The organism is Arsenophonus endosymbiont of Crataerina pallida (assembly GCF_964020125.1).
In the GTDB taxonomy this organism is placed as follows: domain Bacteria; phylum Pseudomonadota; class Gammaproteobacteria; order Enterobacterales; family Enterobacteriaceae; genus Arsenophonus; species Arsenophonus nilaparvatae.
The window spans coordinates 1937775-2046464 of sequence record NZ_OZ026540.1; the positions used below are offsets into that span (position 1 = coordinate 1937775).

137 protein-coding genes, 3 tRNA genes and 13 pseudogenes (2 of these 153 running past the window's edge) are annotated in these 108690 nt (G+C 43.8%); 92 read left to right on the forward strand and 61 right to left on the reverse strand.

The window, feature by feature from the left end; all coding sequences use genetic code 11:
- Positions 1–182, reverse strand: the beginning of a protein-coding gene (locus AACL31_RS10265) for a hypothetical protein (RefSeq protein ID WP_310512374.1). It extends 781 nt beyond the left edge of the window; 182 of the gene's 963 nt are visible here — the first part of the coding sequence; it begins with the start codon at positions 180–182; the stop codon falls past the left edge of the window.
- Positions 183–1063: 881 nt separating this feature from the next.
- Between AACL31_RS10265 and AACL31_RS10270 the strand changes: the two genes are divergently transcribed.
- Positions 1064–1450, forward strand: coding sequence for a pyrimidine dimer DNA glycosylase/endonuclease V (locus AACL31_RS10270; protein ID WP_310512375.1), 387 nt, complete (start codon positions 1064–1066; stop codon positions 1448–1450).
- 214 nt (positions 1451–1664) lie between these two features.
- Here AACL31_RS10270 and mgtS read toward each other — a convergent pair whose 3' ends face one another.
- Positions 1665–1742: a protein MgtS gene (gene mgtS / locus AACL31_RS21025; RefSeq protein WP_148305538.1), complete on the reverse strand. Its 78-nt coding sequence runs from the start codon at positions 1740–1742 to the stop codon at positions 1665–1667.
- A gap of 1155 nt (positions 1743–2897) precedes the next feature.
- Here mgtS and AACL31_RS10275 point away from each other — a divergent pair.
- The gene (locus AACL31_RS10275; protein ID WP_310512376.1) at positions 2898–4349 is read left to right on the forward strand and encodes a sodium:alanine symporter family protein; all 1452 of its coding nucleotides are present in this window, start codon (positions 2898–2900) and stop codon (positions 4347–4349) included.
- Between the two features lie 505 nt (positions 4350–4854).
- Here the strand turns inward: AACL31_RS10275 and AACL31_RS10280 are convergent.
- A complete protein-coding gene (locus AACL31_RS10280) occupies positions 4855–5247 on the reverse strand; it encodes a helix-turn-helix domain-containing protein (RefSeq protein WP_032114843.1) in 393 nt (130 codons plus the stop codon).
- 349 nt (positions 5248–5596) lie between these two features.
- Here AACL31_RS10280 and mgrB point away from each other — a divergent pair, with 349 nt between their 5' ends.
- Positions 5597–5749 carry a PhoP/PhoQ regulator MgrB gene (gene mgrB / locus AACL31_RS10285; RefSeq protein WP_290606366.1) on the forward strand — a complete coding sequence of 51 codons (153 nt, stop codon included), beginning with the start codon at positions 5597–5599 and terminating at the stop codon, positions 5747–5749.
- Between the two features lie 150 nt (positions 5750–5899).
- Positions 5900–7261, forward strand: a complete 1362-nt coding sequence (locus tag AACL31_RS10290) for an amino acid permease (RefSeq protein WP_339053059.1) — start codon at positions 5900–5902, stop codon at positions 7259–7261.
- Between the two features lie 58 nt (positions 7262–7319).
- Here the strand turns inward: AACL31_RS10290 and pagP are convergent.
- A pseudogene (gene pagP, locus AACL31_RS10295) lies at positions 7320–7925 on the reverse strand (lipid IV(A) palmitoyltransferase PagP).
- 510 nt (positions 7926–8435) lie between these two features.
- Here pagP and AACL31_RS10300 point away from each other — a divergent pair.
- The 7 genes and pseudogenes from AACL31_RS10300 to AACL31_RS10330 all read left to right on the forward strand — a co-directional run bounded on the left by AACL31_RS10300 (position 8436) and on the right by AACL31_RS10330 (position 14214).
- On the forward strand, positions 8436–8645 hold the full coding sequence (locus AACL31_RS10300; protein WP_310512377.1) for a cold-shock protein: 210 nt from the start codon (positions 8436–8438) through the stop codon (positions 8643–8645).
- Between the two features lie 529 nt (positions 8646–9174).
- A complete protein-coding gene (locus tag AACL31_RS10305; protein ID WP_310512378.1) occupies positions 9175–9501 on the forward strand; it encodes a hypothetical protein in 327 nt (108 codons plus the stop codon).
- Between the two features lie 338 nt (positions 9502–9839).
- Positions 9840–10040 (forward strand): hypothetical protein, encoded by a 201-nt coding sequence (locus tag AACL31_RS10310; RefSeq protein ID WP_310512379.1) that lies wholly within the window; start codon positions 9840–9842, stop codon positions 10038–10040.
- A 1096-nt stretch (positions 10041–11136) separates the two neighbouring features.
- Positions 11137–12598: pseudogene (gene dtpA, locus AACL31_RS10315) on the forward strand (dipeptide/tripeptide permease DtpA).
- A gap of 304 nt (positions 12599–12902) precedes the next feature.
- Positions 12903–13301 carry a GFA family protein gene (locus AACL31_RS10320; RefSeq protein WP_310512380.1) on the forward strand — a complete coding sequence of 133 codons (399 nt, stop codon included), beginning with the start codon at positions 12903–12905 and terminating at the stop codon, positions 13299–13301.
- A 227-nt stretch (positions 13302–13528) separates the two neighbouring features.
- Positions 13529–13801 carry a phosphate-starvation-inducible PsiE family protein gene (locus AACL31_RS10325; protein WP_422389283.1) on the forward strand — a complete coding sequence of 91 codons (273 nt, stop codon included), beginning with the start codon at positions 13529–13531 and terminating at the stop codon, positions 13799–13801.
- Positions 13802–13983: 182 nt separating this feature from the next.
- The gene (locus tag AACL31_RS10330; protein WP_310512382.1) at positions 13984–14214 is read left to right on the forward strand and encodes a hypothetical protein; all 231 of its coding nucleotides are present in this window, start codon (positions 13984–13986) and stop codon (positions 14212–14214) included.
- A gap of 2 nt (positions 14215–14216) precedes the next feature.
- Here the strand turns inward: AACL31_RS10330 and AACL31_RS10335 are convergent, their stop codons facing one another.
- Positions 14217–15185 (reverse strand): IS110 family transposase, encoded by a 969-nt coding sequence (locus AACL31_RS10335; RefSeq protein WP_339053060.1) that lies wholly within the window; start codon positions 15183–15185, stop codon positions 14217–14219.
- A gap of 130 nt (positions 15186–15315) precedes the next feature.
- Between AACL31_RS10335 and AACL31_RS10340 the strand changes: the two genes are divergently transcribed.
- From AACL31_RS10340 to AACL31_RS10365, 6 genes are all read left to right on the forward strand, one after another.
- Positions 15316–15807, forward strand: a complete 492-nt coding sequence (locus tag AACL31_RS10340; protein ID WP_310513106.1) for a LuxR C-terminal-related transcriptional regulator — start codon at positions 15316–15318, stop codon at positions 15805–15807.
- Entirely contained in the window at positions 15800–17632 is a 1833-nt protein-coding gene (gene uvrC / locus AACL31_RS10345; RefSeq protein WP_339053061.1) for an excinuclease ABC subunit UvrC, read from the forward strand. Before AACL31_RS10340 ends, uvrC begins: the two co-directional genes overlap by 8 nt.
- A 53-nt stretch (positions 17633–17685) precedes the next feature.
- Positions 17686–18234, forward strand: coding sequence for a CDP-diacylglycerol--glycerol-3-phosphate 3-phosphatidyltransferase (gene pgsA / locus AACL31_RS10350; RefSeq protein WP_310513108.1), 549 nt, complete (start codon positions 17686–17688; stop codon positions 18232–18234).
- Between the two features lie 131 nt (positions 18235–18365).
- Positions 18366–18441, forward strand: a tRNA-Gly gene (locus tag AACL31_RS10355).
- A gap of 33 nt (positions 18442–18474) precedes the next feature.
- Positions 18475–18548 (forward strand) — tRNA-Cys (locus tag AACL31_RS10360).
- A 7-nt stretch (positions 18549–18555) separates the two neighbouring features.
- Positions 18556–18642, forward strand: a tRNA-Leu gene (locus AACL31_RS10365).
- A 141-nt stretch (positions 18643–18783) separates the two neighbouring features.
- Here AACL31_RS10365 and AACL31_RS10370 read toward each other — a convergent pair.
- The 11 genes from AACL31_RS10370 to AACL31_RS10420 form a co-directional block, all read right to left on the reverse strand.
- Positions 18784–19800: a tyrosine-type recombinase/integrase gene (locus AACL31_RS10370; protein WP_339053062.1), complete on the reverse strand. Its 1017-nt coding sequence runs from the start codon at positions 19798–19800 to the stop codon at positions 18784–18786.
- A gap of 2 nt (positions 19801–19802) precedes the next feature.
- Positions 19803–20021 (reverse strand): DUF4224 domain-containing protein, encoded by a 219-nt coding sequence (locus AACL31_RS10375; protein WP_310513192.1) that lies wholly within the window; start codon positions 20019–20021, stop codon positions 19803–19805.
- Between the two features lie 151 nt (positions 20022–20172).
- Positions 20173–20418 carry a hypothetical protein gene (locus AACL31_RS10380; RefSeq protein ID WP_339053063.1) on the reverse strand — a complete coding sequence of 82 codons (246 nt, stop codon included), beginning with the start codon at positions 20416–20418 and terminating at the stop codon, positions 20173–20175.
- Positions 20419–20441: 23 nt separating this feature from the next.
- On the reverse strand, positions 20442–20618 hold the full coding sequence (locus AACL31_RS10385; protein WP_339053064.1) for a hypothetical protein: 177 nt from the start codon (positions 20616–20618) through the stop codon (positions 20442–20444).
- A gap of 176 nt (positions 20619–20794) precedes the next feature.
- Positions 20795–22219: an SNF2-related protein gene (locus AACL31_RS10390; protein ID WP_422389245.1), complete on the reverse strand. Its 1425-nt coding sequence runs from the start codon at positions 22217–22219 to the stop codon at positions 20795–20797.
- Positions 22191–22985: an antA/AntB antirepressor family protein gene (locus AACL31_RS10395; RefSeq protein ID WP_339053065.1), complete on the reverse strand. Its 795-nt coding sequence runs from the start codon at positions 22983–22985 to the stop codon at positions 22191–22193. Before AACL31_RS10395 ends, AACL31_RS10390 begins: the two co-directional genes overlap by 29 nt.
- Before the next feature lie 65 nt (positions 22986–23050).
- Positions 23051–23818 carry a BRO-N domain-containing protein gene (locus tag AACL31_RS10400; RefSeq protein WP_339053066.1) on the reverse strand — a complete coding sequence of 256 codons (768 nt, stop codon included), beginning with the start codon at positions 23816–23818 and terminating at the stop codon, positions 23051–23053.
- Positions 23819–24124: 306 nt separating this feature from the next.
- Positions 24125–24913, reverse strand: a complete 789-nt coding sequence (locus AACL31_RS10405; protein WP_339053067.1) for a KilA-N domain-containing protein — start codon at positions 24911–24913, stop codon at positions 24125–24127.
- Positions 24914–24974: 61 nt separating this feature from the next.
- On the reverse strand, positions 24975–25256 hold the full coding sequence (locus tag AACL31_RS10410; protein WP_339053068.1) for a VRR-NUC domain-containing protein: 282 nt from the start codon (positions 25254–25256) through the stop codon (positions 24975–24977).
- The gene (locus tag AACL31_RS10415; RefSeq protein WP_339053069.1) at positions 25247–25468 is read right to left on the reverse strand and encodes an ANR family transcriptional regulator; all 222 of its coding nucleotides are present in this window, start codon (positions 25466–25468) and stop codon (positions 25247–25249) included. The genes AACL31_RS10410 and AACL31_RS10415 overlap by 10 nt, the downstream gene beginning before the upstream one ends.
- A 26-nt stretch (positions 25469–25494) precedes the next feature.
- Complete coding sequence (locus tag AACL31_RS10420; RefSeq protein ID WP_339053070.1) at positions 25495–27558, reverse strand: DNA polymerase; 2064 nt, start codon at positions 27556–27558, stop codon at positions 25495–25497.
- Positions 27559–27647: 89 nt separating this feature from the next.
- On the opposite strand from AACL31_RS10420, the gene AACL31_RS10425 reads away from it, so the two are divergent.
- Positions 27648–28061 carry a hypothetical protein gene (locus AACL31_RS10425; RefSeq protein ID WP_339053071.1) on the forward strand — a complete coding sequence of 138 codons (414 nt, stop codon included), beginning with the start codon at positions 27648–27650 and terminating at the stop codon, positions 28059–28061.
- A 36-nt stretch (positions 28062–28097) separates the two neighbouring features.
- On the opposite strand, the gene AACL31_RS10430 is transcribed toward AACL31_RS10425, so the two are convergent.
- The 7 genes and pseudogenes from AACL31_RS10430 to AACL31_RS10460 form a co-directional block, all read right to left on the reverse strand.
- Positions 28098–28331, reverse strand: coding sequence for a hypothetical protein (locus tag AACL31_RS10430; RefSeq protein ID WP_310513681.1), 234 nt, complete (start codon positions 28329–28331; stop codon positions 28098–28100).
- 45 nt (positions 28332–28376) lie between these two features.
- Positions 28377–28571, reverse strand: a complete 195-nt coding sequence (locus AACL31_RS10435; protein WP_339053072.1) for a hypothetical protein — start codon at positions 28569–28571, stop codon at positions 28377–28379.
- Between the two features lie 134 nt (positions 28572–28705).
- The gene (locus tag AACL31_RS10440) at positions 28706–29260 is read right to left on the reverse strand and encodes a DUF2815 family protein (protein ID WP_339053073.1); all 555 of its coding nucleotides are present in this window, start codon (positions 29258–29260) and stop codon (positions 28706–28708) included.
- A 40-nt stretch (positions 29261–29300) separates the two neighbouring features.
- A complete protein-coding gene (locus AACL31_RS10445) occupies positions 29301–30269 on the reverse strand; it encodes an IS110 family transposase (RefSeq protein WP_339053074.1) in 969 nt (322 codons plus the stop codon).
- 149 nt (positions 30270–30418) lie between these two features.
- Positions 30419–31762: pseudogene (locus AACL31_RS10450) on the reverse strand (DUF2800 domain-containing protein).
- The gene (locus tag AACL31_RS10455; RefSeq protein ID WP_339053075.1) at positions 31734–32675 is read right to left on the reverse strand and encodes a hypothetical protein; all 942 of its coding nucleotides are present in this window, start codon (positions 32673–32675) and stop codon (positions 31734–31736) included. Before AACL31_RS10455 ends, AACL31_RS10450 begins: the two are co-directional and overlap by 29 nt.
- A 12-nt stretch (positions 32676–32687) precedes the next feature.
- Positions 32688–32822 carry a hypothetical protein gene (locus tag AACL31_RS10460; RefSeq protein WP_339053076.1) on the reverse strand — a complete coding sequence of 45 codons (135 nt, stop codon included), beginning with the start codon at positions 32820–32822 and terminating at the stop codon, positions 32688–32690.
- Positions 32823–32959: 137 nt separating this feature from the next.
- Between AACL31_RS10460 and AACL31_RS10465 the strand changes: the two genes are divergently transcribed.
- Together AACL31_RS10465 and AACL31_RS10470 are read left to right on the forward strand one after the other, a co-directional pair.
- A complete protein-coding gene (locus AACL31_RS10465) occupies positions 32960–33472 on the forward strand; it encodes a hypothetical protein (RefSeq protein WP_339053077.1) in 513 nt (170 codons plus the stop codon).
- An 89-nt stretch (positions 33473–33561) separates the two neighbouring features.
- Positions 33562–33888: a hypothetical protein gene (locus AACL31_RS10470; RefSeq protein WP_339053078.1), complete on the forward strand. Its 327-nt coding sequence runs from the start codon at positions 33562–33564 to the stop codon at positions 33886–33888.
- Here AACL31_RS10470 and AACL31_RS10475 read toward each other — a convergent pair.
- From AACL31_RS10475 to AACL31_RS10490, 4 genes are all read right to left on the reverse strand, one after another.
- Entirely contained in the window at positions 33883–34116 is a 234-nt protein-coding gene (locus AACL31_RS10475; RefSeq protein WP_310513669.1) for a hypothetical protein, read from the reverse strand. The genes AACL31_RS10470 and AACL31_RS10475 overlap by 6 nt on opposite strands.
- Positions 34117–34153: 37 nt before the next feature.
- Positions 34154–34330 carry a hypothetical protein gene (locus AACL31_RS10480; protein ID WP_339053079.1) on the reverse strand — a complete coding sequence of 59 codons (177 nt, stop codon included), beginning with the start codon at positions 34328–34330 and terminating at the stop codon, positions 34154–34156.
- Between the two features lie 173 nt (positions 34331–34503).
- Positions 34504–34644, reverse strand: coding sequence for a hypothetical protein (locus tag AACL31_RS10485; protein WP_310513671.1), 141 nt, complete (start codon positions 34642–34644; stop codon positions 34504–34506).
- Between the two features lie 1001 nt (positions 34645–35645).
- Entirely contained in the window at positions 35646–36344 is a 699-nt protein-coding gene (locus AACL31_RS10490) for a helix-turn-helix transcriptional regulator (protein WP_310513185.1), read from the reverse strand.
- Between the two features lie 113 nt (positions 36345–36457).
- On the opposite strand from AACL31_RS10490, the gene AACL31_RS10495 reads away from it, so the two are divergent.
- From AACL31_RS10495 to AACL31_RS10675, 37 genes and pseudogenes are all read left to right on the forward strand, one after another.
- The gene (locus AACL31_RS10495) at positions 36458–36634 is read left to right on the forward strand and encodes a Cro/CI family transcriptional regulator (RefSeq protein ID WP_310513186.1); all 177 of its coding nucleotides are present in this window, start codon (positions 36458–36460) and stop codon (positions 36632–36634) included.
- A 3-nt stretch (positions 36635–36637) separates the two neighbouring features.
- On the forward strand, positions 36638–38896 hold the full coding sequence (locus AACL31_RS10500; RefSeq protein ID WP_339053080.1) for a VapE domain-containing protein: 2259 nt from the start codon (positions 36638–36640) through the stop codon (positions 38894–38896).
- Positions 38897–38954: 58 nt separating this feature from the next.
- The gene (locus tag AACL31_RS10505) at positions 38955–39386 is read left to right on the forward strand and encodes an antiterminator Q family protein (protein ID WP_339053081.1); all 432 of its coding nucleotides are present in this window, start codon (positions 38955–38957) and stop codon (positions 39384–39386) included.
- Between the two features lie 115 nt (positions 39387–39501).
- Positions 39502–40071, forward strand: a complete 570-nt coding sequence (locus AACL31_RS10510; RefSeq protein ID WP_339053082.1) for a hypothetical protein — start codon at positions 39502–39504, stop codon at positions 40069–40071.
- A 300-nt stretch (positions 40072–40371) separates the two neighbouring features.
- Positions 40372–40593, forward strand: a complete 222-nt coding sequence (locus tag AACL31_RS10515; protein ID WP_310513216.1) for a phage holin family protein — start codon at positions 40372–40374, stop codon at positions 40591–40593.
- Positions 40553–41035 (forward strand): lysozyme, encoded by a 483-nt coding sequence (locus AACL31_RS10520; protein WP_339053083.1) that lies wholly within the window; start codon positions 40553–40555, stop codon positions 41033–41035. Before AACL31_RS10515 ends, AACL31_RS10520 begins: the two co-directional genes overlap by 41 nt.
- A complete protein-coding gene (locus AACL31_RS10525; protein ID WP_339053084.1) occupies positions 41005–41385 on the forward strand; it encodes a hypothetical protein in 381 nt (126 codons plus the stop codon). The genes AACL31_RS10520 and AACL31_RS10525 overlap by 31 nt, the downstream gene beginning before the upstream one ends.
- On the forward strand, positions 41300–41611 hold the full coding sequence (gene lysC, locus AACL31_RS21030; RefSeq protein ID WP_422389246.1) for an Rz1-like lysis system protein LysC: 312 nt from the start codon (positions 41300–41302) through the stop codon (positions 41609–41611). The genes AACL31_RS10525 and lysC overlap by 86 nt, the downstream gene beginning before the upstream one ends.
- Positions 41612–41831: 220 nt before the next feature.
- Positions 41832–42422 carry a BRO-N domain-containing protein gene (locus AACL31_RS10535; protein ID WP_310513620.1) on the forward strand — a complete coding sequence of 197 codons (591 nt, stop codon included), beginning with the start codon at positions 41832–41834 and terminating at the stop codon, positions 42420–42422.
- The gene (locus AACL31_RS10540) at positions 42419–42616 is read left to right on the forward strand and encodes a hypothetical protein (protein ID WP_339053086.1); all 198 of its coding nucleotides are present in this window, start codon (positions 42419–42421) and stop codon (positions 42614–42616) included. Before AACL31_RS10535 ends, AACL31_RS10540 begins: the two co-directional genes overlap by 4 nt.
- Positions 42617–42637: 21 nt before the next feature.
- Positions 42638–43054: pseudogene (locus tag AACL31_RS10545) on the forward strand (terminase small subunit); the annotation flags it as partial.
- A gap of 73 nt (positions 43055–43127) precedes the next feature.
- Positions 43128–44588, forward strand: a pseudogene (locus AACL31_RS10550) (TerL protein).
- Positions 44585–45984, forward strand: a pseudogene (locus AACL31_RS10555) (DUF1073 domain-containing protein). Before AACL31_RS10550 ends, AACL31_RS10555 begins: the two co-directional pseudogenes overlap by 4 nt.
- Positions 45893–46648, forward strand: a complete 756-nt coding sequence (locus AACL31_RS10560; RefSeq protein ID WP_310513535.1) for a phage minor head protein — start codon at positions 45893–45895, stop codon at positions 46646–46648. Before AACL31_RS10555 ends, AACL31_RS10560 begins: the two are co-directional and overlap by 92 nt.
- A gap of 5 nt (positions 46649–46653) precedes the next feature.
- Positions 46654–47871: a DUF2213 domain-containing protein gene (locus tag AACL31_RS10565; protein ID WP_339053087.1), complete on the forward strand. Its 1218-nt coding sequence runs from the start codon at positions 46654–46656 to the stop codon at positions 47869–47871.
- Positions 47871–48389 (forward strand): structural cement protein Gp24, encoded by a 519-nt coding sequence (locus AACL31_RS10570; protein WP_422389284.1) that lies wholly within the window; start codon positions 47871–47873, stop codon positions 48387–48389. Before AACL31_RS10565 ends, AACL31_RS10570 begins: the two co-directional genes overlap by 1 nt.
- A 9-nt stretch (positions 48390–48398) precedes the next feature.
- Positions 48399–49340, forward strand: a complete 942-nt coding sequence (locus AACL31_RS10575; RefSeq protein ID WP_339053088.1) for a DUF2184 domain-containing protein — start codon at positions 48399–48401, stop codon at positions 49338–49340.
- Between the two features lie 35 nt (positions 49341–49375).
- Entirely contained in the window at positions 49376–49564 is a 189-nt protein-coding gene (locus tag AACL31_RS10580) for a hypothetical protein (RefSeq protein ID WP_339053089.1), read from the forward strand.
- Positions 49515–49925: a DUF4054 domain-containing protein gene (locus AACL31_RS10585; RefSeq protein ID WP_339053090.1), complete on the forward strand. Its 411-nt coding sequence runs from the start codon at positions 49515–49517 to the stop codon at positions 49923–49925. Before AACL31_RS10580 ends, AACL31_RS10585 begins: the two co-directional genes overlap by 50 nt.
- Positions 49922–50470, forward strand: a complete 549-nt coding sequence (locus tag AACL31_RS10590; RefSeq protein ID WP_339053091.1) for a hypothetical protein — start codon at positions 49922–49924, stop codon at positions 50468–50470. Before AACL31_RS10585 ends, AACL31_RS10590 begins: the two co-directional genes overlap by 4 nt.
- The gene (locus AACL31_RS10595; RefSeq protein WP_339053092.1) at positions 50457–50846 is read left to right on the forward strand and encodes a head-tail adaptor; all 390 of its coding nucleotides are present in this window, start codon (positions 50457–50459) and stop codon (positions 50844–50846) included. The genes AACL31_RS10590 and AACL31_RS10595 overlap by 14 nt, the downstream gene beginning before the upstream one ends.
- Positions 50836–51393: a phage neck terminator protein gene (locus AACL31_RS10600; RefSeq protein ID WP_339053093.1), complete on the forward strand. Its 558-nt coding sequence runs from the start codon at positions 50836–50838 to the stop codon at positions 51391–51393. Before AACL31_RS10595 ends, AACL31_RS10600 begins: the two co-directional genes overlap by 11 nt.
- A complete protein-coding gene (locus AACL31_RS10605) occupies positions 51393–52871 on the forward strand; it encodes a DUF3383 domain-containing protein (RefSeq protein ID WP_339053094.1) in 1479 nt (492 codons plus the stop codon). The genes AACL31_RS10600 and AACL31_RS10605 overlap by 1 nt, the downstream gene beginning before the upstream one ends.
- A gap of 9 nt (positions 52872–52880) precedes the next feature.
- Positions 52881–53321, forward strand: coding sequence for a phage structural protein (locus tag AACL31_RS10610; RefSeq protein WP_339053095.1), 441 nt, complete (start codon positions 52881–52883; stop codon positions 53319–53321).
- The gene (locus AACL31_RS10615; protein WP_339053096.1) at positions 53321–53731 is read left to right on the forward strand and encodes a phage tail assembly chaperone; all 411 of its coding nucleotides are present in this window, start codon (positions 53321–53323) and stop codon (positions 53729–53731) included. The genes AACL31_RS10610 and AACL31_RS10615 overlap by 1 nt, the downstream gene beginning before the upstream one ends.
- An 11-nt stretch (positions 53732–53742) precedes the next feature.
- On the forward strand, positions 53743–53922 hold the full coding sequence (locus AACL31_RS10620; RefSeq protein WP_310509987.1) for a DUF6889 family protein: 180 nt from the start codon (positions 53743–53745) through the stop codon (positions 53920–53922).
- Complete coding sequence (locus AACL31_RS10625) at positions 53909–55876, forward strand: lytic transglycosylase catalytic (protein WP_339053097.1); 1968 nt, start codon at positions 53909–53911, stop codon at positions 55874–55876. The genes AACL31_RS10620 and AACL31_RS10625 overlap by 14 nt, the downstream gene beginning before the upstream one ends.
- Positions 55876–56460 carry a phage baseplate protein gene (locus AACL31_RS10630; protein WP_339053098.1) on the forward strand — a complete coding sequence of 195 codons (585 nt, stop codon included), beginning with the start codon at positions 55876–55878 and terminating at the stop codon, positions 56458–56460. Before AACL31_RS10625 ends, AACL31_RS10630 begins: the two co-directional genes overlap by 1 nt.
- Positions 56450–56749: a phage baseplate plug family protein gene (locus AACL31_RS10635; RefSeq protein WP_339053099.1), complete on the forward strand. Its 300-nt coding sequence runs from the start codon at positions 56450–56452 to the stop codon at positions 56747–56749. The genes AACL31_RS10630 and AACL31_RS10635 overlap by 11 nt, the downstream gene beginning before the upstream one ends.
- Positions 56750–56754: 5 nt before the next feature.
- Positions 56755–57726: a phage protein gene (locus AACL31_RS10640; RefSeq protein WP_339053100.1), complete on the forward strand. Its 972-nt coding sequence runs from the start codon at positions 56755–56757 to the stop codon at positions 57724–57726.
- The gene (locus AACL31_RS10645; protein ID WP_339054007.1) at positions 57726–58478 is read left to right on the forward strand and encodes a Gp138 family membrane-puncturing spike protein; all 753 of its coding nucleotides are present in this window, start codon (positions 57726–57728) and stop codon (positions 58476–58478) included. The genes AACL31_RS10640 and AACL31_RS10645 overlap by 1 nt, the downstream gene beginning before the upstream one ends.
- Positions 58479–58640 (forward strand): hypothetical protein, encoded by a 162-nt coding sequence (locus AACL31_RS10650; protein ID WP_339053101.1) that lies wholly within the window; start codon positions 58479–58481, stop codon positions 58638–58640. It abuts the gene before it with no gap.
- Positions 58641–58653: 13 nt separating this feature from the next.
- Positions 58654–59007, forward strand: a complete 354-nt coding sequence (locus tag AACL31_RS10655; RefSeq protein ID WP_339053102.1) for a hypothetical protein — start codon at positions 58654–58656, stop codon at positions 59005–59007.
- Complete coding sequence (locus tag AACL31_RS10660; protein ID WP_339054008.1) at positions 59004–60197, forward strand: baseplate J/gp47 family protein; 1194 nt, start codon at positions 59004–59006, stop codon at positions 60195–60197. The genes AACL31_RS10655 and AACL31_RS10660 overlap by 4 nt, the downstream gene beginning before the upstream one ends.
- Positions 60198–60265: 68 nt before the next feature.
- On the forward strand, positions 60266–60847 hold the full coding sequence (locus tag AACL31_RS10665; RefSeq protein WP_339053103.1) for a DUF2612 domain-containing protein: 582 nt from the start codon (positions 60266–60268) through the stop codon (positions 60845–60847).
- A gap of 8 nt (positions 60848–60855) precedes the next feature.
- Positions 60856–61773: a tail fiber protein gene (locus tag AACL31_RS10670; RefSeq protein WP_310513071.1), complete on the forward strand. Its 918-nt coding sequence runs from the start codon at positions 60856–60858 to the stop codon at positions 61771–61773.
- Between the two features lie 9 nt (positions 61774–61782).
- Positions 61783–62340 carry a tail fiber assembly protein gene (locus AACL31_RS10675; RefSeq protein ID WP_310513072.1) on the forward strand — a complete coding sequence of 186 codons (558 nt, stop codon included), beginning with the start codon at positions 61783–61785 and terminating at the stop codon, positions 62338–62340.
- A gap of 5 nt (positions 62341–62345) precedes the next feature.
- Here AACL31_RS10675 and AACL31_RS10680 read toward each other — a convergent pair whose 3' ends face one another.
- The 13 genes and pseudogenes from AACL31_RS10680 to AACL31_RS10740 form a co-directional block, all read right to left on the reverse strand.
- Entirely contained in the window at positions 62346–62930 is a 585-nt protein-coding gene (locus tag AACL31_RS10680; RefSeq protein WP_339053104.1) for an O-antigen ligase family protein, read from the reverse strand.
- Between the two features lie 609 nt (positions 62931–63539).
- Positions 63540–64550 carry a glycosyltransferase gene (locus AACL31_RS10685; protein ID WP_310513073.1) on the reverse strand — a complete coding sequence of 337 codons (1011 nt, stop codon included), beginning with the start codon at positions 64548–64550 and terminating at the stop codon, positions 63540–63542.
- 479 nt (positions 64551–65029) lie between these two features.
- Positions 65030–66046, reverse strand: a complete 1017-nt coding sequence (locus AACL31_RS10690; protein WP_310513612.1) for a tyrosine-type recombinase/integrase — start codon at positions 66044–66046, stop codon at positions 65030–65032.
- A gap of 2 nt (positions 66047–66048) precedes the next feature.
- A complete protein-coding gene (locus tag AACL31_RS10695; RefSeq protein WP_310513192.1) occupies positions 66049–66267 on the reverse strand; it encodes a DUF4224 domain-containing protein in 219 nt (72 codons plus the stop codon).
- A gap of 163 nt (positions 66268–66430) precedes the next feature.
- On the reverse strand, positions 66431–66676 hold the full coding sequence (locus AACL31_RS10700; protein ID WP_339053105.1) for a hypothetical protein: 246 nt from the start codon (positions 66674–66676) through the stop codon (positions 66431–66433).
- A 23-nt stretch (positions 66677–66699) separates the two neighbouring features.
- Positions 66700–66876, reverse strand: coding sequence for a hypothetical protein (locus AACL31_RS10705; protein WP_339053064.1), 177 nt, complete (start codon positions 66874–66876; stop codon positions 66700–66702).
- A gap of 176 nt (positions 66877–67052) precedes the next feature.
- Positions 67053–68476: pseudogene (locus AACL31_RS10710) on the reverse strand (SNF2-related protein).
- On the reverse strand, positions 68448–69236 hold the full coding sequence (locus AACL31_RS10715) for an antA/AntB antirepressor family protein (RefSeq protein WP_339053106.1): 789 nt from the start codon (positions 69234–69236) through the stop codon (positions 68448–68450). Before AACL31_RS10715 ends, AACL31_RS10710 begins: the two are co-directional and overlap by 29 nt.
- A gap of 65 nt (positions 69237–69301) precedes the next feature.
- Positions 69302–69655, reverse strand: coding sequence for a hypothetical protein (locus tag AACL31_RS10720; protein ID WP_310513115.1), 354 nt, complete (start codon positions 69653–69655; stop codon positions 69302–69304).
- A gap of 3 nt (positions 69656–69658) precedes the next feature.
- The gene (locus AACL31_RS10725) at positions 69659–70078 is read right to left on the reverse strand and encodes a BRO-N domain-containing protein (RefSeq protein WP_310513116.1); all 420 of its coding nucleotides are present in this window, start codon (positions 70076–70078) and stop codon (positions 69659–69661) included.
- A 298-nt stretch (positions 70079–70376) separates the two neighbouring features.
- Positions 70377–70658, reverse strand: a complete 282-nt coding sequence (locus AACL31_RS10730; RefSeq protein WP_310513117.1) for a VRR-NUC domain-containing protein — start codon at positions 70656–70658, stop codon at positions 70377–70379.
- Entirely contained in the window at positions 70649–70870 is a 222-nt protein-coding gene (locus AACL31_RS10735; RefSeq protein WP_310513118.1) for an ANR family transcriptional regulator, read from the reverse strand. The genes AACL31_RS10730 and AACL31_RS10735 overlap by 10 nt, the downstream gene beginning before the upstream one ends.
- A gap of 26 nt (positions 70871–70896) precedes the next feature.
- Complete coding sequence (locus tag AACL31_RS10740) at positions 70897–72960, reverse strand: DNA polymerase I (protein WP_339053107.1); 2064 nt, start codon at positions 72958–72960, stop codon at positions 70897–70899.
- Positions 72961–73050: 90 nt separating this feature from the next.
- Here AACL31_RS10740 and AACL31_RS10745 point away from each other — a divergent pair, with 90 nt between their 5' ends.
- The gene (locus tag AACL31_RS10745; RefSeq protein ID WP_339053108.1) at positions 73051–73443 is read left to right on the forward strand and encodes a DUF1640 domain-containing protein; all 393 of its coding nucleotides are present in this window, start codon (positions 73051–73053) and stop codon (positions 73441–73443) included.
- A 36-nt stretch (positions 73444–73479) separates the two neighbouring features.
- Here AACL31_RS10745 and AACL31_RS10750 read toward each other — a convergent pair whose 3' ends face one another.
- The 5 genes from AACL31_RS10750 to AACL31_RS10770 form a co-directional block, all read right to left on the reverse strand.
- Positions 73480–73713: a hypothetical protein gene (locus AACL31_RS10750; protein WP_339053109.1), complete on the reverse strand. Its 234-nt coding sequence runs from the start codon at positions 73711–73713 to the stop codon at positions 73480–73482.
- A gap of 46 nt (positions 73714–73759) precedes the next feature.
- Positions 73760–73954: a hypothetical protein gene (locus tag AACL31_RS10755; protein ID WP_339053110.1), complete on the reverse strand. Its 195-nt coding sequence runs from the start codon at positions 73952–73954 to the stop codon at positions 73760–73762.
- 130 nt (positions 73955–74084) lie between these two features.
- Positions 74085–74639, reverse strand: a complete 555-nt coding sequence (locus tag AACL31_RS10760; protein ID WP_339053111.1) for a DUF2815 family protein — start codon at positions 74637–74639, stop codon at positions 74085–74087.
- 15 nt (positions 74640–74654) lie between these two features.
- Positions 74655–75953: a DUF2800 domain-containing protein gene (locus tag AACL31_RS10765; protein WP_339053112.1), complete on the reverse strand. Its 1299-nt coding sequence runs from the start codon at positions 75951–75953 to the stop codon at positions 74655–74657.
- Complete coding sequence (locus AACL31_RS10770) at positions 75946–76476, reverse strand: hypothetical protein (RefSeq protein WP_339053113.1); 531 nt, start codon at positions 76474–76476, stop codon at positions 75946–75948. Before AACL31_RS10770 ends, AACL31_RS10765 begins: the two co-directional genes overlap by 8 nt.
- 161 nt (positions 76477–76637) lie before the next feature.
- On the opposite strand from AACL31_RS10770, the pseudogene AACL31_RS10775 reads away from it, so the two are divergent.
- The 14 genes and pseudogenes from AACL31_RS10775 to AACL31_RS10840 all read left to right on the forward strand — a co-directional run.
- Positions 76638–77303 (forward strand): annotated as a pseudogene (locus AACL31_RS10775) (DUF3383 family protein); the annotation flags it as partial.
- Positions 77304–77312: 9 nt separating this feature from the next.
- Entirely contained in the window at positions 77313–77753 is a 441-nt protein-coding gene (locus AACL31_RS10780) for a phage structural protein (protein ID WP_339053114.1), read from the forward strand.
- Entirely contained in the window at positions 77753–78163 is a 411-nt protein-coding gene (locus tag AACL31_RS10785) for a phage tail assembly chaperone (protein ID WP_339053115.1), read from the forward strand. The genes AACL31_RS10780 and AACL31_RS10785 overlap by 1 nt, the downstream gene beginning before the upstream one ends.
- 11 nt (positions 78164–78174) lie before the next feature.
- Positions 78175–78354 (forward strand): DUF6889 family protein, encoded by a 180-nt coding sequence (locus AACL31_RS10790; RefSeq protein ID WP_310509987.1) that lies wholly within the window; start codon positions 78175–78177, stop codon positions 78352–78354.
- On the forward strand, positions 78341–80308 hold the full coding sequence (locus tag AACL31_RS10795; protein ID WP_339053116.1) for a lytic transglycosylase catalytic: 1968 nt from the start codon (positions 78341–78343) through the stop codon (positions 80306–80308). The genes AACL31_RS10790 and AACL31_RS10795 overlap by 14 nt, the downstream gene beginning before the upstream one ends.
- On the forward strand, positions 80308–80892 hold the full coding sequence (locus AACL31_RS10800; protein WP_339053117.1) for a phage baseplate protein: 585 nt from the start codon (positions 80308–80310) through the stop codon (positions 80890–80892). Before AACL31_RS10795 ends, AACL31_RS10800 begins: the two co-directional genes overlap by 1 nt.
- A complete protein-coding gene (locus AACL31_RS10805; protein WP_339053118.1) occupies positions 80882–81181 on the forward strand; it encodes a phage baseplate plug family protein in 300 nt (99 codons plus the stop codon). Before AACL31_RS10800 ends, AACL31_RS10805 begins: the two co-directional genes overlap by 11 nt.
- Positions 81182–81186: 5 nt before the next feature.
- Positions 81187–82158: a phage protein gene (locus tag AACL31_RS10810; RefSeq protein ID WP_339053119.1), complete on the forward strand. Its 972-nt coding sequence runs from the start codon at positions 81187–81189 to the stop codon at positions 82156–82158.
- Positions 82158–82910: a Gp138 family membrane-puncturing spike protein gene (locus AACL31_RS10815; RefSeq protein ID WP_339054009.1), complete on the forward strand. Its 753-nt coding sequence runs from the start codon at positions 82158–82160 to the stop codon at positions 82908–82910. The genes AACL31_RS10810 and AACL31_RS10815 overlap by 1 nt, the downstream gene beginning before the upstream one ends.
- A complete protein-coding gene (locus AACL31_RS10820) occupies positions 82910–83263 on the forward strand; it encodes a hypothetical protein (protein WP_339053120.1) in 354 nt (117 codons plus the stop codon). The genes AACL31_RS10815 and AACL31_RS10820 overlap by 1 nt, the downstream gene beginning before the upstream one ends.
- Complete coding sequence (locus AACL31_RS10825) at positions 83260–84453, forward strand: baseplate J/gp47 family protein (RefSeq protein WP_339054010.1); 1194 nt, start codon at positions 83260–83262, stop codon at positions 84451–84453. Before AACL31_RS10820 ends, AACL31_RS10825 begins: the two co-directional genes overlap by 4 nt.
- Positions 84450–85103: a DUF2612 domain-containing protein gene (locus AACL31_RS10830; RefSeq protein ID WP_310512631.1), complete on the forward strand. Its 654-nt coding sequence runs from the start codon at positions 84450–84452 to the stop codon at positions 85101–85103. Before AACL31_RS10825 ends, AACL31_RS10830 begins: the two co-directional genes overlap by 4 nt.
- A gap of 8 nt (positions 85104–85111) precedes the next feature.
- On the forward strand, positions 85112–85285 hold the full coding sequence (locus AACL31_RS10835) for a hypothetical protein (RefSeq protein ID WP_310512632.1): 174 nt from the start codon (positions 85112–85114) through the stop codon (positions 85283–85285).
- A 203-nt stretch (positions 85286–85488) separates the two neighbouring features.
- Positions 85489–85632 (forward strand): hypothetical protein, encoded by a 144-nt coding sequence (locus AACL31_RS10840; protein WP_310512633.1) that lies wholly within the window; start codon positions 85489–85491, stop codon positions 85630–85632.
- A gap of 8 nt (positions 85633–85640) precedes the next feature.
- Here the strand turns inward: AACL31_RS10840 and AACL31_RS10845 are convergent, their stop codons facing one another.
- The 15 genes and pseudogenes from AACL31_RS10845 to AACL31_RS10915 form a co-directional block, all read right to left on the reverse strand.
- On the reverse strand, positions 85641–86285 hold the full coding sequence (locus AACL31_RS10845) for a hypothetical protein (RefSeq protein WP_310512634.1): 645 nt from the start codon (positions 86283–86285) through the stop codon (positions 85641–85643).
- Between the two features lie 80 nt (positions 86286–86365).
- Positions 86366–86734, reverse strand: a complete 369-nt coding sequence (locus AACL31_RS10850) for a Mor transcription activator family protein (protein WP_310512635.1) — start codon at positions 86732–86734, stop codon at positions 86366–86368.
- Positions 86728–87150 (reverse strand): regulatory protein GemA, encoded by a 423-nt coding sequence (locus AACL31_RS10855; protein ID WP_310512636.1) that lies wholly within the window; start codon positions 87148–87150, stop codon positions 86728–86730. Before AACL31_RS10855 ends, AACL31_RS10850 begins: the two co-directional genes overlap by 7 nt.
- Positions 87151–87287: 137 nt before the next feature.
- Complete coding sequence (locus AACL31_RS10860) at positions 87288–87467, reverse strand: hypothetical protein (RefSeq protein WP_310512637.1); 180 nt, start codon at positions 87465–87467, stop codon at positions 87288–87290.
- Positions 87468–87483: 16 nt separating this feature from the next.
- On the reverse strand, positions 87484–88113 hold the full coding sequence (locus AACL31_RS10865; protein WP_310512638.1) for a LysE family translocator: 630 nt from the start codon (positions 88111–88113) through the stop codon (positions 87484–87486).
- Positions 88110–88358: a hypothetical protein gene (locus AACL31_RS10870; RefSeq protein WP_339053121.1), complete on the reverse strand. Its 249-nt coding sequence runs from the start codon at positions 88356–88358 to the stop codon at positions 88110–88112. The genes AACL31_RS10865 and AACL31_RS10870 overlap by 4 nt, the downstream gene beginning before the upstream one ends.
- Positions 88355–88696: a hypothetical protein gene (locus AACL31_RS10875; RefSeq protein WP_310512640.1), complete on the reverse strand. Its 342-nt coding sequence runs from the start codon at positions 88694–88696 to the stop codon at positions 88355–88357. The genes AACL31_RS10870 and AACL31_RS10875 overlap by 4 nt, the downstream gene beginning before the upstream one ends.
- Positions 88693–89223, reverse strand: coding sequence for a host-nuclease inhibitor Gam family protein (locus AACL31_RS10880; protein WP_310512641.1), 531 nt, complete (start codon positions 89221–89223; stop codon positions 88693–88695). Before AACL31_RS10880 ends, AACL31_RS10875 begins: the two co-directional genes overlap by 4 nt.
- A gap of 33 nt (positions 89224–89256) precedes the next feature.
- Positions 89257–89487, reverse strand: a complete 231-nt coding sequence (locus AACL31_RS10885) for a hypothetical protein (protein WP_310512642.1) — start codon at positions 89485–89487, stop codon at positions 89257–89259.
- Positions 89488–89489: 2 nt separating this feature from the next.
- Positions 89490–89792, reverse strand: a complete 303-nt coding sequence (locus AACL31_RS10890; protein ID WP_339053122.1) for a hypothetical protein — start codon at positions 89790–89792, stop codon at positions 89490–89492.
- Positions 89793–89803: 11 nt separating this feature from the next.
- A pseudogene (locus tag AACL31_RS10895) lies at positions 89804–90764 on the reverse strand (AAA family ATPase).
- 12 nt (positions 90765–90776) lie between these two features.
- Entirely contained in the window at positions 90777–92564 is a 1788-nt protein-coding gene (locus tag AACL31_RS10900; RefSeq protein ID WP_310512645.1) for a DDE-type integrase/transposase/recombinase, read from the reverse strand.
- Entirely contained in the window at positions 92561–93514 is a 954-nt protein-coding gene (locus tag AACL31_RS10905; protein WP_310512646.1) for a DUF3102 domain-containing protein, read from the reverse strand. The genes AACL31_RS10900 and AACL31_RS10905 overlap by 4 nt, the downstream gene beginning before the upstream one ends.
- Before the next feature lie 12 nt (positions 93515–93526).
- Positions 93527–93847 (reverse strand): IclR family transcriptional regulator, encoded by a 321-nt coding sequence (locus AACL31_RS10910; RefSeq protein ID WP_310512648.1) that lies wholly within the window; start codon positions 93845–93847, stop codon positions 93527–93529.
- Positions 93848–93904: 57 nt separating this feature from the next.
- The gene (locus AACL31_RS10915; RefSeq protein WP_310512650.1) at positions 93905–94138 is read right to left on the reverse strand and encodes a hypothetical protein; all 234 of its coding nucleotides are present in this window, start codon (positions 94136–94138) and stop codon (positions 93905–93907) included.
- A 260-nt stretch (positions 94139–94398) separates the two neighbouring features.
- Here AACL31_RS10915 and AACL31_RS10920 point away from each other — a divergent pair.
- Positions 94399–94813, forward strand: a pseudogene (locus tag AACL31_RS10920) (DUF3102 domain-containing protein); the annotation flags it as partial.
- A gap of 532 nt (positions 94814–95345) precedes the next feature.
- Here AACL31_RS10920 and AACL31_RS10925 read toward each other — a convergent pair.
- Positions 95346–95996: pseudogene (locus AACL31_RS10925) on the reverse strand (DNA adenine methylase); the annotation flags it as partial.
- On the opposite strand from AACL31_RS10925, the pseudogene AACL31_RS10930 reads away from it, so the two are divergent.
- From AACL31_RS10930 to AACL31_RS11020, 19 genes and pseudogenes are all read left to right on the forward strand, one after another.
- Positions 95984–96310: pseudogene (locus tag AACL31_RS10930) on the forward strand (lytic transglycosylase domain-containing protein); the annotation flags it as partial. The pseudogenes AACL31_RS10925 and AACL31_RS10930 overlap by 13 nt on opposite strands.
- A gap of 214 nt (positions 96311–96524) precedes the next feature.
- Positions 96525–96926 carry a hypothetical protein gene (locus AACL31_RS10935; RefSeq protein ID WP_339053124.1) on the forward strand — a complete coding sequence of 134 codons (402 nt, stop codon included), beginning with the start codon at positions 96525–96527 and terminating at the stop codon, positions 96924–96926.
- Positions 96923–97246: a hypothetical protein gene (locus tag AACL31_RS10940; RefSeq protein ID WP_032116670.1), complete on the forward strand. Its 324-nt coding sequence runs from the start codon at positions 96923–96925 to the stop codon at positions 97244–97246. The genes AACL31_RS10935 and AACL31_RS10940 overlap by 4 nt, the downstream gene beginning before the upstream one ends.
- Positions 97247–97248: 2 nt before the next feature.
- The gene (locus tag AACL31_RS10945; protein ID WP_310512654.1) at positions 97249–97560 is read left to right on the forward strand and encodes a hypothetical protein; all 312 of its coding nucleotides are present in this window, start codon (positions 97249–97251) and stop codon (positions 97558–97560) included.
- Positions 97561–97562: 2 nt separating this feature from the next.
- Positions 97563–98114, forward strand: coding sequence for a DUF3486 family protein (locus AACL31_RS10950; protein ID WP_310512655.1), 552 nt, complete (start codon positions 97563–97565; stop codon positions 98112–98114).
- Positions 98111–99427: a terminase large subunit domain-containing protein gene (locus AACL31_RS10955; protein WP_310512656.1), complete on the forward strand. Its 1317-nt coding sequence runs from the start codon at positions 98111–98113 to the stop codon at positions 99425–99427. The genes AACL31_RS10950 and AACL31_RS10955 overlap by 4 nt, the downstream gene beginning before the upstream one ends.
- Complete coding sequence (locus tag AACL31_RS10960) at positions 99427–100887, forward strand: DUF935 domain-containing protein (protein WP_310512657.1); 1461 nt, start codon at positions 99427–99429, stop codon at positions 100885–100887. The genes AACL31_RS10955 and AACL31_RS10960 overlap by 1 nt, the downstream gene beginning before the upstream one ends.
- Positions 100871–101710 (forward strand): phage minor head protein, encoded by an 840-nt coding sequence (locus AACL31_RS10965; RefSeq protein WP_339053125.1) that lies wholly within the window; start codon positions 100871–100873, stop codon positions 101708–101710. The genes AACL31_RS10960 and AACL31_RS10965 overlap by 17 nt, the downstream gene beginning before the upstream one ends.
- Positions 101700–102155, forward strand: coding sequence for a phage virion morphogenesis protein (locus AACL31_RS10970; RefSeq protein WP_310512659.1), 456 nt, complete (start codon positions 101700–101702; stop codon positions 102153–102155). The genes AACL31_RS10965 and AACL31_RS10970 overlap by 11 nt, the downstream gene beginning before the upstream one ends.
- Before the next feature lie 227 nt (positions 102156–102382).
- Positions 102383–103120, forward strand: a complete 738-nt coding sequence (locus AACL31_RS10975) for a hypothetical protein (RefSeq protein WP_310512660.1) — start codon at positions 102383–102385, stop codon at positions 103118–103120.
- Entirely contained in the window at positions 103113–104051 is a 939-nt protein-coding gene (locus tag AACL31_RS10980) for a hypothetical protein (RefSeq protein ID WP_310512661.1), read from the forward strand. Before AACL31_RS10975 ends, AACL31_RS10980 begins: the two co-directional genes overlap by 8 nt.
- A gap of 2 nt (positions 104052–104053) precedes the next feature.
- Positions 104054–104407 carry a capsid cement protein gene (locus AACL31_RS10985; RefSeq protein ID WP_310512662.1) on the forward strand — a complete coding sequence of 118 codons (354 nt, stop codon included), beginning with the start codon at positions 104054–104056 and terminating at the stop codon, positions 104405–104407.
- The gene (locus AACL31_RS10990) at positions 104407–104874 is read left to right on the forward strand and encodes a DUF1320 domain-containing protein (RefSeq protein WP_339053126.1); all 468 of its coding nucleotides are present in this window, start codon (positions 104407–104409) and stop codon (positions 104872–104874) included. Before AACL31_RS10985 ends, AACL31_RS10990 begins: the two co-directional genes overlap by 1 nt.
- On the forward strand, positions 104871–105368 hold the full coding sequence (locus tag AACL31_RS10995) for a Gp37 family protein (protein WP_339053127.1): 498 nt from the start codon (positions 104871–104873) through the stop codon (positions 105366–105368). The genes AACL31_RS10990 and AACL31_RS10995 overlap by 4 nt, the downstream gene beginning before the upstream one ends.
- Positions 105343–105966, forward strand: a complete 624-nt coding sequence (locus tag AACL31_RS11000) for a hypothetical protein (RefSeq protein ID WP_339053128.1) — start codon at positions 105343–105345, stop codon at positions 105964–105966. Before AACL31_RS10995 ends, AACL31_RS11000 begins: the two co-directional genes overlap by 26 nt.
- Positions 105963–107399: a phage tail sheath subtilisin-like domain-containing protein gene (locus AACL31_RS11005; RefSeq protein WP_339053129.1), complete on the forward strand. Its 1437-nt coding sequence runs from the start codon at positions 105963–105965 to the stop codon at positions 107397–107399. The genes AACL31_RS11000 and AACL31_RS11005 overlap by 4 nt, the downstream gene beginning before the upstream one ends.
- Positions 107400–107442: 43 nt before the next feature.
- Positions 107443–107967 carry a phage major tail tube protein gene (locus AACL31_RS11010; protein WP_290604206.1) on the forward strand — a complete coding sequence of 175 codons (525 nt, stop codon included), beginning with the start codon at positions 107443–107445 and terminating at the stop codon, positions 107965–107967.
- A gap of 19 nt (positions 107968–107986) precedes the next feature.
- Positions 107987–108313, forward strand: coding sequence for a phage tail assembly protein (locus AACL31_RS11015; protein WP_339053130.1), 327 nt, complete (start codon positions 107987–107989; stop codon positions 108311–108313).
- A gap of 131 nt (positions 108314–108444) precedes the next feature.
- Positions 108445–108690: pseudogene (locus AACL31_RS11020) on the forward strand (phage tail tape measure protein) (it continues 2140 nt past the right edge of the window).

Genomic DNA, 108690 nt, shown 5'->3' on the forward strand with positions numbered 1-108690 from the left:
TTATAACTTGCTTTTATCGCATTATTGGCGACATTTGAACCAGTTTGAAGAACTGGGTTTATAAGATGCTCATTATTGTTAGGCGTTGGGTTTCTTTGTGAGGTAACGTCAGCTATAGTAGCGGTAGAATTAAGTCCGATTAGTATTGTGATAATAGTAGATGTTTTTAATAATGGTTTCATAGTTTATATCCTCGAGAATGAAAATCATTATCAAGCATAGTTTATTTTTAACAATTAATTAACATTTGGCTGATTTTATAAATTTAATCTGCATCTCACCATTAAAATAGAGTGATTATTTTTTACTAATATGGTTAATAATAATTAACAAAATGAGACTGGCAATAAATGAAACAATTAATGGTCAAGTCAATCATTTAATATAATATTATGTGTATTACCTTCAACATCATGTGTTAAGCAATGGCGTTTGCCATCTTCAACTCCCACGACAATTTTCTCGCAAGCATATATGGCAGTAGGACTGGTCATCGCATGGCAAATATTAACTAGATTAAATTTTAAAACGGATATAATAGTCAAAATTTTAAATAAATATTTCATGGTTATTTTTAGTAGATATAAAACCGCAATTTTAAATTAACCAAATGATATTACAATATATTTTATGAAATAATGACCGATTTATTTATTGAGTTGTCTTATTAGAATTTTATATCATCTTTTACTATATATGACTGTCAAAATACTTAAAGTTTATCTAATTTAAATCGCATAGTGAGTATTCTGTAATGCTAAATATAATAATGTCTTTGGTTGATAAAAAACATGGCTAATTTTGAAGTAGCTAACGTGTACAAGGTTGATGTTTAAGCTGTAAAACTGTTTGCTATAGCTGGAGTTGATTTATTGCAGCAAATAATATCGCCACAATCAAGCTTAATAATAAATTCTCCCATGACAAAAAATACACCTACAGGTTCAGGTAATTTATTGGTTATGCATAGTAAAAATATAAGATAAAATAATTTTTAATATAAATTTAGTAAATAGAGATATAATAAGATTTTTAACATGAAAATTTTGATTATTAGCTAATTATGACGAGAATAAATGTAATCCCGCCTAGTGAATTATGCGATCAGCACTTGTTAGCTGAACATAGAGAATTAACTCGTATACCAAATTATATTGTTAAAAAAGAAGGCAATGTTACATTGTCTACGTTAACTTCATATACCTTAGGAAAGGGACATGTCATATTTTTTAGGGATAAATTGCTATTTTTACATTTGCGATATACATCACTACATCAGGAATGTCTTAAGCGGGGATTTTCTGTTATCAATAAATGGCCTGAAGAGGTGAAAAACTATTCTCATTTATGGAAAAATTATCAAATTACTGAGCTAGACATTATGATTAATAAGGCTCGGATAGATGAAAGAATGCCATTAAAACCACGATTCACGCCTTATAAAAAATGATATTATTAACAAAAAATTGAATTAGGCTTGATATTAATTTTTTTCTATAAATATTGAAATAATAGACGTTTGGTTTGAATAAAATTAGATTTTTTGGATTGAGGATTTTATAGAATATTTTAAATTTGATTTTTAGATATAAGATAACGCCCCTTTTTCAGATAATAATCTAATAAAGGGGCGTATTACTCGGTGGATACTCTTCAGTATTCATTTAATCATCCCATTTTGGACTCATCATTGCGGCGAAAATGCCAGATGCGCAAATCAGGCCGAGAATTAGTAAAAACATGATATTCTCCTTATTTTTAGTTAATGCATTTCGATAGAAATACCTCGCTAGAATGAAAGTTAAATGCCATTATTTGGCCGAGTAATTCTAGTCAAATAGTGACAAGATAAAAAGTAGTATTGTACCTAAAACATAAGTTATTTGATTTTGTTGAGGTTTCATTTAATTTTTTTCGTTTTAACAAAGAATTTGGTGGTACAAAATTTCAGAGTCACCCTCTTTATGTGATTAATTAGATGCTTTTAGTGATAAATACTGTTTATTCCTGTTATCGAAGTAATATCATGTTGTGGTGGGGGGTAACTAAATTAAATTGCGCTAGAAATAATAGTTACAATAGATAAAACTAGTTCATAAAAGATTACCAAAAGGATTATATTTTTTCCTGATATTTTAGAAATTTATTACTAATACTAAATAAATAATGTATTGATAATATAAATTAAAAACTTATTAATAAAATAATAAATATTTAACGGTTTTTCTATGAAAAAATAAATTAATAATTTAATAAAGTAATTATTATAAATTTAAATATATAATTAATGGTTTTATACAGCTAAATATAAAAATACATTTAGAAAATAAAAGTATAAAAATAAACTTGAAGCAGAAGTTGCGGAAAGTGAAATTTATATTACAGTTAAGCATTATATTTATTTTAGCTAACATATCAAGTTATATTAGTAATTATAATTAATTAGTTGATTATTCTATATGATTTTTCTTGAGCTGAAACTTAGGGTAAATGATTTCCACAGTTACAAAGTTAATATTAAATATAACGACTATCATCTATCAAAATATGAAGATAATTTGATTATTAGTGGTTATTATCGTTAAGATTTACTGGATACTGACATAATTGATCATGTGCATTAAATCTCAATGAATTGACAAATATCTTTTTATCTCTTTGCTATATTGCAGTTTGTAGCTAATCATAATTCTCACTTTTAAAATAAAAAGGTTACCTAAACAGGATGTTTATGTTACATTTTAAGGAGTTTTGCTGCTTAGTAATGTTATTATTTTTTAGTAAAAGAGTGAAATTTATACAAATAAAAGGGTTGTTTTTAAAAAAGGTTTAGTATTATTTATTAGTGTATTTGATTTATTGGACAGTTTTTATTAATACAGATAAGGGGAAATGTTTTGAGGGAACTGATAGACAATTTTAATAATATTCTCTGGAGTGGTGTATTAATCTATTTATTGCTTGGAGTAGGTATCTATTTTACGTTAGGCACAGGTCTTATTCAATTCCGCCATTTTGGGCATATGTTTACTATACTGAAGAATAGTAATAAATCAGATAGTTCAGGTATATCTTCCTTTCAAGCTTTATGCACAAGTCTAGCAGCCAGAGTTGGAACTGGAAATCTAACGGGTGTTGCTATTGCATTAACTGCTGGAGGACCAGGTGCTATTTTTTGGATGTGGCTTGTTGCTTTAATTGGTATGGCAACCTCTTTTGCTGAGAGCACCTTGGCACAATTATATAAGACAAAAGATGATCAAGGGAATTATCGTGGCGGCCCCGCCTACTATATGGAAAAGGGCCTTAAAATGCGTTGGATGGGGGTACTTTTTTCTATCTTTCTTATTATCGCTTTTGGCCTAGTATTCAATTCTGTTCAAGCTAATTCAATTGCACAGGCAACAGCAGTAGCTTTTGGTTTTAACCCTCTTTACGTAGGAATTGTGCTTGCAATAATTTGTGGCATTATTATTTTTGGTGGTCTACGTTCAATTGCTCGAGTGGCAGAATTCGTTGTTCCTATAATGGCAATCGCTTATTTGATATTAGCATTTTGGGTAATGAGCAATAATATTGAACGTTTACCAGAAGTTTTTTTACTAATTATTAAACATGCTTTTGGTTTACAGGAAGCAGTTGGCGGCGTAGTTGGTTATGGGGTTGCGCAAGCGATGACACAAGGGATACAGCGCGGCCTATTTTCAAATGAGGCAGGTATGGGCTCAGCGCCGAATGCTGCTTCACCTTATCCACCTCATCCGGCATCGCAAGGATATGTACAAATGCTAGGTGTTTTTATGGACACTTTAGTGATCTGTAGCGCAACAGCAATTATTATTATCTCTTCTGGTGCATTAGATAGCGCTGATGCCACTATTAGTGGAATTGAATTAACACAGCGAGCTCTTTCTTCAGCTGTTGGCGATTGGGGTGCAATTTTCATTGCAATAGCTATTTTCTTCTTTGCTTTTACTTCAATTATTACAAATTATGCATATGCAGAAAGTAATATGGTATTTTTAGAAAATAACCATACTGCTGGATTGTATATTCTCAGACTTGCTACTTTGGGAATGGTTATTTTTGGCTCAATGGCAGAAATGCCCTTAGTTTGGAAATTAGCTGATCTCTCGATGGGTTTGATGGCGTTAACAAATCTAATTGCAATATTGATGCTCTCAGGTATCGCGTTTAAACTTACTAAAGATTACAATCAACAACGTAAAGCTGGCAAATTAACCACATTTGATATAGATGCTTATCCTGAGATTAAAAAACAGGTAGAAGATGGTATTTGGGAAAAGGACAATTTAAAGCAATGGAATGAACGAGAAATTAACAGTTAGTTAATATAATAAAAACCTTCGTATAAGAAGGTTTTTATTGCTATATATATCTAAACCTTTATTTACTTTTTTATTAATAAATCTATTTGAGTGAAAATTAAAATGGAATGCATCTAATGCAATAGTTTGATAAAATAAAATAGTATATTTTTTATAAATCATTATCTGTCAAACGCTGGTTTATTCCGCATTGTATTATAGTTAATTTTATAATATTAGTGTCGATTTATTATTGTCCAAGGATTGGTATATTTTTGTTAGAATCTTATATATTTTTTATATTTATAGTTTATTACATATTTATTATTATAAATAGTATGGTAATTATTTGTATTTAAGACAGAGCTCATATTGAGCATTAATAAAAGATGCTAAATTAAAATAAAGTAGCTGTAGATTTATGTCATTTTACCTTAGCATCTAAAATTACCCTCCTTTTTAATGCATTATTGATTACAGTTTTGGTTAGTTATCACTAGTTTGATTAACATATTATTTCCACTGGTTAACTATTTGATGACTTTTGGTAAATTAAATGTAGTGGTTCCTTGATTTCTAATTTAATATTAGGGTTTTGCCGAAAATCGTAAGGTGTGATACCAAATTCTTTACGAAACATATAGGTGAAATGAGATTGCGAGCCAAAGCCAAAATCCAACGCAATATCAAAAATGGCTTTGGAACTATTTCTCAGAAGATTAACGGCCTTGGCAAGTCGACGTTGCCGAATGTATTTACCAAGTGAAATTCCGGTGATCTCTTTAAAAATTTTTTGCATATGCCAAAGAGAATAACCTGAGTAGGCGGCAAGCTCTTCCAGGTAGATTATTCTTCCTATGTGTTCTTCGATCCATTTACTTAATTCGTAAACAAGTGCTAAGTGGGTATCTTGTAGCATTCTGATATCATACTAGTTATTGGTTAAAGAAGTATACACAACTTTTTTTAGGGATGACAAAGTCCTAAAGCTTAATGTTTAAATAATTTATATAAAAATTTATGTTAATCTTTAAAAAAGATCAGTTTATCTCTTTATAAGTGGGTGTTTAAACCATTTTTTATCTATAATAATTTTTTTTAACTTTTACAGCTAACTGACAAACAGCATGTACCATAAATTAATAAAAAGATTTTATTGATTTCAGCAATGACGCTATGGTTACTTTAGTAAGTGACTTGATTTTTATACAGTGACATATTAATTGTTTTTTATCATGTGGTATTAAAAATATGAAAAGGGTTAGATATTGAAAATAAAAAAAATAGTAATTGCGACACTGATCGTTTTACTCTGCTTATTTTTATATTTAGTCGCATTAGACAGTTTTTGTGACCAGGATCAAAATGGTGGGAATTTCACCATCGGCATCTGTAAAATAACTGGTTATTTGCCATTTTAACTAAAATTAATAGGGTTTTAATTTTATTTAATGATTTAATATAGGCTTAAAGAAAAATTAATGTTTTAATTAACAGTTTTGACATGCGCTTTAGTTAAGGCTTGCATCGATAAAAATATTAGGAAATTAGAATAAAATGAAGGTTTAATTATGGCGGAAGAAGTTGGGCAAACGCTTAAGCGCGGATTAAAAAACAGACATATTCAATTGATTGCACTTGGTGGGGCTGTTGGAACAGGCCTTTTTTTAGGAATTGCACAAACTATAAACATGGCAGGGCCATCTGTTTTATTAGGTTATGCAATTGGTGGATTTATTGCTTTCCTGATTATGCGTCAATTAGGAGAGATGATTGTCGAAGAACCTGTAGCTGGTTCTTTTAGTCACTTTGCTTATAAATATTGGGGCCCTTTTGCTGGTTTTTTATCTGGCTGGAACTATTGGGCAATGTTTATCTTGGTTGGTATGGCTGAGCTGACTGCAGCAGGTATTTATGTGCAATATTGGTGGGATATCCCAACCTGGATTTCAGCTGCAATCTTTTTTATCGCTATCAATTTTATCAATTTGACCAATGTACGTTTATATGGTGAAACAGAATTTTGGTTTGCAATAATCAAGGTGTTCGCAATTATTTCGATGATTATTTTTGGCTACTATCTGTTAATCAGTGGAAAAGGTGGCCCACAAGCATCGGTATCAAATCTTTGGCAATATAGAGGATTCTTTCCTAATGGGATTGCTGGATTGGTAATGGCGATGGCAGTTATTATGTTTTCTTTTGGTGGATTAGAGCTCGTTGGCATAACAGCGGCGGAAGCGGAAAATCCAACACAAAGTATTCCTAAAGCGACTAATCAAGTTGTTTATCGTATTTTAATTTTTTATATTGGTTCTTTATTTGTATTGCTCTCACTGTATCCTTGGATAAATGTAGTTAGTGGCGAAAGCCCGTTTGTGCTTATTTTTCATGACATAGGCGATAAATTTGTTTCTAATTCTTTGAATATTGTCGTTTTAATTGCAGCATTATCAGTTTATAACAGTGGAGTATATAGTAATAGTCGTATGCTTTATGGTTTAGCAAAACAAGGTAACGCCCCACATTTTTTGAATATCGTGACTAAGCGTGGTGTGCCTATTGTCTCAATTGCTATTTCAGCTTTAGCAACATCAGGTGGTATTTTAATTAATTATTTATTAGATGGTAAAGCACTAGAATTACTAATGTCATTGGTTGTGACAACCTTAGTAATTAATTGGATTATGATTTGTATATCTAATTTAAAATTTAGAGCGGTAAAAATAAAAGAAGGTATTGAACCTAAATTCAAAGCATTATGGTATCCATTTGGTAATTATCTCTGTTTAATTTTTTTTTTTCTTATTTTGGTTATCATTTTACTGACTAATGGAATTCGTATTTCAGTTATTCTTATGCCATTTTGGGTTCTGTTTTTATGGATAGGATTTTTACTCACAAAATTTAGAAAACAAAATAGAGCAAATTGATAAAATAGTAACTAGTTACCCTGGTTTAAACCAGGGTATAAGTATAAAACTTAAAAATTTATTGCCATTGCCAGCGTATCCAAGCAAAAAATACATTACCGTTATTATATGTTCCAGGAACATATGTTGCTTGGATTGAGAATTGTTTATATTCAATAGAAGCAATCGGAAGTGGTAATGGGATCGGTATATACCAATATTCATTTCTGGCCGTAACGCTTAGTGTAAAACCTGCTCCTATACGAAATTCATCAAGCTCACTTGGTCACCAAATTTTTTGAAATCCATATCCGACTATGGGTTGTACTTTATTATGGGAATCAGCAAAAGCCATAGCATAGATAGAATGCCAATTTCTATTTTGATCAAAGCGGTATTTTCCAATACCTAATCCCCAAGGAGTTTCATTATATCCGGAAATTTTTTTATTATCATAAGTTAATCGATTATGCCAAATTAAAAAAGGTAGATAAATTTCGTACTGATTAGAATTCCAAGTTTTATTAATATTATAAGTGAATCTTTCGCTAAGAGAGAAAGGTTTATTACTTTTTGTATCAATGGGGTTAGAATATTTAGATATTGCTATTGTATAAGCTGTAAATATGCAGCTGGAAACTAATATACTAACTTTGATAATATTAATAAATAGTTTTTGATTCATTCTAAAGTCCAAAATTCAGTTATTGTGTGACAATATCCATATTCCTCTAATATGGTTAAAAATGTAGAATTGATTAGATATAATTAAATTTTTTTATTTTAGTATTATAACTAATAATAAAGTAAAAATGAAAATAGTAAAGTAATTTACTCAATATTAAAAATAGAATTAATTATTACCGATTGATATAGGAAGTTTATAAATATAATTTTATATCAAGCTATTTTAGGATGGATAATGTATAAGTTATTAAAATTATTAAATTAGTAATTGATATAGTTAAGGGGACCTATATATTTTTTATTGTAATTTTTTTATTTTTTTGATAGAAAATAGAGAAAAAGGTTTTTCGCTGTTAACTTTTTTAAAGTGACTAATAGCACTAAAATATAAAATAGTTTGTTATTGTAAATAAAGTATGTAATAGCATAAATATAAGCGGTAATAATATATTGCTTAATATCCATTTGCGTTATTAAAAAATCAATTTATGGTCTCAAAGGAAAAAAAATGGCAAAGATCACAGGTACGGTAAAATGGTTTAGTGAAAAAAAAGGTTTTGGTTTTATTACACCTGAATGTGGTGGCAACGATGTTTTTGTTCATTATACTGCTATTTTTGGTAATGGTTATAAAACATTGATAGCAGGTCAGAAGGTAGCATTTGATATTCAAGAAAGTTGTAAGGGTTTCGCTGCTAATAATGTAATGATTATTTGATTATTACTAAGATGATAAGTTATGAGTTACTCAATTGTAAAATAATTTATTTGATTGGCTATATTGATATTTTATTAATCTTGAATATAACAGCATGAGTGTTATAGCTAATAATAAATTGAATTTTGCTATATTGTATATTATGTGTATTATTTTATTATTGTTAATAAATTTTTTGTACTACATTATTATTGTTAGCGAAATGTAAAGTTTAATATAAATACTAGTCATGTTAAATAAAACAATTTAATCGTCATTCATTATTTAATACTCATTGATTTGAATTCATAATTTTCTATTTTTTCGTCATGTTGTTTTTTTGAGGACATGTTAAAAAAAGAAATGTGAAGCTATAATTGGTAGCAAATAAGATAAGAAATTGTTATTATACAAAAATTTAATTTAATATCGAGTATTTACTATAACGTATATGATTAAAATGCACTTAAGTAAAAAAATAACTAATATTTGTTAGTTAATTATAAAAATAGCACTAGCGTTAAAAAGAAATTGGAGTTTTAACTATTTTATGAAAAAATTTTTATGGGTTTTAATTATGATGCAAGTTTTATTCTCCTCAGGATGTTCTGATGAGAAGTCTAAGATTGAAGCATACAAAAATAATTTTGTGAAGCATTGCATAAATTCTGCAAGTGGTACTGAAGATAAAATAAATACTATTACTGATGTGTGTAATTGTGCCTTTGATAAAATAGTTAAAAAATATGGTATGAATAAGTTTATACAATTAGATAAACAATTGAAGGATAATGGTTATAGTCCCCCAGAAGTTGAGCAAGATATGGTAAATATTGTTAAGTTTTTCTTGTCAGAGTTAAAGGAAAGCACACATTAATTTTATATCTTGGCGCTGTTAATATCATTTTGATTAATCAGCGCTTTTATAAAAATTAAGTTAAATATAAAAATTAATGACATTAAATTTATTCTAGCTATTTTTAAAATCCCATATTATTTTCCATTGTTAATTTTAAAATTATTGCAAATATGAATTAGAAAAAATTTTTCTGCTAGATTTAGATAAATATTTCATATTATATAGATTGTTTTTGTTTTGTTAATATTAATTTAAAAAAAAGTACATCTATTTTTTTTGAAATAAAATTTTTAAAATTGAAATTTATAGCTTATGCTTATAATTAATAAATTAACTAAAGTGGATAATCATTGATAATGAAGCATAATCAAAATCTAGAATATACATTAGAGTCAATGGCTTATTATCTTGCTATTCAAATAGTTTCTAAAACATCTCATTCGTGGAATTCTAATGACTTATTGGCAGAATTGGCTGGAATATTGCCAATGTGTATAGAAATAATTAAATTTCAGCAAGAAAGCGTAAAGCAGAAAAGTGATAAAATTTTACAATAACAATAAATTTATTTTTTCATAAAAATGGTATGATTATTTTTAAAATATAAATAAATTTAATGCTCTCTTCTTTGTAATAAAAATTTTTAACGCTAATAATTAATTCATATTTTTCGTGCTGGCATTACCTTATTTTATTATTAATGAATATAATTTTTGTTACTAAAGTTTAAACTAATAATTTTACTTTAGATGGTATGTTTTTATCTAATTTAGCACTTATTTGAAATTCTATTTTTTATAAAATATCCAATCATTAAAATTAACTCTAGTATTTTGATTGATTCATAACTCTTCTATACTTAGTCAGTAACACCTTTTTATAATTAATTTTCATATAATATTAAAAAATTACATAATCGGATTTTGGCCTAGAATTGAGTAGTTGGGTAAAATAAGGTTTAGCAATTAAGTTTTGTTTTGAGCATAAGATATCCAATTTATACTGATTTATTTTTTTTGAATCCGATATTTTCCATTCATTTTTATATTATCAAATGTTTATTATAAATTTTTAGTAATTGCATTATTGGCTTATAACTTGCTGGAAATAATTATGTTGATTTTTTGTGGTATTACATTCCAATTGATCAATGTGTTGTTTTAGATTAAATGACATTTTTACAAAATATGAAGTTATTATTACATAATATAGATTTTTTAACATTAAATTTTAATTTCAAAAGGAAACTAAAATATCAGTTGATAGTCATATATCTTCTAAATTTTGCCTGTTGTTATACTTTACTACTAATTAATTCTTTATTTTTTATGCATAAATGGCGTATATTGCTATATATGCTTCATTTACTTATGTAAAAGTTAGATGTTGAAAACAGAATATGGAATGTATTCAAAAATCTTAACTTATTGAATATATTTGCTATATTGGTTCTCTTCCCGCGTTGTTATAAGCATGAAAACAACGTGTTATAAATGATGGTGATCGCATGATTATGTCGTAATTGACAAACTAACCGTGATCACTAGTTGGGATTATTTAGCTTTTATTTGATATTTTAACTTATAACTATAAAGTAAACGGCAATGTTGCATGCATGTGCATATAAACGTATTAGCTGTATAGAGGTAACTTGTGTCCACAATGAATAATACCAAGAATATCAGTTTGAATGCTTTCAAACAACCACGTTCTTTTTATCTCATTTTTTCAATTGAACTATGGGAAAGATTTGGCTTCAGTGGTTTGCAGGGGATTTTGACAATCTATTTAACTCAAATGTTAGGAATGTCTGAAGCTCAATCTTTTATATTATTTTCTGCTTTTACTGCACTGGTCTATGGTTTTGTTGCAATTGGTGGATGGTTAGGTGATAAGGTATTAGGTACAAAAAGGGTTATTATACTAGGTGCTATCGTACTTGTTTTTGGTTATGCTTTTATTGCTTATTCTAGTCACGATGTTTTATTAGTGTATCTTGGATTAGCAACCATTGCTGTTGGTAATGGTTTATTTAAGGCAAATCCTTCTTCGTTACTTTCCACTTGTTATGATAAAAATGATCAGCGTCTCGATGGTGCATTTACAATGTACTACATGGCTGTCAATATTGGTTCATTCTTTTCCATGTTGGAGACCCCCTGGCTGGCAAAGCACTATGGCTGGGATATTGCATTTTCATTGAGTGTAATTGGCCTGATTATTACTTTAGTTAATTTCTTAGTATGCAGAAATTGGGTTAAAGACTATGGCTCTAAACCTGATTTTCGACCAATCGAATTGTCTAAATATTTTTTACTATTGTCGGTATAGTAGCACTTATTATACTGTCTAATTGGTTATTGCATAATATGGCTGTGGCAAGAGCCGCCCTGGCGATCATTTCATGTTTTATTGTAATTATTTTTGTTAAGGAAACTATTGCATTAAAGGGTACCGCTCGCAGAAAAATGATTGTGGCTTTTATTTTAATGATAGAGGCAGTTGTATTTTTTGTACTATATGTCAGATGCCAACATCATTAAATTTCTTTGCTATACACAATGTAGAGCATAATATTTTGGGTATTAGTATTGATCCCGCCCAATACCAAGCTTTGAACCCACTTTGGATCATGCTTGCTAGTCCGATACTTGCATCGATATATAATAAAATGGGTGATAATTTGCCTATGCCTTATAAATTTGCGATCGGAATGGTACTTTGTTCGACTGCATTTCTTATATTACCATTAGGCGCAAAGTTTGCGAATGAAGCAGGTATTGTTTCTGTTAAATGGTTAGTACTCTCTTATGGATTGCAAAGTATTGGTGAGTTGATGATTTCTGGCTTGGGACTAGCAATGGTTGCGCAGCTAGTACCTCAACGCTTGATGGGATTTATTATGGGTTCATGGTTTTTAACCAGCTCAGCTGCTGCTTTTATTGCAGGTTTTATTGCTTCTATGACGGCAACTCCTCAAGGTGAATCATTAAGTCCTTTAGTATCATTGGGCATATATAGTGATGTTTTCATGAAGATAGGTATTGTAACAGCAGTTATTGCATTAATTATGTTACTTACTGCGCCATTACTTAATCGTATGACTCAAGTATAAATTAGATATCTTATACATAAGAAGCTATTGAAGATATTTTCAATAGCTTTTTTATTATTATAATTTCAAATAATTGAGTGCTTTTACCTTTCCGTATCAATTTAAACAGAAATTTTTGGAAAGTCAGCATTGATTTGATTAAGCAATTTTTTGTTAAAAAATTATCGTTTTTGAGATAGTCAAATAGCATAATAACGAGCCGGATCACATATATATTACTCAAACCTTTTGGTTAAAAAATAGTTATTGATTTTAAAAAATTGCTATGTTTTTATTTGTTTTTTAATAATAAAAGGGCATGTTTATGCAGTATCAGGATCAATCTTTATATCAGCCAGTTATATTAAAAACAGAACAACTTTGTTATGAAATCTCTGTCTGTAATTGTATGATATGTCAAAAATGGAATGGTGATCTGTTAATGACCTTTATTGTTGAAAATGGTTTGTCCATCGAAGGTAAGTACTATGTTAGTTATTGTCGCTATTCTATATGGCTAATGCGAATATTTTGCCATAAATGTGGTACGCATCTTTTTTCTAAGATGTTTAAATCTGAAAGTTATTATGCCAATGCTGTTTTATTTGAAAAGAGTAAAATGGGTTTTCTAGTTACTCAATTTTATGTTGGTTGTAATCCTTTGCATTATAACCTTATTGAAAAAACGGCATTGTTTACAGAGCAACATATCCTTAATACTTAAAAATAAATTAAACCAGTTTTTGTTAGATTTATAATTCTATAATCATCAGTATCTTGGTAAAATTTTAGTTGATGGTATTGAGGAGATTCAATGAAAATAACTGAATATAATATCAATATATCAAGGTTGTTACAGCTCACTTTGAATTTTAACTCGCTGATCTTAGCAATATTACTGGTATTTTTTTAGCTAGTAAAACTTATCCGTTAGCATTATTATTATTTAGTATTAATTTAGCACAATCATCTTACTGTTTACTTGCAGCTATCTTCAGTTATTTTCTTTATTTTGTATTTATTTCGTTATTCATTAAATATTTCCAATCAGATTATCATTTTTCTTTACATTATTTTATTTATATTGGCACTATATTTGTTGTCAGTTTGATTATTATTGTTCATAAATCTGCTGTCGATATTATTATTTATGATGGAGTGCTGTTGTTATTGTTTTTGGCTTTATGTTTTGCAAATACTGAAAAAATAAAGTGCGAACAATAGTATAAATTTATATTTCAAATTATTTTATATTGATTATAAATAGTATCTTGAATAATTAATATTATTTTTATTTTATTAACTTTCTATTTTTAGTTATAAAATATAGTGATTGTCTAGCATAAATAAATTTATATATTAATGATAATGACATTTTCATTACTTATAAGAAGAGGGAGATTTCTTTGATCAGTGTGTTATTAGTGGAAGATAATGAGTTTATTAGATTGGGAATGCAGTCTATTTTTGATAAAACAAAAGGTATGAAAATAGCTGGGCATGTTGTCTCTTTGAATCAAGCCATACAATGGTGCCGAAAACATACGGCGGAAATTATTTTATTAAATGGCAGAACAAGCGACTATGAATTAATTAAAAAATTACAAAGTTTAATTAGCAACTGTCTTGAACGTTAAAATTATGGAGAAACGTGATGGTACGACTCATTCCATTCTTCGTTCTTTCTGAGCATCGCGTTCAGGATAGTCAGCAGCTTGAGCATACAGGCGACCAGCGCCACTTTTTTGGCTTTTCCCGCTGCAAGCAGACGCATGTAAAAGGCTTTTATCACCGGATTAAAGCGAGTTGCTACAAGCGCGGCCATATAAAGTGCTGTTCGGACTCCGTCCCTTCCGCCAAATATGGTTCGCCGACCACGCATGGTACCCGAGTCCCGGTTTATGGGGGCAACGCCTACAAGCGCGCTAATAGCTCGCCTCGAGAGGCTGCCCAGTTCGGGAAGCTCCGCCAACAACGCAGCAACTGTCATGGTACCAACCCCTTTAATGCTGCTCAGCCTAGCGGCCAGATCCTTAAAGTGGTTCCTTATGTGGTTGTTCATATCCTCATCGATTCTGGCAAGTTCATCTTCCAGCGCCTTGATGATGATGTTGATGCTTTTTCTATTCTGTGGATGTGCGGTATACAGCCTATTACGTTCTGCCACCAACATTGTAATCAACTGGCGTCTGCGTACGACCATCGCAGCAAGAACCTGACGTTCTGCATTTGGCAGAGTCCGGATAAAGCGCTCTCGCTCCGGATGTCGATTAATAACCTCTGCCATTTGTGCAAGCACTTTGGCATCAATACGGTCAGTTTTTGCCAGATAGCCCATAGCGCGGGCAAAGTCTCGGGATTGTCTGGGATTGATCACAGTGACGTCAAAGCCTTCAGCCTGGAGCGAGCAGGCCACAGTAGCTTCAAGCCCGCCAGTTGCCTCCATCAGAACCAACACCACCGAATGCTTTCTCAATTCGGCGATAATGGCATCAAAACCGTCAGAGTCATTACTGACCGTAAACTGTGCAATATCACAGCTGGCTGCTATGTCCAGCGTTGCTTTAGAAACATCAATACCCACACAAAGTGGATTTGGCTGACTCATGATTACCCATCCTTGCAAATGCGTTATGGAGTACGGACAACTGTTCGGGTTTCAGATGAGTGGCTCAGTGTATGCGCCGGTCGCTAATTAACGGGCTTAAAACCCTAGGAGGAATCGGGCTGCATGCACCTTGCCAAATCTAATCGTAACTATTTTAAACCGTTTTCAAGATACAAGGATGATCCCTGATATAGGCATAATTATGTATTCTACTGAAAAGAAAAATATCTATTTAATGGAGGCGCTAGAAGCTGGAGCACGAGGTTTACTGAGTGTGAAGGCGAAAGAAAGCGATTTACTGCATGCCATTCGTGTCGTTAAATTAAAGCAAAAATATTTGTCGCCGGATATTGCACAATGGCTGGTATTGTATCAATTAGATACAGAAATGAGCAATCCTTTAAACCTATTATCTGATCGTGAATTACAAATTATGCTTATGGTGACGCGTGGTATACCGGTTGGCGAAATAGCAAAACAGCTCAACTTAAACACAAAAACAATAAATAGCTATAGATATAGAATGTTTAGTAAACTAAAAGTGCGTAGTGATGTAGAATTAACTCATATAGCTATAACGAATGGATTGATTCAAACAGAGAGTTTTTATTATAGTGCCTGAACTATTTGAACCGAAAGTATTTTTGCAGACAGTAACCAATCAACCAGGTGTATATCGTATGTACGATACATCTGGGGTGGTTATTTATGTCGGCAAAGCTAAGGATTTAAAAAAACGGTTAGCGAGTTATTTTAGAGGGCAAGTAACGAGCCGTAAAACCGAACAACTTGTTAAAAATATTGCTCAGATTGACATTACTGTAACACATACAGAAACCGAGGCTTTATTACTTGAACATAACTATATTAAACTTTATCAGCCTCGTTATAATGTTCTGTTAAGGGATGATAAATCCTATCCTTATATTTTTTTAAGTGCGGATAAACATCCACGTTTGGCTATGCATCGTGGTGCTATGAAAGCAAAGGATGACTATTTTGGCCCATTTCCAAGTGTTCATGCTGTCAGAGAAACGCTGGCTTTATTACAAAAGTTATTTCCATTGCGTCAGTGTGAAGACAGTGTCTATCGTAACCGATCCAGACCATGCCTCCAATATCAAATTAATCGCTGTCTTGGGCCCTGTGTTAAGGGGCTGGTTGCTGATGAAGAATATCATCAACAAGTAGAATATGTTCGTTTATTCTTATCGGGTAAGGATCAGCAAGTTCTTAATCAATTAATCCAAAATATGGAGCAGGCCAGTCAAGCTCTTAAATTTGAAAGTGCAGCGCGTTATCGCGATCAAATACAAGCCGTTAGAGCGGTTACAGAGCAACAATTTGTCACTGGTAATACGCAAGATCTAGATGTAATTAGCGTTGCTTATCACTTAGGTATTGCTTGTGTTCAGGTGCTCTTTATTCGCCAAGGGAAAGTACTTGGTAGCCGTAGTTATTATCCAAAGATCCCTGCAAATACGCAATTAAGTGAAGTTGTGCAAACATTTTTAGGTCAATTTTATTTACAGGGTAGTGAAATTCGTTCTTTACCAGCAGAAATATTATTGGATTTTTTATTACCGGAAAAAGCGCTATTTGCTAATTTATTGACTAAAATAGCGGGACGTAAAATTAACATTCAAGTGAAACCGCGAGGTATAAAAGCTAAATATTTAAAACTGGCTCGTACTAATGTAGCGACAGCATTGACAACCAAAGTTGCACAACAATCAACTATTCACCAAAGAATAGAGGCATTAGCTGACTTGCTAGGACTAGAAAATATTTATCGCATGGAATGTTTTGACATTAGTCATACATCGGGGCAGCAAACTGTAGCATCTTGTGTTGTTTTTGATAGTAATGGGCCCTTACGTTCTGAATATCGTCGTTATAATATAATTGATATTACGCCTGGTGATGACTATGCTGCTATGTATCAGGTTTTAACGAGACGTTATGGTAAACATGTAGATGAAAATAAAGTACCGGATGTTATTTTTATTGATGGTGGCAAGGGACAACTGGCTCAAGCAATCGGTGTATTCCAGGCATTAAATGTTGATTGGGACATAACGCGACCCAAATTGATAGGGGTAGCTAAAGGACATGATCGCAAAGCCGGCTTAGAAACATTGTTTTTTAAACCTGATGAAGAAGGTCTTTCATTACCGCCTGATTCACCAGCGCTACACTTAATACAAAATATTCGTGATGAATCACATAATCACGCGATTACAGGACATCGTCAGCGTAGGGCGAAAGTTAGAAATACCAGCACCTTAGAGTCTATTGAAGGGGTAGGTCCTAAACGTCGGCAGATGCTACTTAAATATATGGGGGGCTTACAAGCTTTAAGTAATGCGAGTCTTGATGAAATCGCAAAAGTGCCAACGATTTCATATGCACTAGCAGAAAAAATTTATAATGCGTTAAAACAATAAGCGTAGTGGAATTGTATATATATTTTATTTTGGCCAGACAATTATAGAGCATGATGCAATTAAATATTCCAACTTGGTTAACACTTTTTCGTATCATATTGATTCCGTTTTTTGTGTTATTTTTTTATCTTCCTTTTTACTGGGCGCCTTTTGTTTGTGCGTTTCTTTTTGTCATTGCTGCGTTAACGGATTGGTTTGATGGTTTTCTTGCCAGATTGTGGCAGCAAACAACCAGATTTGGTGCATTTTTAGATCCGGTCGCTGATAAAATTATGGTAGTAACGGCATTAGTATTGGTGACCGAATATTATCATACTTGGTGGGTTACATTACCGACAGTGACTATGATAGCGCGTGAAATCATTATTTCCTCATTACGGGAATGGATGGCGGAGGTAGGAAAACGTAGTTGTGTAGCTGTTTCTTGGATTGGAAAATTTAAAACAGCCGCCCAGATGCTCTCATTAGTTGGATTACTGTGGCATCCTAATATTCAAATTGAGGTAATTGCTCTCATATTACTTTATTTTGCGGCTATTTTAACGTTTTGGTCTATGTTTCAATATTTATCTGGCGCCTGGAAGAATTTGAATGAAGCTTGATCGAAATGATTGAAAAATCAGCAAACGAACCGAATTAATTAATAATAGTATTGACTCAATACATGAAACAAGTAGAATGCAGCGCATCAAACGATGCTGGGTTTAACAAACTAACTAAGTATTGTGAGAATGCGGGAATAGCTCAGTTGGTAGAGCACGACCTTGCCAAGGTCGGGGTCGCGAGTTCGAGTCTCGTTTCCCGCTCCAATATCAGCCCTACATATAAGCTAGATTGAGTAGGGCGCGTTGGCAGAGTGGCCATGCAGCGGATTGCAAATCCGTCTACCTCGGTTCGACTCCGGGACGCGCCTCCAGAATTTAGCCCAGGTGGTGAAATCGGTAGACACAAGGGATTTAAAATCCCTCGGCCTTAAGGCTGTGCGGGTTCAAGTCCCGCCCTGGGCACCATGAAATTTTCTGTTTATTATCAATACCTTAGTAAGTAAAAGCTTAGTCGGTTAAGACCGAATTTTTGTGACCAAGATCACCTTTCAGAACATCTTCAGAAGATGCTTTCAGAAGATAAATTGAGTTAATTTGAATATTTATTCATTTCTTCTGATTACCTACGACCGGTACGACTTCTATTTTTCTGTCATATCTGGCAGTCTGACCAATATTTTTATGGCCCGAAATGGCTTGCTTTTCTTGTAGTGTTCCTTCTAAATCAGATATACCTTTTGCTTTTAAATCATGAAAGGTAAAATTGAAATCCAATTCAGGGTATTTTTTAGCGGCTTCTTCTTTAGCTTTTAACCATCTACTATTAAAGCCATCTCTGATATATAGTTTTCCATTTGCTTGATGTAAAACGTATAAGCTATTAACACCTTCTTTTAATGGTAATTGTTTAGCTAATTTTATAGCTTTAGTTAATCTTTCGGACCAACCTTTTATCTGGCTTTTGCCGGTTTTCCCTTGTTTGATATAAATTCCTGCTTCCATGAGTTGATCTTTGCGTAATGCTAAAATATCTCCTTGCCGAGCACAGCAAAGATAGGCTAATTCCATGGCGATCTGAACAATAACCGGTGAAATAGAATATAATGCGTGATACTCTGTATCTGTAACATAACGATCACGGGCTATTTCTTTGTATTGTTTAACGCCTTTACACGGATTATTTTTTACTAATCCTCGCTCATATCCCCATCGAAATACTCTGGACATAAACGATTTTTCTCTGTTGGCCTGTGTTTTACTCTTTAATCCTCTTTTATCCATATATTTTCTAATATGTTCAGGTTTAATATTATCCGGATTCATTTTGCCAAAAACAGGAATAACTTTTTTGGAATATTTTTGATAATCATTCTGCGTGTCTTTCGATAATTCGATAAAATCTGCTGAACATAGAAATTGATTAATCAGCGATTCATAATTAAAAATATGTTTCTCGTCATTAACGTATTGTTCATAGTGACTCCAAACAACAGATTTATCTACATTTAGAGCACATAAACGAATTGTACGACCATTTGGGTGTTTAAACTCGTATGCAGATCTCCCACGAAATACACGTGGGGGCATCCAATTATCCGTAGGATTTTTTCGTTTTCCAGACATAACTACATAGCTCCGAAATTTGGTTTCTCAGCAAAATTAATATCAAATTTTTTTGAAGAGGGGTTATTGAAATGCTCCCATGTCGTTTTGGGGCGACCATCAGGCCTCTTAATAAAAAATATTCCCGCTTCTTCCAAAACTTTGCATTGTTTGGATGGTTTCTGATAGCCTGTTAACTCTTTCATTTGTTCATCTGTAATAAACATAGAATTATTATTCACGTTTATGTCCTCATTGAAAAACTCACAACGTAATTTTCCCTGGTGTTGGCCAGCCTTGCGCTGGTCTTTTTTAATAGCTGAATGCTTACCTTTCGATATGGATAATTTAAGTGAGGTAAATTCAGGTGGGATAATGCTTATTCTCTTTATGCTACTTCTTCAAGGTATCAAGGAATACACCCAAATAAACAATGAGTGCTGGCACTATCATGACGCCGATAACCATTAGCTCTTGCCCACCTAAATGGATATTGCCTAATTCGCCACGCTTAAATCTGATTTGCGGGTCAATGACGGCATTGGCGTGCGCAATGTGACCAACAATGAGTTCGAAGGCAAACGCTGCACTGATAAAAAGTAATGTCGTGATTAGTAATTTGATGATGTTAAGTTTCATGGTTAAACCTCGGTAAAATTAGCTTATTTCTTAACGCAAATCGCTTTGGCGTTGATATCCTTGAAAGTTTCAAATTCCTGCTCAAACTGTTTAGCGGCGAATTGGCACATATTCTCAGTGTCGAATTCCTGAGTATGAACACTTGCAAAGTTACTGGATGCGTAAGGGCTGGCGTACATGGACAATATTAAAATCCACATGGTGAGTTCTCCGTTGTTAATGAGAATAGTAATGTTAATGATAACCATTTGATTTAAATATATAAATATTTGTAAATTTAAGGTTAATTCTTTATTTTTCTTGTATAGTTATTTGGTTGTGTGTTTGCTATTCACAATTTTTCCCCTGGTGTTGGCCAGCCTAGCGCTGGTCTTTTTTATTTCCTTTTCATCGCTTCCAGCAATAAATCCTGAATTTCTCGTTTTGAATTACGGCGCGCCATCACCACTTCATCGAGTGTATCTTTAGCGACGATATGGTGAATAAAGACAGGGCGATTGTGTCCTGCTTGCGCTTGACGAGTGGGGCCGATACGCTCGATAATTTGCTGGTACTGCTCTAAGTCCCACCAGTGGGAGAAAAAGACCAGAATATTACCGCCGTCCTGTAAATTTAAGCCGTGTCCACAGCTTGCGGGGTGGGCAAAAAGCAACGGGATTTTGCCACTATTCCAGTTGGTAAGCGTTTGTGGGTTAGCGTCTAACATTTTGCCTTTTGGAAACGCGTTTAAAAGTCTTTCAAGGTCATGTTTCCAGTGGTAAGCGACCAGTACTGGCGTCCCTCCTGATTCATTAACAATACTCTCCAGTGCCTGGATTTTGGCATCGTGTATCGCTGTCCAGTTGCGATTGTCATCGCTATAAATAGCGCCTGCTGCAATTTGCAAACATTTTATTGTTTTGGCCGCGGCATTTAACGCTTCAATCGCACTCTCGCCCAATTCAAGAAACAGTTCTTTTTCCATGGCCTGATAGTGTGCTCGCGCTTTCGCGGGTAGTTCAACGTTAATAACGTTGTGTACGGGTTCGTCGATATCAAACCAATCAGCGGCATTAAGGGATAGCGTGACATCGCTGAGTGCTAACTGAATTTGTTGATGAGCAAACCCTAAAGGCTCAAACCTGCTCCACTGTTGCCCGGGGAACTGGATACGGTTAAACCAGCGAGACGTAAACGCATTATGGGTTCTGCCTAGCCGTTCGCCCTGGTCAACAAACCAGGCTTGCCCCCATAAGTCCATCAGGCCATTCGGTGAAGGCGTACCGGTCAGATTTACCCAGCGATGAACCGATTTATGGGCGATTTTGGCGAGTGCAGCGGTGCGTTTACCGCCTTTGCGTAGCCGGAATGATTTTAACCGGGTGCTCTCGTCAGCGATAATCGTGCCGAAAGGCCAGCTGTCACCTAGTGTTTCAACCAGCCAGACGAGATTGTCATAATTGACCGTAAATACGCTGGCATGGGTATTTTTGAGTGCTGTCATCCGCGTTTTTGCAGTGCCAATGATAGGCTGCACTTCAATATTACGCAGGTGGCCCCATTTAAGCGCTTCGTCAGGCCAAGTGGATTGGGCTACCCGTAAAGGGGCTAATACCAGTGTGGGTTTGGTTTCACTGCCTGATAAATAGAGATTTTCTAATGCCGTCAGGGTTGCTGCTGTTTTACCCATTCCCATCCCCGCCCAGACATTTGAGCGTTTAATATCGAGCAGGTGATTGATAATGAGATTTTGGTAAGGGCGAGGGGTGAAGGTTTTTGCGATTGTCTTTTGTTCAGGCGACAATCTGGATAGTTTTGTCATGAGTATGTAATCCGTTCCAGTTCTTTTTCATGGGGAGTTTGTCAGCCAAATACTGGTCATAAAGTCGCTGTGCGCCTTTTCTGAGCAAAACAGGGCGATAGCTAATAAAGCTATTTGCACCATGGGGGCTTATTTCGTTTTGTTTTTCGGTTAAATATTTATCCCGAGCGGTAGCGGCAACACGCCAGCGTAAATTGTTGCCGGACTTACTTTCGTTATAGAGCCAGTTTTTTGCTGCAAGGTAATGATTTATCTGTTGACTGTTTACCCCGTTAAGCATTTTGCTAAATTGGGTAGGGGTCATGCCTTCTTTAAAGAGATTTTTAAGGCAATCGTTTTCGGTTGATAGGCTTTTATTTTCCAGTAATAACTTTTCTTTCTCCTCCTCGGCACGAACAACCATCAGTGCCAGTTCTTTTGCCGTCGGTAGTAATGATTGAGTTTGCAAAACGCGTCGTTCACATTCAATAAAATACTGTCTGGCCTGTTTCCCTTTTTCGTTGCGCTCAACCATTGATAGTTCTTTTGCCATATCAAGGGAAATTGCGTATTCCTTTGCTGGACGGCCTCCGAAGGGGTTTTCCCCAGAATTGGTGAAAACTATAAAGTCGACATTTTCAGCAAATCCATATTGCTTAATCCTGTCTTTTATCCATGTGGTAAAATCTTTACCTATTTCCAAAAATTCATGTAAATCACGGGCATTAACCGTCTGGATCAATGCGCCATTAATGTTTTTTGTTTTGATAGTGATTAAATTTGACATAAGGATATTCCTCAATAGTTAAATTGATGAAAGATTGCCCCTTTAAAAAGGGGCGTTAAGATTAATTAGTGACGTTCTAAGAAGTGGGTCAGTTCACCTTCGTACCAGTGATCGGTGCGCGCGGTGATTATCCCGATTTGTTGATGGTGGAAGTGATCAAAAAGCTGTTTTATTTCCGCTAAAACGGTATCGATATTCTCACGCTTACGTAAAAGTCGTTTGATAACCTGTTTTTCAGCGTCATTGATAATTTGGCGTAATGATTCTGTGATGTAGTAAATCCGGCGACATTCGTCAGCCATTAAAGGTATATGCGCTACCTGAAAACGTTCTGGTGAGGGCGTGCCCGTCACTTCGCGCAAAGCCAGCCACACCGCATTACTCCATGAACGCTCAAACCGGAAGCCATTTGTCATACACCAGACTAAATGTGTTAGATTGCGCGTATCTGAATGGCTAAAACGCTCTACGGCTTTTGGTTGGGGTTGAGGGTGATTATAGTTAGGGGTTTGATTAACAGCTTGTTTATCGAGAATATCCAGCACCCATTTTCTGAACTCTTTTGCTACAGGTGTACGGGCAAACATGGCGATCAGGTGAGCACCACGTAGAGAGAAAATACGGGTTCGAGCCTTTAAATTCCCCGAGAGAGTTGATTCGACTATCTCGGACATTCCTACAGAAAACTCGTCGGAATTTTGTTTATATAGCATAGTTACTGCATTACTAGTTGCATACTGAAGCGCTTTTGCAAGTACGGCAGAGGTAAACCAGATTTCGCCATTACGGGAAATAGTTTCAAGAATGGTGTTACGAAAAATTAAAGTAGTCATAGCAATGATTTCCTTGTTAGTTAAGGACAATCACCACCTTTGAGGTCAATCTTGGGTGGCGAACTGGACGAGGTTGACCTTACCGGCTAACAAGGACCCGGCGAGCCTTTCGGCTCCCCCATCCAGCCCACCATTGATTCTTGATATGGGGCAGACTGACGCATAAAAAAACACGCTTCTGGCGTGCTATGCGCCTTGTTAGTTACAGCGAGAGGTCAATCCCGACATCTGATTTTGCAGATGCAAATAAACTATAGCGCATGATTTTTGCTTTCGTCAATGGGTATTTAAAATGTCAATATTTTATTATGTTGCTGCAATTCCGTTCATCATGATGCTTAGCAATCTGGGAAATTGGCTATCATAGAAATGGGGCTGAGTCTGACGGGGATGGTTTGGGTCAGTTAAGTTTTTTCCAAACTGTAATCCTCTTTCCGTCAGTGACCAGAATAGTTTTTCCTTGTCAGGATGTTTGCTACTTGGGCGTGATTTACGCTCAACAATACCTAATAATTGCAAACGTTTAAAGCCGGATGGCGGACTGTAAGGCTTACCATGCAGCAGTAAAAGCTCCGTAAAAGAGTGCGTCACTTCGCTTGATACTGTCATGCTTCCTTCAGGTGCATCAACGGCGTAAGCAGGTAGTACATCTGGCATACCAAGGGAAGATTGCAAGTTTTTCATTGCACCAAGTAGACCAGAAGGGGCGATACGCAGCTCTTGTTTGTAAAAAGCGATCATGGCTAAACCAGCTTGCACTTTATCGGTTAGCGGTTGTGTAGGTGTAGCGATAACTTCATCGAAAGTACGAATAACTTTAAGATTAAAAGCTGCGCTAATCCACATGGCGTAGGCGTAAACTAGTTCTTTAGCAACGTAAGTTCCTTGCTCGACACCTCCTCGAATGACCGATACCGGAATTCCGCCCTCGCTCAAAAATTGTTCAATTAATTCTTGAGTTTGTTTATTAGCAAGCCAATATGCAGGACTGTCTTTTTTAAGATCACCAGCGGCTTTATGTAAATCATTTAGACAATAACGCCCGAAAGCGTCTTGACGAACAACGGTATTTTCAATAACAACTAATTTAGACATGGAAACACGCCTCCGTAGTTAAACAAAGAGAATCAATAATATATAGTGACTTAAAGGGTTCTTAGTCCACAGTGGGTAAGATGCTGCTTAAATCGTGACTGTCCAGTACGATGACCTGATGGCCTAGGGCAAAAAGCCGTGCGTGTTCGCGTAATTGGTAGGGGGTGGGTTTTTCGCCCGGTGCTTTACACTCCACAAAAATAATCTTGCCATTGGGGAGTGCAACTAATCGGTCAGGTACGCCTCGTCGTCCCGGTGAAACAAATTTATAGGCAATGCCGCCGATTTTTCGCACCTCACGCACCAAATGTTTTTCAATGCTCTCTTCCCTGATTAACCGCATGGATACATCCTTTTAATATGTTCCCGTTTGATTTGCATCAGGCAAAAATCGCCGGGGTGTTCACTCCAGATACGATTATTGCGATTACGCGCCAGTCGGTTTGCCTGTGACCATGCGCGCGCCGCTTCATGGTATTGGCCTGACTGTTCAAGGTGTACCGCATCCTGTGCTGCCTTGAAATAAAGTGGGCTGTCGTTTTTTATAAAGGCCATGATGTTTGTTTTATCCTGTGTGTTATTTATTCCTTGCGATAGCGATAAGTCTCAAACCCCGCTGCACTAAGCGGTAAATCAAAAGCCCAATCCGGATTAAAACTTAACAGTGTACTTAACCCCTCAGCGGAAAATTGTGGGGTATCGGGCGCTTCGCTGATAATTTCATCATGGACGGTTAAGACAATCGCATAACCCGCCTTTTCAATGCGTGGCATGCTATAGGCCAAGACATCGCGTGCGGCGGCCTGACAGATATTTTCAGTAATTTTACCGCCGTAGGTTTTTAACCGTTCCCATTTTCGGCTGTAGGGATTAGTCCCCATGTAGGTGATTTGTCCATTCTCTATTCGCGCAGAAGGGTAGCAAAGACTACGACCTGATGGTAGACAAATTCTGAGCCAGCCTTTATCGCGACGAAGGCTAAGTTTACGGCACTTAAACACTATCCCCGGTGACTGAATGACTTGTTTTACAGTGTCTTCAATGTCGTACCAGAATGATACGGTTTGTGGATGGGCATTGCGCCACATGCGCTTAAGGGAATCGCAGGTAACAAAGACTTTTTCGCTGAGACCATACGTTTTATCTGTTTCAACGGATTTTTGATACCAGCTTATTGCCTCTCGTTTAACGTTAGGGGGAATGTTAGGTAATGCGGCTTCCGCCAGTTCCGCTAAGTCAAGGCCGTAGGCGAGGGCAAATGTCAGAAATGCCGCAACGCCTCCACCATAGCCTAAGCCGAGTTCCATTACCTTACCGATTTGCCGTTGGGCTTTGGTGACGCTCTCAGGTAAAAGATTAAATGCGCGCGTGTAGGCGAGTTTATAGAGGTCATCGCCTTTGCCGTTATCAAATTCGCTAAAAGCCTTGACTTTCCAGTTTTCTCCTGCCAGCCATGCAAGCATGCGGCCTTCAATATTTGATAAATCGGAGATAACCAGTTTCTTACCGGGGGGTGCAATAATACATCCTCTTAGCGCAGAACTGGTCAGTTGCATAATGTCATCACAAATCAGCTCGGCGCAACCGGCTTTTAACGCTTCAATCCCGTTATCAATGGTCTTTTGGTCAAGCGTGGGTCGGGGGAGATTATCCGGCTGAAAAATACGCCCCGCCCAGCGTCCGGTCCGTGAGGCGCCACAAAATTGCTTGGTTCCTCGAAGTCGTCCATCTGTGCTTACCGATTTTAACAATGCTTTGTATTTACTGGTGCTGGTTGTACACGATTGCAAACGGACTGACAGCAGTTCGCGTAAAGCAGGGGGGATGTTCGGGTCGTTAATGCGGCGCTGTAGCGTGCTGGCTTGCATATCCGGTAATGTGATGCCAAATGCTGAAACGATGTGTTGTAAGAGAGCATCGCGTTGTGTTGCGTTTTGCACGGCATTATCTGTTAATTGCTGGGTGACGGTTGATAACCGTTTTTGCTCGTTTTCAACGGCAGTCAAGGCGCTTTTCGCCAGTTCAACATCCATGCACATCCCACGGCGATTAATCTTTTGGTCTAACTGCCATAATTGGGTTTCGTCCACACTCATATTCCAACCCGGTAAATGTTGATAAATCTCGCGCATGGCTAAAATATCAGAACCTGCGTATTGCTTAAAACGTTGCCATTCCTCTGCGTGAGTTAACGCCGTGGCGCGTTGTATTTTGCTATTTTTAGGACGCGGTTTGCAAAATAGCTGTATGAGCGCTTTACCTTCTTTATCTTTGGCGTTATCGCTATTGACGTTGAAGATATCGCAAAGCGAACCAAGTGCGCCAGGTAAGCCATGTTCCAGTGCTTGCACCAAGGTATCGTGAACGCGGGATAAGGGTAGGTCAATATTTAACACCTGTTTTAAAATTACCGTATCAAACATGCCGCCGTTGTGCCAGACGGTTAAAATCGCAGGGTCATCAAGATAAGCTTTTAAATCTGTGGGCATCGTTTTATCTTGCGTTACATCCCAGACCTTGACAGAGCCGTGATTGTACGCATACGCAAAAAGTAATATTTCTGCATTTTCAGCGTATCGATGCGTGCCACAATTAATCGGAATATCGCTATAGGTTTCTAAATCGCAAAATAGTAAATTTTGCATGTAGGAATTCCTCAAAGTTAATTGATGAAAGATTTTGCAGATTGAACCCTAAACCCGTTATACTTACCTAAACACGGGAGGATAACGTTATGGGTCAGGTTGCATTTGATGCACTACAAGCATCGGAAGAACTAGAAAGTGCTGGCATTTCCAGAGAACAAGCCAGAGCCATTTCACTTGTCGTACGTAGATCGCATGAGGTTGCAGATGTTGCGACTAAAGCGGATATTGTTGAGGTCAACCGCAATATTGCTGATGTCCGCAAGGACTTATCGGCTGAGATAGCTGATGTTCGTAAAGACATGGCTGTTCGTTCTGAGAAAACGGATGCTCAAATCGCTGATGTCCGTAAGGATATTGCTCAGATAGATAAGCGCCTTGATTTTTCAGAAAAACGGTTTGACAGACTGGAACAAAAATTTGACCGGCTGCAATGGTTCTTATTGGCGGGTATTCTCGGTTTACTGTTTAAAGAAATAATCCCTAAATTATGGGGCGGTTAATTTTATCAATATGCCAGTAATAAGTGTGTTGATTGCTTAAATGTTTCTTTTAAGGCAGTTAGCGTCTTGAGCAATGCTGTGTAATAAAACAGCGATTTTCTCTCTGATAATTACTGCAATCCTGATTTTTTCAATAAAAACACCTTGTATTTCTATATGTTTAGCTTTGATTGTTGCTAGTTTGTGTAAGCCATAAATTGCTGTTTTCAACTCCTCAATATTTTTTAATACTGAATCTATAGAGGTTTCTTTTCCGGTAAGATAATTCATCTTTTACTCCTTGATTGAATCTTTAACATCTGTACAGCCCCCAACTTACCGATGCATTTTTGCCAGTCGTTTATTCTCTTTTCTCAGGTATTGATTTTCTTCTGCCAGTAGTTGAATCATCTTGATTAATGTCTTGGTTTCCTCATCGGCATAAACGGGTTGCGCTAAGTTAAGTAAATAACGGCCGTTGTTACTGGGGTTAGTGAGCGTAAGGACTTCAGTCATATTATCTAATTTCATTTTTAAGCCTCCTTGAGTTATTTACACTTTACATATCAAATTTCCCGTAAGCTAAATAGAGTAAAAACTACTCATATTTTTAATCGATGCCTGATTATTTAGCCACTTCAGGCCGCAGTAGTTTCTCTGGTGTTTTAAAAGGCGATATCGTCTTCTTCCTCAGCCATGCTCAGGTCGTCAAACTCGTCAACGGAGGCCACGCTTCCACCGCTAAAGGCATCGCCATCCCGGAAAAACTGAACCCCTCTTAAGGAGGCTGAAACCCCTTTACCATTATTGTCATAGGCATAAAATTCAATGGTGGCGTTAACGTAACAGCCAGAGTAGGGACGACCGTCCTGTGCGGTGAGTGGTGTACAATTTACGTCAATGACTAACGGACGATCTTTATTACTGGCGGTGATGTACATATTTCCGGCATAGCCATCGTATTCTTTATTGTCGCCATCGCGGAAGCAAAAACGGTTGTTGGAGTGGCAGATGCTGTTATAAATTTTTTCTACCTCTTTGGCTCCCCATTTTTCCTTAATGACCGCCTTAATCCCCGTTTTGATTTCTTCAATCAGGTCAGTACGGCTTTTGGCGATAAGGAAATTGGCACGGTATTTGAACGCTCCTTGACCACTGACTTGCGTAGGTTCAAATAATTCAGGAAAAGCCAGACGTACGTTGTTTAATTTAATTTTCATCACGTTACCTTTTAATTAGCAACTGTCTTGAACGTTAAAATTATGGAGAAACGTGATGGTACGACTCATTCCATTCTTCGTTCTTTCTGAGCATCGCGTTCAGGATAGTCAGCAGCTTGCGCATACAGGCGACCAGCGCCACTTTTTTGGCTTTTCCCGCTGCAAGCAGACGCATGTAAAAGGCTTTTATCACCGGATTAAAGCGAGTTGCTACAAGCGCGGCCATATAAAGTGCTGTTCGGACTCCGTCCCTTCCGCCAAATATGGTTCGCCGACCACGCATGGTACCCGAGTCCCGGTTTATGGGGGCAACGCCTACAAGCGCGCTAATAGCTCGCCTCGAGAGGCTGCCCAGTTCGGGAAGCTCCGCCAACAACGCAGCAACTGTCATGGTACCAACCCCTTTAATGCTGCTCAGCCTAGCGGCCAGATCCTTAAAGTGGTTCCTTATGTGGTTGTTCATATCCTCATCGATTCTGGCAAGTTCATCTTCCAGCGCCTTGATGATGATGTTGATGCTTTTTCTATTCTGTGGATGTGCGGTATACAGCCTATTACGTTCTGCCACCAACATTGTAATCAACTGGCGTCTGCGTACGACCATCGCAGCAAGAACCTGACGTTCTGCATTTGGCAGAGTCCGGATAAAGCGCTCTCGCTCCGGATGTCGATTAATAACCTCTGCCATTTGTGCAAGCACTTTGGCATCAATACGGTCAGTTTTTGCCAGATAGCCCATAGCGCGGGCAAAGTCTCGGGATTGTCTGGGATTGATCACAGTGACGTCAAAGCCTTCAGCCTGGAGCGAGCAGGCCACAGTAGCTTCAAGCCCGCCAGTTGCCTCCATCAGAACCAACACCACCGAATGCTTTCTCAATTCGGCGATAATGGCATCAAAACCGTCAGAGTCATTACTGACCGTAAACTGTGCAATATCACAGCTGGCTGCTATGTCCAGCGTTGCTTTAGAAACATCAATACCCACACAAAGTGGATTTGGCTGACTCATGATTACCCATCCTTGCAAATGCGTTATGGAGTACGGACAACTGTTCGGGTTTCAGATGAGTGGCTCAGTGTATGCGCCGGTCGCTAATTAACGGGCTTAAAACCCTAGGAGGAATCGGGCTGCATGCACCTTGCCAAATCTAATCGTAACTATTTTAAACCGTTTTCAAGATACAAGATGGATTTATCAGCGAGTGCCGCTTCGGTCACATCGTCAAAGTCGTTTAAGGGATTAATAACAAGGGCAGGGCGAGGGTCAGATTCCGGTGCGATAACGGGTTTCCCGTCTGCTCGCTCAATAAGCGCTTCCAGTTTTGCCCAGCGACTCGGTTTGTCTTTTTTAAGTAGTTTCTCAGCCTGTGGCGGACTGATAATTTTCTTGTGGTAGATTTGTTCCTGTTTAAGTTTGGCGCCTTTTAACAGTGCTTCGGCTTCACGTTCATCACACCAGGTGCGATTACCCTGTTTGCCCGTAACCAGTTTAAAGCCCGGTACTGATTGCCCATTATGTAATGCCTCAGCGACCCGATTGCGTAAGGCTTTACAAAAGCTCTCTATCAAATCGACATGCGGGTAGAGTGTTGCCATTTGCCCAGGGGTTAGTAACGTAATACGTTTTGGCGCATCACTTAATTGTGGTGCGAGCGGTTGGGTTAAATCGACAAAATCACCTTTGACTTCATTATGGACAAATTGCGCCTGGGCAAAACACAATCCGCCTTTTGCTTTGCAGAATTGGCATTGCTTGATGCCCGGTGAAAAGGCATTATCCGGGAGGGAATTGATACCGCTGTGCTCGGCAAGGGTGGCCATCTCCATGGCTTTTTGCGCCCTCAATCTGGCTAAGTCACCAAAGTCTTTTAAATCCTCAACCGATACTGCCCATTCGGACAGATGGTTAAGTCTGGGCTGATGAATAAAAAGACGAACCGTTTTAAAATCATAAATAAGGTCAAACTGATGTAACGCCCCCAGGGCATAGAGCATAAGTTGCGCATTTTGCCTGGCATCGACTTTAACGCCTTTACCGTATTTCAGGTCATGGATTTGCAGTTCACCATCGCTGACAATAATCGCATCGGCGGTACCAAATGAATTATCGACGCCGATGACCTGGGAAAAGTCAACTCGCTCCTCAACCTGTAAGATTTTCCCGTCCGCCAGTTGCCAGACAGTATCAACATAGGTCTGGACGTGCTCAATCATCTCCTCATCCACTTGTGGCGAGTTGGCTTTTAACAATGGATACGTGCCGATATAGTCTTTCGCATCAAATCCAGATGTTCGTCTACGCCCGTCACTAAACGGGTTCTGGCGCATACGCAAGATGCTTTCCGCTAACGAATGCGCCGCGCGACCTTCTTCCGCAAACGGTGATGTTTTATCGGGTAGGGTAGCGTCTAATGCGAGACTGCCGGCACATTTTAGTCATCTATGCGCTGAGGAGGGAGAAAGTTTTGCATGTTCAGCCATCGCTACCCTCGGCGTTATCATCGGCTAAAACGCGTTGGGCTTTCTCGATAAACTGAACCAGATTGTCATCGGTAACGTCACCCATCTTTTTAGCGTTGAATGAGGCGAGGATATCCAGCGCTTCATTGCGATATCCGCCTTTGACCAGTTGAGTAATGCAGGCCGAAGCCTCACTGCGAAGTGCCTTAAAATCAATCGGTTTGGCTTCTGCTGGGGTAGGCAATTCACACAGTAATGACAAGGCAAATTCGCGACGATCGGTAATGCCAAAGAGATTATCCCAGTTAGCCAGTATTTTTAGGCATACGTCGAAGGTTTTGGCTTTAGGAAGAAATGTCACTTTAGGTAACCCGTTTAAGGCGCAATAAAGTGCATCAATTTGCCCGGTAACGCTATCTGCTTTTTCGGACGCAAAAGTCGCTTTGGCTTTAGCAACTTGCGTATTGTCAGGTTTAAGCGCTTTATCCCCAAACAAGACAGACAGGGCGACCACGTGACGCAAATCAAGTGATTCAATATCCACCGGTTCGGGCTTAGGCGCTACTTCAGGTGCTTCAATAATCGGCTCAATTGGTTTAACGGCTTTAGCAGGTTTCGTTTCGGTCTTAGGGGCTTTAACCTTTTTCTCGGCGACAACGGGGGCTGGTTTGTCTTCGGCTTTAGTGTGTGCTTTGACAACAGGCTCAGGTTCAATCGCTTCTTGAGGTTCAATGGTAACCGATGGCGCAACAGGTTGTGGCTTAACATCCGGTGTGAAGGGTTTCGGCTTTTTCACCCCTGTCGGTTCGTTTGGGTCACTGGGGTCATTTTCAGTATGTCCGACCAACTGACTGATTAACATTTTATGGGCTTCGGCCAGTTGATTGTGCGCCATGATCATTTGCGTGTGGTTTTCTGCCAGTCTTGCCAGCAGGGGGCTATTTGCGGTAAGCATGATGTGTCGACCTCAACGATATAAAGTGACCGGGAATTGGTGATTGGCATTCCGTTTTAGCACTTCAAGTTTTCTCAAATAGCGTAAACGCCGGACGTTGTTATTCATCGGAAATCGCTCCGATGACAGGATTTTTGCTTTTTGCATGGTGGTTTTTCCGATGGAATGGGTTAAATAGGGGATGCCTGATTATTTAGCCACTTCAGGCCGCAGTGGTTTCTCTTGTACCCCTACAGAGAGAAATTGGCTAAAATAATTTCACCCTTACAGAGTGAGAGAGTTTTATGTCAGAAGATAAAAACATTATTACTAAAATAACTGAGGTGTTAACAAATACGACTTCATCTGTTGGTCAGGCTTTTAGTGCTGGACGGGCTATTCTCAGTATGAAAATCGATTATGAAGTCAAATCAAAAACGATAGATTTATTAAATAAATTAGGTGCGGTATCCCAACAACAAATACTACTTCAAGAACTTTTGATGATGGCAAAGAATCGCATCATTGAGCTTGAAAAAGAGGTTAATAACAAAGAGCAATGGTTGATTGAAAAATCTAATTATGAACTTTATACCCCTAAACCGGGTACGGTAGTCTACCGTAGCAAAATACCTGAAAGTGCTGAGCAAAAACCTCACTATCTTTGTATTCATTGCTATGAGTCTGGCGTGAAATCGATACTTCAATATGCGGTCACTAAACCAGTTACTACGTCTTTGCATAGCGCGCTTTTCCATTGTCATAGATGCAATGCCTATTATGATTTCCCTTATGAGTATGTTAGGGATTACCCGTGATCAATAATTTTATTGAGTTGCCTGATATTTCTGGCGCGTCAGGCTCGCCCCCTTTGTGGTTTACGACAACACACAAATCAGGTTAATATGTGCCTACGACAACACATAAAAGAGAAACAATATTAACAATGGCTAAATATATGGTGCGAGTTGAACTGCATGATGCTGATTCAAAACAATATGAAATTCTTCATGAAAGGATGGAATCACTTGGATTTTATCGAACACTCATGAGCGATAATAACAGACTGCTCAAATTACCAGATGCCACATATCAAGGTGATACATCTATCACTGCAAAAGATATATGCAATCAAGTTAATCGTATTGCCCATCCTCTATCTTACGGTAGTCCATCTATAATAGTTTGTAGCATGGTTGACGATTGGGAAGCCTGGTTACCGTATACATCATGAATTGGCAAAACCAAAATTCATATTATTTTTGCCCCAATCTTTACCAGCATCTCTTTCTGATGCTTCTCTTTCCAGCGCAATAAAACCATCTCTGATAGCCGATGCAAGTGCTTTCGCCCTGACATTATCGATAGCGCGATTTGAATCCATTTCCGCCTGTAATGCATACAGTAACGCTTCGCTGGCTTTCTTTTGAGATTTTTCACTCAATTCTTCAAATTTCATCATTTCTCCTAAATTAGAATGTAATATGTCAGTGCGAAACTTATGTATTTTCTACAATTAACCTACCTCCGCATTCTGGGCAATAGTTCATGTCGTTTTCTTTCGGGCCACCATCCATGAATTGAAATGTAAATCCGCAAGATGCGTCCCAATAATAATCTGAATCAATCCAAGACCATTCACATTCTTTACGCTCTTTTCCGTCATTATCAAGCATTTGCACTAACTCCAAAATGTGACTTAGGTTTATTGTTAAACTCTTTAGCGCTGTACAAAGCTACTTTAGGCAAGCAGCAATTATCAAATGCGTCATAAACTTTAGTAGGACGAATTGATATAGCTTTTTCTACACGATTTATCACTTTTCTTTTCAGTGAAAGAATAGGGCGTTTAGTGTTTGGCGTTGTTTGGATTTAACGCTGCTTTTAATGCCATATTAAGCGCTTTGTTATAGTGATAGGCTGCTTGCTTGGCGCTTCTACGCTCATGTCGACGACGGCGAGCATTATCATAACCATGAAAGTTACACATATGACCTCCTGACAATGGGGTTTGGTGGTGTGTGATAAAGCTAACAAGTCAAATTTACAGCCATATTGGTAGTGCCCTGGTGTTGGTTTTTAACTTAATGGCTGTATTTTGGTTATTCACACACCCCAAAACCGACTGTTTGGCGCATCATCTTTCTTGCTCTGACGCTACAGGGAAATATTTATCCAAGAATGTTTGTAGTAAAGCGAGGAGTTTTTCAGCCTTGGCTTCCCATCTACCAATAAAAAAACTCAAATCAGTATTTTGAACTACACCAAGATAAAAAACGATTGGGAGAGCAAGAATTATAAATAAAAACCTAATCGAAATATTGATATATCTGAGCATTTTGTTCACCGTAAAAAGGGCTAAAGCGCGGTGCTTGTTAACGTAATTTATTCATTGCCTGCTTTTAACCACGTCAGGCGAGGTGGTATCCTTATGGTTCGATTAACTTATAAGGAAAAAGTAATGTCCAATAAAAATGAAAAATTTGTATGCTATAAATACGATGCTCGCGCTTTCCTTCCCGTCAATAATCACGGTTTTCCTACTTAACTGTTCGTTATCCATTTTTGACCTCTTGATATTGGTATCTGATGTGCAAATGTCGTCACTCACCATAGGCCACTTCGCAAAATGACCTATAATTAGTGTTTTTTGCGTTTGCATTTCTTTTTCTGTCAGTGTTGCCCTTTCACGACCATTTTTATCAAATGGGGCTAATCTTCTCGCCAACCGGATCGCGTTTGACGGTACATCGCATTTTATGCGTAGGGGTCTATACAGAAAAATCTGTGCGGTTCCGACTTTCTAAATTGTTAAAGAGCGTGAGTTTTATTCTTAATACACATCTGATAAGATTTCTTTCCTAATGTTAAGTTTGCTAAATGTTGCTGTCAAGGGTTAAGTTAAGATATGTGAATTTTTTTTTAAAAAGAAAACTAAAAACCTAAGTTGAATTTAGATTTTTAGCGAGAGAATTGAGTGGGGAAAATATTTTAAATGAGAACAGAATACCAAAAAACTTTGCCAATAATTTTTATATTAAATACTTCAGATCCTGTATAATCTTCATCAGCATATTCATCTCTATTGTAAGACCTTAGTCGTATACCTCCAGGTATACGGTATAAGATTTTGATGCGTAGCATTCCTTCCTGTTCTATAGCATACATTTGTCCATCTTTTATATCCTTATTTGATGAATCTATTCCTGCGACAGCACCGTCAGGAACAACAGGTTCCATGCTGTTACCTGTTATGGTTACACAACCAGCGGTTTGAGGATCAACGCCTGCTTTTTTTAAAGTTGAAAGCGCAAACCGTAATTTATATCCATTATGATCTAGCTCAACAAAAGAACCTTTACCCGCGGATAGCGATATTTCTTTAAAGAACGGGAGTTCAACTTCATCTTTACTAAGTGGTGTATTTGCATCCCACGGTGCAAAAGTACCAATAATTTTTGCGTTTGCCAGTGGAATGTTTGCCTCAGGATTTTTTTCACTCCCATTAAGCAGCCATTCGACAGTTACTCCAAGAGCTTTAGCCAAACTCACAAGATTTTTTCCGTTTGGCTCTGTAGTACCGGATTCCCATTGTGAAATAGTTGCTTTTGATACGCCAATTCGCTTCCCTAAAGATTCTTGAGTAATTTTGTTGTTATTGCGAGCTTGACGAATTCTTTCAGATTGCATGGTTTTATCTCCAAAATGAGTTTAGATAGCTTAACTCTTTTGATGTTATGTTATCTTAACTTATTTGTTTAGCTTTCTTAACATGATTGATATATCTTTCGGAGGTCATAATTATGAAGAAAAGTGAAGCGATTTATTTGGCAGGTAATATAACTAAGTTAGCGAATTTATTAAAAATCACAAAAAGCGCAGTATCACAATGGAGTGATGATATCCCAGAATTACGCGCATTACAGCTTGAAAAATTAGTTAATGACAAGAGTGAAAATTATAGCATAAAGGCCAAATAACCCATGCAAATCAATTATTCCGTCGGGCGTAGTGTGAGTGATCAGCGCCCGAGTCCTGCTGTTGCTGGCTCTTTTGCCGAGTATCAGCAGGCAATCAAAAAATTAACCAAGCATATTAATATTAGTCCCTCCGATCCAAAAGCCATTTTCGACAAAAAGAAAAAAGCCCTTAATTATATCTGGGGCGCGATGAAAAATGCCAAGAAAGGGCGTAACGCGCTTAATGCGGGTAGCCGCAGCGTGTTATGGCTTGACATGGATGGTTGTACCTTAGATGCGTGGGAAATGCTTACAGGCATTCTCAGTTTTTATCAATGTTTTGCCTATACCACTGCCAGTCATGAACATCCCGTTGTGCAGGGTGAGCAACGCTGGCGTATTGGTTTTTTGTTATCTCGTGAGGTGACTGCCTCCGAATATGCACAACTAGGACCACGGATTGAGCAGGAGTTGATGGATTGTTTCGAATTGCTCAGCGATTTGGCGATTAAGTGGGACCGTTCAGTCTATGAGCCTTCGCATATGGTTTTTGCACCACATGAAGGAGCTAAATACGAAAGTTTTGAAGGCACAGTGGTTGATGTTGCTACACTTTTAGCTTCCGATAATACGCCTGTTATTGAGCAGGTTGATCTCCCTAAGCCCGATAATGACGATCTAACCCGTCTAGTCGATTTGCAAAATATTAATGACCAGACGTTCGAAGATTTACGTTCTGCACTATGGTATCCGAAAATATTAAACCAGGCGGAGAACTACCCTTCATGGGTGGATATGGGCAATCGCCTCGCCTGGTTTAAAGACACACCCTTTGAGCAGGAAGCTAAAAAGATGTGGCTTGATTGGTCTTCTGCCGCCGATAAAGGAGACATATCCGCGGCAGAAGCCAAATGGCCTGAACTACGTGCCGAAAGAACAGGCTATCAAGCGATATTCAGTTTAGAGCAAAAAGAAGGATGGGTAAATCCCGGGGCAGCGCGATTGAAAACGGCGGTTGCTACAATTGATGAGTTCGAAGATCTAACAGACCCTACTGAAAATTCAAAATGGCCTACGTTTAAACGCAATAAAACGTCAGGCCAAATTGAAGCCACCATTGACAACGCGGCTAAAGCGGTTATGTGCCCTGATTTTGTCGGGGTAGAAATTCGGTTTGATACTTTCCGTGGTGAGATCATGTTTGCCCCTGTTGGCACTAAAGAGTGGCAAACCTTTACTGATGCCGATTATTCCCGATTGCGTATCACAATGGAAAAACGAGGGTTTAAAGCGGTTGGGCGAGAGTTAATTCGTGATGTGGTATTACTGGCCACGGATGAAAACCCCTTTGATTCAGCCATTGAATGGATAAAAAGCCTCGAATGGGACGGCATACCACGTATCGAAAAGTTTTATCATACCCATTTTGGTACTGAAGATAGTGCTTATACGCGAGCGGTATCGCGCTACATGTGGACAGCCCTTGCGGGACGTGTGTTAAAGCCAGGTATCAAAGCGGATATGGTGCCGATCTTGGTGGGTGCGCAAGGTTCGGGAAAATCTTCAGGTGTGGCTGCGTTATCCCCTGATCCGGCTTTTTTCACTGAAATTTCATTTGCTGAAAAAGATGATGATTTGGCGCGTAAGATGCGAGGCTGTCTGGTGGCAGAAATTAGCGAATTACGTGGACTTAATACTAAAGAACTGGAATCCATCAAAGCCTTTGTCACGCGGACACATGAAAAGTGGATCCCCAAGTTTAAAGAATTCGCCACCCAATTTCCCAGACGCTCATTGAGTATTGGTACCACGAATGAAGATGAATTTTTAGGTGATAAAACCGGTAATCGGCGTTGGCTGCCTGTTGAAGTTGGAAAAATGGATGTAGAAGGTGTCAGAAAGGATGTGATTCAGCTTTGGGCAGAAGCGCGAGAAGTTTTTAACAAAACGGGTATTCAATTTGAAGAAGCAGAGCAATTGGCTAATCAGGTACATGAAAAATATTTTATCAAAGATGCATGGCAGGAAATTATCGAACGTTGGTTAGATGAACCGGATTTAATGACCGGGCAAAAACCACGGGCACGGCAATTTTTACGGTCAGCGGATATTTTGCGTGAAGCTCTGAACCTTGAACCAAAAAATATATCGCGACGGGAACAAATGCGCATTGGCAATGTTTTGCAAAATTGTGGGTATAAATCTGACCGTTTATTTATCGAAGGAAAACAACAGCGCGTTTTTATCAAGGTACTAGACAACCTAAATACGGAGGTTGTCTAGGTTGTCTTGCGAGGGATAAAGTAAAAATATTGCCGTTCACAACAGGAGCCAAAAGATCATGAGCAGAGACATCGAGAAAATACTACTACACTGGGGCGGGTGGTGTGCGGGTAATCCGTATGCATCGGTGAGCTGGTTGTCAGTGGCAGCGGGCTTTAATCGCCTCATGCCGTTTACAGGCGCAAATCGTTTATCGTGCAGTGATGCAGATGGGCTGGTGATTGATGTGTGCGTCAGTCGTCTTAACACGGTGGGGATGGCGAGAGAGTTGAATTACATCGAGGATTATTACATCAGGGGGGTATCCAAGCGTGCCATTGCGCGAAAGTTTGCGGTACGCGAGGATGAGGTGCGAAAACGAATGCAAATAGCGGAAGGATTTGTTCTAGGATGCCTAGAAACCCTTGATATTCAATTAGATATCGATATATTGTACAAATATCATACAAACAGTTATCAAACACTAGTGCGACCGCAAAAGGTATGCTAAAGTGCCCATGATGAATTTTTGCGTCCAGCCGAAATGTACGCTGATAAATAAAACCTCGATTAAGTATTTTTTGCTCACCTCGCTTTTGCGAGGTTTTCTTTTTTGTGGGGTGGGGATGAACAAACTTCCAAGTGATTATTTCCTTGATGTGGATGATGACCTATTGGCATTTCTTGAAAAACAAGGTGAAGAGTGTACTAAAGAAATTTACAAGTCGAATACGGTTAATATTGAAAACGCGTATAAATTGCTAAACATTTTGATAGTAGGCATTGGCTCCGCTTTCATGCTCTTAACGCAAAAGCCAATTTTTGCGTATTTAACGATGGGTTTAGCTACCTTCCTGATGTGTTGGGTGCTCTGTGCAGGGTATCTGGTCTTGTTCTGCTTACGACCAAATATTAGAGGTGCTGTGTTTACTTCGCCAAACAGATTGTATACGCAACCTTACAAAGCCATTTGTGATTTAGATTATAAAAATTTAGAAATCAAAGGGTTCAAAGAACAAAGAAAACCATTAAATCTTATACGGCGCTACAGGCTAATTGATTTGTGCGAAACAACTGATGAATTGATTGGTGTTAATATCAAAATTAGAAAGCATTTAAATAGAGCGAGGACCACAACAATCTTCGCTCCAATATTATCAATGACAATATCTGCTATTACTTATTATTTTTTTTGACTCTTTCAGCAGAGTCGCCAAATTTGATGCGTTTAGTGGTAAAGTCTTTAACGTTTTGTTCTAACTCAAGTTTTTTATCATTAGAAGGTTGGGCGTTGTTCCCATTTGATGATTATTTTTGGTCTGACATGGTTTTCCTTACTTTAGTATTGTTTATTTGACGATTTAACAATATCAAATAAGGCTATAAGTCGCCATCATTTGTACCCCTGCAATACTCACAAAGCCAGCAACATAAACAAGTAAAGCGGCTGTCTCCCTTTTTAATTTAAAGCAATGGAACCCTCAACGGAAGGGTATATGCGTATGTTTGAAAAACACTCAACCCCAACAGCCTATCTGTGGGGCATAACGACAACCATTTTAGGTTTTTTTACCCTTGAGCAGTGGGTGGCTATTGTCGGTATTATCTGCACGATAGGGACATTTTCAATCAACGTGTACTACCGCAAAAAGGAGTACGAACTCAAAGAGCGTCAGTATGAAAATACCGAAAAAAATAGTGATGGCAACGGGCGGTAGTGCGTTGTTTTTAGCGTCAAGCATGATAACGCATTTCGAAGGGTTGAGACTTAAGCCCTATTTTGACGGTGGCGGTGTGCTTTCGGTTTGCTATGGACACACAGGCAACGATATTGAGCGTAACCGGACGTACACCAAAGCGGAATGTGATAACTGGCTTGATGACGATTTGAAAGTGGTTAAACGTTACGTTGATCCATTGATTAAGGTCAGTATCAATACGCTCACTCAGGCAGCCCTTTACTCATTTGCCTACAACGTGGGCGTAGGAAATTTCGCTAAATCGACGTTACTCAAAAAGCTCAACGCTGATGACCGAAAGGGAGCATGTGATGAGATGAAACGATGGGTTTATGTGAAAGGCGAAGTCTGGAAAGGACTAATGACCCGTCGAGAAATAGAGAGCGTAATATGTTATGGCGACCTTACGCATTTGTCGTAGTGATTATTGCAGGATTAATCTTATGGGCATCTTGGTTGTTGACATCCTTAAACGAAGTCAGGGCATTGAATAAAAAACTCACCGTTGACCTCAATAAACAGATAGCCATCACGACTAATGCTTTTCAGTCAATAAGGGCAATCAATGATATTGCACGAATTAATAGTGAAACCCGTCAGCGTAAAGCGGTTGACTCTGAAGCAACACAAGCAGCAATTAAAACGCATGTCGCCAATCGGGATTGCGCCAATCGCATTATCCCTAATGGTGCTGTTGTCGAGTTGCAGCAGCACACAAATCGAATACGTTCAGACTCCTCACATTCCGATACCATCTCACCTACTCGCTGATTGCTTACCGCCAGCAATCACGGGTATGATGACATGGCGTGATAGCCTGATACTCAATGAGCAGTTACTGACAGTGATTGAGCAGTGTAATCTTGACAAACAGGCGATAAGGCGAATTGAAGAGCAGAGAAATGATAGTGGAGAACGAAAAGCAGACGGAGTATTTACAGCAGTACATCAAATCACAGTGTCAATTTCATTAAAAAGAAAATCAATAATATCCTAGGGGTCAATTTGACCTCTTGTAATAAAAACAATGAGATATGTGTCAATGAATCGTTAATTGGCGCATTTAAATCTTAACACTCACTGCACCCTCACCGCGCATTAATCAAACACAGAACCTTACAGAAAGTCGAGCCTGAGAATCGCCGTTTAAAATGGTACTTTTTCTGTGGGCGGCTTTTCTGTGTGAGCAGGTTCGATTTTCTATAAGGAAAAGCACGATGAATAGCGTTTTAACTTTTAAAGAGAAAAGTATTACTCCCTTTGACAAGGGAGATAACAAAATTTGGTTTACAAGTAAACAAGTAGCTGAATTGCTGGCTTATTCGAAGACTAAATCGGTAACGAATTTATACAATGCTAATGCTGATGAATTTACTTCTGCGATGACCGAGGTCATCACAACAGTGACCTCGAATAAATCAAAGCGAGGAGCCAATCTTCAAACTAAAGTACGTTTATTTTCTCTGCGCGGTCTTCACTTGTTAGGCATGCTTGCTGATACGCCAGTTGCTAAAGAGATACGTAAATGGGTACTTAATTTGATAGAAAAAGAAGAGATTGATAAAACAACTTTAGCCTCTCTCGATATTAATGAATTGAAGGATTTAACCATTGGCGAAATGCAAAACAGGTTGGTTGCTGCGAATAAATGGTCTTTTGACAATTTTGGTAGAAAAGGAAGCGACTTAATGAACTTACGTAAGCGTCATCTGAATAAGATACGTAAAGCAGAAAAAACCATTATGGCACTTTCTCAATTAAGACTACCAGGATTTGATGATACGCCAAATGGAGATAATTCAGTATGACCCCAGAACAATTCATCGAAGCGAATGTCAAGGCCGAGTTATTAAAGCTCGGCTTTTCTCTATCTGTAGCAAGTTTAGCCACAAGTGAAGCGATTCGCTATTACCGCAAACAGCCAGCTAGCAGACGAGGAAAGATGATAGCGGATTGTCTCAATCAGGCTAAACGATGGGCGAAATTAACAAAAAAACGATAATTATTAATTGAGGTAGATGTTATGACTTTCACAAACAAGCAGGAAGCATTTTGTCGAGAGTATCTAATTGATTTAAATGCGACGCAGGCGGCAATAAGAGCAGGGTACAGTGAAAAAACCGCAAAAGATATCGCATGTCAAAACTTAGCAAAACTCAACATCCAAAAACGCATACAAGCCCTCATGGAGGAGCGCAAAAATCGCATTGAGGTTAATGCTGACTACGTTCTCAAACGACTGGTTGATATCGACCAGATGGATGTATTAGATATTTTGGATGAGTCAGGTGATTTAAGACCGATTAAAGCGTGGCCTAAAGTGTGGCGAACAACATTAAGCGGTTTGAACATTGCAGCCATACGCCTTGAGGGCGCAGAAGCGTTGCTTAAAAAAATCAAGTGGCCGGACAAAATCAAAAACCTTGAGCTATTAGGTAAAGCAGCCGGAAAGTTTTAAACCATTAACCCGATTTTACAAGGATAATCCCGCTCAGTTTATTATCGACTGGGGCATGACCACAGACCCACGTAACATTGATTATGGACTACCGGTCACGATCCCGTTTTTGCTGTTCCCGAAACAGGAAGCCTGGATTGACTGGATAGTGACCCGCTGGCGTGGGCGTGAAAATGGCATTACCGAAAAAAGCCGCGAGATGGGCCTAAGCTGGACGTCGATTGCGTTAGCCTGTGCGATGTGCCTCTTCAACAATGAAATGGTGATTGGCTTTGGATCACGCAAAGAAGAGTACGTTGACAGCACCGGTGATCCGAAAGCGCTATTTTGGAAAGCGCGCAAGTTTGTGGAATCGTTACCTCAAGAGTTTAGGGGCGGTTGGGAAGCGAAAAAACACGCCCCCTACATGCGGGTCAATTTCCCAAACACAGGCGCCATTATCAAGGGTGAAGCAGGGGACAATATCGGACGGGGTGACCGCACGACACTCTATTTCGTCGATGAAGCCGCCTTTTTGCCCAGACCGTTACTGATTGATGCTGCCTTATCTCAAACCACCCGTTGCCGCATTGATTTGAGCTCGGTTAACGGCATGGCTAATCCGTTTGCCCAAAAACGTCATAGTGGCCGTATTCCGGTGTTTACCTTTCACTGGCGAAGTGACCCGCGCAAGGATGATGGATGGTACGAGAAAGAATGCCAGAAAATTGATAATCCGGTCATTGTGGCGCAAGAGTTGGATTTGAACTATCAGGCGTCGGTTGAAGGGGTGCTGATTCCGGCAGAGTGGGTACAAGCAGCAATTGATGCCCATACGAAACTTGGCATTAACCCAACAGGAATACGTCTAGGGGCCTTTGATGTGGCGGATGAGGGCAGAGACAAGAACGCCTTTTCTTGGCGGCATGGTTTTTTGCTTGAGGGTATCGAAGAGTGGTCAGGAAAAGGCAGCGATATTTTCGGCAGCGTTGAAACCGTTTTTCAGTTAGCGGATAAGTATCAGCTTGAGAGTTTTCGCTTTGATGAGGATGGGTTAGGTGCGGGCGTAAGAGGGTATGCGCGAATTATCAATGACCAGCGCAGACAAAGAAGAGCCGTACGTATTGACGCCGTGCCGTTTCGCGGCAGTGGCGGGGTGTTTGACCCAGACAAAGAAGCGATCGCCGGATTTGACGGCCAGAATGCGCGATTAAACAAGGATTTTTTTGCCAATGCCAAAGCGTAAAGTTGGTGGCATTTACGCAAACGCTTTCAAAATGTGTATCGTGCGGTGGTGGAAAAACAGCCATTCAAACCGGATGAACTCATTGCAATTAATGGTGCAATGCGACTCAAAGACAAACTCATCGTTGAATTATCGCAGCCAACCTATTCCATCAATGCCGTGGGGAAAATCGTAATAGATAAACAACCCGATGGGACAAAGTCACCCAATCTAGCCGATTCAGTGATGATCAACTTTGCCCCAATGAACACGGCACTTGAAATCTGGACACTACTGGGTAGAAGCGCATGACAAAAAAGAAAAAATCATTCTCTCAAAAAACGGCTGACGGGTATGAGAATTTTACCGCCCGTGTCGGATGCAAACCCCCAATCAACATGCGGATTCAACTTATCGCCCTGACTGGACAAGTCGAAACCGGTTATTACTCGAATATGTTTATCGCTCATCGTGGATCATTGGTGCGGCGGTCGATACCGTCGCCGATGATATGACCCGAAAAGGTGTTCGCATTACTTCACAAATGGAGTCGAGCGACAAAGGGGAAATCGAATCTTTATTTGATGAACTGGAAATCTGGGAGAGTCTCAATAACGCGATCAAGTGGTCACGGCTTTACGGCGGCGCATTAGGGCTTATTATGATAGAAGGGCAAGCGCCTTTTACACCATTACGTATCGAGACGATAGGACAAGGTAAATTCAAAGGTATTTTACCGCTTGACCGTTGGCAGGTTAACCCGGATTTGAATCGTCGTATCAAAACGTTAAGCAAGGACCTAGGTAGACCAGAATTCTACGACATTGTGACCGTTGAGAACGGCATTCCCGCCTGGAAAGTGCATCATAGTCGATTAATCCGTTTTGATGGGGTGACACTCCCTTACCAGCAAGCCAAAACCGAGAATGAGTGGGGCATGTCGGTCATTGAACGTATTTTTGACCGGTTAACCGCCTTTGATAGCACCACAACCGGTATTGCGCAATTAGTGTATAAAGCGCATTTACGAACATTCAAAGTGAATAAGCTCCGTGAAATCATCGGTTTTGGCGGCAAGCCATACGAATCGCTGATGAAGCACATGGACATGATACGTCAGTACCAGAGCAACGAAGGGATGACGCTCATGGATACGGACGATGACTTTGAAACGCATAGCTATTCGTTTTCAGGATTAGATAACGTGCTGGCGCGGTTTGCTGAACAGATTAGCGGAGCGACAGGTATTCCCTTAGTCCGGCTGTTTGGTCAATCCCCGTCAGGGTTCAATACTGGCGATGCCGATTTAGCCAATTACTACGACAATATCGCCACGCAACAATCAAGGCGATTAAAGCAACCGTTAAGGAAGCTATTTGAGATAGCGCATCAATCGGCATTAGGTAAACCCTTACCCGATGATTTTAGTTTTGCGTTTAATCCCCTTTGGCAAATGTCAGACATGGATAAGTCTACCGTCGCGGTTAACATGATTAATGCGCTCAATGCCGCGCAGGATGGCGGCATGCTGTCAATGAAAGCGGCCATGTCCTCGCTACGGGATTTGTCCGATGTTATCAGTATTGGCAGTACCATCACCGATGAGGACATCAATCATGCGGAAGACGAACCGCCGCCAAGGCTCAGTGCTGTCCACGCAGCGACGGTCAAAACGGGCGGAAACCCAATATCGAACGAGCCTGAGTAAGGTTGCCCGCGAAATTGGCGCTATTATCAACCAACGCTACGACGGTTCGAATGATTCAGTGCTGGACATTCAGCAAGCATTAGAGGATTACAGCGAACTTATCGAGAGTTGGGCAAGGCGGGTAGCGACAAAATTTGTCGACACGGTATCACAAGATAACGCGAAATTGTGGCAACAAAATAGCCATGAAATGAGCGGGGAACTCAAACAGTTAATTGCTCAAGCACCCGTGGGGCATGTCATGCAGTCTATTGTCCATGAGCAAATCAAGTACATTAAATCGCTGCCAATGGATGCCGCTGATAGAGTCTACGATATCCAAAACAGAGCGATTGAAGCGGTAGTGAACGGCGAAAGACCTGAACATTTTACCACAATGATAGCGCAATCCGGTCAGGTGGCGGCATCGCGGGCAAAGATGCTAGCCCGTACCGAACTAGGCCGAGCAACGCAAGCCTTAACTCAAGCGAGAGCATTGGCAATTGGCTCAACCGGCTATATTTGGCGTACCGCCCATGATGGTGATGTAAGGCCATCACACAAAAAACTGGAAGGTCAATTTATCGATTGGCACAACCCACCTACCCTGGATGGTATGACAGGGCACGCGGGCGCATTACCCAATTGCCGTTGCTACTGTGAAGTCTCTTTTTCTGACAGATAAAACCCATGAAATATTATTTTGAAACCCGTCTTGGTAACACCCGTTACCAGATGGCGGACGGCTCGCTATTGTGTAAAAACGTACCGATTGCCCGAACGGGCACGCAGGTTTATTCCGCCTTGGATTTGCCGAAGGTCAAACCGGATAGCCGCGGACAAATCCTGGTAGAAAGAGAGGAAAGTGACGTCTTTCGTCCCGAAACGCTGGCCTCGTTTGAAGGGATGAGTGTCACACTACTGCATCCCGAAGATGAAGAAGGCAATGTCATTTTTGTTGATACCGACAATTGGCGCGATTTGGCGCAGGGGCATGTACAAAATGTGAGGCGCGGAGAAGGTGAACAGGCGGATTTGATAATCGCGGATTTAATTATCAAAGATGCGCTCGCAATCGAGGAAATTAACAACGGCAACGACGAAGTCTCGTGTGGCTATGATGCGCAATACGAACAGATTGCGCCTGGCATCGCACGTCAGTATGAAATCGTTGGCAATCATGTCGCTCTGGTACCTAAAGGCAGAGCGGGAATACGATGTGCAATTGGAGACAGTATGTCAAACAAAACACAAACCTGGTTCAAACGGCTGCTAAGTGCCCATCGCACGAAAGACGCCGTGGCAATGGAATCAGTCCTAAATAATCCGCCTGAATCCCTCACCGGTGATGAAGGCACCGGCGAGTTACCGAAGGCGATTAATATTACTATCAGCCCTCAAAACCCGATGCCAGCCGAAAAACCCGAAGTCGTGACCAGTGATGAGGGGGTACCGGATTACATTCAAGCCATTTTGACAAGGTTAGATGCCCTTGAGGGTAAAACCGCTGATAGTGGCGATAAACCGGATGATAAAACAGACGGTACTGTTGATGACGAGGAAAAAAACGAAAAGGCAGAAACCATTACCGGCGATGCGGCATATAAAGCAGAGTTGATTATGCCAGGGGTAGCCCTTTCAACACCGGTAAAACCCACGGCCTTTAAACGTCAGGTGTTAGCCAATGCAGACCAAACTATTGTGCGCTCTATTGTCGGCGATGCGGAAATTAACCGATTACCCAAACGCACTGTGGATATGGCGTTTAATGCGGTCGCAGAACTTTCGAAAAACCGCAATACCGCCAATACCCCCACTATCGATTCAATCCGAAAATCCGGCAATGCGATTGCGGATTTAAACAAGTCAAATGCCGAATTTTGGGCGACACGAGGTAAAAATCTATGATGATGAAACCTTATTTATACCGGATGCCAGTTGGTATCGCCGGTGCAATCTCCCGTTACCGTGATTTAACCACCGAACCGGTGTTACTAAAATCTAAAGACGGTTTTCCGGATTATGGACTAGCAGGTAAATATGACGGCGATTATTTTGTGCCGCTTGCTGAAAATGACACGGCAGACGTCATCAAAGGCATTTATATTCGCCCTTATCCAACGACGCAGGCGCAGGATTTTATCCGGCAGGTTGGCACCGAGAAGAACTTTACTGGTGATGCGCTAAAGCGAGGCTATGTCTTGGTGAATGTTGGCGTGGATAGTCAACAGGTTAAAAAAGGCGCCAAGGTCTATGTGCGAGTGGCAGGGGCAACGGATAAGAGCCCACTGGGTGCTATTTTGATTGCCGAAGAAAAAACAGGGTCAGGGGCATCAGAAAAAACCAATACCGTGATATTGAATAATGCTGAGTTTACCGGCCACGGTGATGCTGACGGCAACGTTGAAATCTCGTACAAAATTTAAGGAATGACTATGTTAACTTTTGACCAACGCACGATTGATTCAACGGGTGCGTTTTTAATCGGTGAGCTTGAGCGTTTAGACCCTACAATTAATATGCCTTTGGTGCAATACACCAACAGTCGGGATGTGCAGCGCAGGGAAGATGTCTCGATTGCGGATGAAATTTCGAGCTTTACCCGTACCGGATTTGCAGCAGCAGGCAGTGGCGCTAATCCTAACGGTAAAAACTGGATTAGCATGGATTCCACCGCATTAGCGGGCATCAATATCGATATTCAAAAAAAGGGTTTCCCTCTGCCACTGTGGGGAATGGAGTTGGGCTGGACGGTTGTCGAATTACAATCCGCCAGACAAGCAGGTCGCCCCGTGGATGCACAGAAACATGAAGGGATGCGTCTGAAGTGGAATATGGATATGGACGAACAAGTCTATATTGGTGATACCGGATTGGGCATTAAAGGCTTGCTGAATCTTGACAATATCAAGACTAATAATGCCTCCAAAACCTGGAGCCAGTCCACCGCTGATGAAATCCGTGACAGTATTAATAAAATACTCAGTGATGCGTGGGCAGCATCGGCCTACTCGATGGTTCCCACCGACTTACTTATTCCGCCTGAACAGTTTGCTCACATATCCAGTATTATCGTTTCGAGCGCAGGTAATCAGTCACTGTTAACGTATCTGAAGACCAATACCATTGCCTATCACCAAAACGGGGTGCCACTCAATATTTACGCGGTGAAATGGTTAAAAGGGCGAGGTGTCAGCAACAAAGATCGCATGATCGCTTATACCAATGATAAACAGTATGTTCGCTTCCCGATGGTGCCGTTACAGAGTATCCCTATCCAATACCGCGGATTGTATCAATTGGTGACTTATTATGGTCGTCTGGGTGCGGTTGAAGCGGTTTATCCGGAAACACTTGCTTACTGCGATGGTATCTAAGCCCCTTATTGGGGCTTCATTTTTGGAATCTAATTATGCGAATTCAGGCAAATTGGGGAATGGAGCTGGGATGGACTCCCGTTCAGCTGCAAACTAAAGAAAACGGGAATGCCAAGACCGAGAAAAAAGGGAAAGAAAAAATCAACCAGGAAACTGAAAATAAAGAGGGTATCGATGAGCCAACGGAACAAACACCTGCCAACGGTACAACGATTTCGCAATGATTTTCCCCCGTTTAACGATGAGGTTAAATTTCCTGATGCACAAATTCAGTTTCGCTTGAATTTAGCCGACAAATTCCTGAGCGAAAATGTCTCAGGGAGTGAAGTTTTTCCTTACTGGGCGGGGCTGTTCGTGGCGCATTATCTGGCGCTTTATGCCATGGATGCACAGTATTTAAAGGTTGGTGGCCTTGCGGGCTCAAGTTCGGGTGTCGCTGCTTCGGAATCGGTCGATAAGGTGAGTGTCAGTTATGACAACGGTATGACACTCAACCCCAACGCCGGATTTTGGAATAACACCCGTTTTGGCGCGGAATTTTATCAGTGGATACTGATGTTTGGCGCAGGAGGGCGGCAATTATGAAAAGTGGTGTAGCGATACGTCTTGATAAAACGAGTCAGTTATTTGCTGCCCTACACCAGCTGACCAAACAAGACGTAATGGTTGGTATTCCGGCTGAAAATAGCGAACGGGAGGATATTCTCTTTAGCAATGCGGCGATTGGTTATATCAATGAGTTTGGCTCACCGGCAAAAAACATTCCGGCAAGACCGCATTTGATACCGGGTATTCGTTCAGTGGAACCCAAAACCACTGCTGAATTGAAATCTGCCGCTAAAGCCATTTTGGATGATCAGCCGGATAAAGCAGAGCAAGCGTTAAATCGAGCAGGTCAGATCGCCGTTCAAGGCGTGCAAGCCGTCATTACTCAAAGCAAATTTGTGCCACTGGCGGACAGTACATTAGCTGCCAGAGCAAGACGTGGGCGCAAAGGCGCGGCACAAGAGCTTGAAAATCGAAAAGCCGGTTTAGCGCCGGATAATGCCAACGCGAGACCCCTGATTGACACCGGCATTTATCGTCGGGCGATCACCTATGTTGTGAGGAAGAAAAATGCCAATGCTTGATGTTACGCGGGTATTACTCAATCCCCGTTTTAATGACTCTACACTCACGTATACTCGACGGGAAATTTTGATTGATGATGAAGGTATTACTTCGACAAAAGAAAGTACGTATCCTTTTTCAGGTGTAGTAACGGTGGATAGTTCAATTGAGGCACAAATAAGAACGTCTGGTCAACTGGTCAGTGGTCGAATATTGGTGGTGACCACCACCCGATTAATAGCCGGTGAAAACCATCATATTGGCGATATTGTCACCTATCAGGGGCGCAAATATCTGGTGAAATCCGTCGATCCTTACACCGCTTATGGCGCGGGATTTGTTCAGGCGCATTGTGAACTGATGCCGTTTGACGGAGGCATCGCTCATGAGCAATAACAGCAGTACGGAGGCGGGATGGCTAACGCCCTTTGATGATAATGCCCTGTATAATGAAGGCTTAAATCGTATGTTAAGTCTTTGGGTTGGTGGCGTTTCTGGATTGCCAGCGAAACACGTTTTACCCCGCTGGCAACGCGATCCGGCACCGTTGCCATCCCCATCCCCTGATACTAACTGGTGTGCCTTCGGTATCATTGATATTACCAGTGAGCCAAATCCCGCTTTGGTAAAACAAAGCGATGAATCGAGCGAACTTTGGCAGTACGAAACCTTAACCTGTATGGCTTCTTTCTACGGAAGAGAAGGTATGGTTTACGCCGCCCGATTTCGGGATGGCATTATGCTCAGTCAAAATAACGCCGAACTGAATAAGTCCAATCTTACCCTCGGTAGCCACAGCCAAATTACCGCGTTTCCTGAGCTTATCAACAATCAGTGGGTGAACCGGTTTGATATAACCGTTCATCTACGTCGCAAAGTGGTGCGTCGCTATCACATAAAATCAGTGACAGATGCCCACGTCACGTTTTTGGGAGACAAATAATGTCAACAGGTTTACCCGTTTCAAGGGTGGTTAAGGTCACGCTTGATATGTCACCGCGTGCCGCAAGTAGCCGTAATTTTGGTTCACTACTCATTTTAGGTGATTCACCCGTTATCGATCCGCTTGAGCGATTACGGGCGTATTCCAATATTGAGGAAGTCGCCAATGATTTTGGTACAACCGCACCCGAGTATCAGGCGGCTTCACTCTATTACCAGCAGTCACCAAAACCCGTCGATTTATACGTGGGACGCTGGGTAAAAGCAGCCTCACCCGCATTATTGCGCGGTGGCATTTTGTCCGAAGAAGAGACAAAAATTAACAATTTTAAGGCGATTACCGATGGCGCGATGAATATCAGTGTAAACGGAAGAACGGTTAAGTTAAGTGCCATTGATTTTTCGCAAGAAACCAATTTAAACGGTGTTGCCGCCCGAATTGGTGAAAAAATGAGCACGTCTACAATAACGTGGAATAATAACGATAGTCGATTTGTGATGACATCGAATACGGCAGGTAAAACAAGCGCAGTGGGTTTTGCTTCCGCACCGGAATCAGGTACCGATTTATCGGCGTTGTTGAAACTAACCCAAGAGAGTGGCGCAACCCCTGTTTTAGGTATGGACGGTGAAACTATCGTTGATGCGGTTTCAACATTGGCGGATTTTTCGAGCGGCTGGTATGGACTGGTGGTAACCGCTGCGCTTTCTACCGATGAAGTGAAAGGTATCGCCAACTTTATTGGCGCGGCCGGAAGTTCCCGCGTTTTTGGGTTTACCACCCAAGATACCGCCGTACTGGATAGTACGAAAGCGGATGATATCGCTTCTGTTTTGAAAAAAGCGAAATATCAACGGGTCTTTACACAATATTCTTCATCAACCCCCTATGCAGCAGCCTCTGCTTTTGGACGGGCGTTTTCAGTGAATTTCAACGGCAATAACACCACGATCACCCTCAAATTCAAACAGGAACCGGGTGTTAAAGCGGAGACGTTGACTACGTCACAGGCGAATACGCTGGCGGCCAAAAACTGCAACGTGTTTGTCAATTACGATAACGACACCGCCATTATACAAGAAGGCGTGATGGCCAATGGTGATTTTTTCGATGAACGCCATGGGCTGGACTGGTTGCAAAACTTTGTGCAAACCAATCTGTATAATCTTTTGTATACCAGCACCACCAAAGTCCCTCAAACGGAGCAAGGCAGCACGCAGCTTCTGACCAATGTTGAGCAATCGTTAGCGCAGGCGGTCACTAATGGGCTACTGGCACCGGGGGTATGGAACGGTGGCAGTATAGGTCAATTAACAAGCGGGGATACGCTCACCAAAGGATATTACGTTTATATTCAACCGCTGGCAGAGCAGGCGCAATCTGAGCGCGAAAAACGCAAGGCGCCGCCGATTCAGGTTGCCTGTAAGTTAGCGGGTGCCGTGCATTTCGCGGATGTCTTAATCACCATTGTTCGATAAGGAGAGAAAATGGCCGCTTATAGTTTTGCTGATGTTTCCGCCACGCTAACCGGCCCCACGGGGGTGATAGATTTGGGCTCTGGCTCGGCGAACTCGGAAGAAGGAATAGTGGTGACAATGACCGAAGCCAAAAACACCATGACCATTGGTGCTGATGGTGAAGGGATGCATACCCGACATGGCGGAAAATCCGGCACCGTTACGGTCAGTCTGATTAAAGCCTCACCGGTTAACAAAAAACTGATGATCGCCTATAACGCGCAAAGCGTGTCATCTACTCTTTGGGGTAATAACGTGATTGTGATCCGTAATCCGGTATCTGGCGATATGATCACCGCGCGCAGTTGTGCGTTTCAAAAAATACCGGATTTGCAAAATGCAAAAGAGGCGAATGTTTTAGCATGGGTCTTTGACTGCATTAAGATCGACGCCTTATTAGGAGAATTCTAGTGGAAATTGAAATTAACGGTCATGAATATCGAAGTCAAAAACTCAATGTGTTTGACCAGCTTAAGGTGACGCGAAAGTTATTGCCGGTGTTATCCGGTTTAACGGGTGAACTGCAAAAATTACAGCAAGGGGAAATGCCAATGGCAGCGGTGTTACCCATTATGGCAAATTCCATTGCCCAAATGAGCGATGAAGACTGTAACGCGATTTTGCACCCTTGTTTAGCCGTGGTTTCACGCAAAAATGCCAAGGCATGGACGCCGATTTTTCGCCAGGGCGAATTGATGTTTGATGATATTGACTTAAAAACCATGCTTGAGATTGTGGCGCAGGTGATTGGAGATTCCCTCGGTAATTTTTTTCACGCACCCCAAGGCGACGAGACAGCCAGCCTCCTGTCGCAGGATTAACCCTGGATTCAATGCCGGATGGTAAAGACTTTTTACGCCTTCCTGTTAAGTATGGGTACATAAAATTCGACAAATTAAAAGATGGCTCAATCGATTTGGCAGATTTAGCAGAAATGAATGAGTGGATAGATATCGAACAGGATAACGAAGCGCGAATTGCGCGTTGGAGAAATCGCCATGGCGAATGCTGAAACGTTGCAAGATTTTCTCATCAGCTTAGGTTTTAAGGTTGATGACAGTGGCCTGCGAAAATTTCAGTCCGTTGTTACGGGGGTGAGTGCCAATGTTATCAAACTAGGTGCGTCGGTTGAGGGGGCAGCGCTTGCCGTCGTGGGATTTACCACACAAATTGCCGCCGGTCTTGATAAGATGTACTGGGCGTCACAGCGTACAGGCGCTAGTGTTAACGGCATGAAAGCATTAGGGTATGCCGCCAGTCTCACCGGCAGTAGCGCAGAAGCGGCAAGAGGTTCACTTGAAAATCTGGCACGATTTTTGAGAAACAGTCCGGGTGCTGAGGGGTTTTTAAATCGTCTTGGGGTGCAGACCCGTGATGCCAATGGCAATTTGCAGGATATGAGCGCTATTTTTACCCGTGTGGGGAATAAACTGGCCTCAATGCCCTATTACCGCGCCAATCAATATGCCCAACTGTTAGGCATTGATGAAAATACGCTAATGGTCATGCGTAGAGGGTTGAACAAATTTTCTGCTGATTACCAGCGTATGCTTAAACAAACCGGATTTAACGCAGACGTTGCTGCCAAACAGTCCAACCAGTTTATGACCTCGATGAAAGGATTGACCAGGTTATTTGGTATTTTACGCGATAAAGTCGGATCAAACCTAGCAGGGGGGTTGACTAAAGAGATAGACAATCTGCGCAAAAGACTGCTGGATAATTTTCCTAAAATTGAGAGAGTATTAACCCGTCTCATTAGTGGCATTATTCGAGCCGGTGAAATGGTGGGGCGCGTTATCTGGCGAATGAGTCAGGCGATCGAGCAGATTTTTGACTGGTGGCGCAATTTAGACGGAAAATCTAAAAAACTCATCACTACCTTTAGCGGATTGGCAGTGGCTATCTGGGGGCTCAATCGGGCATTCTTTGCTTCGCCCATCGGGATTATCACCGGTCTTATCGCGGCCTTATTGTTACTTTGGGAAGACTACCAGACGTGGAAAGAAGGTGGAAAATCCTTTATCAACTGGTCTAAGTGGGAAGGTGAAATCAACCAGGCAAAAGCGGCATTTAAATGGTTAGGTGAAAAATTAACGGGATTGGTTGACCTGGTGGGTGGATGGAAAAATGCACTTGAAATCTTAGCAATTTTTATTGCGGGCGCGTGGGTAAGTAAGGTATTGGGCGCTTTTAGTAAAATAGCGAAGTTACCTATCCCACCTTGGCTGAAATTGTGGGGTCTCTATGCGGGGTATCTGATTTCAGATAAAGATAATATTAGTGATAGCGCAAGCGCATCATGGGATTACAACACCCGTCAAGTCAAACGTGCGATCGGTAACGGTTTGCGTTTTTTTGGTATTGATAATGACTGGGCAAACAAAAATCAAGGCAGCAATATACCGGATAATATCGCTGATGTGCCTACCGGCGATATTCCACGGGGTATTCGTAATAACAATCCGGGTAATTTGAATTTTGTTGGACAACGCGGTGCAGTACGTGAATCACCTAACGGAAGATTCGCCAAATTCAATACCGCATTTGAGGGCTTACAAGCACTTTCTTCACAGCTTAATCGCTACGCTGAAAGGGGATTAAATACCGTTGAAAAAATTATTAGCACCTGGGCTCCCGCCAGTGAAAATAATACTCGTGCCTACATTGATAAAATATCCGGTAAATTAGGGGTTTCCCCTGACACCGTGTTGAATCTGTCCAATCCGACGGTCATGACATCGCTCATGTCTGGCATCGTTGAGCACGAAAATGGCAGACAGCCGTATAGTCAGGCAATGCTCTATCATGCCGCAAATGCGGGTATGCGAAATAATATTGACCAGAATATCACGATCAATGTTGAAGGCGCATTAGACCCCCACGCTACCGCCAATGCGATTGCCGATAAACAAACGGGCGTTAACGCCAGACTGATTGGACAATTAACCCAGCGAGCCTACTGATGGATATCCTTTCTACGCTTTTTTCACAACGATCGCGCAAAATCGGTTTGCTGGTGCCGGATGTCATTATCTCAGAAAAACATCACGACACCCTTGAAATCACAGAACATCCGGTTGAACTGGGCGCGGAAATTGCCGATCACGCTTACAAACGTCCGGCGGAAGTGACCATGGAGGTGGGTTTTTCAAGTGGTGGATCTCTACTGGATTTTTGGGACACGGCAAAAGTGGCTATTCGCGCAGGGTTAAGCGCACCGGAAATCTACCAGCAAATTTTAGCGCTTCAAGCCAGCCGTCAACCGTTTGATGTCATAAAAGGTAAGCGCAAGTATAAGAATATGCTCATTCGCGCTATCGAGGTGACCACGGATAAGCACACAGAAACCGTGTTGATGGCGATATTAACCTTGCGGGAGCTTAACATCACCCAAACCCAAACGGTTAATATCAAATCTACCGATGCAAAAAATATGCGGGAAGGGAATACAACGAGTGGCGTGAGTAATACCGGTATGAAAACGCCAAAACCCGTTGATAATCGCAGCCTATTACAGCGAGGAGCCGCATTTTTCAATGGAAATTAACGAAATACCGCTTACCCCCACCAACCAGCAATTTACGATTAAGCTATCTGATACTGTTTGGCAGTTTCGCCTTATCTGGCGTGATAGTGCGGGCTGGGTGCTGGATATGCTCACGGTTGACAATCAACCGGTGATACAGGGTATTCCGCTGATCGTGGGTGAAAATCTACTGGCTCAATATAGTCACCTTATCAGTAAAAGAAATCTCGTTTTGCTATCAGATGAAGAAAGCGATATCAACGCGGATACGTTGGGTGCAACCGTAAAATTATACTGGATCACGGACTGATTGTTATGTCAAAAAACTGGATACGAAAATGCTCACTGATTGTTTCTGATAAAAACGGGAAAGGTATTGAGCTATCGGATTTTCGCGCCACGTTCAATATCACGTGGCCAGATACGCGTTACCCTCGTGCGGGGGTGTTTAAAGTCTGGAATCTGAGAAAAGAAACCGTCAGTCAAATTCAGGCGAAGGAGTTTGTTAACATTCAGCTCATGGCAGGCTATCAGGATAATACGGGTCTGATATTTACTGGAAAAATCCGCTACACGATTTCAGGTAGAGATAATCCTACTGACACGATTGTTATTGTTCAGGCGATTGATTCTCATGAGGCCTATGACTACGCCACGCTAAATACTACCTTAAGCGCAGGGCATACTCAGGCAGAGCAACACAATACGTTACTGACAGGGCTTACCCCTTACGGGATTGTCAAAGGCGTGACGCCTGAGTTTGATAGTATCCGCTTTCCAAGGGGTAAAGTCTATTTTGGTATGGTTAGGGACGCCGCTGATAATCTGGCAGGGCAATGCCTTGCCTCGTGGCAATACATTAACGGCCAGCTCGTGATGGTGCCGGAGAAGAATTATATCCATGAAGCGATTGTCCTGAATAGCGCAACGGGCTTGATTGGCTTACCGCAACAAACGATTGAGGCGGGGGTGAATGTGCGTTGTTTGATTAACCCAAACATTCAAATCAATGGGCTTATTCGTCTTGACCAGGCGTTAATCTATCGCACGATGTTGCCCAACAGCGATATCGCTTTGGGGTACAGCAAGTTAAGCGAAAACGATGACGGCGGCTTACAGCAAACCCAAGGCGCTGTTTCACAACCGGCCAGTCTTTCCACCGATGGGGATTATATTGTGAAAAACATCACGTATTCCGGCGATACGCGCGGCAAGCCGTGGTATATGGATTTGGTGTGTATTGCCAAGGGATCAAATGACCGAATCGATATCAAGAAGGTGGGATGATGGCGATTTCCGTATCAGCGCGCACCGGCGACCAACAACAACTGCTTGAAGTCTTTCGCCATGCGATTTCGTCACAACTTCGCGTCGCGATGCCGGCTATTGTTCAATCCTTCGATGCCAGCAAAGTCACTTGTGTTGTACAACCAGCGATAAAGGGAGCCTTGACGGATACCAAAGGGAATAGCCAGTCGGTGAATTTGCCCCTGCTAGTTGATGTACCGGTTGTTTTCCCGCGCGGTGGCGCTGTCACAATGACCTTTCCCATCAAAAGCGGTGATGAGTGTCTGGTGGTCTTTGCGGATAGATGCATTGATTTCTGGTGGCAAAATGGCGGGATACAAGAGGCGATTGATCCAAGACAGCATGATTTATCGGATGCCTTCGCTTTTATTGGCCCACAATCGCAAGTGCAAAAGATAAGTAACATCAATCAGGATGCCATGCAGTTAAGAAGTGACGATGGCGCAACCTATTTTGAATTAAATCCTACAAGCCAAAAGATTAAAATTGTTGCACCAAATGGGCTTGAAATAGTAACACCCGATGCTATTTTTTCGGAGAGAGTGACCATTAAAGGATTACTCAGCTGGTTTGCCGGAATGGTTGGCTCGACGGCATTCGGTGTGGCAGCAAAAATCACCGGTGCCATTGAGTTTTTAGGTACATTGACCGCTAATGGTAAACGAATTGACGAAACACATACCCACAAAGGCGTCAAAGCAGGTGGGGATAGTTCAGGCGAGGTAAAGTAAATGAAAGAAAATATTAACATTTTTTTTGGCGGTTCTTATTTACACAAACTAAAAACCGCATGGCGACTTCTGGGTGTGATTTTTTTATTAATCATCAATGAAGAGACATCCTTAAAGTTAGAAGATATCGAGGTAGTTGAAAAAAATAAAAGGCAACAGTAAAAGGGTTCTATTGATGCGTTACCGACGAGAAACAAATGAGAGCGACTACAGCTTTGGGCAAGGGGATAACGCATTTTTAACCAACAGCCCTGATGCCGTCACCCTGGCGATTAAAACCCGCTTGTCCCTCTGGCAGGGGCAATGGTTTTTAGACAGTGAAGAAGGTACCCCCTGGTTACAATCCATATTAGGTAAACCTTATCTTGATGCTTATGGTATGACAGTCAAACAACGCATACTGGACACGCAGGGCGTAACCACGTTAACCGATTTTAATGTCAATCAAAATTCAACCACCCGAAAACTGACCATCACCGCAACAGTTAAAACGCAATACGGCGAAACTTCCTTTATCCAAGAGGGATAATGTTAAATCTTGATACGTTAGCGTTGTCAGCGAAAGTGACTGACGACGGCATCAGTGCGCCGGATTATCAGACCATACTGATGCGATTAACCGATTTTTTTCATGAAATTTATGGGCAGGATGCGTATTTAACGCCGGATAACAAAGACGGCCAGATGATAGCCATTTACGCACTCGCCATTCACGATGCCAATAATGCGATAATCGATACCTATAACAGTTTTAGCCCAAGCACGGGTAAAGGCGCTGCACTATCAAATAATGTGGCTATCAATGGCATTTCCCGTCATGCATCGGGTTACTCGAATGTGGATGTCGTATTAACGGGGCAGGTGGGTACGGTGATAAAAAATGGCCGTGTACGCGATAAAAACGGCAATATCTGGCGATTACCTGAAACCGTCACACTCGATACGCACGGCGAAGCTACTGTCACTGCCGTTTGTCTGGTTACGGGGAGCGTCACCGCATTAGTAGACGAAATTACCGAGATAGCTACCCCCACGCGAGGCTGGCAGACGGTGAATAATCCCAAACCCGCCACGCAAGGCAGACCGATTGAAACGGATAACCAGTTACGGGAGCGGCAACGCAAATCGGTATCACTGCCGTCACGCACCGTATTGGAAGGGATACAGGGTGCGATTAGCTTGATATCGGGGGTGACAAGGCAGCGCGGTTTTGAAAATGATACCAGCAAAAACGATAAAAATGGGATTCCGCCGCATTCCATTGCGATGATTGTGGATGGAGGCGATGTCACCACGATTGCCAACGTCATTGCGCAAAAGAAAACCCCTGGCGCTGGAACATTTGGCGATACCGCCGTGACAGTTAAAGACCGTTACGATATGCCAATTACCATTCGCTTTTCACGCCCCAAAACGTTTGATGTGCATGTGGAAATTGACTTAACGGCGTTTTTAGGATTTACCACGTTAACTGGCGATAAAATCCGGCAGAAAGTCTCAGACTATATCAATCAGCAACTGATTGGCGATAATCTCTATCTGACCCGTCTTTATTCACCGGCTAATCTAGCTGGTGATGAAGAAGGAAAAACGTTTGATATCACCGCAATAAAAATCGGACGGAAGGAAGGAACAGTTACAGAAGCCAATTTACTTGTTGCGTTTAACGAAGCCGTCAGTTGTCGCGAGAATAACGTCAAACTGGTGGTGACCTCATGAGAGATTACACCGAGTACATTACCCCGCAACATCGTCAAGCGGAAAAGTTTACGTAACATATTGCGCTGATGACGCGCGCGCTAAGTGATATTTCAGCTTTGGCCTCACAGCTTAATGCGTTTTTCAGTATCGATACGGCAACGGGTAAACAACTGGATGCCGTGGGTGAATGGATAGGGTTATCCCGCTTTGTTAAAACGCCGATTAAAGGTGTCTATTTTTCATTGGATACGGAAAAGGTGGGCTTTGACCAGGGGAGTTGGCAACGGCGCTTTGATGCCGATAGTGGTTTTACGGAACTGGATGATGAGACTTATCGCTTTATCCTGAGGGCAAAAATCAGAGCAAACCACTGGGATGGTACAAGCGAGATGCTCTCAGAAATTTATCAGGGCGTTATTCCTGATGAAACGGCAAAAATCTTTTTTATCGACAATCAGCATATGTCAATGGATGTGTATCTGACGGGCGGTGTGATACCGGAAGTCACAAAAGCGGTTATCAAACAGGGGTATCTTAACATCAAGCCCGAAGGGGTAAGACTCAACGCTTATACCGGTTCCGAAGGGGATAACGGTATTTTTGGTTTTGATGTCAATAATCGTTATATCGACGGGTTTGATGTCGGTAGCTGGTCGGTCAAATTATAGGAATAATCATGGCAAAAAATGAAATATTACCGTTTGGGATTGCAGACGGGGCTAACGTGTTGCCGGCAGAGGAGTATCAGAAACTCACCGCGCGCAACAATGGTTTTAGTGCGGGGGTGGCACGTTCACAGGAACTCAATACTGTCTGGCGTCAGTCAGCAATGATTGCGCATGTGATCGCGCAATTTATTGCAGAGACCAATAACAGTGATGTACTTGACGACGGCAACGTTGACAAACTCAAAGCCGGACTCATCAGTGCCTTATCGAAAAATGTGAATAACACCGTACCCGCCGCCACAAAAACCGTAGCAGGAATAACGAAACTCAGTAGCGCAACTGACAGCAATGACGAAACGCTAGCAGCTACCCCTAAAGCTGTCAAAATTGCTTATGACTTGGCGAAAACGGTGAGTATTGACGGGATTTATCCGGTAGGAATTGTTGTCTGGTTTGCCCAAAATAAAAATCCCAATACCTTATTTCCTAAAACGAAGTGGCAATACATCGGTGAAAATAAAACCATTCGGTTAGCAAAAACAGATGGCTCTAATGTATTCACTACCGGTGGGTCTGACACTATTAAGCTAACAGAAGCCCAATTACCCGCTCATGGGCACGCTTTTTCAGCAACTACCAGCAGCTATGATTATGGTAATAAAAATACCAATACAACAGGTAATCATTCACATAATTTTCAGGGAATAGTACCGGATAACTGGAAAGCTGCCGGACAAAGTGGTTCTAGGAATCAATGGGAAGTTGGTACTAAAACAACCACCCAAGCCGGTAACCACTACCATACTGTTACTCTTGGCCCACATTCACATACTGTTTCAGGTACAACCGGAAAGATGGGAAATGGTAGCGAAATTAATATCACCAATGCTTTTGTTACGCTAATGGGTTGGTACAGAATTAGCTAAGGAATCAAAATGTCTAGAATTTTTAAAGCCTATAATTACACGAGTGATACCTGTGAGTTGATTGGTTCTTGCGATGCTTACACGGATGAATTTCATGAGATACTGCCTTTTCATACCGAGAAGAAACCGCTTGATAAAAGGCAAGGTTTTGCCGTTGTTTTTAACGAACAAAATCAGGAATGGGAATATCAGGAAGATCATCGAGGCTTGGTTTTGTTTGATACGAAAAACCGTCAATCTGTCACCCTTGAAAAACTGGGGAAAGTGCCGAATGACTTTACACCATTAGCCCCTCAAAGTGAATATGATATCTGGAACGGTGAAAAATGGGTCAAGGATGTTGAAGCTGAAAATTTAGCAAAAAGACATAAATTGGAAGGCATCAAACAACAAAAATTATATGATGCCACTCGTGAAATTGCCCCTCTTCAAGACGCCATAGATTTAGATATGGCGACCGAAGAAGAGAAAAAACGATTGATAGCCTGGAAAAAATATCGGGTATTAGTTAATCGTATAGAAACATCAACCACAGATAATATAGTTTGGCCTGTTATACCTAAATAATTTTATTAACTATTTTTATTTATAAGGCTAAAAGAAAAACCTAAAATTATAGCAATATTCATAATGTTTATATCTTCGAAAAGTCCCATTATTAATATATTACCAATGAATATTGCTAGTGAAACTTTGAATATATAATTGTCACTTTCTTTTTTTAAATTTGTAATTATCGTTTTTACAATTTCAAATATGAAGTACAAAAATGAAATTAAACCAAATATACCTGATGAAAACCAAATAGATAATAAAACATTGTGTGGGCCAATTGATTTTTTAAAGATCCATTCAGGATGGTAGATTGATTCCTTATTGTAAATTTCATCATATATTTTACCTCCATACCCATAACCCTTAATAGGGTTCATTTTAATTAAATCCCAAGCAGCGCCTTGTGTGCCATTACCATATCTAGCACTTGAACTTGTCTGGGTTAATTTTGAAATTAAAAGATCTGATTTTAAGGTGTATTTTGACAAAAAAACACAGCAAAAAAATAGTGTAATAATAGAAATTATTACAATGGGTTTTCTGTATAAAACGAACCATAGTAAAATTACAAAAATAACAGCTAACCAAAAACCACGTTGCAACGTTGCAATTGATAAAAAAAAACAAGATTGGTAAAGATATAATTGAAAAGTATCTATATTTTATATCTTTTAGATCAATTGAGAAAAGAAAAATAGGTATTAAAAACATCAAGCAATCACTAATTTTTCGGTGATTGAAAGTCGATAATATCTTTATGTTTTCGATATATTCTTGATAATATTGCATTAGTTCTTTGAATGTCAAAGTAAAAAACAAGAAACTGAAAGAAATAAAAAATAATCTCTCAATATTTTCCTTTGTTTCATTTTGGAGCAAAATTGGTATAGCCAAACTCACCAACAACATCTTTTCAAAAACATTTTTATAAATAAACTTGAGAGTTATATTAATATCATAACTAATCAATAATGTATAAAATATTGATAATATGAATACTAATAATGAAAAGAAAAGATAGTTATTAAATAACTTTAATACATTATTTTTGTTTTTAAACATTAGATATAAGGCAGATGTAAAAAGTAATATTGATATTGCATGTTTATATCTTGTTATATCATCAAAAAAATACGTATTAATATAGAGAAATATTATTAAATTATTCCAGTTTTCCCTCAATGAGGAATTGCATGTTGATAATAACCTTTTCATTTTTTTCTCGAAATTTTAGCTAAAATATACTTAATATAAAACATATAACTTTTTAGATATTTCTTTTGATATTTAAGATGTCTACTTTTTCTTGAAATTTCTTTATAAGATTTTGGCTTTAATAACTGATAACTACTCCATGGTGATTTTGATTTAGCCAATCTAAAAATTTCTGTTTCTATGTAGTCAGCAGTCCAATCATGCCAAGGCTTCGATAAACCAACAAAGTGAACTATTACCGATTGGTGATAAATAAAAAACTTATTTTTTGATTTTGTTCTTATTAACGCATCAATCGGGAAAAAAGTATTATACTTTACATCTATTAATTTTACATTTTTATTTAAACAAATATTTAACGCGTCTTGATCTGGGTAATTTAGACTATTTTTTTCATTTAACTCTTTGAGAACTTTTTTTGTGATTTTACTTTTGTTATATTTAATTAAATTAATATATAAAAATCCTGAATTAAAATATTTATTAGTATTTATTTTTAGTTTAGATTTATCTTTAGCTTCGCTATCATGAACAGCGTATAGAATTATATCATCCTCAAAATTCAATTTTTTTAAATCAACCATACTACCTTTACAAAAGGTATCCGAGTCTAAATATAAAACATTTTTTATTTTATTTTTCAGATAATCTGCAATTATCAATCTAAAATAAATAGCATAAGACCAGCAATGATTTGTGGGTAATTTTTTCAGATCTTCACATTTTAGAAGATATATAGTTATTTTGGTGTTATATTGTTTGGCTAACTTTGAGAATAAACTTTCTTGCTCGTCATCAAAAAAATCAGTAAAAACATGAAAATGAAAATCCATATTTTCGTTATGCATTAGTATCGAGGCGATAGAGACTCCAGTACCAAATAGAAAGTTTTTGTCTACTCCATAAGCTACATTAAAGACATCGTTTGAATATCTTAATTCTTTTTCAGACAGATTAATAACTTTCGTTACCAATTTAGTAGCTTCAAACTCGTTTTTATTAATCATTATTCACCCGTAAACAACTCAGCTCCACCCAAAGGGCATCATATTAGCAGCGTTGGAGGAAGTTGTTAACTATTAGTTGTTGGTTGAGTGTAAGTGGCTTTGTGTGAGATAGCGGTTTTGTTCTTAATTAATGGTTTCATTTCAGCTTTGTTATTGCTATAGTAAATGTTCGTAAAACGGCTACGTAAAAACACGTAACCGTTTGAATTTTATAGAGTGAAAATTCTATTTTTATTACGAAAAATGAAAGTAACTTATTGAAAATTAAGGATAAAAAGCGCGATTTAAAATCCCTCGGCCTTAAGGCTGTGCGGGTTCAAGTCCCGCCCTGGGCACCATGAAATTTTCTGTTTATTATCAATACCTTAGTAAGTAAAAGCTTAGTCGGTTAAGACCGAATTTTTGTGACCAAGATCACCTTTCAGAACATCTTCAGAAGATGCTTTCAGAAGATAAATTGAGTTAATTTGAATATTTATTCATTTCTTCTGATTACCTACGACCGGTACGACTTCTATTTTTCTGTCATATCTGGCAGTCTGACCAATATTTTTATGGCCCGAAATGGCTTGCTTTTCTTGTAGTGTTCCTTCTAAATCAGATATACCTTTTGCTTTTAAATCATGAAAGGTAAAATTGAAATCCAATTCAGGGTATTTTTTAGCGGCTTCTTCTTTAGCTTTTAACCATCTACTATTAAAGCCATCTCTGGTATATAGTTTTCCATTTGCTTGATGTAAAACGTATAAGCTATTAACACCTTCTATTAATGGTAATTGTTTAGCTAATTTTATAGCTTTAGTTAATCTTTCGGACCAACCTTTTATCTGGCTTTTGCCGGTTTTCCCTTGTTTGATATAAATTCCTGCTTCCATGAGTTGATCTTTGCGTAATGCTAAAATATCTCCTTGCCGAGCACAGCAAAGATAGGCTAATTCCATGGCGATCTGAACAATAACCGGTGAAATAGAATATAATGCGTGATACTCTGTATCTGTAACATAACGATCACGGGCTATTTCTTTGTATTGTTTAACGCCTTTACACGGATTATTTTTTACTAATCCTCGCTCATATCCCCATCGAAATACTCTGGACATAAACGATTTTTCTCTGTTGGCCTGTGTTCTACTCTTTAATCCTCTTTTATCCATATATTTTCTAATATGTTCAGGTTTAATATTATCCGGATTCATTTTGCCAAAAACAGGAATAACTTTTTTGGAATATTTTTGATAATCATTCTGCGTGTCTTTCGATAATTCGATAAAATCTGCTGAACATAGAAATTGATTAATCAGCGATTCATAATTAAAAATATGTTTCTCGTCATTAACGTATTGTTCATAGTGACTCCAAACAACAGATTTATCTACATTTAGAGCACATAAACGAATTGTACGACCATTTGGGTGTTTAAACTCGTATGCAGATCTCCCACGAAATACACGTGGGGGCATCCAATTATCCGCAGGATTTTTTCGTTTTCCAGACATAACTACATAGCTCCGAAATTTGGTTTCTCAGCAAAATTAATATCAAATTTTTTTGAAGAGGGGTTATTGAAATGCTCCCATGTCGTTTTGGGGCGACCATCAGGCCTCTTAATAAAAAATATTCCCGCTTCTTCCAAAACTTTGCATTGTTTGGATGGTTTCTGATAGCCTGTTAACTCTTTCATTTGTTCATCTGTAATAAACATAGAATTATTATTCACGTTTATGTCCTCATTGAAAAACTCACAACGTAATTTTCCCTGGTGTTGGCCAGCCTTGCGCTGGTCTTTGCGCTGGTCTTTTTTAATAGCTGAACGCTTACCTTTCGATATGGATAATTTAAGTGAGGTAAATTCAGGTGGGATAATGCTTATTCTCTTTATGCTACTTCTTCAAGGTATCAAGGAATACACCCAAATAAACAATGAGTGCTGGCGCTATCATGACGCCGATAACCATTAGCTCTTGCCCACCTAAATGGATATTGCCTAATTCGCCACGCTTAAATCTGATTTGCGGGTCAATGACGGCATTGGCGTGCGCAATGTGACCAACAATGAGTTCGAAGGCAAACGCTGCACTGATAAAAAGTAATGTCGTGATTAGTAATTTGATGATGTTAAGTTTCATGGTTAAACCTCGGTAAAATTAGCTTATTTCTTAACGCAAATCGCTTTGGCGTTGATATCCTTGAAAGTTTCAAATTCCTGCTCAAACTGTTTAGCGGCGAATTGGCACATATTCTCAGTGTCGAATTCCTGAGTATGAACACTTGCAAAGTTACTGGATGCGTAAGGGCTGGCGTACATGGACAATATTAAAATCCACATGGTGAGTTCTCCGTTGTTAATGAGAATAGTAATGTTAATGATAACCATTTGATTTAAATATATAAATATTTGTAAATTTAAGGTTAATTCTTTATTTTTCTTGTATAGTTATTTGGTTGTGTGTTTGCTATTCACAATTTTTCCCCTGGTGTTGGCCAGCCTAGCGCTGGTCTTTTTTATTTCCTTTTCATCGCTTCCAGCAATAAATCCTGAATTTCTCGTTTTGAGTTGCGGCGTTTCATAACCACTTCATCGAGTGTATCTTTAGCGACGATATGGTGAATAAAGACAGGGCGATTGTGTCCCGCTTGCGCTTGACGCGTAGGGCCGATACGTTCGATAATTTGCTGGTACTGCTCTAAATCCCACCAGTGGGAGAAAAAAACCAGAATATTACCGCCGTCCTGTAAATTTAAGCCGTGTCCACAGCTTGCGGGGTGAGCAAAAAGCACTGGAATTTTGCCATTATTCCAGTCGGTAAGGGTTTGTGGGTTAGCGTCTAACATTTTGCCTTTTGGAAAGGCTTTTAATAAACGCTCAAGGTCATGTTTCCAGTGATAAGCAACCAGTACTGGCATCCCTCCGGCTTCATTGACAATACTTTCCAACGCCTGGATTTTGGCATCGTGTATCACTGTCCAGTTGTGATTGTCATCGCTATAAATAGCGCCTGCTGCAATTTGCAAACATTTTATTGTCTTGGCAGCGGCATTTAACGCTTCAATAGCGCTATCGCCTAACTCAAGAAACAGTTCTTTTTCCATCGCCTGATAGTGTGCTCGCGCTTTAGCAGGTAGTTCAACGTTGATAACGTTGTGTATCGGTTCTTCGATATCGAACCAGTCGGCGGCATTAAGGGATAAGGTGACATCACTGAGTGCTGCCTGAATTTGTAGATGAGCAAACCCTAAAGGCTCAAACCTGCTCCACTGTTGCCCAGGGAATTGGATACGGTTAAACCAGCGAGACGTAAATGCACTATGCGTTCTGCCTAAGCGTTCGCCCTGGTCAACAAACCACGTTTGCCCCCATAAGTCCATCAAGCCATTGGGTGAAGGTGTACCGGTCAGATTTACCCAGCGATGAACCGATTTATGCGCGATTTTAGCAAGTGCAGCGGTGCGTTTACCGCCTTTGCGTAGCCGGAATGATTTTAACCGGGTGCTCTCGTCAGCGATAATCGTGCCGAAAGGCCAGCTGTCACCTAGTGTTTCAACCAGCCAGACGAGATTGTCATAATTGACCGTAAATACGCTGGCATGGGTATTTTTGAGTGCTGTCATCCGCGTTTTTGCAGTGCCAATAATGGGCTGCACTTCAATATTACGCAGGTGGCCCCATTTAAGCGCTTCGTCAGGCCAAGTGGATTGGGCTACCCGTAAGGGGCTAATACCAGTGTGGGTTTGGTTTCACTGCCTGATAAATAGAGATTTTCTAATGCCGTCAGGGTTGCTGCTGTTTTACCCATTCCCATCCCCGCCCAGACATTTGAGCGTTTAATATCGAGCAGGTGATTGATAATGAGATTTTGGTAAGGGCGAGGGGTGAAGGTTTTAGCGATTATCTTTTGTTCAGGCGACAATCTGGATAATTTTGTCATGAGTATGTAATCCGTTCCAGTTCTTTTTCATGGGGAGTTTGTCAGCCAAATACTGGTCATAAAGTCGCTGCGCGCCTTTTCTCAGCAAAACAGGGCGATAACTAATGAAACTATTCGCACCATGTGGGCTTATTTCGTTTTGTTTTTCGGTTAAATATTTATCCCGAGCGGTAGCGGCAACACGCCAGCGTAAATTGTTGCCGGACTTACTTTCGTTATAGAGCCAGTTTTTCGCTGCAAGATAATGATTTATCTGTTGACTATTCACGCCGTTAAGCATTTTGCTAAATTGGGTAGGGGTCATGCCTTCTTTAAAGAGATTTTTAAGACAATCGTTTTCGGTTGAAAGACTTTTATTTTCCAGTAATAATTTTTCTTTCTCTTCCTCGGCACGAACGACCATCAGTGCCAGTTCTTTGGCTGTTGGTAGTAATGTTTGAGGTTGTAAAATCCGTCTTTCACATTCAATAAAGTACTGCCTGGCCTGTTTCCCTTTTTCATTGCGCTCAACCATTGATAGCTCTTTCGCCATGTCGAGGGAAATATGATATTCTTTTGCTGGACGGCCTCCATTTGGGGTTTTTGATAAATTTATCAAAAAGTCCTGATGTTCAATAAAACCATATTGTTGAATGCGATCTTTTATCCAATTAGCAAACTCCTGCTTACTTTCCAAAAACGCATGTAAATCACGGGCATTAACCGTTTGAATTAACCCGCCATTGATGTTTTTTGTTTCGATGTTGATTAAATTTGACATAAAGGATATTCCTCAATATTTAAATTGATGAAAGATTGCCCCTTAGCAAGGGGCGTTAAGATTAATTAGTGGCGTTCTAAGAAATGGGTCAACTCACCTTCGTACCACTGATCGGTGCGTGCGGTGATTATCCCGATTTGTTGATGGTGGAAGTGATCAAAAAGCTGTTTTATTTCCGCTAAAACGGTATCGATATTTTCACGCTTACGTAAAAGTCGTTTGATAACCTGTTTTTCAGCCTCATTGATAATCTGGCGTAGTGATTCTGTGATGTAGTAAATACGTCTGCATTCGTCAGCCATTAACGGGATATGATGCTCTACCTGAAAATGTTCCGGTGACGGTGTGCCCGTCACTTCGCGCAAAGCCAGCCACACCGCATTACTCCACGAACGCTCAAACCGAAAGCCATTTGTCATACACTAGACTAAATGTGTTAGATTGCGCGTATCTGAATGAGTGAAACGCTCTACGGCTTTCGTTTGGGGTTGGGGGGGAAAGCTGGAGGTTTGATTAATGGCTTGTTTATCGAGGATATCTAGCACCCATTTTCTGAATTCTTTTGCTATATGTGTACGGGCAAACATAGCGATTAGGTGTGCACCTCTTAGAGAAAAGATGCGAACTGGCATTCTAACCGTTCCCGTTTTTCTAACGACGCCCAAATTGACCGTCGTTGTCATACATTCGGAAAACTCATCTTTATTGCGATTGAAAATTTTTGTTACTGCATCCGTTTCTGTATATTCCAGTGCTCTAGCAAGTTCAGCAGAAGTAAACCAAATTTCTCTGTTATGGGAAATAGTTTCAAGAACAGTATTACGGAAAATTAAAGTAGTCATAGTAATGATTTCCTTGTTATTTAAGGATAATCACCACCAAAGAGTTTGCAGGCTCTTAATATGGCGGTGAACTGAACAGGGCTGCAAAAACCGGCTAACAAGGATCCCGGCGAGCCTTACGGCTCCCCCATCCAGCCCACCATTGATTCTTGATATGGCAGACTGACGCATAAAAAAACACGCTGTCGGCGTGCTGTGCGCCTTGTTAGTTACGGCAGGTTTGCAGACCTGGCACCTGATTTTGCAGATGCAAATAAACTATAGCGCATGATTTCTTCTTTCGTCAATAAGTTAATTTTTAACTGATAGCGGGTAAAATGCTGCTTAAATCGTGACTGTCCAGTACGATGACTTGATGGCCAAGGGCAAAAAGCCGGGCGTGTTCGCGCAATTGATAGGGGGTAGGCTTTTCGCCCGGTGCTTTGCACTCCACAAAAATAATCTTGCCATTGGGGAGTGCAACTAATCGGTCAGGTACACCTCGTCGCCCAGGCGAAACAAACTTATAGGCAATGCCGCCGATTTTTCGTACTTCACTGACCAAATGTTTTTCAATGCTCTCTTCCCTGATTAACCGCATGAATACATCCTTTTAATATTCTCCCATTTTATTTGCATCAGGCAAAAATCGGCGCGGTGTTCACTCCAGATACGATTATTGCGATTGCGCGCCAGTCGGTTTGCCTGTGACCATGCGCGCGCGGCTTCATGGTACTGGCCGGACTGTTCAAGGTGTACCGCATCCTGTGCTGCCTTGAAATAAAGTGGGCTGTCGTTTTTTTTAAAGGCCATGATATTTATTTTATCCTGTGTGTTATTTATTCTTTTCGATAGCGATAAATCTCAAAACCCGCTGCGCTAAGCGGTAAATCAAAAGCCCATTTAGGCTTGGCACTTAACAGTGCGCTTAACCCCTCGGCTGAAAACTCTGGGGTATCGGGCGCTTCGCTGATAATTTCATCATGGACGGTTAAGACAATCTCATAACCCGCCTTTTCAATAGACGGCATGTTACAGGCTAATACATCCCGTGCAGTGCTCTGACATATATTTTCAGTAATTTTCCCCCCGTAGGTTTTTAACCGTTCCCATTTTCGGCTGTAGGGATTAGTCCCCATGTAGCTAATTTGTCCATTCTCTATTCGCGCAGAAGGGTAACAAAGACTCCGTCCTGATGGTAAACAAATCCTGAGCCAGCCTTTATCGCGACGAACGCTAAGTTTACGGCACTTAAACACTATCCCCGGTGACTGAATGGCCTGTTTTACCGCATCTTCAATGTCGTACCAAAAGGATACGGTTTGCGGATGGGCATTGCGCCACATGCGCTTAAGGGAATCGCAGGTAACAAAGACTTTTTCGCTGAGACCATACGTTTTATCTGTTTCAACGGATTTTTGATACCAGCTTATTGCCTCTCGTTTAACGTTAGGGGGAATGTTAGGTAATGCGGCTTCCGTCAGCTCATCTAAATCCAGACCGTAGGCGAGGGCAAATGTCAGAAATGCCGCAACGCCTCCGCCATAGCCTAAGCCGAGTTCCATTACCTTACCAATTTGTCGTTGAGCTTTAGTGATGTTCTCAGGTAAAAAATTAAATGCGCGCGCATCGGCGAGTTTATAGAGGTCATCGCCTTTGCCGTTATCAAATTCGCTAAAAGCGTTGACTTTCCAGTTTTCCCCTGCTAGCCATGTTAGCATGCGGCCTTCAATATTTGATAAATCGGAGATAACCAGTTTTTTACCGGGTGGCGCGACAATACATCCTCTAAGCGCAGAACTGGTCAGTTGCATAATGTCATCACAAATCAGCTCGGCGCATCCAGCTTTTAACGCTTCAATCCCGTCATTAATGGTGTTTGGGTCAAGCGTGGGTCTGGGGAGATTATCCGGCTGAAAAATACGCCCCGCCCATCGTCCGGTGCGTGAAGCGCCACAAAATTGCTTGGTTCCTCGAAGTCGTCCATCTGTGCTTACCGATTTTAACAATGCTTTGTATTTACTGGTGCTGGTTGTACACGATTGCAAACGGACTGACAGCAGTTCGCGTAAAGCAGGGGGGATGTTCGGGTCGTTAATGCGGCGCTGTAGCGTGCTGGCTTGCATATCCGGTAATGTGATGCCAAATGCTGAAACGATGTGTTGTAAGAGAGCATCGCGTTGTGTTGCGTTTTGCACGGCATTATCTGTTAATTGCTGAGTGACGGTTGATAACCGTTTTTGCTCGTTTTCAACGGCAGTCAAGGCGCTTTTCGCCAGTTCAACATCCATGCACATCCCACGGCGATTAATCTTTTGGTCTAACTGCCATAATTGGGTTTCGTCCACACTCATATTCCAACCCGGTAAATGTTGATAAATCTCGCGCATGGCTAAAATATCAGAACCTGCGTATTGCTTAAAACGTTGCCATTCCTCTGCGTGAGTTAACGCCGTGGCGCGTTGTATTTTGCTATTTTTAGGACGCGGTTTGCAAAATAGCTGTATGAGCGCTTTACCTTCTTTATCTTTGGCGTTATCGCTATTGACGTTGAAGATATCGCAAAGCGAACCAAGTGCGCCAGGTAAGCCATGTGCCAGTGCTTGCACCAAGGTATCGTGAACGCGGGATAAGGGTAGGTCAATATTTAACACCTGTTTTAAAATTACCGTATCAAACATGCCGCCGTTGTGCAAGACGGTTAAAATCGCAGGGGCATCAAGATAAGCTTTTAAATCTGTGGGCATCGTTTTATCTTGCGTTACATCCCAGACCTTGACAGAGCCGTGATTGTACGCATACGCAAAAAGTAATATTTCTGCATTTTCAGCGTATCGATGCGTGCCACAATTAATCGGAATATCGCTATAGGTTTCTAAATCGCAAAATAGTAAATTTTGCATGTAAAAATTCCTCAATAATGAAATTGATGAAAGATTTTGCAGATTGAACCCTAAACCCGTTATACTTACCAAAATAGGAGGATTTTTCTTATGGGTCAGGTTGCATTTGATACATTAAAATTTGTTGAAACGTTAGAAAAAGAAGGCTTGCCTAAAAATCAGGCTAAAGCTATATCTCTGGCTGTGCGTGAATCACATGAAGCGGTTGATGTAGCAACCAAAAGAGATTTAGACGATGTTCGTAGAGATATGGTTGTACGTTTTGAAAAAAACGAAGCTCAAATTGCTGATGTCCATAAAAACTTATCAGCTGAGATTGCTGATGTCCGTAAGGATATTGCTCAGATAGATAAGCGCCTGGATTTTTCAGAAAAACGTTTTGATAGATTAGAACAAAAATTTGATCGCCTGCAATGGTTTTTATTGGCGGGTATTCTTGGTTTACTATTTAAAGAAGTACTTCCTAAATTATGGGGCGGTTAATTTTCTCAATATGCCAGCAATAAGCGTGTTGATTGCTTAAATGTTTCTTTTAAGGGAGTCAACGTCTTGAGCAATGCTGTGTAATAAAACTGCGATTTTCTCGCTGATAATTACTGCAATCCTGATTTTTTCAATAAAAACACCTTGTATTTCTATATGTTTAGTCTTGATTGTTGATATTTTGCGTAAGCCATAAATTGCTGTTTTCAGCTCCTCAATATTTTTTAATACTGAATCGATAGAGGCTTCTTCTCCAGTAAGATAATTCATCCTTTACTCCTTGATTGAGCCTTTAACATTTACATAGCCCACCATTTTACCGATGGCTTTTTGCCAGTCGCTTATTCTCTTTCCTCAGGTACTGGTTTTCTTCTGCTATTAGCTGAACCATATTGATTAATGTTTTAGTTTCTTCATCAGCATAAACGGGTTGCGCCAGGTTAAGTAGATAATAGCTATTATTGATGGGATTAGTGAGCGCAATGGTTTCACCAATATTATTTAATTTCATTTTTAACTCTCCTTGGGTTATTTACACTTTACATATCAAATTTCCCTTACGCTAACTAGAGTAAAAATTACTCATATTTTTAATCGATGCCTTATTATTTAACCACTTAAGGCGGCAGTGGTTCTCTGATTTAACTTGCCAATAATTCCTCTTCCTCAGCCATGCTCAGGTCGTCAAACTCGTCAACAGAGGCCACGCTTCCACCGCTAAAGGCATCGCCATCCCGGAAAAACTGAACCCCTCTTAAGGAGGCTGAAACCCCTTTACCATTATTGTCATAGGCATAAAATTCAATGGTGGCGTTAACGTAACAGACAGAGTAGGGACGACCGTCCTGTGCGGTGAGTGGTGTACGATTTACGTCAATGACTAACGGACGATCTTTATTACTGGCGGTGATGTACAGGTTTCCGGCATAGCCATCGTATTCTTTATTGTCGCCATCGCGGAAGCAAAAACGGTTGTTGGAGTGGCAGATGCTGTTATAAATTTTTTCTACCTCTTTGGCTCCCCATTTTTCCTTAATGACCGCCTTAATCCCCGTTTTGATTTCTTCAATCAGGTCAGTACGGCTTTTGGCGATAAGGAAATTGGCACGGTATTTGAACTCTCCTTGACCACTGACTTGCGTAGGTTCAAATAATTCAGGAAAAGCCAGACGTACGTTGTTTAATTTAATTTTCATCACGTTACCTTTTAATTAGATGGATTTATCAGCGAGTGCCGCTTCGGTCACATCGTCAAAGTCGTTTAAGGGATTAATAACAAGGGCAGGGCGAGGGTCAGATTCCGGTGCGATGACGGGTTTCCCGTCTGCTCGCTCAATAAGTGCTTCCAGTTTTGCCCAGCGACTCGGTTTGTCTTTTTTAAGTAGTTTCTCAGCCTGTGGCGGACTGATAATTTTCTTGTGGTAGATTTGTTCCTGTTTAAGTTTGGCGGCTTTTAACAGCGTTTCGGCTTCACGTTCATCACACCAGGTGCGATTACCCTGTTTGCCGGTAACCAGTTTAAAGCCCGGTACCGATTGCCCGTTGTGTAATGCCTCAGCGACCCGACTTCGCAGGGCTTTACAAAAACTCTCTATCAAATCAACATGCTGGTAGAGTGTTGCCATTTGCTCAGGGGTAAGTAACGTAATGCGTTTTGGCGCATCACTTAATTGAGGTGCTAAAGGCTGGGTTAAATCGACAAAATCGCTTCTGACTTCATTATGGACAAATTGCGCCTGGGCAAAACACAATCCGCCTTTTGCTTTGCAGAACTGGCATTGCCTGATGCCCGGTGAAAAGGCACTATCCGGTAGCGCATCAAGCCCGTTGCGCTCGGCAAGGGTTACCATCTCCATGGCTTTTTGCGCCCTCAATCTGGCTAAGTCCCCAAAGTCTTTTAAGTCCTCAACCGATAGCGCCCATTCGGACAGATGGTTAAGTCTGGGCTGATGAATAAAAAGACGAACCGTGTTAAAATCATAAATAAGGTCAAACTGATGTAACGCCCCTAGCGCATAGAGCATAAGTTGCGCATTTTGCCTGGCATCGACTTTAACGCCTTTACCGTATTTCAGGTCATGGATTTGTAACTCATCCTCGCTGACAATAATCGCATCGGCGGTACCAAACGAATTCTCTACGTCAATGACGGCTGAAAAGTCAACTCGCTCCTCAACCTGTAAGATTTTCCCGTCCGCAAGCCTCCAGACGGTATCGATATAGGTCTGGACGTGCTCAATCATCTCTTCATCCACTTGTGGCGAATTAGCTTTCAACAAGGGATACGTGCCGATATAGTCTTTCGCATCAAATCCAGATGTTCGTCTACGCCCGTCACTAAACGGGTTTTGGCGCATTTTTAAGATACTTTCCGCTAAGGCATACGCTGCGCGACCTTCTTCCGCAAACGGCGATGTTTTATCGGGTAAGGTGGCTTCTACTGCGAGACTGGCGCTACAATAAAGCCATCGATGCGCTGAGGAGGGGGAAAGTTTTGCATGTTCAGCCATCGCTACCCTCGGCGTTATCATCGGCTAAAACGCGTTGGGCTTTCTCGATAAACTGAACCAGATTGTCATCGGTAACGTCACCCGTTTTTTTAGCGTTGAATGAGGCGAGGATATCCACCGCTTCATTGCGATATCCGCCTTTGACCAGTTGAGTAATGCAGGCCGAAGCCTCACTGCGAAGTGCCTTAAAATCAATCGGTTTGACTTCTGCTGGGGTAGGCAATTCACGCAGTAATGACAAGGCAAATTCGCGACGATCGGTAATGCCAAAGAGATTATCCCAGTTAGCCAGTATTTTTAGGCATACGTCGAAGGTTTTGGCTTTAGGAAGAAATGTCACTTTAGGTAACCCGTTTAAGGCGCAATAAAGTGCATCAATTTGCCCGGTAACACTATCTGCTTTTTCGGACGCAAAAGTCGCTTTGGCTTTAGCGATTTGCGTATTGTCAGGTTTAAGCGCTTTATCCCCAAACAAGACAGACAGGGCGACCACGTGACGCAAATCAAGTGATTCAATATCCACCGGTTCGGGCTTAGGCGCTACTTCAGGCGCTTCAATAATCGGCTCAATTGGTTTAACGGCTTTAGCAGGTTTCGTTTCTACCTTGGGGGTTTGAACCTTTTTCTCGGCGACAACGGGGGCTGTTTACCACCCAAGATACCGCCGTACTGGATAGTACGAAAGCGGATGATATCGCTTCTGTTTTGAAAAAAGCGAAATATCAACGGGTCTTTACACAATATTCTTCATCAACCCCCTATGCAGCAGCCTCTGCTTTTGGACGGGCGTTTTCAGTGAATTTCAACGGCAATAACACCACGATCACCCTCAAATTCAAACAGGAACCAGGTGTTAAAGCGGAGACGTTGACTACGTCACAGGCGAATACGCTGGCGGCCAAAAACTGCAACGTGTTTGTCAATTACGATAACGACACCGCCATTATACAAGAAGGCGTGATGGCCAATGGTGATTTTTTCGATGAACGCCATGGGCTGGACTGGTTGCAAAACTTTGTGCAAACCAATCTGTATAATCTTTTGTATACCAGCCCCACCAAAGTCCCTCAAACGGAGCAAGGCAGCACGCAGCTTCTGACCAATGTTGAGCAATCGTTAGCGCAGGTGGTCACTAATGGGCTACTGGCACCGGGGGTATGGAACGGTGGCAGTATAGGTCAATTAACAAGCGGGGATACGCTCACCAAAGGATATTACGTTTATATTCAACCGCTGGCAGAGCAGGCGCAATCTGAGCGCGAAAAACGCAAGGCGCCGCCGATTCAGGTTGCCTGTAAGTTAGCGGGTGCCGTGCATTTCGCGGATGTCTTAATCACCATTGTTCGATAAGGAGAGAAAATGGCCGCTTATAGTTTTGCTGATGTTTCCGCCACGCTAACCGGCCCCACGGGGGTGATAGATTTGGGCTCTGGCTCGGCGAACTCTGAAGAAGGAATAGTGGTGACAATGACCGAAGCCAAAAACACCATGACCATTGGTGCTGATGGTGAAGGGATGCATACCCGACATGGCGGAAAATCCGGCACCGTTACGGTCAGTCTGATTAAAGCCTCACCGGTTAACAAAAAACTGATGATCGCCTATAACGCGCAAAGCGTGTCATCTACCCTTTGGGGTAATAACGTGATTGTGATCCGTAATCCGGTATCTGGCGATATGATCACCGCGCGCAGTTGTGCGTTTCAAAAAATACCGGATTTGCAAAATGCAAAAAAGGTGAATGTTTTAGCCTGGGTCTTTGACTGCATTAAGATCGACGCCTTATTAGGAGAATTCTAGTGGAAATTGAAATTAACGGTCATGAATATCGAAGTCAAAAACTCAATGTGTTTGACCAGCTTAAGGTGACGCGAAAGTTATTGCCGGTGTTATCCGGTTTAACGGGTGAACTGCAAAAATTACAGCAAGGGGAAATGCCAATGGCAGCGGTGTTACCCATTATGGCAAATTCCATTGCCCAAATGAGCGATGAAGACTGTAACGCGATTTTGCACCCTTGTTTAGCCGTGGTTTCACGCAAAAATGCCAAGGCATGGACGCCGATTTTTCGCCAGGGCGAATTGATGTTTGATGATATTGACTTAAAAACCCTGCTTGAGATTGTGGCGCAGGTGATTGGAGATTCCCTCGGTAATTTTTTTCACGCACCCCAAGGCGACGAGACAGCCAGCCTCCTGTCGCAGGATTAACCCTGGATTCAATGCCGGATGGTAAAGACTTTTTACGCCTTCCTGTTAAGTATGGGTACATAAAATTCGACAAATTAAAAGATGGCTCAATCGATTTGGCAGATTTAGCAGAAATGAATGAGTGGATAGATATCGAACAGGATAACGAAGCGCGAATTGCGCGTTGGAGAAATCGCCATGGCGAATGCTGAAACGTTGCAAGATTTTCTCATCAGCTTAGGTTTTAAGGTTGATGACAGTGGCCTGCGAAAATTTCAGTCCGTTGTTACGGGGGTGAGTGCCAATGTTATCAAACTAGGTGCGTCGGTTGAGGGGGCAGCGCTTGCCGTCGTGGGATTTACCACACAAATTGCCGCCGGTCTTGATAAGATGTACTGGGCGTCACAGCGTACAGGCGCTAGTGTTAACGGCATGAAAGCATTAGGGTATGCCGCCAGTCTCACCGGCAGTAGCGCAGAAGCGGCAAGAGGTTCACTTGAAAATCTGGCACGATTTTTGAGAAACAGTCCGGGTGCTGAGGGGTTTTTAAATCGTCTTGGGGTGCAGACCCGTGATGCCAATGGCAATTTGCAGGATATGAGCGCTATTTTTACCCGTGTGGGGAATAAACTGGCCTCAATGCCCTATTACCGCGCCAATCAATATGCCCAACTGTTAGGCATTGATGAAAATACGCTAATGGCCATGCGTAGAGGGTTGAACAAATTTTCTGCTGATTACCAGCGTATGCTTAAACAAACCGGATTTAACGCAGACGTTGCTGCCAAACAGTCCAACCAGTTTATGACCTCGATGAAAGGATTGACCGGGTTATTTGGTATTTTACGCGATAAAGTCGGATCAAACCTAGCAGGGGGGTTGACTAAAGAGATAGACAATCTGCGCAAAAGACTGCTGGATAATTTTCCTAAAATTGAGAGAGTATTAACCCTTCTCATTAGTGGCATTATTCGAGCCGGTGAAATGGTGGGGCGCGTTATCTGGCGAATGAGTCAGGCGATCGAGCAGATTTTTGACTGGTGGCGCAATTTAGACGGAAAATCTAAAAAACTCATCACTACCTTTAGCGGATTGGCAGTGGCTATCTGGGGGCTCAATCGGGCATTCTTTGCTTCGCCCATCAGGATTATCACCGGTCTTATCGCGGCCTTATTGTTACTTTGGGAAGACTACCAGACGTGGAAAGAAGGTGGAAAATCCTTTATCAACTGGTCTAAGTGGGAAGGTGAAATCAACCAGGCAAAAGCGGCATTTAAATGGTTAGGTGAAAAATTAACGGGATTGGTTGACCTGGTGGGTGGGTGGAAAAATGCACTTGAAATCTTAGCAATTTTTATTGCGGGCGCGTGGGTAAGTAAGGTATTGGGCGCTTTTAGTAAAATAGCGAAGTTACCTATCCCACCTTGGCTGAAATTGTGGAGTCTCTATGCGGGGTATCTGATTTCAGATAAAGATAATATTAGTGATAGCGCAAGCGCATCATGGGATTACAACACCCGTCAAGTCAAACGTGCGATCGGTAACGGTTTGCGTTTTTTTGGTATTGATAATGACTGGGCAAACAAAAATCAAGGCAGCAATATACCGGATAATATCGCTGATGTGCCTACCGGCGATATTCCACGGGGTATTCGTAATAACAATCCGGGTAATTTGAATTTTGTTGGACAACGCGGTGCAGTACGTGAATCACCTAACGGAAGATTCGCCAAATTCAATACCGCATTTGAGGGCTTACAAGCACTTTCTTCACAGCTTAATCGCTACGCTGAAAGGGGATTAAATACCGTTGAAAAAATTATTAGCACCTGGGCTCCCGCCAGTGAAAATAATACTCGTGCCTACATTGATAAAATATCCGGTAAATTAGGGGTTTCCCCTGACACCGTGTTGAATCTGTCCAATCCGACGGTCATGACATCGCTCATGTCTGGCATCGTTGAGCACGAAAATGGCAGACAGCCGTATAGTCAGGCAATGCTCTATCATGCCGCAAATGCGGGTATGCGAAATAATATTGACCAGAATATCACGATCAATGTTGAAGGCGCATTAGACCCCCACGCTACCGCCAATGCGATTGCCGATAAACAAACGGGCGTTAACGCCAGACTGATTGGACAATTAACCCAGCGAGCCTACTGATGGATATCCTTTCTACGCTTTTTTCACAACGATCGCGCAAAATCGGTTTGCTGGTGCCGGATGTCATTATCTCAGAAAAACATCACGACACCCTTGAAATCACAGAACATCCGGTTGAACTGGGCGCGGAAATTGCCGATCACGCTTACAAACGTCCGGCGGAAGTGACCATGGAGGTGGGTTTTTCAAGTGGTGGATCTCTACTGGATTTTTGGGACACGGCAAAAGTGGCTATTCGCGCAGGGTTAAGCGCACCGGAAATCTACCAGCAAATTTTAGCGCTTCAAGCCAGCCGTCAACCGTTTGATGTCATAACAGGTAAGCGCAAGTATAAGAATATGCTCATTCGCGCTATCGAGGTGACCACGGATAAGCACACAGAAACCGTGTTGATGGCGATATTAACCTTGCGGGAGCTTAACATCACCCAAACCCAAACGGTTAATATCAAATCTACCGATGCAAAAAATATGCGGGAAGGGAATACAACGAGTGGCGTGAGTAATACCGGTATGAAAACGCCAAAACCCGTTGATAATCGCAGCCTATTACAGCGAGGAGCCGCATTTTTCAATGGAAATTAACGAAATACCGCTTACCCCCACCAACCAGCAATTTACGATTAAGCTATCTGATACTGTTTGGCAGTTTCGCCTTATCTGGCGTGATAGTGCGGGCTGGGTGCTGGATATGCTCACGGTTGACAATCAACCGGTGATACAGGGTATTCCGCTGATCGTGGGTGAAAATCTACTGGCTCAATATAGTCACCTTATCAGTAAAGGAAATCTCGTTTTGCTATCAGATGAAGAAAGCGATATCAACGCGGATACGTTGGGCGCAACCGTAAAATTATACTGGATCACGGACTGATTGTTATGTCAAAAAACTGGATACGAAAATGCTCACTGATTGTTTCTGATAAAAACGGGGAAGGTATTGAGCTATCGGATTTTCGCGCCACGTTCAATATCACGTGGCCAGATACGCGTTACCCTCGTGCGGGGGTGTTTAAAGTCTGGAATCTGAGAAAAGAAACCGTCAGTCAAATTCAGGCGAAGGAGTTTGTTAACATTCAGCTCATGGCAGGCTATCAGGATAATACGGGTCTGATATTTACTGGAAAAATCCGCTACACGATTTCAGGTAGAGATAATCCTACTGACACGTTTGTTATTGTTCAGGCGATTGATTCTCATGAGGCCTATGACTACGCCACGCTAAATACTACCTTAAGCGCAGGGCATACTCAGGCAGAGCAACACAATACGTTACTGACAGGGCTTACCCCTTACGGGATTGTCAAAGGCGTGACGCCTGAGTTTGATAGTATCCGCTTTCCAAGGGGTAAAGTCTATTTTGGTATGGTTAGGGACGCCGCTGATAATCTGGCAGGGCAATGCCTTGCCTCGTGGCAATACATTAACGGCCAGCTCGTGATGGTGCCGGAGAAGAATTATATCCATGAAGCGATTGTCCTGAATAGCGCAACGGGCTTGATTGGCTTACCGCAACAAACGATTGAGGCGGGGGTGAATGTGCGTTGTTTGATTAACCCAAACATTCAAATCAATGGGCTTATTCGTCTTGACCAGGCGTTAATCTATCGCACGATGTTGCCCAACAGCGATATCGCTTTGGGGTACAGCAAGTTAAGCGAAAACGATGACGGCGGCTTACAGCAAACCCAAGGCGCTGTTTCACAACCGGCCAGTCTTTCCACCGATGGGGATTATATTGTGAAAAACATCACGTATTCCGGCGATACGCGCGGCAAGCCGTGGTATATGGATTTGGTGTGTATTGCCAAGGGATCAAATGACCAAATCGATATCAAGAAGGTGGGATGATGGCGATTTCCGTATCAGCGCGCACCGGCGACCAACAACAACTGCTTGAAGTCTTTCGCCATGCGATTTCGTCACAACTTCGCGTCGCGATGCCGGCTATTGTTCAATCCTTCGATGCCAGCAAAGTCACTTGTGTTGTACAACCAGCGATAAAGGGAGCCTTGACGGATACCAAAGGGAATAGCCAGTCGGTGAATTTGCCCCTGCTAGTTGATGTACCGGTTGTGTTCCCGCGCGGTGGCGGTGTCACAATGACCTTCCCCATTAAAAGCGGTGATGAGTGTCTGGTGGTGTTTGCAGATAGATGTATTGATTTTTGGTGGCAAAATGGCGGGATACAAGAAGCGATCGACCCCAGACAGCATGATTTATCAGATGCCTTCGCTTTCGTCGGTGTGCAATTACAAAAACAGAAGATAAGCCAAATTAGCACCGATGCGATGCAGTTAAGAAGTGACGATGGCGCAACCTATTTTGAAGTAAACCCGACAACGCAAAAAATGAAAATTGTCGCCCCTGGGGGGCTTGAAATTATCACACCGGAAGCTATTTTTTCGGAGAGAATTACCGTAAAAGGACTATTGAGTTGGCTAGGTGGCATGGTAGGTTCAACGGCCTCCGGTGTGGCTGCAAAAATCACCGGTGCGATTGAGTTTTTGGGCACATTGACCGCCAACGGCAAACGGATTGACGACACACATACCCACAAAGGTGTCAAAGCCGGTGGGGATAATTCAGGCGAGGTGAATTGATGCGTTACCGACGAGAAACGAGTAAGGGCGACTACAGCTTTGGTCAGGGGGATAACACATTTTTAACCAATACGCCTAATGCAGTCGCCTTGGCGATTAAAACGCGATTGTCCCTCTGGCAGGGGCAATGGTTTTTAGACAGCGAAGAAGGGATGCCGTGGTTGCAATCGGTATTAGGTAAGTCTTATTTGGAAGCCTACGGTATGACTATCAAACAGCGCATACTGGATACGCAGGGCGTAACCATGTTAACCGATTTCAATGTCAGCCAAAATCCAACGACCCGAAAACTGACTATTAGCGCAAAAGTACAAACCCAATACGGCGAAACTTCTTTTATCCAAGAGGCATAATGTTAAATCTTGATACGTTAGCGTTGTCAGCGAAAGTGACTGACGACGGCATCAGTGCGCCGGATTATCAGACCCTACTGATGCGATTAACCGATTTTTTTCATCAAATTTATGGGCAAGATGCGTATTTAACGCCGGATAGCAAAGACGGCCAGATGATAGCCATTTACGCGCTCGCCATCCATGATGCCAATAATGCGATAATCGCTACCTACAACAGTTTTAGCCCTAATACGAGTAAAGGTGCTGCACTATCAAATAATGTCGCCATTAACGGCATTTCCCGTCATGCATCGGGGTACTCGAATGTGGATGTCGTATTAACGGGGCAAGTGGGTACGGTGATAAAAAATGGCCGTGTGTGCGATAAAAACGGCAATATCTGGCGGTTACCGGAAACGGTTATGCTCGATACGCACGGCGAAGCGACGGTGACGGCAGTTTGTCTGGTTGCAGGGAGTGTTACTGCATTGTCCGAAGAAATTACCGAGATAGCCACCCCCACGCGAGGATGGCAGACGGTGAGCAATCCCAAACCCGCAACACAAGGCAGACCGATTGAAACGGATAACCAATTGCGTGAACGGCAACGAAAATCGGTCTCACTGCCATCACGTACCGTATTAGAAGGGATACAGGGCGCGATTAGCTTGATATCAGGGGTGACAAGGCAGCGCGGTTTTGAAAATGACACTAATGAAACGGATAAAAATGGCATTCCGCCGCATTCAATCGCCATGATAGTCGATGGTGGCGATGTCACCACGATTGCCAACGCCATAGCACAAAAGAAAACCCCCGGTGCAGGGACGTTTGGCGACACGTCAATTACGGTCAAAGACCGTTACGATATGCCAATTACGATTCGCTTTTCACGCCCCAAAACGGTTGATGTGCATGTGGAAATTGACTTAACGGCGTTTTTAGGATTTACCACGTTAACTGGCGATAAAATCCGGCAGAAAGTCTCAGACTATATCAATCAGCAACTGATTGGCGATAATCTCTATCTGACCCGTCTTTATTCACCGGCTAATCTAGCTGGTGATGAAGAAGGAAAAACGTTTGATATCACCGCAATAAAAATCGGACGGAAGGAAGGAACAGTTACAGAAGCCAATTTACTTGTTGCGTTTAACGAAGCCGTCAGTTGTCGCGAGAATAACGTCAAACTAGTGGTGACCTCATGAGAGATTACACCGAATACATTACCCCGCAACATCGTCAAGCGGAAAAGTTTACGCAACATATTGCGCTGATGACGCGCGCGCTAAGTGATATTTCAGCTTTGGCCTCACAGCTTAATGCCTTTTTCAGTATTGATACGGCAACGGGTAAACAACTGGATGCTGTCGGCGAATGGATAGGCTTATCACGTTTTGTCAAAACGCCGATAAAAGGTGTCTATTTTTCACTGGATACCAAAAAGGTGGGCTTTGACCAGGGGAGCTGGAAACGGCGCTTTGATGCTGACAGGGGTTTTACCGAACTGGATGATGAAACCTACCGCTTTATCCTGAGGGCAAAAATACGCGCGAATCACTGGGATGGTACAAGCGAGATGCTTTCAGAGATTTATCAGGGCGTTATCCCCGATGAAACCGTAAAAATCTTTTTTATTGACAATCAAAACATGTTAATGGATGTGTATCTAACGGGTGGCGTCATACCGGAAGTGACAAAAGCCGTTATCAAACAGGGATATCTCAATATCAAGCCAGAAGGCGTAAGACTTAACGCCTACACCGGTTCCGAAGGGGATAACGGTATTTTTGGGTTTGATGTCAATAATCGTTACATCGACGGCTTTGACGTCGGTAGCTGGTCAGTAAAATTATAGGAATAATCATGGCAAAAAATGAAATTTTACCGTTTGGTATAGCCGACGGGGCTAACGTATTGCCGGCAGATGAGTATCAGAAACTCCCTGCGCGTAATAACGGCTTTAGTGCTGGTGTCGCTCGCTCACAGGAGCTAAACACCGTCTGGCGACAGGCATCGGTGATAGCTGATAGGACGTGAGATATTTAAACGGGAAACGTGCGATAAATGTGGATCTACCTGGGACAAACTGGATCTATCTGGGACAAGTCAGGGTAATTAAGTTACACATAGTGAAACAGGAATCATCAATCAAATTAACCGATTATTGAAATAATACCCCTGCCTCTGTTAGGATCCAAGGCTCAATACTGCTACTTATTAGTATGAATAGGAGGATTTCTATGAGCAATAAGAATGATAAACAGGATCGTGTAGAGTATTCAGAAAATCCAAAGAGTGAGGGGATCATCACTGTCGAAATGCCAATCACCAACGAAAAGTCATCCGCTGAACCCAAAGCACCTACGCCATTGGGTAAAAAGTAGTCTTTTTTTCAGTCGGTAGAAGAGCTTGATGGCTTTTCCGCTCTTCTCCTGATATCTATTCTGGCAATTTGATCCGCAGGGATATAAGTAGCGAGAGCACCGTAGTCCTGATGAATAATGTCCCCATACTCTACCCACTCATCGCTATTTGCCGGACTTCTATGCGTGACATAGAGAATGACATCACCATTGTTACCGAGTGTAAAAGGCCCATTTGGAAGTCCCTCAAAACGCCCCGGCAATCGTGATAGCAAGCCCGAACCATCCTTGAGGATCACAAATAATTCAGTCGCCCGATAATTCGTTAGGCCAAACATTTGCTGCCAGGCAGAGTGGGTACTGTCAGACCACGAGATATTATGCTGCCGAAGAAATCCATATAACCGCTTACGTCCATATTTACGCCACAATGCACCCAGGGAGAATGCTAACAATACAGTCGGCAGCGCTGCCGCGTAAGCATTGACGCCACACCAGAGTGTTAAGTGGTATATCGCCGTCGGTAACAGGCTAAAAATCAGTGTGGAAAAAACGATATCAATGGGCTTATGGTGTTCTTTCAAACCGACATTGGCAATAAAGTAGCTCATGTAACCAGAGGTCAATGTTACCAGTGTTGCCCAGGGTAAATCGAGCAGGGTTGAATCAAGCATATTTATCTCCTTTCGTAAGCACTATCGCAATGATAATAGTAACAAAAAAACGCTGACGTATTGACAGTGTGTTTAAATCGTCATCTCGCCTGATTGTCTTCAAACAGACTGCCCTGGATGCGGGCCAGCTCTTCTTTTTTAACCCGTTTGACTACCGAATAAACCCACTGTAGCGAGACTTCATACTTGCGTGCCAGGGCGCGGTGGTTATGCCCATTGAAATCGGCAAATATCTCCCGATCACGCTGATTAATTTTCCACATTAGCCCCATCGGAAAATAGATATTTTGCCCACCCCATTCCGCCATCATTTGACTGGCAACGGCATCGCCTATCTGGCTGGCAACAGCGGGGTCAACATCGATAATCTGTCTGACGATCTGTGCCGTGTGTTCGGCCAGTTCAACCAATAACTCCGGCCCTTTACTGCGAAAGGTATGCTCTAGCATGAGGTTGCCCTCACCACGCGCTTTTGCCACTGCTTGAGTTTCTCGATAACCTGGCTGGCCTGCTGGCTATCTAGCCAGTAAGGCGAATCACAGCCGGTTTCCCGTTTAACAAAGTGGGCCAGGGCTTTTGCTGACGCATCCCGGACAATGCCCTCATCGGCCATTGCCTGCCACAGGGCCTGCATTTTCTGGATTTGCGGACGGTCGGTCTGCTTTTTCGTCGTGGGTTGAGTCGGCTGGATACGAAAGCCTTGTGTCTTCAAGGCGTTTAACACTTGCGCCAGTTGACCGATATTCAGGGCTTTTGCTGATGTTTTCCCCGTTAGCCTGTGCAGCATCTGGCGGTAAGTCGTGTCATCTAGTTTGAGGTGGTGGGCGGCAATATGGATTAACTGCAGGTATTTTTGTCGGGTCATCGGAGGCGTCCTTTATCGTTGTGGTCTGGGTCAGGATTCCTTATGCCATTAATAAAAAAATAATCCTTCGGGTTTTGAAGGATTATAAAATGAATATCTTTATTATTCAATTGAATGCGTAAAATACCGCTTTTCCACTATGACTTCTTCACGCAAATCGCCTTGGCATCGATATCTTTGAAGGTTTCAAATTTTTCTGCGAACTGTTTGGCGGCCTGTTGACAGGCGCTTGCCGTATCAAACTCCTGTGTATGCAGCGTGGAAAAAACATTACCGGCATAGGGACTGGCGTAGAGCGCTAAAATTAATATCCACATCGTGATTTCTCCTCTTTTACTGAATTAAGGTCGGGTGTTCAACAAAACAAAGACTGAACGCAATGAACACCAGGAAACCGGCAAACAGGCGGTTTTGTTGTTGACAGGTTTCGGGCGATTGAAAATAAGGCCGCAAGCGGGCGGCAATGAGCGCGTAAAGCGTCATCATCAGCGCATCGACCATTACCATCGTCAGGGTCATAAGGGTAATTTGTGGCCCTAACGATTGGGACGGATTAAGAAAGACCGGCAGTGTCGCAAGCAGGAAAGCGAGCGCTTTGGCGTTGGTGATGTCGGTCAGAAAACCCCAGCAGAACCGTTGCGCGCCACGGGTCAATGTGACGACATCGTAGACATCCATGATGACTGGCGCACGCCAGGTTCGGTAGGCGGCAAACAGGAGCCAGAGTACGCTAATGCCTTTCAGCAACGGCCAGGCGACCGCTGAAGCGCGCAAGGCTTCCGTGCTCAGTGCCACAATGGGCACCATCAAGGCTAATGCCGTCGCCTGACCGGCAATCAGCGGCAGTGTCTTGTGCCATCCCCGCTGGAAGGCATGGTTAAGGGTGAGGATAGCGCCAGCGCCGGGTAATACAGCACTGAGCAAGGCACCCCCTAAAAAAACTAACCAAAGGTCAAGGTTCATGGTTTATTTCCCTCGTGCGTTTGATGATGGGGTAGGGTTGACGTCGAGGGTGAATGTACCTTCGTACCCGTTAAGGGATGAATATCCCAGTTAAGTACCCAGGCGCTATACGGCTGTCCGCAGTGTGGACAGGTCAGTAACAGGTCAATCCCCCACTCGCCGCTTTCCGGTTGTTGAGTGATGTTTGCCTGGATGGGATTGAGGTGGTTTGTTGCCTGATGGCAGCTGATGCAGGTAATGGTCATGATGTAATGTCCTTATCCAGTAATGCCATCAATGCAGTCATATTTTGTTGAACTACCTTGAACTCGTAATAAGCCGCATAAGGCTGATTTTCAAATAGGTAATGCATAGCTAAACTGAAGCTTTTCTCAGCCTCACGGCACATAGGCTTTATCCTCTGATAAAGCCTATTGCAGGATCGACGCTTTTGTTCAGTGATATCATTGATTAACAAGGTGAGTTCGGAAATTTCATCAAAGAATGCATTACATTCGTTGCGGAAACGCTCGTGTGCGATTCCCACCCGTTTAAGCTGAGCGTTAATTTTTTGATCTAAAGAAAACCTGTTTTTCTTTATCATGGTGTCACCTCCTGCTCAAAGGGGGTAATAATGAAATCCTCAAGCTGGTTGCGAAACGTAATGCCGGGAATATTCAGTCGCTGGATGGTGTCCTGCTTTTTAAGCAGGGCATTTTTATCCACCTGTGATTTGCGAATAATGCAGTCGGTCTGTTCGTTTTCTTCCAGTGCCTGCAGGATGTCGTCCATCCCTTTGAGGGACACGGACGGCGGGCGGTTGCGCCATGACACCTCGCCGGTTATCAGGTTAACGGTTTTGGTTTTGCCGTTTTGGGTCAGCCCCTCCCGGTTGGCGTCGCACCAGGTCTGGATACCTTTTTGCAACAGGGTTATCCGGGCTTTCATGGCCTCAATATCAGCCGCATGCTGATGGGTTAACCGTGCGATTTCATCATTAATCTGCGTCTCCAGCCGGGTCATTTCCCGCTGGATATCGCCCATCCGTTTAATATCGTCCATCACCTGTTCGCGGGTTTGCGGCGTGCAGGTACCCGCCGCGGCTTTAAGCCGCGTTATTTTCTTTGCCATCTTTTTTTACCTTTTAATTAACAACGTCGGGAATTAAACGCGCTCGAAAATAATGTCTTCAAGGGCGTCACTGTGTTGAATATGCTCAAATAAATTCATGTGGTATCGGGCCGCTATTTCACCAAGACGCTGGTCTTGTTCATCAAAATCACGGCAGTGCTCGCAAATTGACAAATAGGTTTCATAGTCCTGTTCGGTAATATCCACCGTTTTTTCCAGATAAACCGATTGGCGAGCGGTAATACGGACAGGTCGTGTTTTCATGATTAACGTACCTCCCAGGTTATTCGGCAGTTATCTTGCAGGAACTGGTATTTTTCCCAGCGGCCCTGACGGTCAGTACCCAGGGCATAGCGAACGGCATGGCCCTTTTGATGTAAGGCATCACACCGTCGGTCATGCAGCAGGATAATGGTCGGACGGCTATAGCCATCAACGGTAAACTGACTGACGATAAAACCTTCCTGGCTGAGTTTGTCCATCACCGACAGGCAGTGCCTGAACTGTTGCTGGATAACCTGGTAGGTCATCGCTGACGGGTTTTTAATGGTCACGGCGGGGTTCAACATAAAAACCTCCTTTAATGCACACTGTGAATAATATTGGCGTCGATAACCGGAATGGCGTTTTGCGCGGCCAGGTTCATGGCGGCGGTCACCAGATTGCCGATAGCCAGCGGGTAAAGCAGACTGACCGGCGTGTCTTTTTTTGGGCGCAGCCAGCTTAGGCGTTGACGTAGTGCCGGTATCGCATCCGGGCCAAGGACTTTGCTCGTGTCGCCACCGACGCGTTTAAACTTGAAATCAAGAAAGTCGGTCAGGTGTTCATCCAGCGGCGGCAGGTCAATCACTTCGCAGCGCTGTACCACTTCCCTGACCGCTGACAGGCGCTCGGATAACTTTTCGCTCAGTTCGGGTTGTCCCAGCAGGACGATGGACAGCAGTTTTTTAAAGCCATCTTCCAGCTCAAAGAAGCGTTTGAGGTGCTTTAAGGTCGGGATGGGCAGGCAATGGGCTTCTTCAATCACCACCACCGGGGCCGTTTTCCCGATAAATGCGGTCAGTCAGGTCACGTCGCAGCGTGCTTTTACCCGAACCGGATTCACCGATAACCGCGATAAAGCCGCCATAGCGGGCAGTCTGGTACAACGCCTCACGCACATAACGGCTCTCCGGGGTTAAAAAAACATCTTCATTCCCCTGTATGGCCTGGTCATCAAACGGAGCGCGAAACAGCCCAAAATGCTTTTTGGTGGCAGGCAGTAATACCTGTTTTTTGAGTAACATGGTGTCTTCCTCGTTGCTAGGTGGTGTGTTCTTTTCCTTGGCGTCGGGCGTGACCCCGTCAAAGCAGTCGTCCGCCTCTATGCTCTGGTCACGCAGCCAGGCCCGGATACGGTGTTTTAGCGTGTCGGTGTCCTGTTTTGGCCACTGGTGGTGATTGACTATCTGCGCCAGCGTCGCCTCGGAAAGGTCAAGCGCGCGGGCCAGTGCCGCCTGCGTCAGGTTGTGTTGTTGTAACAGGGTTTTCAGTTTCAGCATGATGGCCTCCCGTTAACCGTGACTGGCCAGACTGACCACCACCTCGGTGGACTGGGCCATCAGTTCATCACCCAGTGCGTCGACCTGGTCAGCCGGAATACCGTCCGGGAAGCGCTGGGTCAGCATGGTGTAAAATTCACTGCGCCAGGTTTTGCCTGCCGCCTGAAAACGCGCCCGCAACTGTTGAACCACCACGACCGGGTTTAATCGCTCTTCAAAACGCGGCGCGCAAACCGTGGAGGCCTGCCCCTGTTTGGGGAGGTAAATCGGTGGGGTATCGCGTTCATTGTCAAGATAAGGGTTAAAGCGTCCGCCAAAGGGTAAGGCATTGGCTTTTTGTGCAGCGGCAGTCTCGCTTGGCGTCGAGGTGCCATACAGGGTCTGCTCGACTTCCGCCAGATGGTGTTGCGCCGGGGTATGGGGTAATGCCTTGAACGATTCGCCGAGTGTCGGGCTGTTGAGGGCAAAACCGTAGTCGTCTTTCGCCACTTCCGGCACCCGGCAAAAGACTTCCAGTCCGTCTTCATTCATTATCACCACCTGTGCTTCACTGTCGCGCCAGGGGTTACGCACTATCTGTACGGTGTCGCCCACGCAAACGCCGGGGACTTGCCGTACATCGTATTCGCTGCCCCTGAACGACACGCGAAGATGCGTCGTGACCTTACGGCTTTCCGGCTGACTCACTGCCAGCTCACGGCATACGTCAACGGACGGTGCCTTGATTAACTGCTGCGGGGTGATCCGTAACCAGCATTCGGTGCGGGTCATGCCAGTACGCCGATGCAATGCGGTACGGTTATATTTTTTACGCCACAACCCGACCAGGCGGTTCAGTTCATCAATATGATTGACTTGCACAAACCGCAGGCCGGATTCAAAATGGCACTCGAGAATGTCGCGCGCTTTTTCCACGGAGCCGGTGGCGCGGGCATTACCGGCTTTATGGGCGATAAGTTGAATATCGAGGGTTTGACACAGGTTGCACATCGTGGACGAGACCAGGGCGCAACCGGGGTCGGTATAAAGGATGCGCGGCACGCCATGCAGTACGTCGGCCCCACCGCGTTCTTGCATGGCATTAATCAGTACATCGGTAAAGTTTTGTGTTGTTTCGCCGCCAAAGCGGTACTCGGCATAAATCCAGCCGCTGGTGTGGTCGGTCAACTCAAATGACCAGACGCTGTCGTTAACAATGCGGTCGAGATTTTTGGGTTTGTTGGGGTTAAATTCCGTTTCACGCATCATGCGCAGGCCGGTGTCACGCGTCGTGCGCCGCTTGCCTGGGTTTTTCAGGTAATAGAGCACACACAGCGACGCATCCAGCTGCCAAACATGATTGGGGTGCAGGCTTTTTACCTGTACACAGGGTGCAGGTGCGCCTAACTGGTTGGGGTGCAGGCGATAACGGAACAGCGCCCGGCTGATGGCATCCACCGACAGGGGGAACCACTCGCCGGTCTCGTTATCAATATACCCGGCATTAATCAGGTTGTTCGCCCGCAGGTCATTAACCGCCTGCTCCAGGCTGTAAAGGCGCTTGCCGTTCTTGCGATGCGAGGCCATCATCACGCCGGATATCAGCAGGGCTTCGTCGCGGGTCAGGGCGCTGGTGCCATAATCCACCCGCTGTTTGCGCGGCGGTTTATAACTGACCTGTTTGATTTTTCGCAGCAGCGTGGCTTTGGAAATACCGAGTGCCTGACATCCTGTCTGATACACCGCGTCTTTGCCGCCATGTCCGGCTCTTTCGGCGGTCTGGGCTATTGTTAACAGGCGTTCGGTCAGGATGGGGTTCATGACACCACCTCCTCGACATTATCCTGTCCGGTACTGCGCAGGTGTTCCGGTAACTGAAAATCCGCATCGTCGGCATCCGCATCGGCTTTTGCCCAGTCGGGTACCAACTCTGATACTGCGTGGTGAGGTAATGAAAAATCACTGCGTAACACATTGATTTCAAACTCAATATCATTAAGTAAGCCCGCTAGATAATCGGCGTGGGACGTGATATCACCACTGTGGCTGCTTAGTTTTTCCAGCCCTTCCCGAAAGCGGCCCATTAATATGGCTTTAACATCAAAACCGACCAGGGCAACTTCTTCGCGGAGCTGGCGTATGCCTTCTTCCCCTGATGGGCGATGTTGATCGAGTATCAGCTTGTCACTCAGTTTATTGATTTTTTCTTCTTTTTCTCTGACTCGGTCGCGGCTAGCTTCCAGCATCTTTTCTGTTTCTCGCAGTTTTGCCTTGAGTTCACGCACCGACATACGGTCGACCTCATCTAGCGTCAGGCCCGCGATGGTGCCCCCTTCGGCCAACTGTATAAGGTCTTCATCATCTTCAAACATCAGCTCATAGAGTTTGGTTTTACCCAAAACTGACAGCGATGTCATTTTTGATTGAAGGCTTGGCGATAGGTATTTAAGCGCTGCCTGCATCATTCTATGTGCTGTTTTTGGTACTAGCCCTAATTGCTCTGTAATAATGTTCGTAAATGTCCCATGGGGTTCATTCTCTTTGATGATGATGAGCCGCTTCCCTGCCTCCAGCATGGCTTCGGCACTCTGTGCCATATAGAAGCGCGCTTCATGCACAATGCGCTCCCGCTCATAGGGCAGTCCCTCACCGTACTTCTCCATAATGGCCTGCTGATGTTCAGCCAAGGCGTTAAGGTTGTTCATTAAATCCGGTGCCAAAGGCTGCTGGGGGGCAATTTCAGCCGTCATCGGTAACGCTTTTCTACCCATTATTTTGTCCTCTTACGGTTTTGACGATGAGGCTACGCAGCGACCCCATCTTTCTGCCATCTTGATTTGCGCCCGTTCGGTTTCATCGAAAAAGGCCAGGGCAATCTGTATCAATTCTTCACTCAGGGCGTAATTCCCATTGAGGCGTTTTTCAATCATCCCTTCTTCCACTAAAAATGGCAGGGTGCGACTGATATTGGCCGCAGAGTCATTGATTAGCGCCGCCAAGGCTTTATTGGACAGCCCGTCGCGGTAATGCCCTTTCATGGCTTTCAAAATCCGCAGCGCCCGCCGTGTACGTGAAGAAGGGTGCAGTAATAAGGTGTTTTTCATCGGATGCCTCTTTTTCATTAATGGAAATTGTGTTACCGTCAGTGAAACAGGCGAATGTTATTTTTTATGGCGCTTTTTTCCCGATGGCATCGGCGAACCCATCATCTGTTCAATCGCCTGTTTGATTTTGCGTGCTTCCCCGCGCCAACCTTGGCAGCGGCCATTCAGTAGCATAGATACATGATTGTGGTTAAAGTCGTTGGCCTTGGCCCAAGCCCTCATGGAGCGATAGTGCTGGTAGACACGATTATAAAAACAGCGCTTAAAGTCGGCAGGGTGTTGCAGTGACATGGTGTTACCTCCGTCATAAAAAGTTAAAAATAAATATACATTAACATACAAAATGATGTAAAGTCTTTTTTGTTTTTTTTTGTGTATTTCTTATCATAGTTAAAAATCACGGGCTGTTATCGGCCTAAAGGAGACCTGTATGGCAAAGAAAAAAGCGGCAACTAGCCTATCTGTGAATACGGCGGACAATATCACGATTGCGGGGGGGGGGGGGGGCAATTGCATACCCTGAAAAAAATACAGAAAAAAGTGCCCAACAAGAGGTAATGGCACGTTTTGGGGATGGCCTGCCCTATGAACGCGAGCGCATTGTGCATGAAGCGCGCTTCTATATGGCACAGAGTGCCGAAGCCATGCTGGAGGCAGGGAAGCGGCTCATCATCATCAAAGAGAATGAACCCCATGGGACATTTACGAACATTATTACAGAGCAATTAGGGCTAGTACCAAAAACAGCACATAGAATGATGCAGGCAGCGCTTAAATACCTATCGCCAAGCCTTCAATCAAAAATGACATCGCTGTCAGTTTTGGGTAAAACCAAACTCTATGAGCTGATGTTTGAAGATGATGAGGACTTAGTCGAACTCGCTGAAGGTGGCACCATCGCAGGCCTAACGCTCGATGAGGTTGATCGCATGTCAGTCAGGGAGTTGAAGACGGCATTACGGAAAGACGAAGCAGCCCTTAAACGCAGCCAGCAACTGGTGTCTGAAAAAGAGAAGCAACTGCAACAGCTAAGCCAACAACTGGCTGGCAAAACCGCTACGGCGGCTGCAAGCGATGAACAGACTCCGCTCGATACTCAGCAGTGGGTGACATTAACGCTAGAAGGGGTGGGAGACCGTCTCAAATCAGAGCGCCTGCGGCTCGGTCTTAGCCAGGAGATCTTCGCCGAGCGCTGTGGGGTCAAAAAACTCACCCAGTACAACTACGAAAAAAGCGAACGCCATCCTGATGCAGGCTACTTAATCGCGGCGAAAGCGTTGGGAGTTGATCTCAATTATGTGATGACAGGTGATCGCAGCGATGAAGCCAGTGCGCTCGATGTGGTGCGGGATGAAGAAGAGGCTGAGGTGCTAACGTTCTTCCGGCATATTCCTGGCGAAACGCGAGAGGTTGCAAAACGTACTCTTGCCGCCATGACTGAGAAAAAAGCCTCCCGTCACCGTGCTTAACCTTTCCTCCTCCGTTGCAGCGGAGAGAGTTATTTAACAGTGATAATCAGCTCACGCCGTTGGGTGGGCTGATTGCTATTAAGCGTATAGCGGATCGGGACGCTCTCCATCGCAAAGCCTTGAAACACTGCCCGCATTTCAGGAATATCATTAACTGAAATAATCATCATTCCCGCTAAATCCCGTCCCATACCCGCTAATTTTTCATATTGCTCCAGTCCAAAATCCACGCCATAGCCTTCTGTCCCCCAGTACGGTGGGTCGCAGTAAAACAGCGTGTGCGGACGGTCATAACGGGCAATGCAGCTGGCCCAGTCAAGCTGTTCTATGGTGGTGCGTGATAATCGCAGATGAGCGAGCGACAGCTCTTCTTCCATGCGTAGCAGGTTCAGGCGTGGCCCTGTGGTGGTGGTCACGCCAAAGGTGTGCGCCGCCACTTTGCCGCCGAACGCCTGTTTTTGCAGGTAATAGAAGCGGGCCGCGCGCTGGATATCGGTTAAGGTTTCGGTCGGCGTTATGTTTAACCATTGATACATTGCCCGGCTGACCAGCGCCCATTTAAACTGGCGCATAAACTCTTCCAGATGGTGTTTCAGCACCCGATAGAGATTGACCAGCTCACCGTTGATATCGTTGATGACCTCCGCTTTGCTGGGAGACTTCATAAAGTAGAGCGCCGCTTAATCCGGGCTGGAGCCTGCGGGCAGTGGTGAGTTTTGACAACTGGCTATGGCAACGCCTGTCGGCGGTGGATCACTGTGAACGTATGGCGATGACCCTGTCGGCCTACAACGGTGGCCTGGGCTGGGTCCAGCGTGACCGCCGCCTGGCGAAACAGCTGGGGTTTGATGGTGGTCGCTGGTTTGACAGCGTTGAGCGGGTCAATGCCGGACGTGGCGTGAGCGCCTGGCGCGAGAATCGTCATTATCCCCGCCGTATTTTACACGCTCTGGCACCGCGTTACCTGACCTGGGGAGGGGCAAGCTGTGTTTAGTGCAGTCAGCATCAAAAGCCTCGGCGGAGTGCTGGTAATGGCGCTGCTGTCGGGCACCTGGTGGCACGGCTACACGCAAGGCGCAGGTCGCTCAACCGAACGGTGCGCGGCAACCCTCAGTCAGCTGCGCGAGACGTTTGCCATGCAGGAAAAACAGCGCGCTGAGCAGGCCGCACAAGCCCTAAATGCCCTGCAGCAGCGTTTTACCCATCAGGTGAAGGTAGCGCATCAGGCCGAACAGAACTACCTGAATCGCATTGCACAACTTCGCACCCAAACCCAACAATTAACAAGGCAGATTGATGATGTTACCCAACACTGGCGGGATGAAAAAGGCCAGGCACATACTGTGGCCTGCGTGTTTACTCGTGGCTTCGTGCAGCACTACAACGCCGCCCTCGGGCTGTCAGACGTTGACGGTTCAGTCCCTGCCGCCGCTGCCGGCGGCACTGGCAACACGACCCGGTCAGCTGAGACCCCTGGCGAGCGACACACCCCGAGTCCAGTTACCCCGCGCGATATCCTCGCCAATATCACCGACAACGGCCAGCAATGCCAGGTCTGGCGGGCACAGGTAAATGGATTACTGGATTATATTGAAGGATCACAACCATGACATTACAGGTCGATTTCTGGGTACTGGTGAGCTATCTGTTTGGGCTGGCGGGCTTTCTCGCGGGGCTGGCACGGTGGTTTATCCGGGAGACCGAAAAGCGTCAGACCGAACGGTTTGCGTCACTCGAGCGGTTGATGCGCGAGGCGTCCGATAAAGGGGTACGCCTTGAGCGCGAGGTGCTGGAGTTCAAAGTGGAGGTGCCGGAGCGTTACGTCCGGCGCGACGAATTTATTCATTATCAGCAGGTGGTGGAGTCACGGCTTGACGCGATTTACCAGAAGCTGGAAACGATACAACTGCGTCAGGTGGCAGGAGGATAAGGATGATAGAGACCGAACAGGCGCGCCGTGAAGGGTTGCGCTGGGTGTTACTGCAGGTGGTCAACAAGGCGCGGCCCTATCCGGCCAATGACCGGCTACTGTGGGATGTGGGCCATTCGCTCTACCCGGACATGACCATGCTGGAGCTGCAAAAAGAGTTGCTGTTCCTTGAGGGCTTAAGTCTGGTTCGCCTGACCCGACCGCCGGCGCGCTCATGGACGGTCACGCTGACGCCGGAAGGGGTGAATCTGGTGGAATACGTCACCGACGATATCCCCGGCATTGCCCGCCCGGCCAAATACTGGAGAGAGTGACGATGGCACCGCGCAGTCATATCGAAGTCTTACCCGTCTCGGTGCGTGAATGGCTCGACCGGGCGCTGACCGAGCGTAATTTCAGTGGCTACCGCGAGCTGGAGACGTTGCTGCGTGAGAAAGGGTACAGCATCGGTCGGGCGCAGATTTCCCGCTATGGCCAGAAGGTACAGCGCCGCTTTGCCGCTATTCGTGACGCGACTGAAGCGGCGCGGCAACTGACCAAGGGTGCGCCGGATGACCAGGATACCCGCTCAGAGTCCATTATGGCTTTGGTGCAGACTGAATTACTCAATAGCCTGCTGGAGGCACAAACCATCAAGGAAGAAGCGGGATCGCCGGTTGAACGGGCTGAACGCTTTGCCCGCATGGCGAAAAATCTGGCACCCATTATTCATGCCAGCGTCAGCCTGAAAAAACTGCAAGGCCAGCTTAAAAAAATCAGCGCGGAAATGGCCACGCTGGAGCAGGAAGCCCAACAGCAAGGCAAAGGACATGTCAGTCTGGATACCCTGAAGCGGGTGCGTGAAGAAATTTACGGGATTATCACATGAGCAAAAACGTGACACTCTACCCGTATCAGCAACACTGGATGTTAGATCCCGCCCGTTTCAAGATTGGCTGTTTTGCCCGCCAGACCGGCAAGACCTTTACCACCACGCTGGAAATTGTCGATGACTGTCTCAGGGTGGAAGCCCTCGGTGGGTCGGCGCGTTGGGTGATTTTATCGCGCGGTGAGCGCCAGGCCAAAGAAGCGATGGAGGAAGGGGTTAAAAAGCATTGTCAGGTGTACGGTCTGGCTATCCGTGAAATTGAAGGCGGTATCAAAGGCCCAGGCAGCGAACGTTACACCATGCTGGAGGCGGTGTTGCCCGGCGGCTCACGCATTACTGCACTCCCGGCTAACCCCGATACGGCGCGCGGCTTTGCCGCCAATGTGTTTCTGGATGAGTTTGCCTTTCATGCCGACAGCCGTAAAATCTGGGCGGCGCTGTTTCCGGTGATATCAAACGGCTACAAGCTGCGCGTTACCTCCACCCCCAATGGCAAAGGCAACAAGTTTTATGAACTGATGACCGACCCGTCGCTGGACAGCGTTTGGTCGCGCCATCGGGTCGATATTTACCAGGCGGTCAAAGACGGCCTGCCACGGGATGTGGCCGCCCTCAAACAGGCGCTCAATGATGACGATGCCTGGGCGCAGGAATTTGAACTGCACTGGCTGGATGAAGCCGCCGCATGGCTTTCCTATGACCTGATTGATGGCGTTGAACACCCGCAGGCCGGCAAACCAGAGCACTATCAGGGTGGCCCCTGTTTTGTTGGGGTCGATATCGGTCTGCGCCATGACCTGTTTGTGGTATGGGTGATTGAGCAGGTGGGCGATGTGTATTGGACGCGCGACATCATTACCCGCAAGCGCGCCCCCTTTGCCGAACAGGATGCGCTGCTCGATGCGGTCTTTGCCCACTACCGGGTGCTGCGGTGCTGTATCGACCAGACTGGTCTCGGCGAAAAGCCGGTGGAAGATGCCAAACGCCGTCATGGCAGTACGCGGGTCGAAGGGGTGTTATTCACGCCCCCCAACAAGCTGACGCTGGCGACACGCGGTAAAGAGGTATTTGAAGACCGCCGCTTGCGACTGCCACAGGGTGATGGTGCATTACGGGCCGATTTGCATAAACTAAAAAAAGTGATGAGTCCGACCGGCGCGCCGCGTTTTGTCGCCGAGAGCGATGCCGCCGGGCACGCTGACCGTGCCTGGGCGCTGTTTTTAGCGCTTAACGCCGCCGACCAACCCCACGGCCCGGTGCGCGCTTACTCCTGTTGCCCACGGCAGGCCTCATCCTTGCTGGAGGGATATTGATGATTATCGATAAAAAAGCGTTGTTCGGTGACATTGCCACCCGCGCCCGCAGTCCGGCGGGCCTGGGGCAACTGTTCGGCCATTTACCCAATCCCGACCCGATATTACGCGCCAGAGGCCAGGCGATTAGCGTCTACCGCCAGTTACGTGCTGAGCCGTTGGTGGGTAGCAGTATCCGGCGGCGCAAATCGGCGGTTAAATGCCTGGAGCGCGGGTTGGAGCCGGGGAAGGCACCTGCGCCTGTGGTGCGCTTTATTGAACAGACCCTGGCGCAGTGGGACATGAACCGACTCATCGGTGAACTACTGGAGGCGGCCTTTTTTGGCTATCAACCCGCCGAACTGACCTGGGCAAAAGACGGTCGACATCTGGTGGTCACCGATGTGGTGGGCAAGCCGCCGGAGTGGTTTACCTTTGATACGGAGAATCGTCTGCGCTTTCAGGCCCAGCAGTCGGGACTGGCGGGCGAGTTATTACCGCCGCGCAAATTTGTGGTGGCGACGCAAGACGCCACCTTTGATAACCCCTACGGCTTTGCCGACCTGTCGCTGTGCTTCTGGCCGGTGACGTTCAAGAAGGCCGGCTGGTCGTTCTGGATGCGCTTCAGTGAAAAGTACGGCACCCCCTGGGTAGTCGGGTATCATCCGCGTGGCCAAGACCAGGCGCATATCAGCCCGCTGCTGCACTCCCTCGAGCAGATGGTGCAGGATGCGGTGGCGGTTATCCCTGATGACAGCAGCATTGAATTCAAGGAGCCCGCCACCAAAGGTGCGTCGAGCAGTCTGTATAAAGACCTGATTGAGATGGCCCGCAGTGAAATTACCATTGCGCTGCTGGGTCAGAACCAGACTACCGAAGCCGAAACCAATCACGCCTCGGCCCAGGCCGGTCTGGAAGTCGCCGCCGATATCCGCGATGGCGATGCGGTGATGGTGATGAGTGCGGTGAATCAGATACTCCGCTGGCTGGTTGAGCTGAACTTTGGTGATGTGCCGGTGCCAACCTGGCGACTGTGGGAGCAGGAGACCATTGATGAGGTGCAGGCCAAGCGTGACCTGAGTCTGGCGCAAACCGCTGGCTTTTTCAGTGCGCAATACTATCAGCGTGAATATGGCCTGCAACTAGGCGATTTGCTGATGGAAAGCGAGCCAGACGCCACTGCTCCCTCCGCACCCGCGCTGACCTTTGCTGAGGACCAAACCAAGACCGCGCCTGAGGCCCAAGCACAGCTTGACCGGGCGCTGGACAGCCTAATGAAAAGCGGCACGCTGGACGACACCCTGCAACCGCTACTGGCACCGTTATTTCAGGCGGTGAAATCGGGTATTTCCCCTGGTGACCTGATAGAAAAACTCAGCACCGTTTACCCACAGATGCAGGCGGACGCGCTCCAGGAGACCTTAGCTCGGGTGATGTTTGTTGCCAACGTCTGGGGGAGATTACATGCCGACACTCAATGATAACGAACTGGCGGCGCTGTTTAGCCTGCCGCCTAAACGAGCGATAGCCTACTTAAAAGCCAAAGGCTTTACCTTTTCCTGGGATTGGCAGGACGTTTGGCAAGCCGCCCATGCCCAGAGCGCGACGGTGGCCAAGGTGACACAACTGGATATTCTGCAGGACATGTATCAGGCGCTGGAAACCACCCTGGCGGAAGGCAAAACCGGCCAGTGGTTTGCCCGTGAATTAACCCCAACACTGCAGGCCAAGGGATGGTGGGGGCAACAGGATACCCACGACCCGGTGAGCGGGGAGCCGGTGACGGTGCAATTAGGCAGCCCGCAGCGACTGGAGACCATTTACCGCACCAATCTCACTACCCTGTACAACGCCGGGCGCTGGGCAGAAATGCGGGAGAATGTCGCGGCCCGTCCCTACTGGACGTATGTGGCGATACGCGATAACCGTACCCGCAAAAGCCATCTGGCACTGCATGGCCGGGTGTTTCCTGCCGATGACCCGGTATGGCGCGCGCTCTATCCGCCCAATGGCTGGCGCTGTCGCTGTAGTGTGATAGCCCTGTCAGCGCGGGATGTCAACGCGCGTGGGCTAACAGTGGAAACATCCGGTGACCGTCTGCGCTGGTCGTTGCAAGTGGTGTCGCGCAAAACCGGCGAAATGCAGCCGGTAGCGCAGCTGACACTCGACAATCATACGGTGTTTTCCCCGGATATCGGCTGGTCGTATAATCCCGGTGAAGGGTATCGACCGGACTTAACCCGCTATCAGGGGCCGTTACACCCATTAGCCCGTCAAACACTGGGAGAACGGAATGACCGCTAATATTCTGTCGGTTGAGATAACCGATAACGACCTTAAACAGGCACTGAAGCAACTGGAGAAAGCCGCTTACGACCTGACCCCACTGATGCGACGCTGGTCTGAAACGCTGAAAACGGCTACCGACCTGAACTTTGAGGCGCAGGGGCGGCCACGCTGGCAACCGTCGGTCGCAGCACTCGCCCGCCAGGGCATGACGCTCTCCAAGGACGGGTATTTACGCCGCAGCGTGACGCCGGAATATGATGCGCATCAGGCGATGGTCGGCACGAATCGCGTTTATGCCCGACTTCATCAACAGGGTGGGAAAGCGGGGCGCGGTGGGTCAGTGACGCTACCACCCCGTCCGTATCTGCCAGTATCTGAGACGGGACGGCTACAGGCTGAAGTCAAACGCCAGCTGCTCGATGATGTCCTTGATTATTTGCAACAGGCTAGCCTCCGCTAAGCGCTCCCTGACACGTTCGGGTGTTTAAATGATACAACGCGATACCCTAGCGCGTTTCCGCCCTTTATAAAGCTTTATAAACCCCTTCCTGACGCGGTTATCTCTGATAGCCGCCTCATCATTCATTTGTCTTCAAAAAAGACGCAAATGAAAATCTTTAAAGCCCTTTAAAAGGGAAATGCGCTGCCCCGGCATACACTGCTGCCATGATAGTCAATGGAGGTGCCATGAAACCCCTGCATATTCTTAAGCCAGGCCACTATATTACCGGAGCCGGTGACCGGGTGACATTTAGTGAAAACGATTTGCATGTCTGTGCGAATGCCTATGATCCGGCTTTGCATGAAGCGCCGATAGTGATCGGTCATCCGACGACCAATGCCCCAGCTTATGGCTGGATCAAACGGCTGTCTGCGCAAGGACGTGATCTGATAGCCGAACCACAACAACTGGAGCCGACATTTGCCGAATCCGTGGTCAGTGGGCGTTACAAAAAACTCTCTGCCGCATTTTATGCGCCGGATTCACCCCATAATCCGGTGCCCGGTATTTACTATTTGCAACACGTCGGTTTCCTGGGTGCCCAGCCGCCGGCGGTCAAGGGCCTTAAGCCGGTGACCTTTAGTGAAGGCGAAGAAGGGGTTGTCGTGTTGAATGAAGACATGCAGTGCGATCACGATCCGCTGTCTGGCAAAGAGCAGGCGTTGACCTTCAGTGAGGGCAGCAAAACCCAACCACTGGTTGATGCCGTCAAGTCTCTGTTTACCAGCGCTACCCCGCTGGTTGATTTTAGTCAGCGGGCGGTGCCGGGAAGATGCAACACGCCGCAAAACAGTCTGACCTTTAGTGAGCGGGCATCCGATCCGGATACGCTGCATCAACAGGCCATGGCGCTTAAGGCGCGTGAGTCCATCCCTTACGAAGCGGCGGTGAAGCGCTGCCTGACAGGAGAGTCCTATGTCTGATTATTTAAAAAGCAAACGGGCCAACGACCCGGTGCTGACCCACATTGCCGCTGAATACCGCAACACCAGCCTGATTGGGGAAAAGCTGTTTCCTCTCGTCAGGGTAGAAAAAGAAGGCGTTAAGGTGCCGACCTTTGGTAAAGGACGCCTGGCGTTGTATGAAACCAAACGCGCGGTCGGGGCCAACAGCAATATCCTGTTAAGAGAAAAACAGGCGTTCACCGATATCGTGCTCGATGAGCATGATTTAGCGGTGCCGGTCGATTACCGCGAACAGGCGGAATCGATGTTCAATGAAGAAATCAAGGCCATTAAACGCGCCACCGACGGTATTTTGCTGCGCCATGAGCAGTATGTGGCGGAGCTGGCGCAATCGACCTCGGTCTATGCCAGCAACGCCACCAAAGCCTTGACGGGAGAGGCGGCCTGGAACAAGAAAAATGGCGATCCGCTGAAAGATATTGAAGCCGGTATGGAAGTGGTGCGCGCCAATATCGGCCTGCGCCCCAATGTGATCACCATGGGGGCCAGTGTGATGGCGCTGTTGCGCTTCCATAAGGTGCTGCAAGACGCACTGGGCGGGAATGAACGTAAGCGTATCACCACCGAGATTTTAAAAGATTTATTTCAGGTGGATGAGGTGCTGATTGGCGCACCGGTCCAGCTAGACAAAGACGGTAAAAGCACCACTGACCTGTGGAAAGACAACCTGATGCTGCATGTGGTCAGTCCCGCCTCCGCGGGCAGTGATAGCGCGGATGAGCATAGGCCGTCCTTTGGCTACACCTTCCGCCGTCAGGGAATGCCGCTGGCCGACCGCTTTGATAGTGTCGGCGGCAAGGTGGTGAATATCCGCTACACCGATATTTACAAGGTAGCGGTGGTCGGCAGTGAAGCCGGTTATCTGATTAGTGGCATTAAAGGAGCGTAAGCATGGTCACGCAACAGACAGTCTTAACCACTACGATAGTGGCAGCTGAAGCATTAACCGCCCATCGTCTGGTCGGTTTTGACGGCAAGACGTACAAGAATAATGGTGTGGAGTTAGGCGTCGCTGAAGTGGCGGCTAAAACCGGCGACAGCGTAGCAGTTAATGTGCTGGGCATTCTGGCGGTGGAAGCCGGTGGGGTGATTAGCGCGGGACAGATTTTAAAATCGGATACGGAGGGGCGGGTAGTGAAAGAAACCCCGCCAACAGATGGTTCGCTGCCGTTTTCGACGGTCGGGGTATCACTGGATGCGGCCACCGCCGCGGGCGAGATTATCCGCATGGTCAGAGGTATCTGATGGCCTACTGCACCCCCGACGATATCGGGCAATTGCTCTCAACCCATACGCTGGTTCAGCTGACGCAGGATGTCTCTGTCGATGGTTTGACGGGGGGCCGGCTGCCCAATGCGATTAACGACAAGGTGCTGAACGACGCTATCCGCTACGCCGATGAGTTGATTGATGCCCATCTGCGCGGTCGTTACGTATTGCCACTGGAAACCGTTCCCACGGTACTGCGCGATATGGCGGTCAATCTGGTCAGCCATCGATTGTACCTGCGTCGTCCCGAAGGCCAATTGCCGGAAGCCATAAAAGAGGTTTATCGCGGCAGCTTAAAAATGCTGGAAGCCTTGCGCGACGGCAAATTAACGCTCGGGATAGCGGGACAGGGGCAAGCGATACCGGAGCCAGGGGCCTTTCATGTTCATGCCTGTCCGGCGCGCTTTAGCGGCCCCGGCGGCTTACTGGAGGACTTTGAATGACGCTCGATATCATGCGCGCCGTCCTGGGCCTGCTGACAAAACGCTTACCGCAGCTGGAGGTCACCTTCTTCCCTGAGCAGCCGGAACGCTTTCATCTTAACCATCCACTCGGTGCGGTGCTGCTCAGTTTTGCCCGCTCACGTTTTGGCGACATTCAGGATGTGGGCATGGTATTCCAGCCGCGGGTGCTGCATTTCACGCTGACCCTGGTGATGCGCCAGCTTAACGGTAATGACGGGGCGATTGCCACCTTCGATACCCTGCGTCAGGCCGTGGGGGGCTTTATGCCGCCGGACTGGCGCCGCCCACTGTGGCTGATAGATGAGGTTTTTTTGGGACAATCCGAGGGCTTATGGCAATACGCGCTGACGGTGGCGACCGAAACCTGGTTTGTGCAGGACGCCCCGCCGGAGGCTTTACCGCGTACCCGGGAAGAGTTCATGAAGAAAGAGAATAACGAGGTGGCTTATGGCGAAGTTTCGCTACAACGGTGAATCCCCGAATGGGGCTCCCCTGCGTCTGGCTGATGGCCGTACCCAGGATGTGATGTTTTATCCCGGTCAGGTGGTCGATGTGCCGGTCGATCATCCGTTTATTGTCTCGCTGGAAGCGCAGGGCTATCTGACTTTTCTGGGCTTTGATTATCCCGATGCGCCCCCTGAACCGCCAAAACCGCTGACGGATTTTGAACAGCGCTTACAGGCCGCTCAACACCCAACCGGCAAAATGGCCCGTTATCGTTATGACGGCGAACAGATGGGGGGTGCTTCATTACGTTTACCGGATGGCCGCATCCTGGATGTAATGTTCTGGCCGGGTCAGGAAGTGACCTTGCCGATGGATAACGATTATGTGCTGGGGCTGGAAGCCCAGGGCTATTTAACCTTTCTGGATCAGAAAGCAGAAACCCCCGTCGACTCCATCGTGACGGCACCGTTGTCACAGGCCATCACATTGTCGAGCGACACCGTGACGCTTCCCGCTGATGAGGCCAGGCCCGTCGACGCGCCGGTCAGCACAGCGTTATTGATGCCCGCCAGAAAACGCGGCAAAGGGCCAGCAGACACAAAAAGTAACGAGGTCACCCCATGAGTAGAGAACACCATCACGGCGTTGATACGCTGGAAATTGAACGCGGGTCCCGTCCGGTCAAAACGGGAAAATCGTCCGTGATTGGGCTGGTCGGTACTGCGCCGACAGGCCCGGTCAATACCCTAACCCTGTGCCTGTCGGAAAAAGACGCGGCGCAGTTTGGTGATGAGGTGAGTGGATTTACTCTGCCGCAAGCCTTGCGCGCTATCTATGACCACGGTGTCGGGACGGTTCTGGTAGTCAATGTGTTTGACCCAAAAAGCCATCAGAAAACGATAACCGCGGAAAGTGTCACCTTCGATAGTACGCACCACAGTGCCACACTGAGCCAGTTACCCGTGGGCGATATGGTGGTGAAAAGCATCGATGGGCAGACCACGTTTAAGGCAACGACCGACTATACCGTGGCATCCGCAACGGGCAGAGTCACTCGCGTCACCACCGGCGGCATTGCACAGGGTGGCACGGTCAGTGTGACCTATAACACCCCGGATGTATCAAAAATTACCGCCGCTGACGTTTTGGGTGCCACCAATGCCGCCGACCAGCGTACCGGTATGAAAGCGCTGGAAAATGCCGACAGCCTGTTTGGTTATCGCCCCAAATTACTGATTGCACCGGGCTTCTCGCATTTTAATGCCGTGGCCACCGCCATGATTGCCCTGGCCGACCAATGTGAGGCCATCGCCTATATTGATGCCCCAGCGGGGACGACGTTTGCCCAGGCGATAGCCGGACGGGGGCCACAAGGCACGATTAATTTTAATACCGCCTCTGATCGGGTACGCCTGTGTTATCCGCAGATCAAGGTCTATGACAAGGCAACAAACCAGACTCGCCTGGAGCCTCTTTCGGCGCGCGCGGCGGGTCTGCGGGCCAAAGTTGACCGTGAAAAAGGGTTCTGGTGGTCGTCTTCCAATCAGGCACTGATGGGCATTGTCGGCATTGAGCGCCCGTTAAGTGCGCGCATTGACGATGCCAATAGCGAGGTCAATCTGCTTAACCAGAACGGCATTACCACGGTGTTTAACAGCTTTGGTAGCGGATTACGCCTGTGGGGCAACCGCACCGCGGCCTGGCCGACCGTGACGCACCTGAAGAATTTTGAAAATGTGCGGCGCACCGGGGACATGATTAATGAGTCTATCCGCCATTTCAGTCTGCAATATATTGATCGCCCCATTAATCAGGGGCTGATTGATGCGCTGACCGAATCGGTCAATGGCTATGGTCGTCGGCTGATTGCCGATGGGGCGTTGCGGGGCTTTCACTGCTGGTATGATCTGGCGAACAACACCAAGGATGCGCTCAGTCTGGGGCAGTTGAAACTGAATTACAAATACACCCCGCCGCCGCCGATGGAGCACCTGACCTTTGAGACGGAAATCACTAATGAATATCTCACCTTCCTGAAAAGTGGGGTTTCCACATGAGCGTGACGCACAGGATCAATAAGATAACGATAAGGAGGAGATGATGGCGGGCAATGCACTGCATTTTATAACCAATGCCAACGTCTACCTGGACGGCAATAGCCTGCTGGGTCGGGCAAAAGAAATCAAGCTACCGGAAATCAACGTGGTGCAGCAGGAGCATCAGGCGCTGGGGATGATTGGCAAAATTCAGTTACCGGCAGGGTTTGACAAGCTCGAAGGAGAAATTCACTGGACCAGTCTGTATGAAGAGGTGGCACTGCGTACCGCCAATCCCTTCAAGGCGTATCCGCTGCAATGTCGCGGCAGCCTGCAGCGCTATAACCCGGCACAGGGTCGCCAGGATGAACTGCCGGTGGCGGTGTTTATGACGGTGATGTTCAGCAAAAATAGCCTGGGCAGCTTTAAGCAGCATGAGGTGCCGGAGATGAGCAGCAGTTTTACCTGCAGCTATATCAAGCAGGTGATGGATGGCCAGGTGCTGCTGGAGCTGGATGTGATCGCCAATATTTTTAAAATCAACGGTGAAGATATGCTCACCGATTATCGCGCCAATCTGGGCGCTTAACCTGACAATCCGAGGAGTGATGATGACAGACCGTATTCATTATAGCTTGCAATACCCTTATGCCCTGGGCAGCGGTGAAAGGCTGACCCAGGTCAGCTTAAACCGGCTCAAAGTCAGTGACATCAAGGCGGTACGCCGCTTAAGTGAAAACGTCAATGACTGGGACAGCCTGTTGATTGCCCGCATGACCGGCCTGATACCGGAAGATATCGACAAGATGGACCTGGTGGATTATCAACAGCTGCAAAGCCACTTTCGCCAGTTTGCGGGGCTGGATGCAGTCGCCGAAGGCGCTGCGTCAGGCACAGGCGCTGTTGGCGAGATGGTTCCGCTGGCAGCCGAGTGAGCTGGATGCGCTGACGGTGGTGGAGTTTGAGGACTATTTACAGGAAGCCGCGGCCCAAATCCGGCAGGAACACGGGCAACGCGGGGCAAACCGATAAAGAGTGATCGGGTGTAACAGAGGCAGGTGACGCGGTGTCGAGCATATTTTCGATTGGGGTGGTGATCAAAGGGGCGGTGGCCGGTGCTTTTCGCTCAGCGATGGGCGATTCACGGCGTAGCCTCAATAGCCTGGGTGAAACGACCCGTCGCCTGCAATCCCGCCAGCAGCAACTGACCCAGGCGGTAACACGCTACGGTCATTTGGGCGCACAGGCCGCCCGTAACCTCAATAGTGAGCTGGGTCGGGTGGGTTAGACACTTTCCCGTCTCGAGCAACAG

What these genes read in the sequence shown, in the direction of transcription:
- AACL31_RS10790 (WP_310509987.1), top strand. Translation starts at nt 78,175, where the DNA reads ATGCCGGATGGTAAAGACTTTTTACGCCTTCCTGTTAAGTATGGGTAC.
- AACL31_RS10585 (WP_339053090.1), top strand. Translation starts at nt 49,515, where the DNA reads ATGAGCCAACGGAACAAACACCTGCCAACGGTACAACGATTTCGCAAT.
- AACL31_RS10605 (WP_339053094.1), top strand. Translation starts at nt 51,393, where the DNA reads ATGTCAACAGGTTTACCCGTTTCAAGGGTGGTTAAGGTCACGCTTGAT.
- AACL31_RS11010 (WP_290604206.1), top strand. Translation starts at nt 107,443, where the DNA reads ATGGCGGGCAATGCACTGCATTTTATAACCAATGCCAACGTCTACCTG.
- AACL31_RS10455 (WP_339053075.1), bottom strand. Translation starts at nt 32,675, where the DNA reads ATGCTTACCGCAAATAGCCCCCTGCTGGCAAGACTGGCAGAAAACCAC.
- AACL31_RS10580 (WP_339053089.1), top strand. Translation starts at nt 49,376, where the DNA reads ATGCGAATTCAGGCAAATTGGGGAATGGAGCTGGGATGGACTCCCGTT.
- AACL31_RS10370 (WP_339053062.1), bottom strand. Translation starts at nt 19,800, where the DNA reads ATGTCTGGAAAACGAAAAAATCCTACGGATAATTGGATGCCCCCACGT.
- AACL31_RS10685 (WP_310513073.1), bottom strand. Translation starts at nt 64,550, where the DNA reads ATGATTAATAAAAACGAGTTTGAAGCTACTAAATTGGTAACGAAAGTT.
- AACL31_RS10945 (WP_310512654.1), top strand. Translation starts at nt 97,249, where the DNA reads ATGATAGAGACCGAACAGGCGCGCCGTGAAGGGTTGCGCTGGGTGTTA.
- AACL31_RS10400 (WP_339053066.1), bottom strand. Translation starts at nt 23,818, where the DNA reads ATGACTACTTTAATTTTTCGTAACACCATTCTTGAAACTATTTCCCGT.
- AACL31_RS10625 (WP_339053097.1), top strand. Translation starts at nt 53,909, where the DNA reads ATGGCGAATGCTGAAACGTTGCAAGATTTTCTCATCAGCTTAGGTTTT.
- AACL31_RS10950 (WP_310512655.1), top strand. Translation starts at nt 97,563, where the DNA reads ATGGCACCGCGCAGTCATATCGAAGTCTTACCCGTCTCGGTGCGTGAA.
- AACL31_RS10500 (WP_339053080.1), top strand. Translation starts at nt 36,638, where the DNA reads ATGCAAATCAATTATTCCGTCGGGCGTAGTGTGAGTGATCAGCGCCCG.
- AACL31_RS10395 (WP_339053065.1), bottom strand. Translation starts at nt 22,985, where the DNA reads ATGTCAAATTTAATCACTATCAAAACAAAAAACATTAATGGCGCATTG.
- AACL31_RS10645 (WP_339054007.1), top strand. Translation starts at nt 57,726, where the DNA reads ATGGCGATTTCCGTATCAGCGCGCACCGGCGACCAACAACAACTGCTT.
- AACL31_RS10830 (WP_310512631.1), top strand. Translation starts at nt 84,450, where the DNA reads ATGAGAGATTACACCGAATACATTACCCCGCAACATCGTCAAGCGGAA.
- AACL31_RS10280 (WP_032114843.1), bottom strand. Translation starts at nt 5,247, where the DNA reads ATGCTACAAGATACCCACTTAGCACTTGTTTACGAATTAAGTAAATGG.
- AACL31_RS10885 (WP_310512642.1), bottom strand. Translation starts at nt 89,487, where the DNA reads ATGAAAACACGACCTGTCCGTATTACCGCTCGCCAATCGGTTTATCTG.
- lysC (WP_422389246.1), top strand. Translation starts at nt 41,300, where the DNA reads ATGGTGCTGTTGTCGAGTTGCAGCAGCACACAAATCGAATACGTTCAG.
- AACL31_RS10475 (WP_310513669.1), bottom strand. Translation starts at nt 34,116, where the DNA reads ATGATGAAATTTGAAGAATTGAGTGAAAAATCTCAAAAGAAAGCCAGC.
- AACL31_RS10665 (WP_339053103.1), top strand. Translation starts at nt 60,266, where the DNA reads ATGACGCGCGCGCTAAGTGATATTTCAGCTTTGGCCTCACAGCTTAAT.
- AACL31_RS10795 (WP_339053116.1), top strand. Translation starts at nt 78,341, where the DNA reads ATGGCGAATGCTGAAACGTTGCAAGATTTTCTCATCAGCTTAGGTTTT.
- AACL31_RS10445 (WP_339053074.1), bottom strand. Translation starts at nt 30,269, where the DNA reads ATGAGTCAGCCAAATCCACTTTGTGTGGGTATTGATGTTTCTAAAGCA.
- AACL31_RS10900 (WP_310512645.1), bottom strand. Translation starts at nt 92,564, where the DNA reads ATGAACCCCATCCTGACCGAACGCCTGTTAACAATAGCCCAGACCGCC.
- AACL31_RS10965 (WP_339053125.1), top strand. Translation starts at nt 100,871, where the DNA reads ATGCCGACACTCAATGATAACGAACTGGCGGCGCTGTTTAGCCTGCCG.
- AACL31_RS10630 (WP_339053098.1), top strand. Translation starts at nt 55,876, where the DNA reads ATGGATATCCTTTCTACGCTTTTTTCACAACGATCGCGCAAAATCGGT.
- AACL31_RS10540 (WP_339053086.1), top strand. Translation starts at nt 42,419, where the DNA reads ATGACCCCAGAACAATTCATCGAAGCGAATGTCAAGGCCGAGTTATTA.
- AACL31_RS10270 (WP_310512375.1), top strand. Translation starts at nt 1,064, where the DNA reads ATGACGAGAATAAATGTAATCCCGCCTAGTGAATTATGCGATCAGCAC.
- AACL31_RS10960 (WP_310512657.1), top strand. Translation starts at nt 99,427, where the DNA reads ATGATTATCGATAAAAAAGCGTTGTTCGGTGACATTGCCACCCGCGCC.
- AACL31_RS10520 (WP_339053083.1), top strand. Translation starts at nt 40,553, where the DNA reads ATGAAAATACCGAAAAAAATAGTGATGGCAACGGGCGGTAGTGCGTTG.
- AACL31_RS10755 (WP_339053110.1), bottom strand. Translation starts at nt 73,954, where the DNA reads ATGAAATTAAATAATATTGGTGAAACCATTGCGCTCACTAATCCCATC.
- AACL31_RS10600 (WP_339053093.1), top strand. Translation starts at nt 50,836, where the DNA reads ATGAGCAATAACAGCAGTACGGAGGCGGGATGGCTAACGCCCTTTGAT.
- AACL31_RS10495 (WP_310513186.1), top strand. Translation starts at nt 36,458, where the DNA reads ATGAAGAAAAGTGAAGCGATTTATTTGGCAGGTAATATAACTAAGTTA.
- AACL31_RS10805 (WP_339053118.1), top strand. Translation starts at nt 80,882, where the DNA reads ATGGAAATTAACGAAATACCGCTTACCCCCACCAACCAGCAATTTACG.
- AACL31_RS10815 (WP_339054009.1), top strand. Translation starts at nt 82,158, where the DNA reads ATGGCGATTTCCGTATCAGCGCGCACCGGCGACCAACAACAACTGCTT.
- AACL31_RS10985 (WP_310512662.1), top strand. Translation starts at nt 104,054, where the DNA reads ATGGTCACGCAACAGACAGTCTTAACCACTACGATAGTGGCAGCTGAA.
- AACL31_RS10845 (WP_310512634.1), bottom strand. Translation starts at nt 86,285, where the DNA reads ATGCTTGATTCAACCCTGCTCGATTTACCCTGGGCAACACTGGTAACA.
- AACL31_RS10840 (WP_310512633.1), top strand. Translation starts at nt 85,489, where the DNA reads ATGAGCAATAAGAATGATAAACAGGATCGTGTAGAGTATTCAGAAAAT.
- AACL31_RS10525 (WP_339053084.1), top strand. Translation starts at nt 41,005, where the DNA reads ATGTTATGGCGACCTTACGCATTTGTCGTAGTGATTATTGCAGGATTA.
- AACL31_RS10955 (WP_310512656.1), top strand. Translation starts at nt 98,111, where the DNA reads ATGAGCAAAAACGTGACACTCTACCCGTATCAGCAACACTGGATGTTA.
- AACL31_RS10490 (WP_310513185.1), bottom strand. Translation starts at nt 36,344, where the DNA reads ATGCAATCTGAAAGAATTCGTCAAGCTCGCAATAACAACAAAATTACT.
- AACL31_RS10635 (WP_339053099.1), top strand. Translation starts at nt 56,450, where the DNA reads ATGGAAATTAACGAAATACCGCTTACCCCCACCAACCAGCAATTTACG.
- AACL31_RS10485 (WP_310513671.1), bottom strand. Translation starts at nt 34,644, where the DNA reads ATGTGTAACTTTCATGGTTATGATAATGCTCGCCGTCGTCGACATGAG.
- AACL31_RS10995 (WP_339053127.1), top strand. Translation starts at nt 104,871, where the DNA reads ATGACGCTCGATATCATGCGCGCCGTCCTGGGCCTGCTGACAAAACGC.
- AACL31_RS10730 (WP_310513117.1), bottom strand. Translation starts at nt 70,658, where the DNA reads ATGCGGTTAATCAGGGAAGAGAGCATTGAAAAACATTTGGTCAGTGAA.
- mgtS (WP_148305538.1), bottom strand. Translation starts at nt 1,742, where the DNA reads ATGTTTTTACTAATTCTCGGCCTGATTTGCGCATCTGGCATTTTCGCC.
- AACL31_RS10675 (WP_310513072.1), top strand. Translation starts at nt 61,783, where the DNA reads ATGTCTAGAATTTTTAAAGCCTATAATTACACGAGTGATACCTGTGAG.
- AACL31_RS10620 (WP_310509987.1), top strand. Translation starts at nt 53,743, where the DNA reads ATGCCGGATGGTAAAGACTTTTTACGCCTTCCTGTTAAGTATGGGTAC.
- AACL31_RS10460 (WP_339053076.1), bottom strand. Translation starts at nt 32,822, where the DNA reads ATGCAAAAAGCAAAAATCCTGTCATCGGAGCGATTTCCGATGAATAAC.
- AACL31_RS10560 (WP_310513535.1), top strand. Translation starts at nt 45,893, where the DNA reads ATGCGGAAGACGAACCGCCGCCAAGGCTCAGTGCTGTCCACGCAGCGA.
- AACL31_RS10980 (WP_310512661.1), top strand. Translation starts at nt 103,113, where the DNA reads ATGTCTGATTATTTAAAAAGCAAACGGGCCAACGACCCGGTGCTGACC.
- AACL31_RS10860 (WP_310512637.1), bottom strand. Translation starts at nt 87,467, where the DNA reads ATGTGGATATTAATTTTAGCGCTCTACGCCAGTCCCTATGCCGGTAAT.
- AACL31_RS10650 (WP_339053101.1), top strand. Translation starts at nt 58,479, where the DNA reads ATGAAAGAAAATATTAACATTTTTTTTGGCGGTTCTTATTTACACAAA.
- AACL31_RS10745 (WP_339053108.1), top strand. Translation starts at nt 73,051, where the DNA reads ATGGGTCAGGTTGCATTTGATACATTAAAATTTGTTGAAACGTTAGAA.
- AACL31_RS10780 (WP_339053114.1), top strand. Translation starts at nt 77,313, where the DNA reads ATGGCCGCTTATAGTTTTGCTGATGTTTCCGCCACGCTAACCGGCCCC.
- AACL31_RS10655 (WP_339053102.1), top strand. Translation starts at nt 58,654, where the DNA reads ATGCGTTACCGACGAGAAACAAATGAGAGCGACTACAGCTTTGGGCAA.
- AACL31_RS10385 (WP_339053064.1), bottom strand. Translation starts at nt 20,618, where the DNA reads ATGTGGATTTTAATATTGTCCATGTACGCCAGCCCTTACGCATCCAGT.
- AACL31_RS10975 (WP_310512660.1), top strand. Translation starts at nt 102,383, where the DNA reads ATGAAACCCCTGCATATTCTTAAGCCAGGCCACTATATTACCGGAGCC.
- AACL31_RS10410 (WP_339053068.1), bottom strand. Translation starts at nt 25,256, where the DNA reads ATGCGGTTAATCAGGGAAGAGAGCATTGAAAAACATTTGGTGCGTGAG.
- pgsA (WP_310513108.1), top strand. Translation starts at nt 17,686, where the DNA reads ATGCAATTAAATATTCCAACTTGGTTAACACTTTTTCGTATCATATTG.
- AACL31_RS10380 (WP_339053063.1), bottom strand. Translation starts at nt 20,418, where the DNA reads ATGAAACTTAACATCATCAAATTACTAATCACGACATTACTTTTTATC.
- AACL31_RS10905 (WP_310512646.1), bottom strand. Translation starts at nt 93,514, where the DNA reads ATGGGTAGAAAAGCGTTACCGATGACGGCTGAAATTGCCCCCCAGCAG.
- AACL31_RS10850 (WP_310512635.1), bottom strand. Translation starts at nt 86,734, where the DNA reads ATGCTAGAGCATACCTTTCGCAGTAAAGGGCCGGAGTTATTGGTTGAA.
- AACL31_RS10940 (WP_032116670.1), top strand. Translation starts at nt 96,923, where the DNA reads ATGACATTACAGGTCGATTTCTGGGTACTGGTGAGCTATCTGTTTGGG.
- AACL31_RS11015 (WP_339053130.1), top strand. Translation starts at nt 107,987, where the DNA reads ATGATGACAGACCGTATTCATTATAGCTTGCAATACCCTTATGCCCTG.
- AACL31_RS10640 (WP_339053100.1), top strand. Translation starts at nt 56,755, where the DNA reads ATGTCAAAAAACTGGATACGAAAATGCTCACTGATTGTTTCTGATAAA.
- AACL31_RS10300 (WP_310512377.1), top strand. Translation starts at nt 8,436, where the DNA reads ATGGCAAAGATCACAGGTACGGTAAAATGGTTTAGTGAAAAAAAAGGT.
- AACL31_RS10435 (WP_339053072.1), bottom strand. Translation starts at nt 28,571, where the DNA reads ATGAAATTAGATAATATGACTGAAGTCCTTACGCTCACTAACCCCAGT.
- AACL31_RS10690 (WP_310513612.1), bottom strand. Translation starts at nt 66,046, where the DNA reads ATGTCTGGAAAACGAAAAAATCCTGCGGATAATTGGATGCCCCCACGT.
- AACL31_RS10420 (WP_339053070.1), bottom strand. Translation starts at nt 27,558, where the DNA reads ATGCAAAATTTACTATTTTGCGATTTAGAAACCTATAGCGATATTCCG.
- AACL31_RS10290 (WP_339053059.1), top strand. Translation starts at nt 5,900, where the DNA reads ATGGCGGAAGAAGTTGGGCAAACGCTTAAGCGCGGATTAAAAAACAGA.
- AACL31_RS10970 (WP_310512659.1), top strand. Translation starts at nt 101,700, where the DNA reads ATGACCGCTAATATTCTGTCGGTTGAGATAACCGATAACGACCTTAAA.
- AACL31_RS10465 (WP_339053077.1), top strand. Translation starts at nt 32,960, where the DNA reads ATGTCAGAAGATAAAAACATTATTACTAAAATAACTGAGGTGTTAACA.
- AACL31_RS10575 (WP_339053088.1), top strand. Translation starts at nt 48,399, where the DNA reads ATGTTAACTTTTGACCAACGCACGATTGATTCAACGGGTGCGTTTTTA.
- AACL31_RS10870 (WP_339053121.1), bottom strand. Translation starts at nt 88,358, where the DNA reads ATGACCATTACCTGCATCAGCTGCCATCAGGCAACAAACCACCTCAAT.
- AACL31_RS11005 (WP_339053129.1), top strand. Translation starts at nt 105,963, where the DNA reads ATGAGTAGAGAACACCATCACGGCGTTGATACGCTGGAAATTGAACGC.
- AACL31_RS11000 (WP_339053128.1), top strand. Translation starts at nt 105,343, where the DNA reads ATGGCGAAGTTTCGCTACAACGGTGAATCCCCGAATGGGGCTCCCCTG.
- AACL31_RS10835 (WP_310512632.1), top strand. Translation starts at nt 85,112, where the DNA reads ATGGCAAAAAATGAAATTTTACCGTTTGGTATAGCCGACGGGGCTAAC.
- AACL31_RS10565 (WP_339053087.1), top strand. Translation starts at nt 46,654, where the DNA reads ATGAAATATTATTTTGAAACCCGTCTTGGTAACACCCGTTACCAGATG.
- AACL31_RS10760 (WP_339053111.1), bottom strand. Translation starts at nt 74,639, where the DNA reads ATGAAAATTAAATTAAACAACGTACGTCTGGCTTTTCCTGAATTATTT.
- AACL31_RS10735 (WP_310513118.1), bottom strand. Translation starts at nt 70,870, where the DNA reads ATGGCCTTTAAAAAAAACGACAGCCCACTTTATTTCAAGGCAGCACAG.
- AACL31_RS10820 (WP_339053120.1), top strand. Translation starts at nt 82,910, where the DNA reads ATGCGTTACCGACGAGAAACGAGTAAGGGCGACTACAGCTTTGGTCAG.
- AACL31_RS10800 (WP_339053117.1), top strand. Translation starts at nt 80,308, where the DNA reads ATGGATATCCTTTCTACGCTTTTTTCACAACGATCGCGCAAAATCGGT.
- AACL31_RS10535 (WP_310513620.1), top strand. Translation starts at nt 41,832, where the DNA reads ATGAATAGCGTTTTAACTTTTAAAGAGAAAAGTATTACTCCCTTTGAC.
- AACL31_RS10390 (WP_422389245.1), bottom strand. Translation starts at nt 22,219, where the DNA reads ATGACAAAACTATCCAGATTGTCGCCTGAACAAAAGACAATCGCAAAA.
- AACL31_RS10590 (WP_339053091.1), top strand. Translation starts at nt 49,922, where the DNA reads ATGAAAAGTGGTGTAGCGATACGTCTTGATAAAACGAGTCAGTTATTT.
- AACL31_RS10810 (WP_339053119.1), top strand. Translation starts at nt 81,187, where the DNA reads ATGTCAAAAAACTGGATACGAAAATGCTCACTGATTGTTTCTGATAAA.
- AACL31_RS10430 (WP_310513681.1), bottom strand. Translation starts at nt 28,331, where the DNA reads ATGAATTATCTTACCGGAAAAGAAACCTCTATAGATTCAGTATTAAAA.
- AACL31_RS10725 (WP_310513116.1), bottom strand. Translation starts at nt 70,078, where the DNA reads ATGACTACTTTAATTTTCCGTAATACTGTTCTTGAAACTATTTCCCAT.
- AACL31_RS10670 (WP_310513071.1), top strand. Translation starts at nt 60,856, where the DNA reads ATGGCAAAAAATGAAATATTACCGTTTGGGATTGCAGACGGGGCTAAC.
- AACL31_RS10740 (WP_339053107.1), bottom strand. Translation starts at nt 72,960, where the DNA reads ATGCAAAATTTACTATTTTGCGATTTAGAAACCTATAGCGATATTCCG.
- AACL31_RS10610 (WP_339053095.1), top strand. Translation starts at nt 52,881, where the DNA reads ATGGCCGCTTATAGTTTTGCTGATGTTTCCGCCACGCTAACCGGCCCC.
- AACL31_RS10910 (WP_310512648.1), bottom strand. Translation starts at nt 93,847, where the DNA reads ATGAAAAACACCTTATTACTGCACCCTTCTTCACGTACACGGCGGGCG.
- AACL31_RS10990 (WP_339053126.1), top strand. Translation starts at nt 104,407, where the DNA reads ATGGCCTACTGCACCCCCGACGATATCGGGCAATTGCTCTCAACCCAT.
- AACL31_RS10480 (WP_339053079.1), bottom strand. Translation starts at nt 34,330, where the DNA reads ATGCTTGATAATGACGGAAAAGAGCGTAAAGAATGTGAATGGTCTTGG.
- AACL31_RS10415 (WP_339053069.1), bottom strand. Translation starts at nt 25,468, where the DNA reads ATGGCCTTTATAAAAAACGACAGCCCACTTTATTTCAAGGCAGCACAG.
- AACL31_RS10515 (WP_310513216.1), top strand. Translation starts at nt 40,372, where the DNA reads ATGCGTATGTTTGAAAAACACTCAACCCCAACAGCCTATCTGTGGGGC.
- AACL31_RS10865 (WP_310512638.1), bottom strand. Translation starts at nt 88,113, where the DNA reads ATGAACCTTGACCTTTGGTTAGTTTTTTTAGGGGGTGCCTTGCTCAGT.
- AACL31_RS10570 (WP_422389284.1), top strand. Translation starts at nt 47,871, where the DNA reads ATGATGAAACCTTATTTATACCGGATGCCAGTTGGTATCGCCGGTGCA.
- AACL31_RS10880 (WP_310512641.1), bottom strand. Translation starts at nt 89,223, where the DNA reads ATGGCAAAGAAAATAACGCGGCTTAAAGCCGCGGCGGGTACCTGCACG.
- AACL31_RS10705 (WP_339053064.1), bottom strand. Translation starts at nt 66,876, where the DNA reads ATGTGGATTTTAATATTGTCCATGTACGCCAGCCCTTACGCATCCAGT.
- AACL31_RS10715 (WP_339053106.1), bottom strand. Translation starts at nt 69,236, where the DNA reads ATGTCAAATTTAATCAACATCGAAACAAAAAACATCAATGGCGGGTTA.
- AACL31_RS10305 (WP_310512378.1), top strand. Translation starts at nt 9,175, where the DNA reads ATGAAAAAATTTTTATGGGTTTTAATTATGATGCAAGTTTTATTCTCC.
- AACL31_RS10750 (WP_339053109.1), bottom strand. Translation starts at nt 73,713, where the DNA reads ATGAATTATCTTACTGGAGAAGAAGCCTCTATCGATTCAGTATTAAAA.
- AACL31_RS10320 (WP_310512380.1), top strand. Translation starts at nt 12,903, where the DNA reads ATGCAGTATCAGGATCAATCTTTATATCAGCCAGTTATATTAAAAACA.
- AACL31_RS10765 (WP_339053112.1), bottom strand. Translation starts at nt 75,953, where the DNA reads ATGGCTGAACATGCAAAACTTTCCCCCTCCTCAGCGCATCGATGGCTT.
- AACL31_RS10720 (WP_310513115.1), bottom strand. Translation starts at nt 69,655, where the DNA reads ATGACAAATGGCTTTCGGTTTGAGCGTTCGTGGAGTAATGCGGTGTGG.
- AACL31_RS10505 (WP_339053081.1), top strand. Translation starts at nt 38,955, where the DNA reads ATGAGCAGAGACATCGAGAAAATACTACTACACTGGGGCGGGTGGTGT.
- AACL31_RS10700 (WP_339053105.1), bottom strand. Translation starts at nt 66,676, where the DNA reads ATGAAACTTAACATCATCAAATTACTAATCACGACATTACTTTTTATC.
- AACL31_RS10915 (WP_310512650.1), bottom strand. Translation starts at nt 94,138, where the DNA reads ATGTCACTGCAACACCCTGCCGACTTTAAGCGCTGTTTTTATAATCGT.
- AACL31_RS10875 (WP_310512640.1), bottom strand. Translation starts at nt 88,696, where the DNA reads ATGATAAAGAAAAACAGGTTTTCTTTAGATCAAAAAATTAACGCTCAG.
- AACL31_RS10405 (WP_339053067.1), bottom strand. Translation starts at nt 24,913, where the DNA reads ATGTCTAAATTAGTTGTTATTGAAAATACCGTTGTTCGTCAAGACGCT.
- AACL31_RS10310 (WP_310512379.1), top strand. Translation starts at nt 9,840, where the DNA reads ATGAAGCATAATCAAAATCTAGAATATACATTAGAGTCAATGGCTTAT.
- AACL31_RS10855 (WP_310512636.1), bottom strand. Translation starts at nt 87,150, where the DNA reads ATGACCCGACAAAAATACCTGCAGTTAATCCATATTGCCGCCCACCAC.
- AACL31_RS10335 (WP_339053060.1), bottom strand. Translation starts at nt 15,185, where the DNA reads ATGAGTCAGCCAAATCCACTTTGTGTGGGTATTGATGTTTCTAAAGCA.
- AACL31_RS10890 (WP_339053122.1), bottom strand. Translation starts at nt 89,792, where the DNA reads ATGTTGAACCCCGCCGTGACCATTAAAAACCCGTCAGCGATGACCTAC.
- AACL31_RS10440 (WP_339053073.1), bottom strand. Translation starts at nt 29,260, where the DNA reads ATGAAAATTAAATTAAACAACGTACGTCTGGCTTTTCCTGAATTATTT.
- AACL31_RS10595 (WP_339053092.1), top strand. Translation starts at nt 50,457, where the DNA reads ATGCCAATGCTTGATGTTACGCGGGTATTACTCAATCCCCGTTTTAAT.
- AACL31_RS10510 (WP_339053082.1), top strand. Translation starts at nt 39,502, where the DNA reads ATGAACAAACTTCCAAGTGATTATTTCCTTGATGTGGATGATGACCTA.
- AACL31_RS10425 (WP_339053071.1), top strand. Translation starts at nt 27,648, where the DNA reads ATGGGTCAGGTTGCATTTGATGCACTACAAGCATCGGAAGAACTAGAA.